Source organism: Pseudomonas sp. IT-P4, assembly GCF_949767755.1.
GTDB classification, from domain to species: Bacteria; Pseudomonadota; Gammaproteobacteria; order Pseudomonadales; family Pseudomonadaceae; genus Aquipseudomonas; species Aquipseudomonas monachiensis.
Map to the genome: position 1 here is coordinate 223,947 of NZ_CATKPX010000056.1, position 111,662 is coordinate 335,608.

Below are 111,662 nucleotides of genomic sequence, written 5' to 3' on the forward strand. Positions count from 1 at the left end.
GCCACGACGCCACTTCTTCACCCGGCGGGGCGGCGGCGACCATGGCCGTGACGTAGTCGTAGTAGCCGTTGGCTTCATTGACGAAGCGCTGGCCGTTGCTCAGCACACCGATGATGCCGGGTTTGCCCCGCTCGATGATGTGCGGGAAGTGTCCCGTGCTGCCGTCGCTGTGCGGCACTTGCGAAACCGGCGCCCAAGCGACGGCGGACGCCATGTCGCTATTGACCCGGGCACCGGCACTTTCGCCCAGGCGCAGGCCATCGCCGCAAACGCCGAGGGGCGGCAAGGCCAGATGTTCATGCCCGGTCGGTGTGCGGGGGAACAGTGCCTTGCGGCGTTGGATGTCATTGGCGAAACCACCCGCGGCGAGCACCACGGCCTTGCGTGCATGGATGCGCACCGAGCCTTTGGCGGTGATGACCACTGCACCTCGTACCTGATCATTCTCGCGCAGCAATCGGCTCACGGGCGCTGATTCCCAGAGCAACACGCCGAGGTCATCGGCGGATTTCGCCAGGCGTGCCACCAAGGCCACGCCGTTGACCAACTGCATCGCCCGGCCATGCATGGCGAGATCGAACAGGTGCCGGCTGAAACGCCGCGTAACGTGCCAGGCCGCCGACAGCGAACGGGTCAGGTTGAGGAATGCCGTGAGGTCCGCCCCCGCCATGATCGGCATGCCCATGAACGATGTTTCCCGCATGGTTTTGCGCAGGCGCTTGAGTAGCGCGCCGACTTTTCGTGCGTCGTAAGGGGCGGCGATCACCGATCGTCCTCCGGTGCCGGCCCCGGGCGTGTCGCCATGAATGTCGGCGATGGCGTTGCCGTCGGCGAACTGCAGCGAGGTGTGCTGCTCGAAGAACGACACCATCCGCGGGCCGGCTTCCAGGAAAGCGTCGATCATCGCCGGATCAAAGCGCTCGCCCAGTTCGTGTTTCAGGTAAGTGCGCGGCAGTTCAACGTCTTCGACAATGCCCGCGCGCCGGGCCAGCGGGTTGCAAGGGACCCAGGCCCAGCCACCGGACCAGGCCGTGGCACCGCCGAACACCGGGTCTTTTTCCACCACTATGACTTTCAGCCCATGCCACGCGGCGGTCACGGCCGTCGACAGTCCCGCCGCACCGGAGCCAACAATCAGCACATCGCAGTCGATGTCGGGAAGAAAGTGCGCTTCGGCAGGCATTGTTTGAGCTCCGGTGTTCTATTATTTTGGAATCTGGTTCCAGAAAATATAAGAATCGGGTGAGGTCGAACAAGTCTGGAGGGTGTAAAGCGGGCGGTTATCGAACGCTCAGTTCCAGATTTCGCATTCGTGTGGTTGTCTTCTAGAATCGAGCAAATTTTGCGTGGAAGCGACCATGGCTGGCAGTCAGATCGAACGTGTTTTCAGTGTGCTCGAAAGCCTCACCAGCGATCCCCGTGGCCTGCCGATGCAGACCCTGGCGGAGCAACTGGACATCCCCAAGAGCGCGACCCATCGCCTGCTGGCCGAGCTGATCCGCCTCGGTTATGTGCGGCAGAATCCGGATAATTTGCGTTATCACCTTTCGACCAAACTGGTGGCGATGGGCTTCCGTTACCTGTCGAGCAGCGGTGCCGACATTGTGCAGCCGGTGCTTGACCGCCTGGCGCAGGAAACCGGCGAACTGGTGCGCCTGGGCGTGATCGACGGCGAGCGTCAGACCTGGATCGCCAAATCCCAGGGCGCGCGCTCCGGTCTGCGTTACGACCCGGACATGGGCCGCGACGCGCCGTTGTTCTACACCGCCTCGGGGCATGCGTGGCTGGCGTGCATGAGCGATGCCGAAGCCTTGTCGCTGGTGGAGCGGCAGGGCGCGCAGGTGCCGGAACATGTGGGGCCGAACGCGCCGCGCTCGAACATCGAATTGCTCGAACGCCTGCGTCTGGCGCGGGAGCAGGGCTATGCCTGGGTCGAGGAGAGTTCGGCGGTGGGCACTTCGGCGATTGCGGCAGTGGTGCGCCATCCCGCCGATGGGCGGGTGATCGGGGTGCTCAGCATCGCCGGGCCGAGCGCGCGGATGCCGGGAGCGCGGTTGCATGAGCTGGCGCCGTTGTTGCTGGCTTACACCGAGGAGTTGTCGGCGGCGAGTCTGGCGTCGGAGTTGTTCAGCTAAGGCCTGCGCAAATCGACTGTGGGAGGCTTGCTCGCGAATGCAGTGGGTCATGCGATCTGGATGGCGACTGACACACCGCATTCGCGAGCAAGCCCGCTCCCACATTTTGAACAGTGTTCAGCCTGAGAAGCTGTGCGCTGTTCGAACACTTTCAGGACAGGTCTGTGTAAGAATCTGGAACCAGGTTCTAAATTATTGGAATTCATCGCTCCAATAACACTCACAAGAGGACCGTATCTTGAATTCGCCACTTCGTATCGCCCTGATCGGTGCTGGCAACATGGGCCAGCAGCACTACCAGCATCTGCAATCCCTGACTGAAGCGACGTTGTGCGCCATGGCGGATCCCGGACCGCAGGCGGCCAGTCTTGCGGCGCAATGGGGCGTAGCCTGTTTCGCCGATCATCGTCAGATGCTGGAGCAGGCGAAGCCAGACGCTGCCATCGTCGCCAATCCGAACACGCAACACGTCATCACGGCCCTCGATTGCCTCGCGGCCGGCGTGCCGGTATTGCTGGAAAAACCGGTGGGCGTGCACCTGGATGAAGCCAGGGAACTGGTGGCTGCCTCGAAGGCCAGTGGTGTTCCGGTACTGGTCGGACATCACCGCCGGCACAATCCGCTGATCGTCCGCGCCCACGAACTAGTCCACAGCGGCGCACTGGGTCGGTTGACCACGGTCACAGCGCTCTGGCAGTTGCGCAAGCCCGACAGCTATTTTGAAACACCCTGGCGCCGCGAGGCGGGTGCGGGGATGTTGTTGACCAACCTGATCCACGACCTCGATCTGCTGCGGCACTTGTGCGGTGAAGTGCGTCAGGTTCAGGCCATCACCAGCAATGCCATTCGCGGGTTTGCCAACGAGGATTGCGCGGCGGTGTTGCTGCAATTCGACAGCGGCGCACTGGGCAGCCTGACCGGCTCCGATGCGGTGGCTTCGCCCTGGAACTGGGAGCTGGATTCGGGGGAGAACCCGGTGTATCCGCGTCATCCTGATCAACCGTGCTACTTGCTGGCCGGAACGGGTGGGGCGCTGAGCATTCCGCAGCTTAAACGCTGGCACTACAGCGAAGTAGACGGCGGCTGGCATCAACCGTTGCTGGCAACCCAGGAAAGCTTCAGTGCCGATGAAGCCCTGCGTTTGCAGTTGCAGCACTTCGTGCGCGTTGCGCGGCGGGAGGTCGAGCCGCTGGTGAGTGCCGCCGATGCCGCGCGAACATTGGCGCTGATCGAGGCTATCCGCGAAGCCGCCGAAACCGGGCGTGCCTGCGCGCCATCCTTGATCGAGGGTTGAGCATGAGCGAGCGCATCTTCTCCCTGGCCAGCCTGACCGTGCTGGAGTTGTCACCGCCCGACATGGTCGAGGTCGCCGCGCGGGCCGGCTACAGCCATGTCGGCTTGCGTCTGGTACCGGCGACCCCGGAGGAGCACCATTTTGCCCTGGTGGCCGACCACGAATTGCGGCGCCAGACCCTGGCGCGTCTGCGCGATACCGGTATTCGGGTGCTGGACGTCGAAATCCTGCGGCTCAAGCCGGAAACAGTCGTCGCCGATTTCGAAAAAATCCTCGCGGTGGGTGCCGAGTTCGGCGCCAGTGAGTTGTTGGTAGCCGGCAACGATCCTGACGAACAGCGGCTGACGGAGCGTTTTGCCGAGCTCTGTGATCTGGCGGCAACCTATGGGCTGCACCCGCATCTGGAGTTCATGCCCTGGACCGATGCGCGCAATCTTCAACAAGCCACGCGGATCGTGGAAAACGCCGGGCGTGAAAACGGCGGCGTATTGGTCGACGCCTTTCACTTCGACCGCTCTGGATCGCGGCTGGAAGAACTGGTCAAAGTTGCCCCCTCACGGTTACGGTATGCACAGTTGTGTGACGTCGCAGGACCGCGACCAGCCGACATGGCGGAGATCTTGCGTCAGGCGCGTAACGAACGGCGTTTCCCTGGTGACGGCGATTGTGACCTGCAAGGGTTGTTGCGCGGTTTGCCGGCTGACATTCCATTGAGCCTGGAGATTCCCACCGTACAGTTGCTGGAGCAGGGCGTGAGTGGATTGGACCGGGCGCAGATGGCGCTGGATAAAACCCGGGAATTGTTGGCGTGGTTGTAAGCGCTGCTGTGTATTGATCGCGGGCAGGCGACGCCTTCCACATGCTCTAGGCTGACTGTGTGGAAGCGTCGCTTGCCTGCGATGTTTTGACTTCAAGTAAGGAAACCCCATGACCGTCAGCACCCCGCTTTCCGGCGTCAATCAGCCCTTCAAAGGGATCCTGCTGATCGTTGTCGCAACCTTCCTGTTTTCCAGCCACGATGCCTTTTCCAAATACCTCTCCGGTTTCTATCCCATCGTCATGGTGGTCTGGGCGCGCTACGTGGTTCACACGTTGTTGATGGCCGGGATTTTCCTGCCGCAGTCCGGGCTGCGGGTGCTGCGTACCAAACGGCCATTACTGCAGGTGATCCGGGCGCTGTGCCTGTTGGGCACCAGTCTGTTTTTCACCACGGGGCTGATGTACATCCCGTTGGCCGAGGCCACGTCGGTCAACTTCCTGGCTCCGGTATTGGTCACCGCGCTGTCGGTACCGCTGCTTGGCGAGCGGGTGACGCGGGGACAATGGCTGGCGGTGATTTTCGGTTTCAGCGGGGTGCTGATCATCGTTCACCCCGGGGGCGATCTGTTTACCCCAGCGGTGTTGCTGCCGTTCTGCTCGGCGCTGTTTTTCTGCTTCTATCAACTGCTGACGCGCAAGCTCAGCGAGATCGACAGCCCGACCACCAGCAACTTTTTCGCAGGCCTGTGCAACACGCTGGTGATGAGTGCGCTGGTGCCGTTCTTCTGGCAGACGCCGAACCTGGTGCATGGCGCGATGATGCTGGCGCTGGGGGCCTGCGGGATGACGGCTCACCTGTTCCTGACCCAGGCTTTCCGTCTCGCGGCACCGGCACTGCTGGCGCCGTTCAGCTATTGCCAGATCATCTTCGCCGGCCTCTTGGGCTGGCTGCTGTTTTCCCACACGCCGACACTGACCACCGTGCTCGGCATTGCCGTGATCTGCTGCAGCGGGTTGGCGGCGGCCTGGCAGCAAAGCCGCCGCTAAGCGGCGGCAAAACGCAGGCAAAAAAAAGCGCAGACCCGAGATCGGGCCTGCGCCGAGGGAACATCAGTCTTCTACTTTCGGAATCTTGCGCGGTGCCATGAAGTACATCCAGGTCAGCGCAATGAAGTACATCGCTGGAATCATGGTGAACAGCACGGTGTAATTGTTGTTGGTGATGGTCAGGATGTGGCCGACCAGTTGGGTCATGAACATCCCGCCAATCGCCGCACACATGCCGCCGAAGCCGAACACCGTACTCATCATGTGCTTGGGCGTGTAGTCCATCACCAGGCTCCAGATGTTCGCGGTCCAGGCCTGGTGCGCGCCGATGGCCAGGGAGATGGCGGCCACCGCGACCCACAGATTGCTGGAACCGGCCGCCATGATCACGCCGATGATGCAGCAGGCGAACAGGAACATGGACATCAGTCGCGCCTTGATCGGGTTGACGCCGCGACCGATCAGGAACGAAGAGAGAATGCCGCCGCCAACGCTACCGAAGTCGGCAGTGAGGTAGATGATGATCAGCGGGATACCCATCTGGGTGACGTTGATGCCCAGGTTGTATTGCTGGTTGAGGAACGGCGGCAGCCAATACAGGTAGAACCAGAACACCGGCGCGGTGATCGAGTAGGCGAGGGCGAAGGCCCAGGTACCACGCATGCGCAGGATTTTCGAGAACGGTACGCGGGTTTGTTCCGGTTCGACTTCGTTCTGGATGTAGTCCAGCTCCGACTGTTTGACGCTTGGGTGATCTTCCGGGTTGAAGTACTTCAGGCCCCAGAACAGCAACCAGATCCCGCCCAGTGCCGACATGCACAGGAACGCGGCCTGCCAGCCCCAGACGTGCAGGATCAGCGGCAGCAGCATCGGGGTGAACATCGCACCGACGTTGGTGCCGGCGTTGAAAATGCCGGTGGCCACGGCGCGCTCGCCGGCCGGGAACCACAAGCGCGTGGTTTTCACGCAGGCCGGGTAGTTGGCCGCTTCGGTCAGGCCGAGGATAAATCGGCAAACCATGAAGCCGACCGCCGAAGTGGCCAGGCCGTGGGCGCCGGTTGCCAGGCTCCAGAGCAGTACCGCGCAGAAGAACACACGCTTGACGCCAACCCGGTCGATCAGGCGGCCTTGCAGCACGAAGCCGATGGCGTAACCGACCTGGAACCAGAAGTTGATGTTGGCGTAGTCCATCGCCGTCCAGCTCATTTCCTTGGCCAGGATAGGCTGCATCACGCCCAGGGCGGCGCGGTCGATGTAGTTCAGGGTGGTGGCGAAAAATACCAATGCCAGCATTCCCCAACGGGTTTTGCCGACCGCCATGGCGCCGCGGATTTTGTCGCCGATGCCACCGGCAGTGGTGTTCATGGCCGGAGCCATGCGTGAGCTTTGGGAAGGAATCATCTGTACCACCCGTTTTTTGAATTTGTTATTTGGTGTTTTGGACATCGCGGCCGGTGCTGCGTGTCCGGACTTAATGTGAGGACGATGTTGGGCAGTGGACAAAAAATCGTCAATTCGCCAATCACCATTTTGTTCGATAATCGAACACAAAACTAACTGGGTAGTACACTTTAAATTGCTGTGTAAGTCTGTCGGCCCAATAATTCTCGCAAGACAAACGCTACCCACGTAGGAGCTGCCGAAGGCTGCGATCTTTTCCTCGATCAACATCAAAAGATCGCAGCCTTCGGCAGCTCCTACACAAGCGTGCAACGCCCCTAACAAGATTGCCTCCACCGGGAGCCGAAAACATGCAGCGTTCCATTGCCACCGTATCCTTGAGCGGTACCCTGCCGGAAAAACTCGAAGCCATTGCCGCCGCCGGTTTCGACGGCGTCGAGATTTTCGAGAACGACCTTCTCTACTACGACGGTAGTCCGCGGGAAATTAAACAGATGTGCGCCGATCTCGGGATCGCCATCACCCTGTTTCAACCGTTCCGCGATTTCGAAGGTTGCCGCCGCGATCGCCTGTCGCGCAACCTGGAACGCGCCGAGCGCAAGTTCGACCTGATGCAGGAGCTGGGCACTGACCTGGTGCTGGTGTGCAGCAACGCCTCGGCCGAGTCCATCGGTGATGAGCAGATTCTGGTCGATGACTTGCGACTGCTGGCTGAGCACGCCGGGGCACGTGGCCTGCGCATCGGTTACGAAGCGCTGGCCTGGGGCCGGCATGTGAACACTTGGCAACAGGTGTGGAGCATCGTGCGTCAGGCTGATCACCCAAGCCTCGGCGTGTTGCTGGACAGCTTTCACACCCTGTCGCTCAAGGGCAATCCAAGTGCTATCGCCGAGATTCCCGGCGACAAGATTTTCTTCGTGCAAATGGCTGACGCGCCGATCCTGGCCATGGACGTGCTGGAGTGGAGCCGGCATTTTCGCTGCTTCCCGGGCCAGGGTGAATTCGATTTGCCGGGGTTCCTCGCGCCGATCATCAAGAGCGGCTACACCGGACCGCTGTCGCTGGAAATCTTCAACGACGGTTTCCGCGCCGCACCACCACGGGCCAACGCCGCCGACGGCTTGCGTTCGTTGCTGTACCTGGAAGAGAAAACCCGCGAGCGCCTGGCGCAGGAAGCCAAGCCCGCGGCCAACGCCGGGATTTTGTTCGAAACGCCCAAGGCCAGCGAGTACAACGGCATTGAGTTCCTGGAGTTTGCCGTGGACGAAAGCCTCGGCGCCAAGCTCGCCCATTGGCTGGAGCGACTGGGTTTCGTCAAGGCCGGACAGCATCGTTCCAAGAGCGTTAGCTTGATGCGTCAGGGCGATATCAACCTGATCCTCAACTCCGAGCCTTACTCGTTCGGTCACAGTTTCTTCGAGGCCCACGGCCCTTCGTTGTGCGCCACCGCCGTGCGGGTCAAGGACAGTGCCAGCGCGCTGGCCCGTGCCGTGGCCTACAAGGGCCAGCCCTATCGCGGGCTGGTCGGCCCCAATGAACTGGAACTGGCGGCGGTGCGTGCGCCGGATGGCAGCCTGATCTATCTGGTGGACCAGGATGCCGACGTCTACGGCACAGACTTCAATCTGCTGGCGGATGCGCCGGTCAGTGGTGGCCTCAAGCGCATCGACCACATGGCCATGGCGCTGCCGGCCGACAGCCTCGACAGCTGGGTGCTGTTCTATAAGAGCCTGCTGGATTTTGAGGCCGACGATGAAGTCGTGCTGCCGGATCCTTATGGTCTGGTGAAGAGCCGTGCCTTGCGCAGCCGGGACAGTTCGATCCGTCTGCCACTGAACATTTCCGAGAACCGCAACACCGCAATCTCACACGCGCTGTCGAGTTATCGCGGCTCTGGCGTGCATCACATCGCGTTTGATTGTGATGACATCTTTGCCCAGGTCAGCCGTGCAAAAGAGGCAGGCGTGCCGCTGCTGGATATCCCGCTCAACTACTACGATGATCTGGCGGCGCGGTTCGATTTCGACGACGAGTTCCTCAGCGAACTGGCCTACTACAATGTGTTGTACGACCGCGACGCCCAGGGCGGTGAGCTGTTTCATGTGTACACCGAGCCGTTCGAAGGGCGCTTCTTCTTCGAGATCATCCAGCGTAAAAACGGTTATGCCGGCTACGGCGCGGCCAACGTCGCGGTGCGCCTGGCGGCCATGGCCAAATCCCGTAGCGGCGCATTGCGCCAGGCGAAGTTGTAGGTAATTCGTAAACGCGGGATTAAACGTGGGCCGCGCGGCTTCCTTCACCGTGCCGCGCGGCCCATAATCGCCAGCCTGTGCAGTGATGGCCGTGAGCCCGCAATGACAATGACTTCAGAACTCCCCGCAGCCTCCGTAGAACCTGGTGCCGAGCCGCGCAAGAGTCGCAAGAACAACCCGGAAAAGACCCGCGAAAACATCCTGCAGGAGGCGATTGTCGAATTCGTCCAGCAGGGGCTTTCCGGGGCTCGTGTCGATGCCATCGCCGAGCGCATCCACACCTCCAAGCGCATGATCTATTACTACTTCGGCAGTAAGGAGCAGCTCTACGTCGAGGTGCTGGAGAAACTCTACGGCGATATCCGCAACACTGAAAATCGCCTGCACCTGGCAGAACTGGCGCCGGTCGAAGCCATTCGGCGGCTGGTGGAGTTCACCTTCGATCACCATGATCGCAACGTCGATTTCGTGCGCATCGTCAGCATCGAGAACATTCACAACGCCGAGTATGTGAAGCGCTCCGATGCGATCAAGGCGATGAACAACACCATCCTCGACTCACTGGGCGAGATTCTGCGTCGCGGCGCCGAGCAGGGGGTGTTCCGTACCGGTCTTGATCCGCTGGATGTGCATCTGCTGATCAGTTCGTTCTGCTTCTATCGCGTCTCGAACCGCCACACCTTTGGTGAGATTTTTCAGATCGACCTGCCGGACGAACACATCAAGCAGCGTCATCGGGAGATGATTTGCGAGTCGGTTCTGCGGTACCTGCAAGCCTGAGGCGAGGTGAGGGGGTTGCCCCCTCACTTCACTCATTCAGTCATTCATGCTCTGGAAATGCTCAAGCATCCGCTGGGCATCCGGCACCACGCCGCTGAACAACTCGAACGCCTTCACTGCCTGAAACACCGCCATGTTGCCGCCGTCCAGCGTCCGGCAACCAAGGGCGCGGGCGTTGCGCAGCAGTTCGGTTTCCAGCGGGAAGTAGACGATCTCCGCTACCCACAGTTCGGCTCGCAGCAACTCTACCGGCACTGGCATGCCCGGCAGCTTTTTCATGCCCATCGGCGTGGTGTTCACCAGGCCATCAGCCTGGGCCATGGCCTTGGCCAGGTCATACCCGGCCACCGCTCGAGCGACGCCGAAATGCTGATTGAGATTGTCAGCCAGATCCTGGGCGCGGCGGATGTCCACGTCAAAAATGCTCAGCTGTTGTACGCCCTCGCTCAACAACGCGTGGGCCACCGCCGCACCTGCGCCACCGGCGCCCATCTGTACGACACGTTCAACGGCAACACCCTTCAAGCCCCGACGAAAACCTTCGGCAAAGCCCAGGCAATCGGTGTTGTGGCCAATGCGTTTGCCATCCTTGAGCACTACCGTGTTGACCGCACCGATACCGCGGGCCTGCGGCGAGAGTTCGTCGAGCAGCGGGATGATCGCCTGCTTGCATGGAAAGGTGATGTTCAGCCCGGTGTAGTTCATGCGCTCGGCAGCCATCAACAGGTCGGGCAGGGCGTTGCTGTCGAGCTTCAACTGATCAAGATCAATCAGGCGATACAGGTAGCGCAGCCCCTGGGCATCGCCTTCATGCTCGTGCATGGCTGGTGTGCGGGAAGCCTGGATGCCGGCGCCAATCAGCCCGGCGAGTATCACGTGGTTCTGAGTCACGGCGATCACCCCTTCAAACGATGACTGAAGTGTTCCAGCGCCAGGCGATAGCCATGACTGCCAAAACCGGCCATCACCGCCGTTGCAATGGCGGATACGAACGAGTGGTGGCGGAAGGGTTCGCGGGCGTGGACGTTGGACAGGTGGACTTCGATCACCGGCAGTTCGCTGGCGACCAGGGCGTCGCGGATGGCGACCGAGGTGTGGGTCCACGCGGCAGGATTGATGATGATCCCGGCACAGCGACCGCGGGCGGCGTGAATCCAGTCGAGCAATTCGCCTTCATGGTTGGTTTGGCGAAACTCCACTGCCAGGCCGAACTCTTCGGCGCTACGTGCGCACAGGGCCGAAACGTCTGCCAGGGTTTCGTGGCCGTAAGTCGCCGGTTCACGGGTGCCGAGCAGGTTCAGGTTCGGGCCGTTGAGCACCAGAACGATAGGGGACATCGCAATCTCTCCGCTTATTATTTTTGGAATCGGCCGAGAATTTCGGCCTGTGGAGATAAATTGTACTAACTAGTTAATTTGGTCAATTGGAGTGAGGGCACGCCGGCGGGTTGTGGGCGGTGATCGGACACTTTCGCTGTTCAGCGCGGCAAATGCTCCACCAGAAAATCAATGAACGCCCTCAAGCGCAGCGGTACATGGCGACTTTGCGGGTACAGCAAGGTAAACGGCCGCGAACGCCCGCCATAGGGCTTGAGTACCTCCACCAGCGAGCCGTCGGCCAGTTCCTTTTCCACGATAAAACGATAGGTCTGAAACAACCCCGCCCCGTGTTTGGCCAAGGTGACGCCACCCAATACATCGTCAGAGCAACTGAGGCTGCCCTCGGCCAGAATCTCCCGGGGCACGCCCTCATCGTTGAACAACCAGGCAATGCGCCGACCGCTGCTGGGCAATTCGTATTGAATGCACTCGTGGTGTTCGAGGTCGTCGAGGGTTTGTGGAGTGCCGGCCCGTTTCAGGTAGTCAGGGCTGGCGATCATCACCAGGGCGGCATCTTCCAGCGGGCGGGCGATCAGGCCGGAATCCGGGATGGCTCGCACGCGAATTGCCATGTCGTAGCCTTCGCCGACGAAATCGATGTTGCGATTGCTGATGTGCGATTCGACCTTCACCGCCGGATAACGCGCCCGAAATTCGGGCAGCAAAGGCAGGATTCGATGATGCGCGTAGGTGGTCGGAATACTGATGCGCAAGGTACCGGACGGCACTTGTTGCTGGCCCATCACCTCGCGCTGGGCCTCGATCAGTTGCGCCAGGGCCAGGCGGCACTCCTCGTAATAGCGGCGGCCACTGTCGGTCAGCTTCACGCTGCGGGTGGTGCGCGCGAACAGGCGCACGCCCAGGCGTTCCTCCATGCGCGACACCGAACGGCTCACGGCCGCTGGGGTGACACCCGCCACCAGCGCCGCGGCAGTAAAACTGCCGGCCTCGGCGGCCAGGCAAAACAGCTCAATGCTGCCCAACTGAAGATCGTCGAATTGTCGCTGCATGATTGATTACACCGGGGATCAGATGAAGGGGCTTGATCAGTATTTATCAGGTGCCAGCGCCGTAATGAAAGGATTTCTTACCATTGCGCGCGGTGTTCCGCAGGGCTGGGTAACGGCAGGACACTAGTCTGAGGACGGAAGAAGTGATTCGACGGCCATTGCCAACGGTCGGATTTTCCAGAGAATGTCGAATCCTCGGATTCATTAACCTAACGGATGGGTTAGCATGAAGGTATGCAATTACAAAGGACTGTCGGTAGTGATCATGTTGCGAGACGAGCATTGTCCGCCTCATGCGCATGTGGAGGCCGGTACGTGGAGTGCGAGATTCAGGTTCTGCTTTTGGCACAACGGTGTCGAGCTCTGGGATGTAGTTCCGCTTTCGCGTCGGCCACCGTTGGCGGTGCTTGAGGGATTGCGCCAATCGCTCCAGCAACCTGCCCATTTGCGGCGCGCCCGGGGCATCTGGTGGCGAAAGTTACAAACGGCCTGTCTTGATAATCAATTGTGGGACTGGCAAAGCAACGAAGTCGTTGTGGTGAAAAGGGTTGTCAGTACCACCAACATGATTGGATCGGCTTGCTACGAACCCGAATCGGACAAGACGTTGCTGTCCCTGATAGGCACACAGGAAGGTGTGGAGATCGAGTTATGAAAACGATAAAAGCCAAGGTTCAGGCCGATAATCCCGTAACGGAAAGTAGCCTGGACAAAGCCATTGAACGTGGCGAATTACGTAGAAAAAATAGCCTGCAGGCGACAGCGGTTACCTACCAGCCCCCCTGCCTGGCTGTCAGCTTCGAAGACGGCAGCGGCGTATTGTTGCCCGTGGCCAACTATCCGGAGTTCGATGATTTTGAGGGCGGGGACTTCGCCAGTCTGACTGTCGGCTATGCGGGTACTGCCCTATGCCATGAAGGCAAGGACCTGCATGTATCGATCGCCGGGATGATTTCAGCGAGCAAGCCGCTGATGGCCATGGCGGCCTCGGTCGTCGCTTCGCGCAATGGTCGCCAGAGCAGCGCTGCAAAGTCTGAAGCCGCGCGGGCCAATGGCAGGAAGGGCGGGCGCCCGCGCAAGGTCGATGTTGTCTTGTAGGTACCCACAAAAAAGCCGTCGTGAAGACGGCTTTTTTGTACCTGGCAGGAGCATCAACGCCGGGTCAGCATCACCCCGGATTCCATGTGATGAGTCCACGGGAACTGGTCGAACATCGCGCATCGGGTGATGCGGTGGGTGTCGTGCAGTTGGGCGATGTTGGCTGCCAGGGTCTCCGGGTTGCAGGAGATGTACAGGATGTTGTCGAAGCGCCGGGTCAGCTCGCAGGTGTCCGGGTCCATGCCGGCGCGGGGCGGGTCGACGAACACGCTGCCGAACTCGTAGCTCTTGAGGTCGATGCCGTGCAGGCGGCGGAACGGACGCACTTCGTTCAGGGCTTCGGTCAGCTCTTCGGCGGACAAGCGCACCAGGGTGACGTTATCCACCGCGTTTTCGCTGAGGTTGCTCAAGGCCGCGTTGACCGAGGTCTTGCTGATTTCGGTGGCCAGCACTTTGCGCACGCGGGTGGCGAGGGGCAGGGTGAAGTTGCCGTTGCCGCAATACAGTTCCAGTAAGTCGTCGCTGCGATCGCCAAGCGCGTCGTATGCCCAGTTGAGCATCTTCTGGTTCACCGTGCCGTTGGGCTGGGTGAATGCACCTTCGGGCTGGCGATAGCTGAAGGTGCGGCCGCCGACTTCCAGCTTCTCGACCACGTAATCGTGACCGATGACTTCGCGCTTGCCCTTGGAACGGCCGATGATGCTGACGTTCAGGTCCGCCGCCAGTTTCGACGCCGCCGCATGCCAGTGCTCGTCCAGCGGGCGGTGATAGCACAGGGTGATCATCGCGTCGCCGGCCAGGGTGGTCAGGAACTCCACCTGGAACAGCTTGTGGCTCAGGGGCGCACTGGCTTGCCACGCTGCCTTGAGCTTGGGCATCAATTCATTGATGCGCAGGCTGGCAATCGGGAACTCTTCGATCAGGATCGGCGTGCGTTTGTCTTCCTGGGAAAACATCGCGTAGTGACGCTCGCCGGCTTCACGCCACAGGCGAAACTCGGCGCGCAGGCGAAAGTTTTTCAGCGGCGAATCGAATACGGCTGGCTCCGGTGCATCGAACGGGGCCAGCAGGTCACGCAAGCGCGTGATCTTTTCTTCGAGCTGAACGGCGTAGGCCTGGGAATCAAAAGTCATGCGTTGAACCAACCCAGCTTGATCACGAACAGAATCGACAGGATCACCAGCGCCGGGTTCAGCTCACGGCCGCGACCGGACATCAGCTTGATGGCGGTCCAGGAAATGAAACCGAAGGCGATGCCATTGGCGATGGAGTAAGTGAACGGCATTGCCAGCGCGGTGATCACCACCGGCGCGGCGACGGTAATGTCGTCCCAGTCTATTTCGGCCAGGCCGGATGTCATCAGCACGGCGACGAACAGCAGTGCCGGTGCGGTGGCGAAGGCCGGAACGCTGGCGGCCAGTGGCGAGAAGAACAGCGCCAGCAGGAACAGGATCGCCACCACGACGGCAGTCAGGCCGGTGCGGCCGCCGGCACTTACGCCCGCGGCGGATTCGATGTAGCTGGTGGTGGTCGAGGTGCCCAGCAGGGAACCGGCCATGGCGGCGGTGCTGTCAGCGATCAGCGCGCGGCCCATTTTAGGCATATGGCCGTCCTTGCCCATCAGGCCGGCGCGCTTGGCTACACCGATCAGGGTGCCGGAGTTGTCGAACAGATCGACGAACAGGAAGGCGAAGATCACGCTGACCAGACCTATGTCCAGCGCACCCTTGATGTCCAGTTGCAGGAAGGTCGGGGCCAGGGACGGTGGCATCGACATCACGCCGCCGAACGGGGTGAAGCCCATCACGATGGAAATGATGGTCACCACCAGAATGCCGATCAGCACCGCGCCGCGTACGGCAAGGGCTTCGAGGGCGACGATCAGGGCAAAACCGAGGGTAGCGAGGATCGGAGCCGGTTGTTTCAGGTCACCGAGGCCGACCATGGTCGCCGGGTTGCTGACCACGATGCCGGCGTTGTGCAGGGCGATCAACGCCAGGAACAGACCGATACCGGCGGCAATCGCCGAGCGCAGCGGCAGCGGGATGCTGTTGATGATCCATTCACGGATGCGGAAGATCGACAGCAGGAAGAAGCACACCGCCGAGATGAACACCGCACCCAGCGCCACTTGCCAGGTGTGACCCATGTGCAGGACCACGGTGTAGGTGAAGAAGGCGTTAAGGCCCATACCCGGTGCGAGGGCGATCGGGTAGTTGGCGATCAGGCCCATGGTCGTCGAGCCGATGGCGGCGGCCAGGCAGGTGGCGACGAACACCGCGCCCTTGTCCATACCGGTCTCGCCGAGAATGCTCGGGTTGACGAACAGAATGTAGGCCATGGCCAAAAAGGTCGTGACGCCCGCCAGAATCTCGGTCCGCACGTTGGTGTTGTGTGCCTTGAGTTGAAACAGCCTTTCCAGCATGTCTGCTCCCCGTGGCGCGCCGGGCGCCGTGAATGTATCGACCTCAACAGCAAAGCACAGGCAGCAGAACGCGCCTGGAAATTACTGTGGGCCGGAAAAAGCCGCGCATCATACCAGTAGCTTGGGAATATGGCTGCTTTGGCGGTGATCGTCGTCGATGTTTTGCGACAAGGCCAAGTGCGCCATACTGCGCGCTGGTTTTTTTGGGGGGATGGGTCCTGCATGAAAAAGTGTCTGGTTGCCGCCTCCGGTGCATGGATGGCATTGATTCTTGGGGTCCAAATGGCCGTGGCGGCCTCGGCGCCACCGCTGACGCAATTGAAAGTGCTTAAGGTCGCGTCGCCGTCCTGTGGTGTCGAGAACATCGACGAAGGGCAAACCCGGACGCGCTGCGATCACAATGGCCCGAACATCATGGTGTACGTGCTGGAAGTGGGTTACGGGCGTGAGGCCCATGTCGCCCTCGACGGTTTCGACGTGAACGGCACACGGACAGCGGTTTGCGCGTTCAAGAACGGCAACCTGACCAGTTGCACCGCCGGGGAAAAAACCGTCGGCTATTTGTATGCCCTCGATCTGGCGGGCAAGCAGGAAGGCACGCTGACCTTCAGCGATACCTCGATCAACGCGCCCGGAAACACGATGTCGACGCAGCTTTACATCAAGTAACCACAGGTCTCGAACACGGGGCGGGAAAGCTGACTACGCTTAAATGATCATTCCGTGGACAGCACCTGATGACCTTTAGAGCCTTGATTGCCCTCGCCGAGGGCACCGACGACCTGCAAACCGTGACCCTGATCGACGTACTGCGCCGTGCCAAGATAGAAGTGGTGGTGGCCAGTATCGAAGGGCGGCGCATGCTCACCTGCGCCCGGGGCACTCGCCTGACGTCCGATGCGATGCTGGTGGATTTGCTGGCACAACCCTTCGACCTGATTGCCTTACCCGGTGGTGCGGTGGGTTCGCAGCACCTGGCAGCACACCAGCCCCTGCAGCAATTAATCAAGGATCAGGCGGCGGCCGGTCGCCTGTTCGCCGGCATCGCCGAAGCGCCCGCCGTGGCACTGCAGGCCTTTGGCGTATTGCGTCAACGGCGCATGACCTGCCTGCCCACAGCCAGCCATCAACTGTCCGGTTGTACCTTTGTCGATCAACCGGTGGTGGTCGACGGCAATTGCATCACGGCCCAGGGCTCGGCTGCCGCATTGGCATTTGCCCTGGCGCTGGTAGAGCAACTCTGCGGTAAAGCCATACGTACGGCGGTGGAGGGGGAGTTGCTCGTTTAGAGAGCGTCAGACTTTCGCCTCTTCCTTCTCTTCATCTTTAGCCACGTGCATGCGATCGCGGCTCGCCAGAGTCGGGAACAGTTTGACCCACACCCCGGTCACCACCAGCGTACCGATCCCGCCCATGACCACCGCTGGCACAGTGCCGAACCAGTGGGCGGTCAGGCCCGATTCGAATTCGCCCAACTGGTTCGAGGCACCGATGAACAGACCATTGACGGCGCTGACCCGGCCACGCATTTCGTCCGGTGTTTCCAGTTGAACGAACGAGGCGCGGATCACCATGCTGATCATGTCTGCCGCGCCCAGCACCACCAACACCGCCAGGGAAAACCAGAACGAGGTCGACAGGCCGAAGGCGATGGTTGCCACGCCGAAGATGCCTACGGCAGTGAACATCACCCGCCCGACGTTGCGTTCCACGGCAAACCGCGCCAGGAACAGCGACATCAGCAGCGCGCCCACCGCCGGTGCCGAGCGCAGCAGGCCCAGCCCCCACGGGCCGGTCAGCAGAATGTCCTTGGCGAACACCGGCAGCAGCGCCGTGGCGCCACCTAATAGCACCGCAAACAGATCGAGGGAGATCGCCCCGAGAATGTCCGGACGACTGCGGATGAAGCGAATACCCGCCAGCAGCGAATCCAGAGTGGCCTTGCCCTTGTTGAGCGGGGTTTGCCGGGCCGGCAGGTTGAGCATCAGCGAACAGGCGATGACATACAGCAGCACCGTCGGGCCATACACCCAGACGCTGCCGAAGGCGTAGAGCAAACCGCCGAGGGCCGGGGCGACGATGGTGGCCGATTGCTGAGCCGATTGCGCGGCGGCGACCGCGCGGGGAAACAGCGCGCTGGGCACGATACTGGGCAGCAGGGCCTGGGTGGTGGGCATTTCAAAGGAGCGAGCCGCACCGAGCAGGAAGGCCAGGATAAAGATCATTTCCCGGGTGACATGGTCGGTGGCGCTGCCGATGGCCAGCGACAGGGCGATCAATGCCTGCAAGGACTGGCAGATCGCCGCGACCTTGCGCCTGTCATAGCGGTCGGCGACGTGCCCGGTGTGCAGCATGAACAGTACGCGCGGGGCGAACTCGACCAGGCCGACCAGACCCAGGTCGAGCACGTTGCCGGTCAATTGGTACAGGTTCCAGCCGATGGCCACGGTGAGCATCTGGAAGCCGCTGGCGGTAAATACCCGTGCCAGCCAGAACGCGAGAAAAGGGCGATGGTGACGTAACAGCAAGGGCTCTTGGCTGGGCATCTGCGGGGAAGTCTGGGGAGAGGGGAACGGCGAGATTATCACCAACCTGTAACAAAAAGTTGCCGTGACAAAAAATTAGTTAGCCAGACATCGATTTTCTCCAGGTTCCCACAGGGAATGTGTTGCTGGCGATGACAAAAGCCGTGAGGCAACTTGTCACGCGGCAAAAGACCACGCGGTTCATCCCCGAAATTGGGACTACTCTTTCAACGTTGATTGATCCAGGTCAAGACCCACAAAAGGAATTGATCCGGCGGCCGCAAGGCCAGACTCCCTGCGTTGTGATGCGTGCAAAAAGAAGAACAAACAGAGATTCGCCACACTCCATATCCGTGGGGGCCGTGGGTGCAGGCTTCCAGCCAGCAGCCGTACTACCTGACAGAGGAAGACTTATGTTCGGTTTAGAGGCACTTGATCTCGCCCGAATTCAGTTCGCGTTCACCATCTCGTTCCACATCCTGTTTCCGGCCATCACCATCGGCCTGGCGAGTTACCTGGCGGTACTCGAAGGCCTGTGGCTGAAAACCCATAACGACACCTACCGTGACCTCTACCATTTCTGGTCGAAGATCTTTGCCGTCAACTTCGGCATGGGGGTGGTTTCGGGCCTGGTAATGGCCTATCAGTTCGGCACCAACTGGAGCCGCTTCTCGGATTTCGCCGGTTCCGTGACCGGGCCGTTGCTGACCTATGAAGTACTCACGGCATTCTTCCTCGAGGCCGGGTTCCTGGGCGTCATGCTGTTTGGCTGGAACAAGGTCGGGCGTGGCCTGCACTTCTTCGCCACCGTGATGGTGGCCATCGGTACGTTGATCTCCACGTTCTGGATTCTCGCGTCCAACAGCTGGATGCAGACCCCACAGGGCTTCGAGATCGTCAACGGTCAGGTCATCCCCACCGACTGGCTGGCGATTATCTTCAACCCTTCGTTCCCGTATCGCCTGATGCACATGGCCACGGCAGCCTTCGTCGCCACGGCATTCTTCGTCGGTTCTTCCGCGGCCTGGCATTTGCTGCGCGGCAAGGACAACCCGGCGATCCGCAAAATGCTCTCGATGGCCATGTGGATGGCATTGATCGTCGCGCCGATCCAGGCGGTCATCGGTGATTTCCACGGTCTCAATACGCTCAAGCATCAGCCGGCGAAAATCGCCGCGATCGAGGGGCATTGGGAAAACAAGGGCAACGAGGCGACGCCGCTGATCCTGTTCGGCTGGCCGGACATGAAGGAGGAAAAAACCAGATTCGCCGTCGAGATCCCGTACCTGGGCAGCCTGATCCTCACGCACTCCCTGGACAAACAGGTGCCGGCGCTCAAGGAGTTCCCGCCTGAAGACCGGCCGAATTCGACCATCGTGTTCTGGTCGTTCCGGGTCATGGTAGGCCTGGGCATGCTGATGATCTTCACCGGTTTGTGGAGCCTGTGGCTGCGCAAGCGCGACACCCTCTATACCTCGCGGCCGTTCCTGTACCTGGCATTGTGGATGGGGCCGTCCGGCCTGATCGCGATCCTCGCCGGCTGGTTCACCACGGAAATCGGCCGTCAACCATGGGTGGTCTATGGCCTGATGCGTACGGCGGATGCGTCGTCCAACCATAGCTTCATGCAGATGAGCATCACCCTGATCCTGTTCGTCGTGGTTTATTTCGCGCTGTTTGGCGCCGGTCTTGGCTACATGATGCGCCTGGTGCGCAAGGGGCCGAAGATCGACGAAGGCAAGGAAACCAACGACGGTGGCCCCGGCCAGAAACGCACACCGGCCCGTCCGCTGTCGGCCGCCGACGACGATCACGCCGATGCCGGCCAAAGCCTGACCAAGGAGATTTGAATCATGGGTATTGATCTTCCGCTGATCTGGGCCGTGATCATCATCTTCGGCATCATGATGTACGTGGTCATGGACGGTTTCGACCTGGGCATCGGCATTCTCTTCCCGTTCATTCCGGGCAAGACCGATCGCGATGTGATGATGAACACCGTCGCCCCGGTCTGGGACGGCAACGAGACCTGGCTGGTGTTGGGGGGCGCGGCGTTGTTCGGCGCGTTTCCTCTGGCCTACTCAGTGGTGCTCTCGGCGTTGTACCTGCCGCTGATCCTGATGTTGATCGGGTTGATCTTCCGCGGCGTGGCCTTCGAGTTCCGCTTCAAGGCCAGGGACGACAAGCGTCACCTGTGGGACAAGGCGTTCATCGGTGGTTCGGTCACCGCGACGTTCTTCCAGGGCGTTGCGCTTGGCGCGTTCATCGATGGGCTGCCGGTGGTCAACCGGCAGTTCGCCGGTGGTTCACTGGACTGGCTGACACCGTTCACGATGTTCTGTGGTGCGGCGCTGGTGGTGGCGTATGCCTTGCTCGGATGTACCTGGCTGATCATGAAGACCGAAGGCAAATTGCAGGAACAGATGCATGACCTGGCACGACCATTGGCCTTCGTGCTGCTGGCGGTGATCGGCATCGTCAGTATCTGGACTCCGTTGGCCCACACGGATATCGCCGCTCGCTGGTTCACCATGCCGAATCTGTTCTGGTTCATGCCGGTGCCAATCCTGGTGCTGGTGACAATGTACGGCCTGATCCGCGCCGTGGCCCGCAACGCGCACTACACGCCGTTCCTGCTGACCCTGGTGCTGATCTTCCTCGGTTACAGCGGGCTGGGCATCAGCCTGTGGCCGAACATCATCCCGCCTTCGATCTCGATCTGGGACGCCGCCGCGCCGCCGCAAAGCCAGGGCTTCATGCTGGTGGGCACGCTGTTCATCATCCCGTTCATCCTGGGCTACACCTTCTGGAGCTATTACGTGTTCCGCGGCAAGGTCACCCATGAAGACGGCTATCACTAGTCTGCTGCACAACGAACCTGTGGGAGCGAGCTTACTCCGGGCGGCGTTCCGACGATGGCGTCGGATGCGACGCCATCAATCTTGAAGAGGATTGACGTTATGGCTGCAAAACATTCCCTGCACGACATTGAAGAAGCCGAAAAAAAGCCGCTGTGGCAGCGGCTCGGCTGGTTGGCCCTTATCTGGGTCGGCAGCGTGGGCGCCTTGTTCATCGTCGCCAGCCTGATGCGTATGTTCATGAACGCAGCCGGCCTGACCACGCACTGACATCTCTCCCGTGGCCTAAGGGCACGGATTTACGACCCTCCGACCGGAGGGTTTTTTTTGCCTGTTACTTGCGTGCCTTGAGGATCACGAATTTCGGGTTGGCCGCCACTTGCTCGACCCCCCGGAACAATCGCGCCAGCTTGCTGTGGTAGCCCAGGTGACGATTGCCGACGATGTACAGCGCGCCGCCCACGACCAGCGCTTCGCGGGCCTGCTGGAACATCCGCCACGCCAGGAAGTCGCCCACCACCTGTTGCTGGTGAAACGGTGGATTGCACAGTACGACGTCGAGCGATTGCGGTTCCTGGCCGGCCAGGCCATCGCCGGCGCGCACGATCACTTCCCGTTCACCCAAGGCTGCGCGCCAGTTCTCGGACGCCGATTGCACCGCCATGAATGACTCGTCCACCAGCGTGTAGTGGGCCTCGGGGTTTTGCAGGGCGCTGGCGATGGCCAGGACGCCGTTACCGCAACCGAGATCGGCGACTTGCGCCGAGCCGAGGTTTTTCGGCAGGTGTGGCAAAAATGCCCGGGTGCCGATGTCCAGGCCTTCGCGGCAAAACACATTGGCGTGGTTGAGCAGTTCGATAGCCGGTTCATCGAGTCTGTATCGCGTTGGGTAAGGCGACACTGCTGGCGTTTTGTCCTGAGCCGTGGCAATCAATAACCGCGCCTTCTTCACCGCCAACGAGGCTTGCACGGGGCCGATGTAACGCTCCAGCAAGTCGCCCGCCGCCCGGGGCAGATGCTTGATCATGGCTGCGGCGACCACTTGGGCGCCGGGTGCCAGTTGGCCTTGCAGGCGAATCAGTTGTTCTTCCAGCAGGGCCAGGGTTTTCGGTACACGGATCAGAACGCAGTCGAACGGCCCGGCAATGGCTTCGCTGGCGGGTATGCTCGGCACCGCATCAAAGGCCAGGCCGTTGCGCACCAGGTTCTTTTCCAGACCCTGCGTGGCCAGGAACGAATCACCGCTGCTGACCACTCGCACCTTGCCCGCCAGGCTGGCCGCCAGCGCGCCGAAACTGTCATTGAGCACCAATACCCGGGTGTCCGACGCCGGCTGCTGTTCGGCCAGGTGATTGAGCAGGTATTCATCGGCCGCATCGAAAGCTTGCAGCGGTTCGTTCTGCTGTTCGGGCTGGCGGATCAGGTCGAGGCTGGCGAAGGGTGTTTCGAGCAAAGGCATGGGGCGGGGCTCTGGGTAATCTACGGATGTCCCGCTGCCCGAAGGCGTTGGAACGGGCGGAGCCGTCCGAGTGAACTGCGTCGTGACGGTCTACACGCCATCACTCAGGAAGGACCGCAAATGGTACGTTTTTTTTGCCTGGATTACCCGCAGGTTTTCTCGCGGGCGGGCGCTTTCAGATGGCTCCGGACCGGGCCGCGGCGATGACTGCCGCAATCTTGTTATTGACGCCGAACTTCTCGATAGCCCTGTGCACATGAAAATTGACGGTGCGTTCACTCAAACTGAGAATCCTGGCAATTTCATAAGCCGTCTTGCCATCGGCTGAGAGTTTCAATACTTCGAGTTCCCTCCGTGACAAGGGGGGAGCCTGGGGGCGAGCCGGTTTTTCCGGGTGCATTGCGAGCGCCAGTGCGTGCAAATGGCGGCTGATGAATACCGAGAATCCAAGATGCTCGTACAGCTCATAGGCTGAAATCGGGCAGTGGCTTCTGGCCAGGCTGAGAATACTGCGCAGGCCGGTTTCCTCATCGTGGATCCCCTGGGACCAGCCATGCTGCAAACCTTGTTGCTGCAGCAACTGCCATAGCCATGGCGTCCTGGAAAAAAGCTCTTCGCTCCAGAGAATGGGCAGCGTTGAGTGATTGCAATGCGCTATTACCGGGTCTATTTGCGTGACGTTGTTTTTTTCATATTGAACGTTCCACTCATGGGGAAAATTGTTCAGGTTCACCGTACTGGCGTCGGCTCCGACTGAGTTAGAAGTAACTGAAAATCCACAAAATTTATATCCAAGGTTTCTAACGAAGTTGAGCGCGATTCGATAGGCCGTATTGATCTCTTGCGTGTGCGCCAAATGATTGAGCTGTGACTCCTTCCAAATTTCCATAGTATTTTCTCCATGTGCGTATTGTCCGTTGGCAGTATTGGATCCGAAATGCGGCACGTCACGGAGTGTAGGACAGTTCTTACAGAAATGGTCCGACAATTTTGCTCTTTTGACTGTTGGAAAAGTGTGTTGAAGGTTCTTAGACAATGGAGGCGTTATAAGATGTCGTGTGGCATTTTGTAATCATTGATGTATGTCGCATTTGGTAAACAGTCTTTGGTATGGATTAACGTCACTACAAATTGTCGGTGGTTACGCCGCTTTCTTTGCGGGACACTGGGGCATCTTCGATTGGAGCCTTCCATGTCCGTCAGTGAAGAAAAATTTACCCGTCAGACCTTGCTTGAGGTTCATCCCCTGACCCAGAGCCTGTTTACCTTGCGTGCCACCCGGGACGCAGGGTTTCGGTTTCGGGCGGGGCAGTTTGCCCGATTGGGTGTCACCAAGGCTGACGGCAGCACGGTATGGCGCGCCTACTCCATGGTGTCCTCGCCCTTTGACGAGTTCCTCGAGTTCTTTTCCATTGTCGTACCAGACGGTGAGTTCACCAGTGAGCTCAGTCGCCTGGGCGTTGACGATACATTGCTGGTCGACCGCCAGGCGTTCGGTTACCTGACGCTGGACCGTTTTGTCGATGGGCGCGATCTGTGGCTGTTATCCACAGGCACGGGCATCGCGCCGTTCCTGTCGATACTCCAGGACTTCGAAGTCTGGGAGCGATTCGAGCGGATCATCCTGGTCTACAGCGTTCGCGAAGCCCGGGAACTGGCTTATCAGGAGCTGATCGCTGGGCTGGCCCAGCGTGATTATCTGGCAGAGTACGCACACAAACTGCAATTCATCACCACGGTCACTCGTGAGCAGCATCCCGGTTCATTGAACGGGCGGATCACTACGCTGATTGAAAACGGCGAACTGGAGCGCGCGGCGGGTGTTGCGCTGACCCCTGAGCATTCTCGGGTCATGTTGTGTGGCAACCCGCAGATGATCGATGACACGCGCAAGCTGCTTAAACAGCGGGACATGCACTTGAGCCTCAGCCGGCGCCCCGGCCAGGTGGCGGTAGAAAATTTCTGGTAAAAAAAACGGCGCCTCGAAGGCGCCGTACTTTTTTGCCAATGCCGTCAAGGCCGGTTGTTCTGGGCCTTGAGCAAGTCGCGGATCTCGCCCAGCAACTCTTCTTCCTTGGTTGGAACCGGCGGCAGGCTAGGGGCCACGGCCTCTTCGCGCTTCAGGCGGTTGATGGCCTTGACGCCCATGAAGATCGCGAAGGCGACAATGACAAAGTCGATGATGGTCTGGAAGAATTTGCCATAAGCCAGCACCACCGCCGGAGTCGCGCCGTCCGCTGCCTTGAGCGTTACGACCAGATCAGTGAAGTCCACGCCACCGATCAGCATCCCGATTGGCGGCATGATCAGGTCACCGACAAACGAGGTAACGATCTTGCCGAAGGCCGCACCGATAATGATGCCGACGGCCATGTCGACCACGTTGCCTTTGACCGCGAAGGCCTTGAACTCATTTAGCACGCCCATAGGTTATTTCCTTGTTACAGATGAGATTGATGAGCGCAGTGTAAATCAGCAAATCGCATTCTGCTCGAATCAACTGCCTGCCGTGCTTGCAGCAATCGACGGCGGGTGATGTTGAAAAACGCACCGATTGATCTCAACTGTGGGGTGGCCAGGCCTTTTGCGGTGTTTTGCATACGACGTTTTTCAGCGATATGGCTTCTATGTGTGAGCGAGCCAGGGTCAAGGGACTATCCCTGGATCGGGACGTTAAGTTAATCGGGTAGTTAGAAGTCGGCGGGCGGAATGTGGACTGTTTGGTTAGTTTCGGGGTTGGCAAGTTGCGTATTTTTCTTGGTTAATAACCGCGCATTATGTAAGTGTATTTGAGGTTGTGTTTTAAATGTGTAAATGAATAAGGTTTGTATAGGTTTTCAAGTTGCGCAATAGAGCTTGTCTCTAGAGTTTGTTGGTTATATTGAACAAAAAACTTATACAAGGCTTGTAAGTGAGTGTGTATCAATCTGTCTGAGTTTAATGGGGCTGTTTGAAGTCACCAAAAGGGTTGCGAAGTATCCGGCCGCACTCGCGCGCTTCAGCTGAGCTATCATCGCGTTTTTTTCCGGGAGTTCCGATGGCCAAGGCCAAGCGCATGTACGGCTGCACCGAGTGCGGCTCAACCTTCCCCAAATGGGCCGGCCAGTGCGGTGAGTGCGGAGCCTGGAACACGCTCACCGAAACCATGGTGGAAAGCGGCGGGGCAGCCGCCCCCAGCGGTCGTACCGGGTGGACCGGCCAGCAGGCGCAGATCAAGACCCTGGCCGAAGTCAGTGTCGAAGAAATTCCGCGCTTCTCCACCGCTTCCAGCGAGCTCGACCGGGTTCTGGGTGGCGGTCTGGTGGATGGCTCGGTGGTGCTGATCGGTGGCGACCCCGGCATCGGCAAGTCGACCATTCTGTTGCAAACCTTGTGCAACCTCGCCAAGAGCATGCCGGCGCTGTACGTCACCGGCGAAGAATCCCAGCAACAAGTGGCCATGCGTGCGCGGCGCCTGGGGTTGCCCCAGGATCAACTGCGGGTCATGACCGAAACCTGCATCGAAACCATCATTGCCACGGCTCGTCAGGAAAAGCCCAAGGTGATGGTGATCGATTCGATCCAGACGATCTTTACCGAGCAACTGCAATCGGCACCGGGGGGCGTATCCCAGGTGCGTGAAAGCGCGGCGTTGCTGGTGCGTTACGCCAAACAGAGCGGCACAGCGATTTTCCTGGTGGGCCACGTCACCAAGGAAGGCGCGCTGGCTGGCCCTCGGGTGCTGGAACACATGGTCGACACCGTGCTGTATTTCGAAGGCGAGTCCGACGGGCGCCTACGTTTGTTGCGGGCAGTGAAGAACCGTTTCGGTGCGGTCAATGAACTGGGTGTGTTCGGCATGACCGACAAGGGCCTGAAAGAAGTCTCCAACCCCTCGGCGATTTTTCTGACCCGTGCCCAGGAAGAAGTCCCGGGTAGCGTGGTGATGGCAACCTGGGAAGGCACGCGGCCGATGCTGGTGGAGGTTCAGGCGCTGGTGGACGACAGCCACCTGGCCAACCCCCGTCGGGTCACGCTGGGGCTGGATCAGAACCGGCTGGCAATGTTGCTGGCGGTGCTGCACCGCCACGGTGGCATTCCGACCCACGACCAGGACGTGTTTCTCAACGTGGTCGGCGGAGTCAAGGTGCTGGAAACGGCGTCCGACCTGGCATTGATGGCGGCGGTGATGTCCAGTTTGCGCAACCGGCCGTTGCCCCATGATCTGCTGGTATTCGGTGAGGTCGGGCTTTCCGGTGAGGTGCGTCCGGTGCCGAGCGGTCAGGAGCGCTTGAAGGAAGCCGCCAAGCACGGGTTCAAGCGGGCCATCGTGCCCAAGGGCAATGCGCCGAAGGAGGCGCCGGCTGGGTTGCAGATTATTGCTGTTACGCGTCTGGAGCAGGCGTTGGATGCATTGTTCGAATAGTTTCTGGTCAATACACAACCCCGTGGGAGCCCGCGGCTTCTAGATTTCGATCAGCGCACCCAACTCTCGCTCCAGCTCCTGCGGATCAGCGAGATTGAGCTCGATCAATCGCCGCAGGCGTTCGATGGACTCCAGACTGATGTGCAGGCAGACAAAGCCGAGTTGGCCATGGTCGTCGTGGGCCAGTTGCACATCCATGGTGATGTCGGCCTCTTCGCTCAGATGAATGTCGACCAGGAAATCCTGCTGTGGATTGCCCAGCCAGGGATCGGGTCGCTCGATCAGCAAGCCCTTGAGCGACAGGTCGATCAACTTCACCGGCCACGTTGACTCACCCTGGCTCAGCTCGGTTCGGGCATCGAACGCAATACGTTTGAAGCGGCGACGTTCGGCAGGGTGCTCGCTCATGGCGCGATCCTCGGAAATGTACGCTGACTATAGACCCGCATGATCAGAGGCTGCCAGCGCGTGCAGGTGTCTAGACCAATGTCGGGGTATGGTCTTTGCCGTCAGGAGCGCTAAACTCGGGGTGGTTGTCTTTCTTGTCCACTCTGGCTGGAATAATAAAATGAAAAATAATAATAGCCCGCTACGCCATTTGCCTTGGCTGGTGCTGGCAATCGTAGGTGCGTGCGCCCTGGGTGTCGTGGCATTGCGCCGAGGCGAGGCAATCAACGCCTTGTGGATTGTGGTCGCTGCCGTGGCCATCTATCTGGTCGCCTACCGCTACTACAGTCTGTTCATCGCTAACAATGTCATGCAACTCGATGCGCGACGGGCCACTCCCGCTGTGCTCAATAATGACGGTCTGGACTACGTTCCAACCAACAAGCACATTCTTTTTGGTCACCACTTTGCGGCCATCGCTGGCGCGGGACCTCTGGTCGGCCCGGTATTGGCGGCGCAGATGGGCTACCTGCCCGGCACGCTGTGGCTGATCGCCGGCGTGGTGCTGGCCGGTGCCGTTCAGGACTTCATGGTCCTGTTCATGTCTACCCGCCGCAACGGCCGTTCCCTGGGCGACATGGTCCGTGAAGAAATGGGCCGCATCCCCGGCACCATCGCGCTGTTCGGCTGCTTCCTGATCATGATCATCATCCTCGCGGTGCTGGCACTGATCGTGGTCAAAGCCCTGGCCGAAAGCCCTTGGGGGATTTTCACGGTGATGGCGACCATCCCGATCGCGATGTTCATGGGCATCTACATGCGCTACATCCGCCCGGGTCGTATCGGTGAGATCTCGGTGATCGGCGTATTGCTGCTGCTGGGTTCGATCTGGCTCGGCGGGCAGATTGCCGCGGATCCGGTGTGGGCCAAGGCGTTCAGCTTTACCGGTATCCAGATCACCTGGATGCTGATCGGCTACGGTTTTGTCGCGGCGGTACTGCCGGTGTGGCTGATCCTGGCACCGCGTGACTATCTGTCGACCTTCCTGAAAATCGGCACCATCGTCGCCCTGGCCATCGGCATCCTGGTGACCATGCCCGAGCTGAAAATGCCGGCCCTGACCCAGTTTGTCGACGGCACTGGCCCGGTATGGAAGGGCGGTCTGTTCCCGTTCCTGTTCATCACCATCGCTTGTGGTGCGGTATCCGGTTTCCACGCGCTGATTTCCTCCGGCACTACGCCGAAGCTGCTGGATAACGAAACCAACGCCCGCTACATCGGCTACGGCGGCATGCTGATGGAATCGTTCGTGGCGATCATGGCCATGGTTGCCGCTTCAGTGATCGAGCCTGGCGTGTACTTCGCCATGAACAGCCCGGCGGCCGTGGTCGGCGGTGATGTGGTGGCCGTTGCGACAGCCGTCAGCAACTGGGGCTTTGCGATTACCCCGGAAGCCCTGCAAGCCGTAGCCCACGATATTGGTGAAACCACCATCCTGGCCCGTGCCGGTGGTGCGCCGACCCTGGCGGTCGGTATCGCGCAGATCCTGCACAGTGTTCTGCCGGGCGAGAACACCATGGCGTTCTGGTACCACTTCGCGATCCTGTTCGAAGCGCTGTTCATCCTGACTGCCGTGGATGCCGGCACCCGTGCCGGGCGTTTCATGCTGCAGGACTTGCTCGGCTCCTTCGTTCCGGCGCTCAAGCGCACGGAATCCTGGACCGCCAACCTGATCGCCACCGCCGGTTGTGTGGCCATGTGGGGCTGGTTGCTGTATCAGGGCGTGATCGATCCGTTGGGTGGCATCAATACCCTGTGGCCACTGTTCGGTATCTCCAACCAGATGCTGGCCGGTATCGCGCTGATGCTCGGCACCGTCGTGCTGATCAAGATGAAACGCCAGCGTTATGTCTGGGTCACCATGTTGCCAGCCGTATGGCTGTTGATCTGCACCACGACAGCGGGCTTCATCAAGCTGTTCGATGCCAACCCGGCGATCGGCTTCCTGGCCCTGGCGAAGAAATACAGCGATGCCCTGGCCAACGGCCAGATCCTCGCCCCGGCCAAGGACATCACCCAGATGCAGCACGTGATTTTCAACGCCTACACCAACGCAACGCTGACCGCGCTGTTCCTGTTCGTGGTGTTCAGCATCCTGTTCTATGCACTCAAGGTCGGTATTGCCGCCTGGGGTAAAAAAGAGCGTACGGATAAAGAGTCGCCATTCCAGGCGCTGCCGGATGCGTAACCAGAGGATTGCAGCATGTTCAATGACTTGAGTCGCCTCGGTAAATACCTCGGACAGGCCGCGCGCCTGATGGTCGGGATGCCCGACTACGACAACTATGTCGAGCATATGCAGACCAAGCACCCGGATAAACCGGTGATGAGCTATGAGATGTTCTTTCGGGAGCGTCAGGAAGCCCGTTACGGTGGCAAGGGTGGGCCGAAGTGCTGTTGATCCGGATTGCGGGTTAACAGCAAAACCTGTGGGAGCGAGCCTGCTCGCGAAAGCGGTGTCCCAGTCAGCCTATTTGTTGAAGCTGACGGCCCCTTCGCGAGCAGGCTCGCTCCCACATTTGTTTTGTGTTGTTTATCAGTTTTGTGAAACTGGAGATCAATTTTGTCCTCTCCCATCCCCGTAACAATCCTCAGCGGCTTCCTCGGCGCCGGCAAGACTACCCTGTTGCGTCACCTGCTCAAGGCCGAGCACGGTCTGAAAATTGCCGTGATCGAGAATGAATTCAGCGATGCCGGTATCGATACCCAGTTGTTGGGCGATGAGCCGGTACAAGTGATGACGCTGTCCAACGGCTGCGTCTGCTGCACCATCCACACCGACCTGACTAAAGCGCTTTATCTGTTGCTCGAGCGTCTGGACCGGGGCGACATCGCCTTCGACCGCCTGGTGATCGAATGCACCGGCCTGGCTGATCCGGCACCGGTGGCGCAAACCTTTTTCATCGACGAAGAGTTGCGTGAGCGCTATATCCTCGACGGCATCATTACCCTGGTCGACGCGGCACATGCAGACCTGCACCTGACCCAGACTATCGCCCAGGCGCAGGTCGGATTCGCCGACCGCTTGCTGGTGAGCAAGCGCGACCTGGTGGACGAACCGACCTTCACCGCGTTGAGCGAACGCCTGACCCGCATCAACCGGCGTGCGCCGATCCGCATGGTTGACCGCGGCAAGATCGACCTGGCCGAGTTGCTAGATGTGCGCGGTTTCAACCTCAACGCCGACCTCGGTGGCGGCGTGAGTTTGCGCCCGGTCAGCCAGGCAGCTCCGTCTATCGACCGCATTTCCAGTCTGGTGCTGCGCACTGAAAAACCGCTGGATATCGACAAGCTCAGCGAGTTCATGAACGAACTGCTGGAGGAGCATGGCAAGCAGTTGCTGCGCTACAAAGGCGTGTTGAACATTCTTGGTGAATCCCGTCGCATGGTGTTTCAGGGGGTGCTGAAGCTTTATGGTTTTGACTGGGATACCGAGTGGGCGGAAGACGACGTGCGCGAAAGCGTGATCGTGTTCATTGCCGATGACTTGCCGGAAAAAAAGATCCGCGAGGGGTTTGCGCGGGTGGCTGCGCAGTAACGTCAAAAATTGCATTGAGCCCTGAGCCGCCATCGCGAGCAGGCACGCCCCACACTTGAAGTGCAGTTCCCTGTGGGGGCGAGCCTGCTCCGGGCGGCGTTCCGCCGAAAGCGGACTAACCTGCGGCACAGTTTTGGCCCAGTACCGATGCAGGACTCAGCAACAAATCTTCCAGGTAATCCAGATGCCGGTTGAGCGCGACTTGGGCCTTCGCGGCATCGCCTCGCTCCAGCGCATCCAGAATCTCCATGTGCTCCACGCAATATTCCTTCTGCTGCAGATCAAACTGCGCAATCGCCAAGGAAGTCAGCGGTACCAGGCTCTCAAGGAAATGCGCTAGCGGTGCATTCCCCGCCATTTGTGCCAACTGCAGATGAAACTCTCCCGACAAGCGAATCGCCCGGCCACGCTCGGTGCACTGATGCTCGTTATCGACCAGTGTCCGCAGGCGCTTCAAGTCTTGCGCGCAGGGTCGCTGACACGCCAGCCGCACCAGCATGATCTCGGCCAGACGCCGGGCGTGCAGTGTCTGCCGGGTCTGCTCGGCATCAAGCTCGGCGACGCGGGGACGATGGTTGACCCGAAGGATGATGATCTGCTGGTGGGACAGCCGCGTCAGCACATCACGCATGTCGCTGCGCCTTGCACCGAACATCTGCGCCAGGCTTTCTTCGGTAAAGCGACTGGCCGAATGGATGCGCTGTTCGAAAATGGCATCGAGGACACGCGAATACAGATCATCCACCGACGGGCGGACGGGCAGGGTGGCGAGCGTTTGTGGCGAGGCGAAGCTGTTCATGGCCAATCTCCAGTTCGAAGAGGTTTCAACTGCCGAGGTTGTCTTCCGGGATGTTCAGTTCGATGCCCATGCGCTGGCCTTCGCACAAAATGTGCCGGCGCATCTCGGCGCTGGCCTGGGCGCTGTTCTTGTTGCGGATCGCGCGCACCACGGCTTCGTTTTCTTCAAGGCGTTCAGCCAGATGCTCCGGGGAGTTGCGCAACACTTCGGCGCTTTGCTTGAGGGCATTGCTGGTTTGCTGGACCACGCTCTGGAAGATCGGGTTCGACGTCAGCGTGAACAGCTCTTCGTGGAACGCGATGTAGGCGCTTACGCCAGCTTCACTGTCATTGGCCTCCAGGGCTTCGCGCATGTCCATCAGGGTCAGGCGCAGTTGCCCGACCTCCTTGCTGCTGATGGACTGCGCCACGAGGCCGACGATGAACGGTTCGAGCGTGTAGCGCAGTTGCAGCACGTCTTCCAGGCTCGCTGCGGCCACTGCACTGTCATGCGCCTGGTTGTCAGCGAGATTGGCTTCGAGCACCACCACGCCTTTGCCCGGCATCGAACGCACCAGGCCAAGGGTTTCCAGGACGATGACGGCTTCACGCAGGCTCGGGCGGCTGATACCCAGCTGTTCGGCCAGTTCACGTTGCCCCGGCAGCATTTCGCCGGAGCGCCACTGACCTCGGGCCAAGGCGGCCCGTAGTTTTTCCACGACTGAAGTTACGACGGTCGACGAGGTAATCACTGTTCGCTCCATGAGCATTTAAAAGTGGTGAAGATGTGCCGGCCAAGGCGAGGCCGGCACACCGTTGATTCAGAATTCCTGCTGATGTGCCGGTGCAATCGGTTTTCTTGGCTGGAAGGTATAACCCGCCTGGCCCGAAAGTACCTTGTTCGCCCGCTGCACATCGATGTCCTTTTCCCATCGCGCGATGGCGACGGTCGCCACGCAGTTACCGATCAGGTTGGTCAGCGCCCGGCCGATCCCCATGAACCAGTCCACGGCCAGCACCAGCACCAGGCCCACCACCGGAATGGCCGGAATGGCTGTCAGGGTGGCCGCCAGAATCACCAGCGCCGAGCCCGGAATACCGTGGGCCCCCTTGGAGGTGATCAACGATACCAACAGAATCGTCAGCAGGTCGGTCATTGCCAGCGGCGTGCCGGTGGCATTGGCGATGAACACGATGGCCAGGGTCAGGTAGATCGAGAAACCGTCGAGGTTGAACGAGTAACCCGTTGGAATCACCAGCCCGACCGTCGAACTGCCGATGCCCAGGTGCTCAAGCTTGCGCATGATTTGAGGCAGCACAGCGTCGGACGAAGCGGTGCCCATGACGATCAGCAGTTCTTCGCGCAGGTACTTGAGCAACGGCCACATCTTCAAGCCGGAGAGGCGCATCACCAGGCCGAGAATCAGCGTCACGAAAGCCACGCAGGTCAGGTAGAACAGGCCGACCAGGCTGCCCAGGTGTTGCAGCGAGTCCAGGCCATACTTGCTGGTGGTGAAGGCGATCGCACCGAACACACCGATCGGCGCCAGGCGCACGATCATGCCCATGATGCGGAAAATCACGTGGCTGAGTTCATTGATCAGCCGCGAAATGCCCGATGCCGCCTCGCCCACCAGATTCAGCGCACTGCCGAACAGCACAGAGAACAGGAGGACTTGCAGGATGTTGTTATCGGCAAAGGCACCGATCACCGACGTCGGAATCAGGTCCATCAGGAACTGTGTGGTGGTGTGCATGTGCTGGCCGCGCTGGGCAATGTCGCCCATGTCGGCTGCGGAAAGCTGCTCCAGGTGAATGTTCGCGCCGCTGCCGATACCGGTGCTGAAGGCAAACACCAGACCGATCACCAGAGCGATGGTGGTCAGGATTTCAAAGTAGATCACCGATTTTAGGCCGATACGGCCGACCTTCTTCAGGTCGCCGGCACCGCTGATGCCGCTGACCACTACGCAAAATACAATCAAGCCAATGAGCATTTTGATCAGCTTGATAAAACCGTCACCGAGCGGTTTGAGCTGAGCGGAGTATTCGGGAAGGGTCAGCCCACAGACGATGCCGAGCACCAGTCCGAGAACCACTTGGAGGAAGATTGAACGCGAGCACCATCTGAGCATGGGAGGAATCCTGGTCGGTGTCCTGGCTGCCGTGTGCGGAGCACATCAGATTCAGGACTTAATTATTGTGGTCTTACCGGTATGTCCAGTGCAGGCGCAGTCTAGGCGCTATTTTTGGGTGTTCGCAAGTAAAAATTAGAGAATTGGCATGACCGGTCTTACCAGTTGGTGAGTGAGCCCGGTTTAGAGCCTTTCCCCCGACTGAATAAAAAACGGGCGAAAAAAAACCGGCCATCTCTGGCCGGTTTTTATAGTGCGGTTTAACGGGCTGATTAAGCGCCGTACACCGGCAGCTTCTTGCAGATGGCCTTGACCTTCTCACGAACGGCATCGATCACCGCTTCGTTGTTCAGGTCAGCCAGGATGTCGCAGATCCAGCCGGCCAGTTCCTTGCACTCTGCTTCCTTGAAGCCACGAGTGGTCACAGCCGGGGTGCCGAAGCGCAGGCCGGAGGTGACGAACGGGGAACGTGGATCGTTTGGCACGGAGTTCTTGTTCACGGTGATGAACGCTTTGCCCAGCGCGGCATCGGCGTCTTTACCGGAGATTTCCTGCTTGATCAGCGACAGCAGGAACAGGTGGTTCTGAGTACCACCGGAAACCACGTCGAAACCGCGCTCGATGAACACGCTGGCCATGGCCTGGGCGTTCTTCACCACTTGCTGCTGGTAAACCTTGAACTCAGGCTGCAGCGCTTCCTTGAAACAGATCGCCTTGGCCGCGATCACGTGCTCCAGAGGACCACCCTGAGCGCCCGGGAATACGGCGGAGTTCAGCTTCTTCTCGATATCGGCGTTGGCGCGAGCCAGGATCAGGCCACCACGTGGACCGCGCAGGGTCTTGTGGGTGGTGGTGGTCACGACGTCAGCGAATGGAACCGGGTTCGGGTAGACGCCAGCGGCGACCAGACCGGCCACGTGGGCCATGTCGACGAACAGGTAGGCACCTACTTTGTCGGCGATTGCACGGAAGCGCGGGAAGTCGAGGATCTGCGAGTAGGCAGAGAAACCGGCCACGATCATTTTCGGCTTGTGCTCAACGGCCAGGCGCTCGACTTCGTCGTAGTCGATCAGGCCGTTGGCGTCGATGCCGTACTGGATGGCGTTGTACAGCTTGCCCGAAGACGAAACGCTGGCACCGTGGGTCAGGTGACCGCCGTGGGCCAGGCTCATGCCCAGGATGGTGTCGCCGGCCGACAGCAGGGCCAGGTAAACGGCGCTGTTGGCTTGCGAACCGGCGTGCGGCTGAACGTTGGCGTAGTCGGCGCCGAACAGCTCTTTGGCGCGGTCGATAGCCAGCTGCTCGACGATGTCTACGTACTCGCAACCACCGTAGTAGCGCTTGCCCGGGTAACCTTCGGCGTACTTGTTGGTCAGTACCGAGCCTTGGGCTTCCATCACAGCAGGGCTGGTGTAGTTTTCCGAAGCGATCAGCTCAATGTGCTCTTCCTGGCGCTGAGCTTCTTGCTCCATGGCGGCAAAGAGATCGGCGTCGTACTTGGCAATAGTCAAATCACGGCTGAACATGGCGGTCCTCAAGGATCGGGGGCGGAAAAGGGGGGCATTCTAACCCAATGGGTTTTAGATGGCATATGAAACGGCATCATGTCGCAGACAAGTGGCATTCACGGTGCGCGGCTGAATATTCGGACACAAATTATCCCTGAAGCATGGAGTCGCATTGGGCATCCTTGTTTTTTGCGGGGCACACCTTGTTCTGGAAGCCTGGATAAAGACTTGAGCTGACGAACGTCTTGCCCCTGAACGCTGGACAGGAGGCCGATGGATGATGCCCGTAACCGATCTGATGCCCACCACGCCCGTTTCTGCGCAGGCTTGCCCATTTCGTCGGATAGCCCTTGTATGGGCCATCCTGTTGGCTTGCATGGTGCCCGGCACGACGTACGCCCTGGCCAATGATCCTGTGCTGCTGGACAGTCCCGCCGGGCAGTTTGCAATCGATCCGGACACGCTGGCCATTTCCCTCACGACTTCACAGGGCAAACGCCTGGCGCTGGCGTCCCCGGCGTTCAGCGGTAGCAGGGTCGAGCGGCTGTCGGATCACGAATGGCAAGTGGCGGCAGGTACGGCCCGGTACAAGGTCGCGGCCAATATCGAGTTCGGTGCCTTACGGGTGTCAGTCCGGTCGCAAGGTCCATCGGTGTTGAACTGGCCACGGACCGCGGATCCCGGGGCCATCAAGGCTTATGCATTTCCTTTTGGCGAGGGCAGTTATGTGCCGGCGGACGACCCCGGGTGGATTGACTGGATGGTGCGTCGTTACGAGCCGGAAAGTGTGCTGAGTATTCTTTCCATGCCGTTCTGGACGGAGTTGCGAGAGGGGCTTTCCGTGACCTGGCTGTTGGAAACACCCCTGGATACAACGTTTGATGTCGAACGCAGGGAAGATCGGGCACGACCTGGTTTTACTCACCGCTTCTCCTCTCTATCTCCCGATGCCGCTTATACCCTGCGTATTGTGCCCGGTCCGCAGGACCCGTTGGCCGGGGCGCGTGGATACCGGCAGTGGCTGCAAGCAAGCGGCCAGTTTGTCTCCTTGAACGACAAGATCGCTACGACGCCCGAAGTCGCCCGGTTAGGAGGGGCATCTCATATCTATCTGTGGGGCAGCGATCCGCTGAAAGTCGCGGACATCGTTCAATGGAGAGCGTTTCTGGAACAGTTTCGGCGCCAGCGAGGCGATGACACGCAACTGGCGGGCCGTCTGTGGAAGGTGCTTGATGATGAAAAGCGCAAAACCGTCGAGAAGGCGTTCAAGGCGGCAGCCAGGAACCCGGGTGATATCGAGCCGTGGCTGAAAAGAGAGGTGATTCGAGCGCTCAACGCGGCACTGTTGAAGGTGATTGCCCGTCCCGAAGTGACACCGCTGCCGGGCGGGCATGACCCTGGCGGTGAAGTGGCGTGGGCACGGGATATGAGCGTCGCCATGGAACAGGCCTTCGGTCCGCTGTTGGCTCCCGCCCGAGGTTGGGGAGGCGGTCTCTCGACCGACTTGGTCAGCGCGCTGCAATCGGCAGGTTTGCGCCGTGCCTGGCTGGGCGTCAGTGAGTGGCGAACGGCGCTTTGGCATCCTGAAGCCATTGAACAGGCCAAGGCGGCGGGTTACCTGGTCGGCGTCTATGACAGCTATGGCAGCGCTCACCCCTCGAACCTTGCGGCAACCTGGTCTACCGCGCAGATGGGCGATGAATTGGCGAATGCCGGTTACCGGGATCAAAACGGCCAACCCGCCACAGGTTTTGCCGGACGGGGGGTGTATGTCAGCGCTCGTGCAGCCCATGACTATGCTCGAAAACGCATCGATGCGATTGCACAAAACGCTGGGCTCAACAGCTATTTCCTGGATGTGGATGGCGCCGGCCCACCGCGTGAGGACCATACGCCCGGGCGCGAGACCAGTGAGTCGCAGGACAGTCAGAGCGTGCGCCAGAGGCTGGCTTATCCTGCCCGGGCATTTGGCCTGGTGACCGGGACGGAAGGCGGGTTGTCCTGGTACGCCCCTCAGTTCGCGTTTGCCCAGGGCATGACGACGCAGCCCTTCGCCTGGATGGATCCTGACATGAAGGATTCACGCTCGCCGTACTATCGAGGCCGTTACTGGCCCGACGAAACGCCCAGTCTTTACTTCAAGCCTGTACCGCTCAAGTCTTCGATCGCCCGTTATGTGCGCTCGCCATGGTTTCGCCTGCCGCTTTATCAAATCGCCTTGCATGACAGCGTCGTGACAACCCATCACTGGGAGTACGGCTCATTGAAATTCAGCAATGAGTGGGAGGCGACGGCGCTCCTGCAGCTGTTGTACATGGTGCCACCGCTTTATCACCTGGCCGATGAAGTGCTCGATCGCGATCTGCCGGTGATCGCGGCCTATGACCGAATCTTCCGCCCGCTGCACGAGCGGCTGTTCAACGTGGCGATGGTGGATTTCAAGGTGTTGTCGACAGATCGCGCGCTCCAGCAATCAAGCTTTGCCGATGGAACGCGCATCACCGTGAACTTCAGCAGCGAGCCGATGGTGGCACAAGGTACGACGGTGCCTGCGCTGGCTGCGCGTGTCGAAGAACCTGACCAGCCTGTGCGAGTGCATGAGATGAGTACGGTGTTCAAGGCACGTTGAGACGGCAGTGGTCAATCAAACATGAACAATGCATCGTTACTGTATTGGGCCTCGAACCGATTGGCCGGCATCGGCCGACCGAACAGATAACCCTGTACCTCGTCGCAACCGTGCTCCCTCAGGAAATCCAGCTGCTCTTGGGTTTCCACGCCTTCGGCGATCACCGCCAGGTTCAGGCTGTGGGCCATGGCAATGATTGCCCGGGCAATCTGTGCATCCTGCTCGCCGCTGGGCAGGCCATCGACAAAGGTGCGGTCGATCTTCAGAACATCGATCGGGAATTGCTTGAGGTAGTTGAGCGATGAGTAACCGGTACCGAAATCGTCGACCGCAATGCTCAGGCCGAGGTTTTTCAGGCCGTCGAGGATCTGCATCGCCTCGCTGACTTCACGCATCAGGATACTTTCGGTCAGCTCCAGTTCCAGGCACGCCGGTGGCAGGCCGGTTTCCTTGAGGATGGTGGCGATTCGCGTACCGAGTTGGCCGTCGGAGAACTGCCGCGCCGAGATGTTCACCGACACCTTCGGCACCCGCACCCTGGCCTGATGCCAGGCCTTGAGTTGGCGGCAGGCTTCGCTGATCACCCAGTCGCCGACATCCACCACCAGCCCGAGCTCTTCGAGCACCGGAATGAAATCCCCCGGCGGCACCAGCCCGCGGCGTGGATGACGCCAGCGCAACAGCGCCTCGGCACCGGTCAGGCGCTTGCCGTCACCGCTGAACTGCGGCTGGTAATACAGCACGAATTCGTTCTGTTCCAGGGCATGGCGCAAGTCGCTTTCCAGCTCCAGACGTTCCAGCGCACTGGCGTTCATGTCCGCCTGATAGAACTGGAAGTTGTTCTTGCCACGCTCCTTGGCGTGGTACATCGCGGTGTCGGCGTTCTTCATCAGCTGGCTGAGTTCGTTGCCGTCCTGTGGACTCAGGGCGATGCCGATACTGGCCGTGACGAAGAACTCGCGGCCTTCGAGCACGAAGGGTTTCACCAGGCTGGCGAGAATCTGTTCGGCCACATGGATCGCCCGGTTCAGGGCGATTTCACGGTTGGCTCGCGGTTGCAGGAGCAAAGTGAATTCGTCACCGCCCATGCGCGCCACGGTGTCGTCATCGGCGACGCAACCGAGCAGGCGCGTGGCCATTTCCTTGAGCATGCGGTCGCCGGCGGCGTGGCCCAGGGAGTCGTTGATCGGCTTGAAACGGTCGAGGTCGAGGAACATCAGCACCACCCACGACTTCTGCCGCTCGGCCGATTGCAGTGCCGTGTACAGGCGATCCTGGAACAGCGAACGGTTGGGCAGGTGGGTCAGGGCGTCGTAGTAGGCGAGGCGGTGAATCCGCTGCTCGCTGGCCTTGCGCTCGCTGATGTCGCTGAAGAAACACACATAGCTGGCCAGGTCGCCTTCATCGTCGAGCACGGCGGTGATCCCGACCCAGGCCGGGTAATGCTCGCCATTACGGCGCTTGAGCCAGACTTCGCCCTCCCAGGTACTGTGCTGGCCCAATTGCTTGAGCACGTAACGCAGATGGGCTTCCTGCTGGTCGTCGACCGTCAGCATGTTCGGCAGCTGGTCGAGGACCTGCTCCACGGCATAACCGCTGACACGACTGAAGGCTTCGTTGGCCTGGACGATGTAGCCGGCCGGGTCGGTGATCAGGATCGCCGAGGTCGAGTGTTCGAATACCGTGGCCGCCATGCGCAGGTCTTTTTCGGCCCGGCGTTGCTGGCTGATGTCGCGGCCGACGCCGAGCACGCCTTCGAAGGTGCCGTGTTCGTCCCAGACCAATACCAGGCGCAGTTCGATCGGGATCTTGCGCCCGTCGGCCCGCAGGCAATCGAACAGGAACAGTTGGGTTTGCACCTGGCTGCGCAACAGCGCCAGTTGGTCCGGCTGATCCAGCGCTTTGCTGACCCGGTCCATCAGGTGGTAGATGCCGGTCAGTTGTTGCGGGTTGGCGATGGTCGATTGCCAGCCGTTCTGGAAAATCCACTCGACGCCGTAACCCAGCACCGCTTGCACCGAGGGGCTGACGTAATTGAGGTTAAGGCGGCTGTCGGTGGAGAAGATCACGTCACTGATGCTTTCGGCGAGCATCCGGTAGCGCTGCTCGCTGTCGCGCAGGGATTCGCTGGCTTCGATCTGGTCGGTGATGTCCTTGGCCACGCCGATGATCCGCGTGACCTGGTCTTCCTTGTCCCGCGCCAGCGCCTGCTCGCGAATCTCGAAGCGTCGCCACTGGCCGTCCCGATGGCGGAAGCGCAATTGGCACTGCATCAACTGGCGATAACCGGCCTGGCGCTGGATCTGGCGGGAGCGGTGGTAATAGTCGGCGTCTTCGGGATGCAGGAGGATTTCCCAGAAGTATTCGCCCATCTGGTGCAGTTCGGTGCGGTTGTAACCCAGGGTCTGGCCCAGATGGTGGTTGCTGTAGATCATCCGCTGGCTGATCACATCCTGCACATACAGGTGATCTGGCACGGTGCGCACCACGTCCGACCAGAACCCTTCGCGCTCCTGCAGCGACAGTTCGATGAGCTTGCGGCTGGTGATGTCGGTGATGCTCAGGATCACCGCTTTATAGTCGTCCTGGGTTTGCGGCAGGCGCAACACCAGCCACAGGTGCTGGTCGCGGCCGCTGGCGTCCTGGAGCTTGATTTCCAGTTCAAGCTGTTGCTGCCGGTTGAGCATCGCGTCGAGCACCTGGTTGCCGATGGCGGTGCCGTCCTGTGGGTTTCCGTCGATCAGCAGTTTCCAGGCTTTGTCGGCGCTATCGACATTAAGCAGTTGCAGCGCAACCTGGTTGACCTCGGTGATCCGCAGTTCCTTGAGCAATGGCCGTCGTTGCTCCGGGATCGCCAGCCACGCTTGCAGTTGCTCGCTGCCCTGCAGTTGCGCCTTGTCGAAAAAGACCTTGAGCCCGGACATGTCGAGGACGCACAAGGCCACGCCGGTGCCTTCGAAAATGTCCTGGTAACGCCGGCGGCCTTCATTCAACTGGCGCTGACGCCGGCGCATGTTCAGCAAGGCGAGGAACGGCAGCATGGAAAACGCCAGGCCCAGCAGGCATTTGCCGATGAACGCCGGCAGCAGCTCTTCCAGTACGCGCTGACGGTCAAACAGGCCGCGCAGTTGCCAATCGCTGCTGCTCAGCGGGACGGTCAGCACGCTGTTGGCGACATCGTCCGCGGTCAACGTGCCCGGATTGACCGAGGGCAGCGCTTCGTCGCGGCTGATGATCTGATGATTGATGCGGTTCTCCACCAGCCACAACGGGCGGCCGCCAGCCTCGCCTTGTTTGGTCAGGGACGAAAAGAAGGTGGGTGTCAGGCGCAAGACCCAATAGCCTCGGGAACTGCCGCTGGCCTGGTGCAACAGTAAGTGCACCACGGAACCGTCGGTGGCATTGCTGAAATAGTGCGCCTGTGCGTGGCTGCGGCGTACCAGTTCACCCAGGTAGTCGCTGTCATCGCTGTCGGGAGCGCTGTCACTGATGACTCTTCCCGAGGGGCTGAGCAACGCCAGGCTGCGCAGATCAGGCAGCGATTGTTGCAGTTTGCGCAACAGGGCCTGCAATTCATCGGCGTCCTGCGGTTGCTCGACGATCGGCAGCAGGTTGAGGGCGATCTGCGCATTGAGCGCCATGTTCAGGCTGACCTGCGCGGCCAGATCGGCGGTGTAGTCGATGGTGTACTGGCGCTGGTTCTTCTGGGTTTCCCGCAACTGGTCGAGCAACTGCCAGAACAGCAGGGCCAACAGCAATAATACGAGTGTCGCCAAGGTGCCCTTCAAGGTCCCGCGCAGGGGGGAGCCGGGCGCTGTGGCCGGCGCACTGGAAGTCAGAGGCGGAGGGACAATGGACAAGCTGTAATCCTGCGGTTTGGCTGGACTGGCGCGACGTGCACTATAAGCCGGACGCCCGAAGGGCGGCTAGCATGCCTTGAGTTGTGGCGAAGTGCCAGCCCCTGTCCGTCGGCTGGACTGCCATCTGTCATTAAGGTAGCTTTGCCGGTTACGCGGGAGCGTTCCAGCTCCTAGACTCAGACTTTTTCAGCGTCGCCTCTTACGGACGACGCGCACGGTCTGGCCGGGCATTGCCTGCGCTCCAATCATTCATCAGTCACTGACCCTAGGTTCTCCATGGCTCAATACGTATTCACCATGCATCGGCTGGGCAAAGTTGTTCCGCCGAAGCGGGAAATCCTGAAAAACATTTCTCTGTCGTTCTTCCCTGGCGCCAAGATCGGCGTACTTGGCCTCAACGGTTCGGGTAAGTCCACGCTGCTGAAAATCATGGCCGGCGTCGACACCGAGTTCGAAGGCGAAGCCCGTCCGATGCCAGAGCTGAACATCGGCTACCTGCCACAGGAACCGATTCTGGACCCGACCAAAACCGTGCGTGAAGTGGTTGAGGAAGCGGTCAGCGTCATCAAGAACGCTCAGGCACGTCTGGACGAGGTCTACGCCGCGTACGCCGAACCGGATGCCGACTTCGACAAGCTGGCGGCTGAACAGGCCAAGCTCGAAGCTATCCTGCAAGCCGGCGACGGTCACAACCTTGAGCGTCAACTGGAAGTCGCCGCCGATGCGCTGCGTCTGCCAGCCTGGGATGCCAAGGTCGAAGTTCTGTCCGGTGGTGAAAAGCGTCGTGTGGCCCTGTGCCGCCTGCTGCTGTCCGCTCCGGACATGCTGCTGCTCGACGAACCGACCAACCACCTGGACGCCGATTCCGTTGCGTGGCTTGAGCACTTCCTGCACGACTTCCCGGGCACCGTGGTCGCGATCACGCACGACCGTTACTTCCTGGACAACGTTGCCGGCTGGATCCTGGAACTCGACCGCGGCGCGGGCATTCCTTACGAGGGCAACTATTCGGGTTGGCTGGAAGCCAAGTCCGATCGTCTGGCTGCCGAATCCAAGCAGCAGTCGGCCCACGAAAAAGCCATGAAGGAAGAGCTGGAGTGGGTGCGCAAAGGCGCCAAGGCCCGCCAGTCCAAATCCAAGGCTCGTCTGCAACGCTTCGAAGAAATGCAGTCGCAGGAATTCCAGAAGCGCAGCGAAACCAACGAGATCTATATCCCGGCCGGTCCGCGCCTGGGCGACAAGGTCATCGAATTCAAGAACGTCACCAAGGGCTATGGCGACCGCGTGCTGATCGACAACCTGTCGTTCTCCATGCCTAAAGGCGCCATCGTCGGCGTGATCGGCGGTAACGGTGCCGGTAAATCGACCCTGTTCCGCATGCTGATGGGCAAGGAAACGCCGGATTCTGGCAGCATCGAAGTCGGTGAAACCGTGCAGTTGGCTTGCGTTGACCAGAGCCGCGAAGACCTGGACGGCAGCAAGACCGTGTTCCAGCAGATCTCCGACGGTTCCGACCAGATCCGCATCGGCAACTACGAGATCCCGTCGCGTACCTACGTCGGTCGCTTCAACTTCAAGGGCGGCGATCAGCAGAAGTTCGTCAAGGACCTGTCCGGTGGTGAGCGCGGTCGCTTGCACCTGGCCCTGACCCTGAAGGAGGGCGGCAACGTCCTGCTGCTCGACGAACCGTCCAACGACCTCGACGTTGAAACCCTGCGTTCCCTGGAAGAGGCCCTGCTGGACTTCCCGGGCGCCGCTATTGTGATCTCCCACGACCGGTGGTTCCTTGACCGCGTCGCGACTCACATCCTGGCGTACGAAGACGACTCGCAAGCGGTGTTCTTCGAAGGCAACTACACCGAGTACGAAGCCGACCGTAAAAAGCGTCTCGGCGAAGCGGCTGCCCAGCCGCATCGTGTACGCCACAAGAAGCTGGCCTGATTTCAGGTTGGTTGCATAAAGAGCGGAGCCTTCGGGCTCCGTTTTTTTTTGCCTGTGTTTTTTCAATGACACCGAGCCGCGCCATTCGCGAGCAAGCCCGCTCCCACAGGGTTTTGTGAAAGGCACAAATCTCAATTCAGAAGAAGATCCTCTGTGGGAGCGGGCTTGCTCGCGAAGGCGGTGTTCCTGATGGTGCATTGCTCGAATGGTGAATCCCTATTCAGGTGCAGAATGAGTCCAAAAAGCGGACTTATTTATATCCTGTGCACCATTTAATTTCATAAGTGCGACATTTTGCGCTGTTCCTGTGCGCGATTCGTTTGTTACAGTCCGGCCCAATCTCCTCCAACGACAACAAATTTGCCGAGACTTTTTCATGATCGAATCCGTCGAATCCTTCCTTGCGCGCCTGAAAAAACGCGACCCGGATCAACCCGAGTTTCACCAGGCTGTCGAAGAAGTCCTGCGTACCCTGTGGCCGTTTCTTGAAGCCAATCCGCATTACCTGACCTCCGGCATCCTGGAGCGCATCTGCGAGCCGGAGCGTGCGGTGGTGTTTCGCGTGTCGTGGGTCGACGATCAGGGCAAGGTCCAGGTCAATCGTGGTTTCCGCATCCAGATGAACAGCGCAATCGGCCCGTACAAGGGTGGCCTGCGTTTCCACCCGTCGGTGAACATGGGCGTCCTGAAGTTCCTCGCCTTCGAGCAGACCTTCAAAAACTCCCTGACTTCATTGCCCATGGGCGGCGGCAAGGGCGGGTCGGACTTCGATCCGAAGGGTAAGAGCGACGCGGAAGTCATGCGTTTCTGCCAGGCCTTCATGAGCGAGTTGTACCGCCACATCGGTGCTGACGTTGACGTGCCGGCCGGGGACATCGGTGTCGGTGCGCGGGAAATCGGTTTCCTGTTCGGCCAGTACAAGCGCCTGAGCAACCAGTTCACCAGCGTGCTGACCGGCAAAGGCCCGAGCTACGGCGGTAGCCTGATTCGCCCGGAAGCCACCGGTTTCGGTTGCGTGTACTTCGCCGAAGAAATGCTCAAGCGTCGCGGTCTGGCCGTGGAGGGTAAACGCGTAGCGATCTCCGGCTCCGGCAACGTCGCGCAATACGCGGCGCGCAAGGTCATGGACCTGGGCGGCAAAGTGATTTCGCTGTCCGACTCCGAAGGCACGCTGTATTGCGAAAGCGGCCTGACCGAGGAGCAATGGCTGGCGGTGCTGGAGCTGAAAAACGTACAGCGCGGGCGCATCCGTGAGCTGGCCAGCCGTTTTGGCCTGGAATTTCGCGCCGGTGAACTGCCATGGAGCCTGAGCTGCGACATCGCACTGCCGTGCGCGACGCAAAACGAACTGGATGCCGACGCCGCTCGCACCTTGCTGCGCAACGGTTGCATCTGCGTGGCCGAAGGCGCGAACATGCCGACCACCCTTGAGGCGGTGGATCTGTTCATCGAGGCCGACATTCTGTTCGCGCCGGGCAAGGCGTCCAACGCCGGTGGTGTGGCGGTGAGCGGGCTGGAAATGTCGCAGAACGCCATGCGCCTGGCATGGACCGGTGGCGAAGTGGACAGCAAGCTGCACGCGATCATGCAGTCGATTCACCACGCTTGCGTGAATTACGGTGAGGAGAACGGCCGGGTCAACTACGTCAAGGGCGCGAACATCGCCGGCTTCGTCAAAGTCGCCGATGCCATGCTCGCCCAAGGTGTGGTCTAAGCCGGTTCGATACGGATCACCTCAATCAATTGATCCCCGGCAGGGCGCTGCCACAGCACTTCATCGTTGAGTCGTGCGCCGAGCAGTGCCCGTCCCAACGGTGAACCCCAATTGATCAGGTCGTGGGCGGCATCGGCCTGATCTTCGCCCACCAGTTGTACCCGGCGTTCGGTGGCGTGTTCATCGGCGTAGGTCACCCAGCTGCCGATCTGCACTTTCTCGGTCGAAGTCGCGGCGGGTACCACCTGAGCACTGCCCAGGCGCTGCTTGAAGTAACGCAAATCACGTTCGAGATCCGCCAGGCGCTGCTTGTCGGCCTGCTCGCCTTTGGCCGATTGTTCGGCGTGCAGGGTTTGCAGTTCGGTGACTTTTCCCTGCAACAGGTCCAGGCCTTGCGGCGTGACGTAATTGGGCTGCGCGCTGACCTGCCGTTCGACTGGCTGATCGGCTTGCGCGGCGGCGTTATCTTCATTGACGAAGGCACGGCTCATGGAATTCTCCCGGTATAGGGTTTGGGCCATGGTCGCAGGCATTTGGTTTCACCGGATGTCTGAAAACGACTTATGGCGAGTGATAGGCCCGGGCGGCGTCCTGATCTTTCTGCTGCTGCCAGGCTTTACACCCGGCCATCCGTCTCACTCTCCCAAGCCGATGGCCCATAGATAAAGTCTAGAAGTGGATTTGTCGGGTGTATGTGAAAGGAGTGCATGCATTTTATCGAACGCCACATAACCCCTGTGGGAGCGGGCTTGCTCGCGAAAGGGGCGTGTCAGCCAGCATCAATGTTGAGTGGCATATCGCATTCGCGAGCAAGCCCGCTCCCACAGGGTAAGTGGTGTGTCAGGTCAGTAGTGATACCACTTCAGCTCAAGCATCACTTCGTTCTCGGCCGTTGCCAAATGGCTGAACTCACGCTGGGCGCTCAAGCGCAGTCCGAGATTGCGGGATATTTCCCACTGTTGATTCAGGCTCAGGCTGCGGCGCACTTCACCATTGGTGAAAAAGTCGCCCTTGGCTTCCAGGCTCAAATTGCCCAGAGGGTTTTTCCACAGCACACCACTGTTGAACCCGGCGGCCGGGGCAATGAACGCGGCGAAGTCGCTGTTGTGCTCGATACGCACGGTGCCCAGGGCAAAACCGAGCAGGTCATCGCCCAGTTGCCAGGTGCCGCCACCACCGCCGTTGACATGGCTGACCAGGGTCTGGTCATCGTGCTTGCCCGGCACCCGCTCCAGGCCACCAGTGACTTGCCATGACAGCGGTTGCAGCAATTCGTTACGCGGGGTCAGGGAGCGAATGGTCGCCAGGTCCAGTTGCTGCACTTGCCAGTCATTGCCTTCGTACTGACGCAGTTTCAATTGCAGGATTTCGATCTGCGCGCCAAGGGGAAAGCTTTCGTTGTTGTCATTGAGGTCGTGATAAGCCATGCGCAAGCCGTACTCGCCAAAGGCTTTATCTCCACGGGTGCCGAGGCCGAGCTGCCAGGTGCGGGACTCGTGACCGTCTTCAGGCAGGCCCGGTTGCGGGATATCCAGCTCCGGCGCCGGGTTCTGGTTGATTGCCCGCAGCAGTTCGAAGCTGCGCTGGGCGCGCGCCGGGTCGCGCTCCTGGCCATTGGCGCGGTAACGCTCCAGACGATAGGCCGCATCGATAATCAGCGCCTGACGGTCGCGGGGTTGCGCCTTGAATGCCGGGTCCTGCAATTGTTTCTGATCGGCGCTGACTTTCAGCACCCATTGCTGCTCTTCAGGGTTCAACGGCTCGGCGCGGCTGAGCAACTCGCGCTCCCGGGACGGACGATACTGGATCGATTCCACCAGCCCAGCCGCTTTCACGGCTTTGACGGTGTCGGTCGGGATGGCCGTGAGCGGGAATTGCTCGGTCAGGCGCAGGCCCGGGCGGGCCACTTGCAGCAGTTCCAGCAAGCGGTACGAGCAGTTTTCGTCGAAGAAGAAATAGTCGAACTTGATCTGCTTGAGCTCCCAGACATGCTCGACCATGCGCGCGGTTTCCTGCCGGGTCAGGTTCAGGCGGTACTCCCACAGGTCGCGGTTTTCCAGGCTGCGGTATTCCGAGAGTTTTTCCTGGTAGGGCACCATCGCGAACAGGCCGGGATAGCCGCCCATCAGGCCTTTCCAGGCATAGATGATGCTGTTGTCCGAGCCCTCGATGTAGGCGCCGAAGTTGATCGCGTAACTGAGCAGCGAAGTCTTGTCGCTCTTCACTTCGGCCTGGTCAATGCGCAACAGGGTATGGCCGAACATCGAGGACGGGCTGTTCAAGTAGGCCGCCGGGAAGATCATCACCGCGCTGTCGGGCGAGACGTCCTTGAACCATTGCTTGAATTCGGCGCAGTCCGGCGTTGGCAGGCCGGTCAGGCCGAGTTGTTCTTTCAGCCAGCGGGTGCGGGCCGGGTAGACGCATTGAGCGTGTGTTTCACCGGCACTGGCCGGGGCGTACAAGGCTTGTACAGTCGCCGCCAGTTCATGGTCCGGATGTTCATTGCCGTCAGCGGCGAGGAAAAATTTCCGGTCACTGACATAGCTGCGCCAGCCACCGAGCTTGGCGGTTTCGTAATGGCCCAGGGAGATCCAGAAAGGGTCGTTGGCCAGTTGCTGCAAACGTTGTGGATCGATGTGAGGCGCGGCGGACAGCGGGGCGCAGACACACAGCGCCAGCCAGGCAAGGCGTTTGAGCATAGAGGGCAACTTAAATACTTGAGAAAAAGACCCAAAGAGGGGCAGGTCCAAAAAATAAAACCCGCTTCCCGAAAGAAGCGGGGCGGGTCGAGCTTAAGCCTGAGTCGCGTACTTGGCCAGACGAGGGTCGGCTTTGAGCACGGCCAGGGTGTTGGTATGCACGTCTTCTGCAGTCACGTCAGCCTTGCTGAAGATCTGCTGGAAGTGTTCGTGAGTGACGGCGGCGAAGTGCGCACGGTCTTCCGGCGCCACGCCCAGTACCACGGCATAGGTGGTCAGCGCTTCGCCCTGACCCTTGGCCATGTCTTCGGACAGCTCGTTCATCATGCCATTCATGGCAAACCAGGATTTGCCGCCATAGGTCAGCGCCGAATTGGTTGCGCAACCGTTGGTGCCTGAGGTCATGCCGAAGGTTGCGTTGCCGGAGGTGCCGTTGGTGGTGGATGCCAGGAAGTGAGCTGGAGTACCACGCTGGCCTTCGAACAGCATGTTACCCCAACCGCAATCCGGACCGCCTGGCGCTTGCGCCATGGCATTGATGGATACAGCGGTGAAGAGAGTACCAAGAAGAATCCGTTTCATAGCTTTGTTCTCTTTGTGTGCATACCAATAGACAAGGGAGTCTGGCCCGTTCCGGTGCCAGTGGGCCGGGCATTAGCCCAGCCGCGCAGTTTGGAGTTTAGGCACGATCACGGGGTTCCGTGATTTTTTGCAAAACATTCATGGGAAACACCGGCGCAAGCCCGGCCCGCCTGGGGTTGGCCGATTGACAATGCTCAGGCCTGCGGCGCTCCTTGCCAGTCGGGCATGGGCAGCGCCAGAATGCTGCCATCTGCCCCGCCTGATTGTAAGGAAGCCCGATGCCTGATCCTGTTGCTGCCAGCTTGCGTCTAGCGCCCGAAGCGCTGACCCGTCCGTTTTCCGCTGAACAGTTCAGCTTCTCTACCACCAATGATCTGGAGCCCTTTCGCGGTGTGCTTGGCCAGGAACGTGCGGTCGAAGCCTTGCAGTTCGGTGTGGCCATGCCACGCCCCGGTTACAACGTATTCGTCATGGGCGAGCCCGGCACCGGCCGGTTCTCGTTCGTCAAACGCTACCTCAAGGCCGAAGGCAAGCGCCTGCAGACCCCGGCGGACTGGGTCTATGTCAACAACTTCGATGAACCGCGCGAACCACGTGCCCTGGAGTTGCCGTCGGGCACTGCCGGTAACTTCATTGGCGATATCAACGTTTTGATCGACAACCTGCTGGCGACATTTCCGGCAGTCTTCGAGCATCCGTCCTACCAGCAGAAGAAAAGCAGCATCGACCGCGCCTTCAACCAGCGCTACGACAAGGCCCTTGACGTCATCGAGCGTCTGGCCCTGGAAAAGGAAGTCGCGCTCTACCGCGACGCCAGCAATATTGCCTTCACCCCGATGAGCGATGGCAAGGCGTTGGACGAGGCTGAATTCGCCCAGTTGCCGGAAGCCGAGCGCGAGCGCTTTCACGAAGATATTTCGGCACTGGAGGAGCGCCTGAACGAAGAGCTCGCCAGCCTGCCGCAATGGAAGCGCGAATCGAGCAACCAACTGCGTCATCTGAACGAAGAAACCATCACCCTGGCCTTGCAGCCATTGTTGTCGCCACTGTCGGAGAAGTACGCCGAGAACGCGGCGGTCTGCGGTTATCTGCAAGCGATGCAGGTGTACTTGCTCAAGACCGTGGTCGAGCAACTGGTGGACGACAGCAAGACCGACGCTGTCGCCCGCAAGTTGCTGGAAGAACAATACGCGCCGAGCCTGGTGGTCGGTCACTCGGCCAGCGGCGGTGCGCCGGTGGTGTTCGAGCCGCACCCGACCTATGAAAACCTTTTCGGTCGCATCGAATACAGCACCGATCAGGGCGCGCTGTACACCACCTACCGCCAACTGCGACCGGGTGCCTTGCACCGGGCCAATGGCGGTTTCCTGATCCTTGAAGCGGACAAAATGCTCAGCGAGCCGTTCGTGTGGGACGCGCTGAAACGCGCCCTGCAATCGCGCAAGCTGAAAATGGAGTCACCGCTGGGTGAACTGGGGCGTCTGGCCACCGTGACCCTGACACCGCAACACATACCGTTGCAGGTCAAGGTCGTCATCATCGGTGCCCGTCAGCTGTATTACACGCTGCAAGACCTCGATCCGGACTTCCAGGAGATGTTCCGCGTCCTGGTGGATTTCGACGAAGACATCCCGATGGTCGACGAGAGCCTGGAGCAGTTCGCCCAGTTGCTCAAGACCCGTACTTCCGAGGAAGGCATGGCACCGCTGACAGCCGATGCGGTGGCACGCCTGGCGACCTACAGTGCGCGTCTGGCCGAGCATCAGGGGCGCTTGTCGGCGCGTATCGGTGATTTGTTTCAACTGGTCAGCGAGGCGGATTTCATTCGTCACCTGGCTGGCGATGAAATGACCGACGCCGGGCACATCGAACGTGCGCTCAAGGCCAAGGCCACGCGGACCGGGCGGGTGTCGGCGCGGATTCTCGATGACATGCTGGCCGGGATCATCCTGATCGACACCGACGGCGCGGCGGTCGGCAAGTGCAACGGCTTGACCGTTCTGGAGGTCGGTGACTCGGCCTTCGGCGTGCCGGCGCGGATTTCCGCCACGGTGTACCCCGGCGGCAGCGGTATTGTCGACATCGAGCGTGAGGTCAACCTCGGCCAGCCAATCCACTCCAAAGGCGTGATGATCCTTACCGGTTATCTGGGCAGCCGCTACGCCCAGGAGTTTCCGCTGGCGATTTCCGCGAGCATCGCCCTGGAGCAATCCTACGGTTATGTCGATGGCGACAGTGCTTCCCTGGGCGAGGCCTGCACCCTGATCTCGGCCTTGTCGAAAACCCCGCTCAAGCAGTGCTTCGCCATCACCGGTTCGATCAACCAGTTCGGCGAAGTGCAGGCGGTTGGCGGGGTCAACGAGAAGATCGAGGGCTTCTTCCGTCTGTGCGAAGCCCGCGGCTTGACCGGCGAGCAGGGGGCAATCATTCCTCACGCCAACGTCGCGACCCTGATGCTCGACGAGAAGGTGCTGACGGCAGTGCGTGCGGGGCAGTTCCATGTCTACGCGGTCCGTCAGGCCGACGAAGCCTTGAGCTTGCTGGTCGGCGAACCGGCCGGCGAGCCGGACGAAAATGGCGAGTTTCCTGAAGGCAGCGTGAACGCGCGAGTCGTGGAGCGCCTGCGGGTTATCGCGGAAATGATCAGTGAGGATGATCTCAAGGAAGCCGAGAAGGAGTTGGCGCAAGAGGCATTGGCGGAAACCAAACCGGCTTGATGCAGTAACCCATGTGGGAGCGGCGCACCGCCGCTCCCACATTTGTTTGTGTGAATACTGGAAAAGCGTCGTCGAAATGACGTCAATATTCACACTATGACCATTCGGCGCCTTTCGGTCTCGCCCTGGCCTGCAAGCCGGACTTTTCTTCTATTCTCTGCTCAAGGATATCGACGTAATCACAGGATCGAAACAGCCTTCCCATGGGGGCTGAATACCGGATCTACCGAGGGTCGCCGCCATGTCGCGCAACCTCTGCCTTACCCGTCAATGCCTGGGCCTTGTGACCCGTATCGAATGTGCCATCCGTCCATTGGCGGGAGATACGGGCATGTGGACTCTGCTGTTCGCCGCCGGAATGGCCGGTGAGCAACCTTCGGCCATCAAGGCCCAAGGCCCGTTTCATGGTCCGTTCGTCGCTGAATCAATCCTCGACACCATCGTTGAAAGCCTGACCCTGCACGGCTACGAATTGGCCGACGATCCGCAAATCTGGTGCCTGCACCTGCAAGCCCAACTGCGGGAAATCAATGGTGGTCGCTGCCGGAGCATGGGCGGTTTCGAGTTTCACCCTGAGCACTGAGTGGCACTATTGATCAAGGCGCGTCATGTCGGCCTTGTCGAGTTTGACTTCGAAACCATATTGCACGGTGGCGAGGTCAGTGCGCTGGTAGGTTTCCAGGCGCGTAGGCTGCCCATAGAAATAATGCACGGCAAACTGCGCCGGACCCTGTGTGCTCGCGCCATGGCTGACCGATAGAATCTCCTTCAAGTAATTACCGCTGTCGTCCTTGGCGAAAAAGCGCCAGTCCTGTGCGGGAAATGCCTTCAGGTCCACCACCAGTGCATTGTCTTTGAGCGCGAGGCCCTTGGGCAGTTGACGGGCATCGACGGTTTGCTTGTCGACCGCGGCCAGGAACAGCGGCATCGAGCCCACCGCATAGGCCGGAGTCTGCGGAAACAGATTCAGGTCGTAAGTGATGGTGCCGCGCAGGGGGTCGATCTGGTACGCCTCTGACGGCAGTTCGATCGGCTCGTCGCGTTTTCCAAGCGTGTCTTCGGTAAAGAAGCTCACCGGACTTTCGCCGGGGTTGAACGATGTGCCGAGCAGTTCATCGTTGAAGGTGCGCAGGTGAGTGAATTCGATTCGCGCAGCGCTGGGGTCGTCGACCGACTGACTGATGCTGACGTTCTTTTTCAGTTGATCCTCACTCAGCGTTGCCCCTTTCAGCCAGCTCGCCGCCTGGTCGTCATAGACCACCACGGACAGGTTCAAGGGCTGGATGGACTTGTCCGTGGTATTGGCATCGAAGCGCCGGATCGGCAGGTCGAGGTCCTTTCGGGTGACCGTGACGGCGGAAAAATCCAGCATGCTGACTTCGAGGGTTTCGATTGTCCCGTTGAAGTACACCTTCGAATAATGTCGTGCCTGCTGTTTCTCAAAGTTGCGTTGTTCTTCGTCGAGCTGTTTTTCCAGGGCTTCGCTCCAGCTCTTTTGCTGCTGCATCTTGGCCAGTTGCTGCTGATAGAAGGCAATTTGTACTGAGGTTTCGTTGATTGAGCCGGCGCGCGCGATGAATTGCCCGGTGCTGTCCCTGGCCTGGACGATCAGCGGGTTGAGCGGAGTTTCACTGACTTCAGGGGCCAGCGGCGCGCTGTTGTTGTATTCGATTTCTGCGTAGCTGTTCGTCAATGCCAGCAGGGTGACGCTCAGGTTGTCATTGGTGCGGGTCTGGCCTACGTCCTTTTTCGTCAGGTCGAAGCTGTACAGGCGACGTGGCGCGATGACTTCGACCTTGCCTTGCAGGCTCACCGGTTGCGGTTGTTGCTTTCTGTCGATGTCGAGGCCTTCGATGAAGGGGTAGGCCACGGTCAGGTCATCGGGGTTGGTCAGGTTGGAACTTGATGGGCTGAGCTGAATGCCAGGGTCGGTTTCCGACCATTCCGGCTGGAACGCAATCACCCGTTTGTTGCTCAGCGTGACCGACTGCCATTCCAGGCCATGGGGAAACAAAAACGCTGCAGGAACGCTGAAAGTGAAGGGGAACACTGGTTGCAGATCGGTCAGGTAGTCGGAACTGGAGTCCTTTTGCAGCACGAACAATCCGTTGATGTAGGTGTCGACCAGGGCCTGCGGGTTCGGGTAGTGCTTGAGCATGGCGAGGGCGTCTTCGCCGTATTCGGTTTCCATCGGCTTGCTGTCGAGCTTGAGTTGCGCGCGTTCGAGCAGCAGCAGCGAGCCGCCCAGCTCCGACACGGCATCCTTGAGCTTCGGATCCTGGATGGCGTCCAGCGACTTTTCGAATTGCGCGGTTTTTTCTTCGAGGCTGACCTGGCGTTTTTCGTCGCTGGGCGAGCAGCCGCTCAGCAGCAACGCCAGGCAAATTCCGGCACTCGTCAAAGGCAATCGCACATCCATTTTCCAGTCTTCCTGTCCGACATCACTGAGCAATCAATGATTTGGACACTAGCAGAAAAACTTTGATACACAGGCGCAGGTGGCGGATTTTTCGACGGTTTCTGGCAGCTTCTGGCTATAGGCGGGCGGCTGGTATACTCGCCGCCGTTTTCAGCCCTACTTGTGAGATTCAATGGAACGCTTTATCGAAAATGCAATGTACGCCTCGCGCTGGCTGTTGGCGCCGATCTATTTCGGTCTGTCCCTCGGGCTGTTGGCGCTGGCACTGAAATTCTTCCAGGAAGTCTTCCACGTCATCCCGAACGTGTTTTCGATGGCCGAATCGGACTTGATCCTGGTGCTGCTGTCTTTGATCGACATGGCCCTGGTGGGCGGTTTGCTGGTGATGGTGATGATTTCCGGCTACGAGAACTTCGTCTCGCAACTGGACATCGACGACAGCAAGGAGAAGCTCAACTGGCTGGGCACCATGGACTCTTCGTCGCTGAAGATGAAGGTGGCCGCATCGATCGTGGCGATCTCGTCCATTCACCTGCTGCGCATCTTCATGGACGCCAAGAACGTCGATCCCGAGCATCTGCAGTGGTACGTGATCATCCACATGACCTTCGTGGTCTCGGCATTTGCCATGGGTTACCTGGATAAAGTCACCAAGCACTGATCCGGACCGGCTCCCTTTGTGGCGAGGGAGCTTGCTCCCGCTGGATGGCGAAGTGATCCCGCTTTTTTGGGGCCGCTACGCAGCCCGGCGCGAGCAAGCTCGCTCGCCACAAGCTCCTGCAGTAACAGACAAACGGTCTGGCCAGTGGCTTGTGCTTTGATGCGCCGAAGCCTATCCCTTTAAAGAGGCTCGCTACTGCGTGAGGTGCGCTCATGAACCTGCAAGAGTTAAATGCGTATGCCGTCGCCGGGAAGGTCGATGAGCTGAACCTGATCTCGATGGAGGGAGGCATCTACCTGCTGGAGGCGCGGATGCATGGTACGGCGTATCCCTTGAGCGATACGCACGGGCACATGATGAGCCTGCGTTCGGTGGAGCATGCCCGTGATGTGCTGCGCTCCTTTCCCAAGTTGCACTTCAATCTCGTGCACACGGTCGTGCATGACGAAATGTGCGGCCTGGTTGCCGATGTGGAGGAAAACCTGAAGGTGCCGATCGCCTGAGGCCCCTCATCAATGGCATGACATCTGTGCTAGTCTGCTGGCCCTTTTGGTTCCGGGCGCTCCGGGACGCGCTGTGCACGCATGGCAAGTTCCCGAGCCGTCCGCACAGCGGAGCAGTGTCATGTCCGAAGTAAATCTGTCCACCGACGAAACCCGCGTCAGCTACGGCATTGGCCGTCAGCTGGGCGACCAACTGCGCGACAACCCGCCACCGGGCGTAAGCCTGGACGCGATCCTGGCAGGTCTGACCGACGCGTTCGCCGGTAAGCCAAGCCGTGTGGGTCAGGAAGAAATGTCCGCCAGCTTCAAAGTCATCCGCGAAATCATGCAGGCCGAAGCTGCAGCCAAGGCTGAAGCGGCTGCTGGCGAAGGCCTGGCCTTCCTGGCTGAAAACGCCAAGCGTGACGGCATCACCACTCTGGCTTCCGGCCTGCAGTTCGAAGTCCTGACCGCTGGTGAAGGCGCCAAGCCATCCCGTGAAGATTCCGTGCGTACTCACTACCACGGCACCCTGATCGACGGCACTGTGTTCGACAGCTCGTACGAGCGCGGCGAGCCTGCGGAATTCCCGGTTGGCGGCGTGATCGCCGGCTGGACCGAAGCCCTGCAACTGATGAACGCCGGCAGCAAATGGCGCCTGTACGTGCCGAGCGAACTGGCTTACGGCGCTCAAGGCGTTGGCAGCATCCCGCCGCACAGCGTACTGGTGTTCGACGTCGAGTTGCTGGACGTTCTGTAATACCCGGCCCGATATGACGTCGGGCTAATGTGGGAGCGAGCCTGCTCGCGAAGACGGAGTGTCAGTCAGCATAAGTGTTGAATGTCAGATCGCTTTCGCGAGCAGGCTCGCTCCCACAGTATCTTCGGTGATTTTCATATTTCGATCTTGTGGTGCAGTTCACTGTGCGGGCGCAACGCCCGGGCATAGCAGAACAGAAACAGATTACGCACCAGTTCCTTGAGCACCACCGGCTCGCTGGAACTCAGGCCATTGAGATCAAGATCTCCCTGGTCCTGCAGTTCACTCAAGGCTTCTTCTTCAAGCACCGCACAGACTTCCCCGGTTTCCCGATGCAGGATCCTGAGGTAAGGGTGTGGGCGGTCCAGCCAGGCATCGATCAAGTAAGTCATGGTTCTCATCTCCATTGAAGGGCTTTATGAGAATAATTCTTATTCATCAAATAGCAAGGGTCTATTGGCGGTTTGCGCTTTTTTCCGGGTAAAGATTGCGTCAGGTCAAATCGACTGGCGTTTGGCTATTGCGAGGATTTACTGGGTGAAGCGGGGAGGGTGAGACGCCATCCCACGCCGGGCGCGGGATGGGTAACAGCAGGCTCAGACTTTTCTGACGAACTCGGACTTGAGTTTCATCGGGCCGATGCCGTCGATCTTGCAATCGATGTCGTGATCACCATCGCACAAGCGGATGTTCTTGACCTTGGTGCCGACCTTGACCACCAAAGACGTACCCTTGACCTTGAGGTCCTTGATTACGGTGATGGTGTCGCCGTCCTGCAGGACGTTGCCGACCGAATCCTTTTTCACTGCGTCATCGGACACAGCTTCGGCTTCACCGCTGGCGGACCATTCGTGGGCGCACTCGGGGCAGATCAGCTGGGCGCCGTCTTCATAGGTGTATTCGGAATTGCATTTTGGGCAGGGTGGCAACGTGCTCACTAAGGCTCCTTGGATTCAGGATCGTTAAAAGCGCACATTATATAGGGTTTTTCAGGCGCGGGGAGCTGAAAGCAAAAGATCGCAGCCTTCGGCAGCTCCTACAGGGGATTTGTGTACACCTGTAGGAGCTGCCGAAGGCTGCGATCTTTTGATTTTTATTTTGCGATTAATGCGTACGCGCGACCGCGAACTCGCTCAGTTCAACCAGTGCATCGCGGTACTCGCTGGCAGGCAGCGCTTCGAGGCACTTGATCGCACGGGCCACATAGTCACGGGCCAGTTGCGCGGTGTACTCCAGCGAGCCCGAGGCTTCCACGGCTTCGCGGATGCTTTCCAGGTCTTCGATCCCGCCTTTCTGGATCGCCTTGCGCACCAAGGCGGCCTGTTCCGGCGTACCTTCGCGCATGGTGTAGATCAGCGGCAGGGTCGGCTTGCCTTCGGCCAGGTCGTCACCGACGTTCTTGCCCAGGGTTTCGGCATCGCCTTTGTAGTCGAGCAGGTCATCGACCAGCTGGAAGGCCACGCCCAGGTGATCACCGAATGTACGCAGGGCTTCGGACTGTTCCGGCGAGGCCTGGCACAGGGCGGCGGCACTGTGGGTCGAGGCTTCGAAGAGCATCGCGGTCTTGCCGCGGATGACTTCCATGTAGGTTTCTTCGGTGGTGCTGGCGTCACGAACCTTCGACAGCTGCAACACTTCGCCTTCGGCGATGATGCGCGTGGCTTGCGAAAGGATCTTCATCACCGGCATCGAGCCCAGTTCGACCATCATTTCGAACGAGCGCGAATACAGGAAGTCGCCGACCAATACGCTTGGCGCGTTGCCCCACATGGCATTGGCGGTCGAGCGGCCACGGCGCATGCCGGACATGTCGACCACGTCGTCATGCAGCAGGGTAGCGGTGTGCAGGAACTCGATGGTCGCGGCCAGCAGGCGCAGTTCGTCGCCCTCACGGCCAAGAGCCTTGCCACACAACAGCACCAATAAAGGACGCAGGCGTTTGCCGCCGGCCGAGGTAATGTAATCGCCGATTTTCGATACCAGCGGCACTCGGGAAGTCAGCTGCTTCTTGATGATGCCGTCGACGGCGCTAAAATCGTCCGCGACCGCGCGGTAGAAAGCTTGGGGTTGCATCAGCGACAGTCGCTCCAGAAGGGTTGCGCGGCATGCTAGGACCCACGCTTGCAGGTGTCAAGGCGCGATGGACGGCCCCTTGCAAGGCGCTCGTGCCTTGCGTACAATCGCGCACCCTGAACTTCCTGGGCAGCACCTGCCTTACGCAATTGCAAGCGGGCCTCCAGCCCCATGCAGCCATGCCAGCCAATACCTCTTCTTATAAAGAGCTGGGTGAGCAGGATTATCGGAGAAATACCATGTCTTATGCAGTAATCGTTACTGGCGGCAAGCAGTACAAAGTCGCCCCAGGTGAATACCTGAAGATCGAAAAACTGGAAATCGCTACCGGCGAATCCGTTACCTTTGATCGCGTTCTGTTGGTTGCCAATGGCGACGACGTGAATATCGGCGCTCCAGTTGTTGCTGGCGCTACCGTTGTGGCTGAAGTGATCTCCCAAGGTCGTCACGATAAAGTCCGCATCATCAAGTTCCGTCGCCGTAAGCACCACATGAAGCGTATGGGCCACCGCCAGTGGTACACCGAGATCAAAATCACCGGTATTCAGGCTTAATTACAGCCTAATTCCTCACTAGGAGAATTGAACTCATGGCACACAAAAAAGCTGGTGGTAGTACCCGTAACGGTCGCGACTCAGAAGCCAAACGCCTTGGCGTGAAGATGTATGGCGGCCAGGCTATCAAAGCAGGCAACATCATCGTGCGTCAGCGCGGCACCCAATTCCACGCTGGCTACGGCGTTGGCATGGGTAAAGATCACACCCTCTTCGCTAAAGTCGAAGGCGTGATCAAGTTCGAAGTAAAAGGCGCCTTCGGTCGTCGTTACGTGAGCGTAGTCGCAGCTTAATTGCGCGATCGCTGGAAAAGCCCTGTCTCGCGACGGGGCTTTTTCGTTTGTGGGGTGAGTCTCTTGCAAAGCTGTTTGTATGGGCTGTCGGCGTACGATGTAGGTATCGTGGTTCAGGGTCGCTGCGCTCATTTTTGCAAGAGTCTTATGTCTTGATTGTTTTTCGGCTCGTCCGTATGGCGAGAGGCGTTTGTTATGAAGTTTGTTGATGAAGTATCGATTCGCGTAAAGGCTGGTGATGGCGGCAATGGCGCCATGAGTTTCCGTCGGGAAAAATTTATCGAGAACGGTGGCCCGAACGGCGGTGATGGCGGTGACGGCGGTTCCATCTACATGATGGCCGACGAAAACCTCAACACCCTGGTGGACTACCGTTACACCCGGCACTTCGATGCCGAGCGTGGCTCCAACGGCGGCAGCACCGACTGCACCGGCAAGAAGGGTGAAGACCTGATCCTGCGCGTTCCGGTCGGCACCACGGTGATCGACTCCGCGACTCAGGAAGTCATCGGTGACCTGACCAAGGCCGGTCAGAAGTTGATGGTAGTGCAGGGCGGCTGGCACGGTCTGGGTAACACCCGTTTCAAATCCAGTACCAACCGCGCGCCGCGCCAGACCACTCCGGGCAAGCCGGGTGAGCAGCGCGACCTGAAGCTGGAAATGAAAGTACTGGCTGATGTCGGTCTGCTGGGCTTGCCGAACGCTGGTAAAAGTACCTTTATCCGTTCGGTTTCGGCTGCCAAGCCGAAAGTTGCCGACTACCCGTTCACCACGCTGGTGCCGAACCTGGGTGTGGTCAGCGTCGATCGCTGGAAGAGCTTCGTCATTGCCGATATTCCGGGTTTGATCGAGGGTGCTTCCGAAGGTGCTGGCCTGGGCATTCGCTTCCTCAAGCACTTGGCGCGCACGCGTCTGCTGCTGCACCTCGTGGACATGGCGCCGCTGGATGACGCCAGCGCACCGGATGCCGCTGAAGTGATCGTCAACGAGCTGATCAAGTTCAGCCCGTCCCTGGCGGAGCGTGATCGCTGGCTGGTCCTGAACAAGTGCGACCAGATCCTTGATGAAGAGCACGATGCTCGCGTCAAGGAAATCGTTGATCGCCTGGAATGGACGGGTCCGGTCTACGTGATTTCGGCCATCTCCAAGCTTGGTACCGAGCGTCTGTGCCACGACATCATGCGTTACATGGAAGATCGTGCTGATCGCCTGGCCAATGATCCGGCCTACAAGGAAGAGCTGGCCGATCTCGATCAGCGCATCGAAGATGAAGCTCGCGCGCAGCTGCAGGCGCTGGATGACAAGCGTGCCCTGCGTCGCAGCGGCGTGAAGTCGGTCCACGACATCGGCGACGATGATTGGGACGAAGAGGATGTGGATGACGAAGACGGTCCGGAAATCATTTACGTGCGTGACTGATTCGTTGCGATAAACTTAAGCGCCGCTCAATCGAGCGGCGTTTTGGTATCTGGAAATCGATTGTTGGTCACGAGTAACCACGAATAACGTCACGGGCAGTGCTAGGTCGCGTTGCCCTCAAGCTAAGGTTGAAGATGATGCGGAGCAAGGTGACAGGTGCGCAGCGTTGGGTCGTGAAGATCGGCAGCGCTTTGCTGACGGCGGACGGCAAAGGCCTGGATCGCGCGGCAATGGGTGTCTGGGTTGAGCAGATGGTGGCCTTGCATGAGGCGGGTGTCGAACTGGTGTTGGTGTCCTCCGGGGCGGTGGCGGCCGGCATGAGCCGTTTGGGCTGGACCTCGCGACCCAGTGCGATGCACGAGCTTCAGGCTGCCGCCGCAATCGGTCAGATGGGGTTGGTGCAGGCCTGGGAGTCGAGCTTTGCCGAGCATGGCCGGCATACCGCGCAGATTCTCCTGACTCACGACGACTTGTCCGATCGCAAGCGCTACCTGAACGCCCGCAGCACCTTGCGTGCGCTGGTCGAGCTGAAGGTTATTCCGGTGATCAACGAGAATGACACCGTGGTCACCGACGAAATCCGTTTTGGCGACAACGACACGCTCGCGGCGCTGGTGGCGAATCTGGTCGAGGCTGACCTGTTGGTGATCCTGACGGATCGCGACGGCATGTTCGACGCCGATCCGCGCAATAATCCGGATGCCCAGCTGATTTACGAGGCGCGTGCCGATGATCCGGCGCTCGATGCGGTGGCGGGTGGCACTGGTGGTGCGCTGGGGCGTGGCGGCATGCAGACCAAGTTGCGTGCTGCGCGTCTGGCGGCCCGTTCCGGCGCTCACACCATCATCGTTGGTGGGCGCATCGAGCGTGTGCTGGATCGCCTCAAGGCGGGCGAGCGCATCGGCACCTTGCTGTCGCCGGAGCGCGGCATGCTGGCGGCGCGCAAGCAGTGGCTGGCCGGTCATCTGCAAACCCGTGGCACCCTGGTGCTGGATGCGGGTGCAGTGATGGCGTTGTCCCAGGGCAATAAAAGTTTGCTGCCGGTCGGCGTCAAGTTGGTCCAGGGCAGTTTCCGTCGCGGTGAGATGGTGGTCTGCGTGGCGCCTGACGGTCGTGAAATTGCCCGTGGCCTGGCCAACTACAGTGCGCTGGAAGCGCAAAAAATCATCGGTCAGTCGTCCGAGGCGATTGTCGGTCTGTTGGGTTACATGGCGGAACCGGAACTGGTTCACCGCGATAACCTGATCCTGGTCTGAAGGAATACCTGAATGCGCGTGGCAAAAGGATTGTTGGGGTTGCTGTTGGCGATGCCGCTGTTGGCTTCGGCCGAAGAGATTGGTCAGGTGTCGACGGTGTTCAAGTTCGTCGGGCCGAATGACCGGATCGTGGTCGAGGCCTTTGATGATCCCAAGGTCGATGGTGTGACCTGCTATCTGTCGCGCGCCAAGACCGGTGGGGTGAAGGGGGGTCTTGGTTTGGCCGAGGATCGTGCCGAAGCGTCTATCGCTTGTCGGCAGGTCGGGCCTATCAGCTTCAAGGGTGAGCTCAAGGATGGCGACGAGGTGTTCAAGGAGCGCACGTCCCTGGTGTTCAAGACCATGCAGGTGGTGCGTTTCCTCGACAAGAAGCGTAATACGCTGGTGTATCTGGTGTACAGCGATCGCCTGATCGAGGGCAGTCCGCAGAATGCGGTGACGGCGATTCCGATTTTGCCGTGGGCCCACACTCAGTAATTTCACACAATCAGAGCTGTGGGGGCGAGCAGGCTCGCTCTCACATTTTTTTGCGTCGAATTCACTGAATCGCAGGCAATAAAAAACCGACCCTGAGGTCGGTTTTTTAATGAACGAGTCGCTTAGGCAGCAGCGGCAACGTTCAGGGCCTTAACGTGGCCATTCAAACGGCTCTTATGGCGAGCAGCCTTGTTCTTGTGGATGATGCCTTTATCGGCCATACGGTCGATAACTGGCACAGCCAGAACGTATGCAGCTTGAGCTTTTTCAGCGTCTTTTGCGTCGATGGCCTTAACTACATTCTTGATGTAGGTACGAACCATGGAACGCAGGCTGGCGTTGTGGCTGCGACGCTTCTCAGCCTGTTTTGCACGTTTTTTGGCGGAAGGTGAGTTGGCCACCGTCGAGCTCCTCGAAAGACTTTTTAGGAAATAGCAAACAAAATAGGCCGCGAATCATGCCGATGAGTTGAGGTCTTGTCAAGGGCGGTTGAGACGTTCCGCTAAGTGGTAGGTGAAGCAAGCTTGGAGATTTCTTTCCAGCGTGCGACCTGTAAACTCGCGAGCTTTGGCTCTGTGCTGTTGCGGCGCGGAGTATCGCATAAGTAGGCGCGTAGTTCGCCTGCTGTTTATCGACAGGCACAAACTCTTTCCATGAATCTGCTCAAATCGTTGGCCGCCGTCAGCTCTATCACGATGCTTTCCCGGGTTCTGGGGTTTGTTCGCGACACCCTCATTGCGCGAACATTTGGCGCGGGAATGGCGACTGACGCCTTCTTTATCGCCTTCAAATTGCCCAATCTGTTGCGGCGGATCTTTGCCGAAGGGGCGTTTTCCCAGGCATTCGTGCCGATTCTTGCGGAATACAAAAGCCAGAAGGGTGAAGAGGCGACCCGCACATTCATTGCCTATGTCTCGGGCCTGCTGACGCTGGTACTGGCGCTGGTCACGGTGTTGGGCATGTTCGCCGCGCCGTGGGTCATCTGGGTCACTGCGCCGGGTTTTACCGATACCCCGGAAAAATTCGAGCTCACTTCCAGCCTGTTGCGGGTGACCTTTCCCTACATATTGCTGATTTCCCTGTCGTCGCTGGCGGGCGCGATCCTCAACACCTGGAACCGTTTTTCGGTCCCGGCATTCGTGCCGACGCTGCTCAACGTCAGCATGATTATTTTTGCGTTGTTCCTCACGCCGTACTTCGATCCGCCCGTAATGGCGCTCGGCTGGGCGGTTCTGGCAGGTGGCCTGGCGCAGTTGCTCTACCAGCTGCCGCACCTGAAAAAAATCGGCATGCTGGTGCTGCCGCGCCTGAGCCTGCGCGACACCGGCGTCTGGCGCGTAATGAAGCAGATGCTGCCAGCCATCCTCGGTGTCTCGGTGAGTCAGATCTCGCTGATCATCAACACCATCTTCGCTTCGTTCCTGGTTGCCGGGTCCGTGTCCTGGATGTACTACGCCGACCGCTTGATGGAACTGCCTTCCGGCGTGCTGGGCGTGGCGTTGGGGACGATTCTGTTGCCGACCCTGGCCAAGACCTACGCCAGCAAGGATCGTCACGAATACTCGCGCATCCTCGATTGGGGCCTGCGCCTATGCTTCGTGCTGGTATTGCCTTGCGCCCTGGCGCTGGGGATTCTGGCCGAGCCGTTGACGGTTTCGCTGTTCCAGTACGGTCAGTTCGATGCCCATGATGCGGAGATGACCCAGCGCGCGTTGATCGCCTATTCCGTCGGTTTGCTCGGGATTATCGTGATCAAAGTGCTGGCGCCGGGCTTTTATGCGCAACAAAACATCCGCACGCCGGTAAAAATCGCGATTTTCACCCTGGTGGTCACCCAGCTGTTCAACCTGATGTTGATCGGACCGCTGGCCCACGCCGGCCTGGCTCTGGCTATCAGTGCTGGTGCCTGCTTGAATGCGGGGTTGCTGTTCTATCAACTGCGCAAGCAGCAGATGTACCAGCCACAACCGGGCTGGGCGAAGTTCGGCTTGAAACTGGTGATCGCGGTATCGGTGATGTCGGGCGTATTGCTGGCCGGGATGCATTTCATGCCGGCCTGGGGCGAGGGGCAGATGCTTGAGCGTTTCCTGCGCCTGGGTGCCTTGGTCGTTGCCGGTGTGGTGGCTTATTTCGGCATGTTAGTGTTGATGGGCTTTCGTTTGCGCGACTTCAATCGCAAGGCGCTGGGCTGAGGTTCTGGCCTCGATAAACACGGGCGAGCCGGCGGTTTTGTCGGCTTGATCACTTTGGGTTACGGTGTTGCCTGTCGTCGGCCGCCGGGTGTGGTTATAATCGACCACTTTATGAGCAAGAAGCGCGTTATGCAGCTGGTTCGAGGCCTCCACAATCTGCGCCCCCAGCATCGGGGCTGTGTCGCCACTATTGGCAACTTTGACGGTGTTCACCGTGGCCACCAGGCTATCCTGGCGCGCCTGCGTGAGCGTGCGCTCGAGTTGGGCGTGCCCAGCTGCGTGGTGATTTTCGAGCCGCAGCCGCGGGAGTTCTTCGCTCCGGACACCGCGCCGGCCCGTCTGGCCCGCCTGCGGGACAAGCTGCAATTGTTGGCCGCCGAAGGCGTCGACCGTGTGCTTTGCCTGGCTTTCAACCAGCGCCTGAGCAAGCTCAGTGCCAGTGAATTCGTCGATACCATTCTGGTGGATGGCCTTGGCGTGCAGCATCTGGAGGTCGGTGACGACTTCCGTTTCGGCTGTGACCGCGCGGGAGATTTCGATTTCCTGCTACAGGCAGGCACCCTTCAGGGTTTTACCGTCGAAGCGGCACAAACCGTCGAACTCGATGGCATCCGGGTCAGCAGCACGCAAGTTCGAAATGCCCTGGCCGCCGCGGATTTCGCCCTGGCCGAACGCCTGCTCGGGCGGCCGTACCGGATCGCCGGTCGCGTATTGCATGGCCAGAAGCTGGCCCGGCAGTTGGGTACGCCCACTGTCAATATTCAACTCAAGCGCCGTCGCGTGCCGCTCACCGGGGTTTACCTGGTGGATGTCGAGATCGACGGCAAGACCTGGCCCGGCGTCGCCAACATTGGCGTGCGGCCCACGGTTCAAGGTGATGGCAAAGCCCACCTGGAAGTGCATCTTTTAGATTTTGCCGGCGATCTGTATGACCGGCGTTTAACGGTGGTTTTCCACCACAAGCTGCGCGAAGAGCAGCGTTTCGCCTCTCTGGAGGCGTTGAAAACGGCGATCAACGCGGATGTCGCCGCCGCCCGTGCACTAGCCGCACCTAGCGCCCATCGCTAATGAAGAGCCTTAAATGACCGACTATAAAGCCACGCTAAACCTTCCGGACACCGCCTTCCCAATGAAGGCCGGCCTGCCACAGCGCGAACCGCAGATCCTGCAGCGCTGGGACAGTATTGGCCTGTACGGAAAGTTGCGCGAGATTGGCAAGGATCGTCCGAAGTTCGTATTGCACGACGGCCCTCCGTACGCCAACGGCTCGATTCACATCGGTCATGCGCTGAACAAGATTCTCAAGGACATGATCATCCGTTCGAAGACCCTGTCGGGCTTCGACGCGCCTTATGTTCCGGGCTGGGACTGCCACGGCCTGCCGATCGAGCACAAGGTCGAAGTGACCCACGGCAAGAACCTGGGCGCGGACAAGACCCGCGAACTGTGCCGGGCCTACGCCACCGAGCAGATCGAAGGGCAGAAGTCCGAGTTCATCCGTCTCGGCGTGCTGGGCGACTTCGCCAACCCGTACAAGACCATGGACTTCAAGAACGAGGCCGGTGAAATCCGTGCCTTGGCCGAAATCGTCAAGGGTGGTTTCGTGTTCAAGGGCCTGAAGCCTGTGAACTGGTGTTTCGACTGCGGTTCGGCCCTGGCCGAAGCGGAAGTCGAGTACGAGAACAAGAAGTCCTCGACCATCGACGTGGCGTTCCCGATTGCCGATGAAGCCCAACTGGCTGCCGCCTTCGGCCTGCCATCGCTGGCCAAGCCTGCCTCGATCGTGATCTGGACCACCACCCCGTGGACCATCCCGGCCAACCAGGCGTTGAACGTTCACCCGGAATTCAACTACGCCCTGGTCGACGTCGGCGACAAGCTGCTGGTACTGGCTGAAGAGCTGGTCGAGTCGTGCCTGGCGCGCTACTCGCTGGAAGGTTCGGTCATTGCGACCACCACCGGTAAAGCGCTGGAGCTGATCAACTTCCGTCACCCGTTCTACGACCGTCTGTCGCCGGTTTACCTGGCCGACTACGTTGAACTGGGCGCCGGCACCGGTGTGGTTCACTCCGCTCCGGCCTACGGCGTGGACGACTTCGTGACCTGCAAGAAGTACGGCATGGTCAACGATGACATCCTCAATCCGGTCCAAAGCAACGGCGTGTACGCGACCTCGCTGGAATTCTTCGGCGGCCAGTTCATCTGGAAGGCCAACCCGGCCATCGTCGACAAGCTGACCGAAGTCGGTGCGCTGCTGCACACCACTATCATCGAACACAGCTACATGCACTGCTGGCGCCACAAGACCCCACTGATCTACCGCGCCACCGCGCAGTGGTTCATCGGTATGGACAAGCAGCCGACCACCGGCGACACCCTGCGTCAGCGCTCGCTCAAAGCCATCGAAGAAACACAGTTCGTTCCGGCCTGGGGTCAGGCGCGCCTGCACTCGATGATCGCCAACCGCCCGGACTGGTGCATTTCCCGCCAGCGCAACTGGGGCGTGCCGATCCCGTTCTTCCTGAACAAGGAAAGCGGCGAGCTGCACCCACGTACCGTCGAGCTGATGGAAATCGTGGCCAAGCGCGTTGAAGTCGAAGGCATCGAGGCCTGGTTCAAGCTGGACGCCGCCGAGTTGCTGGGCGATGAAGCGCCGCAGTACGACAAGATCAGCGACACCCTGGACGTCTGGTTCGACTCGGGCACCACGCACTGGCACGTCCTGCGCGGTTCGCACCCGATGGGCCACGAAACCGGCCCGCGCGCCGACCTGTACCTGGAAGGTTCGGACCAACACCGTGGCTGGTTCCACTCGTCGCTGCTGACCGGTTGCGCCATCGACAATCACGCGCCGTATCGCGAGCTGCTGACCCACGGCTTCACCGTCGACGAGTCCGGCCGCAAGATGTCCAAGTCCCTGGGCAACGTGATTGCTCCGCAGAAAGTCAACGACACCCTGGGCGCCGACATCATGCGTCTGTGGGTCGCTTCGACCGACTATTCGGGCGAAATGGCGGTTTCCGAGCAGATCCTGCAACGCAGTGCGGACGCCTACCGGCGTATCCGTAATACCGCGCGCTTCCTGCTTTCGAACCTGACCGGTTTCAACCCGGCCACCGACCTGCTGCCGGCCGAAGAAATGCTGGCTCTGGACCGTTGGGCCGTGGACCGTACCCTGCTGCTGCAGCGCGAGCTGCAAGAGCACTACGGCGAATACCGCTTCTGGAACGTGTACTCGAAGATCCACAACTTCTGCGTGCAGGAACTGGGCGGCTTCTACCTCGACATCATCAAGGACCGTCAGTACACCACTGGCGCGAACAGCAAGGCCCGCCGTTCGGCGCAAACCGCGCTGTTTCACATCTGCGAAGCGCTGGTTCGCTGGATCGCACCGATCCTGGCCTTCACCGCTGACGAGCTGTGGCAATACCTGCCGGGTGAGCGTAACGAGTCGGTGATGCTCAACACCTGGTACGAAGGCCTGACCGAATTGCCGGAAGGCTTCGAACTGGGTCGCGCGTATTGGGACCGGATCATGGCCGTGAAGGTTGCGGTCAACAAGGAAATGGAAATCCAGCGTGCCGCCAAGGCCGTCGGTGGCAACCTGCAGGCCGAAGTGACGCTGTTCGCCGAAGACGCACTGACCGCCGACCTGGCCAAACTGAGCAACGAACTGCGCTTCGTACTGATCACTTCGACCGCTGCTGTTGCACCGCTGGTGCAAGCACCGGCCGATGCCGTGGTCACCGAAGTCAGCGGCCTGAAGCTGAAGATCGTCAAGTCGAGCCACGCCAAGTGCGCTCGTTGCTGGCACTGCCGTGAAGACGTCGGCGTGAACCCGGAGCACCCGGAAATCTGCGGCCGTTGCGTCGACAACATCAGCGGCGCTGGCGAGGTCCGTCATTATGCCTAATGCCGTTGGCCGTTTCGGACGGCTGAGCTGGCTTTGGTTGAGTCTGCTGGTCCTGGTCATCGACCAGGCCAGCAAGTTCTACTTTGAAGGCAAGCTCGAGATGTATCAGCAAATCGTGGTGATTCCCGATTTGTTCAGCTGGACCCTGGCCTACAACACTGGCGCGGCGTTCAGCTTCCTGGCTGACAGCTCCGGCTGGCAGCGCTGGCTGTTCGCGTTGATCGCTATCGTGGTCAGTGCGGTGCTGGTGGTGTGGCTCAAGCGTCTGGGCCGCAACGAGACCTGGCTGGCGGTTGCGCTGGCACTGGTGCTCGGTGGCGCGCTGGGCAATCTGTATGACCGCATTGCCCTGGGCCATGTGATCGATTTCATTCTGGTGCATTGGCAGAACCGCTGGCACTTCCCGGCGTTCAACTTTGCCGACAGTGCCATTACTGTTGGTGCTGTCATGCTGGCACTGGATATGTTCAAAAGTAAAAAGACCGGAGAAACCGTTCATGACTGAACAGGTATTGGCTGAACAACGCATCGGCCAGAACACGGAAGTCACCTTGCATTTCGCATTGCGCCTGGAGAACGGCGACACGGTGGACAGCACTTTCGACAAAGCCCCGGCGACCTTCAAGGTCGGTGATGGCAACCTGTTGCCAGGTTTCGAAGCGGCGCTGTTCGGTTTCAAGGCCGGTGACAAGCGTACGCTGAGCATCGAGCCGGAAAACGCTTTCGGCCAGCCGAACCCGCAAAACGTGCAGATCATCCCGCGTTCCCAGTTCCAGGACATGGAACTGTCGCCTGGTTTGCTGGTGATCTTCAACGATGCGGCCAATACTGAATTGCCGGGCGTGGTCAAAGAGTTCGATGACGCGCAAGTGACCATCGACTTCAACCACCCGCTGGCGGGCAAGACCTTGACCTTTGACGTGGAAATCATTTCCGTCAAAGCGCTGTAACTGACCGGACACGGTCAAAAATGTGGGAGCGGGCTTGCTCGCTCCCACAGTTAGTTTCTACAGTTTTCGCTATTTCTTGCGCGCAAGACACGAGGCACAGCATGCAAATCAAACTCGCCAACCCCCGTGGCTTCTGCGCCGGTGTGGACCGTGCGATCGAAATCGTCAACCGCGCCCTGGAAGTCTTCGGGCCGCCGATCTATGTACGCCACGAAGTGGTCCACAACAAATTTGTCGTCGAAGACCTGCGCTCCCGTGGAGCGATCTTCGTTGAAGAACTGGATCAGGTGCCGGACGACGTCATCGTGATCTTCAGTGCCCACGGCGTTTCCCAGGCCGTGCGCAGCGAAGCGGCTGGTCGTGGGCTGAAAGTGTTCGACGCCACGTGCCCGCTGGTGACCAAAGTCCACATCGAAGTGGCGCGCTACAGCCGTGACGGCCGAGAGTGCATTCTGATCGGCCACGCCGGTCACCCGGAAGTCGAAGGCACCATGGGCCAGTACGATGGCGGCAATGGCGGCGCGATCTACCTGGTCGAAGACGAGAAGGATGTCGCGGCGTTGCAGGTGAACAACCCTGAAAAGCTCGCCTTCGTGACCCAGACCACGCTGTCGATGGACGATACCAGTCGTGTTATCGACGCCCTGCGTTCACGCTTTCCGGCCATCGGTGGACCGCGCAAGGACGACATTTGCTACGCCACGCAAAACCGTCAGGATGCGGTCAAGCAACTGGCGGACGAGTGCGACGTGGTGCTGGTGGTCGGCAGCCCGAACAGCTCCAACTCCAATCGCTTGCGCGAATTGGCAGAACGCATGTCCACTCCTGCCTACCTGATCGACGGTGCCGAAGACCTGCAAAAGAGCTGGTTCGACGGCGTTGAGCGTATCGGTATCACCGCCGGTGCATCCGCCCCGGAAGTCCTGGTGCGCGGCGTGATCCAGCAGTTGCAGGCCTGGGGTGCAACCGGTGCCGATGAACTGGCCGGTCGCGAGGAAAACATCACGTTCTCGATGCCTAAAGAACTGCGCGTTCGCTCGTTGACCTGAGTGTTCTCCTTTTTTCGCATAACGGATGCTCAGCCTTGTCGCTGCGCAGGCTGACGCGACCGGTCCGAGCCAGCACCACTTGATGTTGGCTCACCGGTTCGCGAACGGCGCAAATGTGTAAAGTCCCTCCTAACAGTGACTCGCCCTGACCTCTGAACCGTATGGAGCTTTCGACCGTACTGTTCCCCACAATCGACACGCGTGGGCCGCTCTGGCGTTCGGTCAGTAGTGGATTGTCGCTGTCCATTTCCCCTTTGCCGCTGATATCCAGGATGATCCGCCAGCCTTGGCCCCAGTCGCCATTGATGCCGTGAATCACCACGGCCTGGTTGCGGGTGATGGCTTCGTTCCGGGCGGTACGAATACCGCTGGACAGAGCCTGTGCCGCTTGCTGTCTTTGGTTCGATTCGATCAGCGTTGCGAACGCCGGACTGACCAAATGCAGAACAATTCCTGTAATTGCCAGTCCCATGAGCAGTTCGATCAGGCTGAAGCCTTGTTGCCGCATTACATCTCCCTCCGTGGCGTGCTGTGGCTCGCGCAATCCCTGCGCGAGAAATGGCAACGCAAACGCACCGCATCGCTCGAATGTGGTGCCGCGCAAGAGCAGGTATAGCCGAAGGAAACAGAAGGCCCCGATGGATCATCCTACAAAAGGTTTCACGCTGATCGAGTTGCTGGTCGCGATCGCGATCCTTCTGATTCTGCTGACTCTGGCTGTGCCGGCGTTTACCCGCTCGACGCAAACAACCAGGGCTGATACTGAAATCGCTGACCTGCGACGAGCCTTGAATTTTGCCCGGTTAGAAGCCATCGATCGGGGCAATACCACACGGGTGCGCCCGACGGCCGGCGGGGATGTCTGGAGCGGGGAGCTGACGATTTACGACGGTACTGGCGCTTTGGCCAATGTATTGCGGGTTGTTCCGGCGATGAGCGGCGGCGCAACTCTGGCGCTAACCTCTGGCATCACTGCCATCGATTTCAACAGTATGGGCGGATTGTCATCACCGTCCTCAGAGGTGGTGATCAGCTATGGGCGGGGCACACAAAGCAGGACGCTGACGGTGTGTTTGAACGGACGAATTCTAATGGGTGGAAGTTGCGGATGAGGGCCGGGAGGCAAAGAGCGCAGGAGGGTATGACGCTGGTCGAAGTCCTGGTGGCGTTAGTCATTCTGGGAGTGGGCTTGCTGGGGGCGGCGGCGTTTCAGCTCAATGCGCTGAAGTACACGGACAGCGCGCGCATGACCAGTCAGGCCAGTTTTATCGCCTACGATCTGATGGACCGCATTCGCGCCAATGCCGCAGCGGATTACACCATTGCGCCGCCGACTTCGGGCAACCCCGACATTACCCGGGATCAGGACCTGTTTGACTTCAACACCAACATCGTCAGTTCACTCGGGGCCTCCGCGACGGGCAGTGTCACTGTCAGCCAGAAGGTGTACACCATCACGATTACCTGGGACGACTCGCGGGCTGCGAAGGCTGCCGACTCGCGGCGCAATTTCGTCCTGAGCAGTCGCGCGGACATTGATCCGACGGTGATCCCGTGAGTCGGCGCAGCAGGGGTTTTAGCCTGGTCGAGTTGCTGATCGCCCTGGCATTGAGCCTGATCGTGGTGCTGGGCGTGGTGCAGGTTTTCATCGCAGCCAAGAACACTTATCTCAGCCAGAACGCGGCCGCGAACATGCAGGAGGACGCACGTTTTGTGTTGAGCAAAATGATTCAGGAAGTCCGCATGGTCGGGATGTTCGGTTGTCTGGAAGCGATCACCGATTCAAGTCAGAAAGGTGATTTCCATGCCAGTCAGCTAGCACCGATCCGTTGGGACAGCGGCGGCCGTAAGTTGACGCTGGTTACGGCGGATGTCGGCGTTAATGGTGACAAGCCGGACTGGACCGTACTTTCCGATTGTCGAACCCATTCGACGGCCTACAGTGAAGGTCGGAAGCCAGTGGCAGGGCAGCTGGCATTTCCGATCCGGCGGCTGACTTATAGCTACAGCAACGACCAACTGCTGATGAAGAGTGGGGCTGCAGTACCACAGGTGCTGGTGGATAACGTCAGCGCTTTTGACGTGAGCTTCGGCCTGGCCAGCACGGCCACTGATCTGGCAGCTTCGCGTTACAGCAGCAACCCGCCGGACCCCGCGCTGATTCGTAGTGTTCGCCTGAGCCTGACTCTCTTCGATCCGAACCACCGGGTGGCCGATCAAACCTTCAACGTGGTTGCCGCCCTGCGCAACCGCTTGCCATGAAGGAGTGCCAATGAATCGTGCTCCCAAGACGTATTTCGCCCAACGCGGCATGGCCCTGTTGGTCAGCCTGGTGTTCTTGCTCTTGCTGACGTTGATTGGTCTTTCATCGATGCAGAGCGCCACCCTGCAGGAAAAAATGGCCGCTAGCGTCGCCTTGCGCAACCAGTCGTTCCAGAGTGCCGAAGCCGCATTGCGGGTCGGCGAGGGTACGGTGCAGCGGGACAGTTATGCGCTGCCTGTTTGCAGCGGCATCGTGCAATGTGCACCACCGTCCGAGTCTTCGACAATTACCGCTGCCGGTTTCAACGCCTCTTCTGGCGTGACCTGGATTGCATCGGACAAGGGTTTTTATGGCGTGCAAAACATCGGTATCAGCCAAAATGCAGTGAATGTGCCAATCAATACCCCGGCAACCTTGTATCGGGTAACGGCAGTCGGCATCGCGGGGCACTCGCGCAGTGTGGTGGAGAGCATCTATGCGAAGTACTGAGCGACCTGCCAGGTTATGGTCGCAACTATTTGTTGTCGTCGCGCTTGACCTGTCGATGTCGGCGCACGCTGCCACATCAGTGGATTCGCCAGCGCTGAACCGGCCAACCTGTCTGGCCAATGGCAACTGGTACGGTTTTTATCACAGCAATCAGGGGTTGAAGGCCGTCTGCCTGAAGCTGCCCGCTGCGATCAGCGTTAAGATGCTCGACAGCAACGCCGATGGAGTGGTCGACAACAGCGACACACTATCCGATGGCGTGATCTTTATCGGAGAACATTCGACCCGGGACGCCAGCGACAGCGGCGGGGTCGTGAACGATTCCACTGGCGACGGTACTGCGGGGATGGAAAAATCCGGCGGCAGCCGTCGCATCATGTGGCGACAAATACAGTGAGTGAGAGTTGATGCATGCGTAGTTCCAACCGCGGTTTTACCCTGATCGAAATCATGATCGTGATTGCGATCATCGGTATTGTCATGACCATTGCTGCCCCGAGTCTCACCGAATACATGAACAAGGGCCGTCGCGCAGAAGCAGCCGGTCTGCTCTCGGAGCAGGCGCAACTCCTGGAGCGCTTCTACTCGCAGAAAAATGCCTACACCGATGCGACGGGCCTCAGTGCCGGCAATGATTACTACAGCATCACACCGACCCTGACCGACCAGACCTTTCTGCTGACGGCGGTGCGCAAGGCTGATTCGAGCATGGCCACTGACAAGTGCGGTGATCTGACCATCACCAACACCGGTGTGCTCGGTATGGTCAACGCGGAATCCGGCCTGACCAGCAAAGACTGCTGGGGGCGCTGAGTTTTTTTCGGGTGCCTTTTGTACCCTCTGTCTATTTAACGATTGGATCAGAACATGACCAGGCAACAGCAAGTGGTGATTGTCGGCGGCGGGGTGATTGGTTTGCTGACGGCGTTCAATCTCGCCTCCGAAGTGCAAAGCGTTGTGCTGCTGGATCGCTCGAGCGTCGGCCAGGAATCGTCCTGGGCCGGTGGCGGCATCGTTTCGCCGCTTTACCCGTGGCGCTACAGCCCGGCGGTCACCGCATTGGCTCACTGGTCCCAGGACTTTTATCCACAGCTGGGCGAGCGCTTGTTTGCCGCCACTGGGGTTGATCCTGAAGTGCACACCACCGGTCTGTACTGGCTGGATCTGGATGACGAGGCTGAAGCCCTGGCATGGGCCGCCCGGGAAAATCGCCCGCTCAGCGCGGTGGATATATCGGCCGCACACGACGCCGTGCCGGTGCTGGGCAGTGGTTTTGCCCGGGCGATCTACATGGCCGACGTCGCCAACGTGCGCAACCCGCGTCTGGTGAAGTCACTCAAGGCCGCATTGCTGGCACTGCCGAACGTGACGATCCATGAGCAGTGCGAAGTCAGCGGGTTTGTTCGTGACGGCAACAAAGTGGTCGGCGTGCAGACCTCCACAGGTACTGTCCCGGGCGATCAAGTTGTCCTGACGGCGGGGGCCTGGAGCGGTGATTTGCTCAAGCTGCTTGATCTGACGCTGCCGGTCGAGCCGGTGAAAGGGCAGATGATTCTCTACAAGTGTGCGGCGGATTTCCTGCCGAGCATGGTCCTGGCCAAGGGCCGTTATGCGATTCCCCGGCGCGACGGGCACATACTGATCGGCAGTACGTTGGAGCATGAGGGCTATGACAAGACGCCGACCGGGTCGGCACTGGAAAGCCTGAAGGCGTCCGCGGTGGAATTGATCCCGGCACTGGCCAATGCCGAAGTGGTGGGGCATTGGGCCGGATTGCGTCCGGGATCACCCGAGGGCATTCCTTACATCGGCCCGGTGCCGGGGTTTGACGGGCTCTGGCTCAACTGCGGGCACTACCGTAACGGGCTGGTGCTGGCGCCGGCGTCATGCCAGCTGTTTGCCGATGTGATGCTGGGCCGGGCACCGATTATCGATCCGGCGCCTTATGCGCCTGCCGGAAGACTTTGACAAGATCGCAGCCTGCGGCAGCTCCTACAGTAGGCACGCTCTCATGTAGGAGCTGCCGAAGGCTGCGATCTTTTTAAAGCCTCAATCCAATCCCAACTTCTTGAGCCTGTAGCGCATCGACCTGAATGACAGGTTCAACCGCTGGGCCGCCGCCGTGCGGTTCCAGCGGGTTTCCTCCAGGGCCTGGAGCAGCAGTTGGCGTTCGACGTTTTCCAGGTAGGCTTCCAGGTTGTCGATCCGGGTCAGGTCTGGCACGCCAACTTCAGCCCCACAGTTGCCTTCAGCCAAGCGCAGGTCACCGGCTTCAATCTGTTTGTTCTCACACAAGGTGTGTGCCCGTTCGAGCATGTTTTCCAGTTCCCGCACATTGCCCGGGAAGCGATAGCTTTTCAGTGCATCGAGGGCCTGGGGGTGGAGTCTCGCCGCAGGTTGAGCGGTATCGGCAGCCAGACGCTTGAGAATGTGGCTAGCTAGCATTTCGATATCGTCGCGACGTTCACGCAAGGGCGGCACCCGGAGTTCGATTACGTTCAAGCGGTAGTAAAGATCATGACGAAAACGTCCGGCGGCGACTTCGGCACCAAGGTCTTTGTGCGTGGCGCAGAGAATGCGCACATCCACAGCCACTTCCTGCTGCCCGCCGACGCTGCGTACGGATTTCTCCTGAATTGCGCGCAGCAGTTTGACTTGCATGGCCAGCGGCAGGTCGGCCACTTCGTCAAGGAGCAGGGTGCCACTGTGGGCTGTCTGGAACAGGCCGGGTTTGTCTTCGATGGCACCGCTGAAACTGCCTTTGCGATGGCCGAAAAACTCGCTCTCCAACAGCTCCGAGGGAATCGCCGCGCAGTTGATCGCAATGAACGGCTGATGGGCGCGGGGGCTTTGATCGTGGATCAGGCGCGCGACCAACTCCTTGCCGCTGCCGGACTCTCCGCTGATGTAGACCGTCGCATGGCTGCTGGCCAGTTTGGTGATGTGCTTGCGCAGGTTGCGCATGGGCAATGAATCGCCCAGCAAGCGTCGTTCGATGCCGACTCCGTGGGCAGGAACCAGCAGGGCGTTGGTGACCAGTTCACGCAGGCGCGCAAGGTCCACCGGTTTGGTCAGGAAGTCGAAGGCCCCGGCCTTGAGCACATTGATCGCGTTTTCGAGGCTGTCATAGGCGGTGATCATCGCCACCTGGACCTGAGGGTGGCGTTGCTGGATGTGTTGCACCAACTCCAGGCCGGTGCCGTCCGGCAATTGCATGTCGGTCAGGCATAGATCGAAGGTTTCGCGTTTGAGCAGGGATTGCGCTTCGCCAACGTTGCGGGCGTTGAACGTCTCCAGATTCATCCTGCCCAAGGTGATTTCCAGGAGTTCTCGAATGTCCGGTTCGTCATCGACGATCAGGACTTTTTGTCGTGGTCTGGTGTTCAATGTGGGGTTCGTCCGTGTGCATAGGTCCTGCAAAAGCAGCCGCTTTCCTGGCGTACCTTGAAGTCTAGGCGGGACAAAATGCTTTCGCCCGGCTGGCCGGACAGATTAAACCCCAGGCCCTTGGTATGGCGGGCTGGGGCTTCATTTTCGAGTATTTCCAGTGATTTCAGGTCGAGCCGTAGCGGAGGGATTTGCACGCGGCGCTGTAGGTGCAGGACGTTTTCGATTACCCGGTTCATTCGCACAGAGAGGTCTTGAATAATCTGCGTCAGACGTCGATCAACACCTTTCAGTTCCTTGGGTACGCGCGATAGTCCTTGAACGGTTGCCATTTCTGCTCAAGTGTCAGTGACCACTGGAGCCCTTGCCTTGCTCGAGATGAGCCTGGCTGCAATACCATTGCTGGTCGAGGCTCAGTGCGCGGTCACGGGGCAGGTGAACGCCGCAATGGGCACAACGGACCATGGGCGCCGCTTCCCGCTCGGCAGGGGGCTTGGGGGTGGAGGCCTGCCCCTTGAACTTGCGCCAGAACCATACTGCAGCGGCAATCAGGGCAATCCAGAACAATAAACGAAGCATGGTGAGCTGCTTTTTGATTGATGAAGCGGCAGTTTAGCCAAGGACCTGGCAGGCGCACAGTGTAATAAAGTGCTTGAAATAAAAAAGGGAGACTCGAAAGTCTCCCTTTTTGCACAACCTGGGGTGTCAGTCGAACACACCGAGGGTCATGTAGCTGAACCACGAACGGTCGTCGTTGTTGCCTTGCGCTTCGTGATTTTCTTCTTCGATCACATCGCCTTCGGCATCTTTAGGCTTGAGCTCGCTCGGGATGGCGTCCTTGGCTTCCTGGAATTGCTTCTGTACGTCCTGGTTGGCGCGGGTTTCACCCGGCGGCAGCGGCGGACGGGATTCGATCAGGCCCAGGGTCGCCTTGCTCAGCCACGAACGGTTGTCGGCTTCGGCCACGGTCGGTACGAACTGACCATCTACCAGTGTCGGGTGGTTCGGGTAGTTGAGCTTCAGGGTTTCCAGGCTGGTGGCAGCCAGTTCGTCCAGGTGCATGCGCTGGTAGGCCTCGGTCATCACCGCCAGGCCGTCGCCGACCGAAGGGGTTTCCTGGAAGTTTTCCACCACGTAACGACCGCGGTTCGCGGCGGCGACATAAGCCTGACGGGTCAGGTAGTAGTCGGCCACGTGAATTTCATAGGCTGCCAACAGGTTGCGCAGATAGATCATGCGCTGCTTGGCGTCTGGCGCGTAGCGGCTGTTCGGGAAGCGGCTGGTCAGCTGGGCGAACTCGTTATAGGAGTCGCGGGCGGCGCCCGGGTCACGCTTGGTCATGTCCAGCGGCAGGAAACGCGCCAGCAGGCCGACGTCCTGGTCGAAAGAAGTCAGGCCCTTGAGGTAGTAGGCATAATCGACGTTCGGATGCTGTGGGTGCAGGCGAATGAAGCGTTCAGCAGCGGACTTGGCCGCTTCTGGCTCGGTGTTCTTGTAGTTGGCGTAGATGAGTTCGAGTTGCGCCTGATCGGCATAGCGACCGAACGGATAACGCGATTCCAGAGCCTTCAGCTTGGCGATGGCGCTGGTGTAGCTGCTATTGTCCAGGTCGGCTTGAGCCTGTTGGTACAGCTCGACTTCACTGAGGTTTTCGTCTACGACTTCCTTCGATGAGCAAGCAGCGGTCAATGCGAGGATGGCGATCAGCAGCAGGTGTTTCACTTGCATGGCGGCTTGCGTCCCTATGACGGCCGCTGTCTTGGGCGTGGCCGTCCTGTTATGATGAGCGCCCCGTTGAATAGCCTCGGGGCAAAAGACGCCGTATTTAACCACAAGCGCGCAGCCGAAACCAAAGGCTGTGCCGACGCCTAGTCTGAGCATGTCCGATAAAATTGAACTTCGCGCAGAGGTGCCGTCCGAATTGGGCGGCCAACGCCTCGATCAAGTCGCCGCACAATTATTCGCTGAGCACTCGCGCTCGCGCCTTTCCGCCTGGATCAAAGACGGCCGCCTGACTGTGGATGGGGCGGTTATCCGCCCGCGAGACATCGTCCACGGCGGCGCCATCCTTGAGCTGACTGCCGAGCAGGAAGCTCAGGGCGAATGGGTCGCTCAAGACATAGCCCTGGATATCGTCTATGAAGACGACGACATCCTGGTGATCAACAAGCCTGCGGGCCTGGTGGTGCACCCGGCTGCCGGTCATGCCGACGGCACCTTGCTCAACGCCTTGCTGCACCACGTGCCGGACATCATCAATGTGCCCCGCGCCGGTATCGTGCATCGCCTGGACAAGGACACCACCGGTCTGATGGTGGTGGCCAAGACCATTCAAGCGCAGACGCAGCTGGTTACACAGTTGCAGAGCCGCAGCGTCAGCCGGATCTACGAGTGCATCGTGATCGGGGTGGTGACAGCCGGTGGCAAGATCAATGCGCCGATCGGTCGCCACGGCCAGCAACGCCAGCGCATGGCCGTGATGGAAGGTGGCAAGCAAGCCGTCAGCCATTACCGCGTGCTCGAGCGCTTCCGCTCCCACACTCACGTGCGGGTGAAGCTGGAAACCGGTCGTACGCACCAGATTCGCGTGCACATGGCGCACATCAACTACCCGTTGGTCGGAGATCCTGCCTACGGCGGTCGTTTCCGTATCCCGCCGGCCGCCAACCCGACCATGGTCGAGTCGCTGAAAAATTTCCCGCGTCAGGCGCTGCACGCGCGTTTCCTGGAACTGGATCATCCGACCACCGGTCAGCGCATGAGCTGGGAATCGCCGTTGCCGGAGGATTTCGTCTGGTTGCTGACCCTGCTCAAGCAAGACCGCGAGGCGTTCATCGGATGAGTGACTGGCTGATTCCTGACTGGCCCGCGCCGGCCGGGGTCAAAGCCTGCGTCACCACCCGTGCGGGCGGCGTCAGTCTGGCGCCGTTCGACAGCCTCAACCTCGGTGATCACGTCGAGGACAGCCCTGAAGCTGTTGCCGAGAATCGTCGTCGTCTTACCGATCATTTCTCCATTCAACCGGCCTGGTTGCAGCAGGTTCACGGCATCGTGGTGGCCCATGCCGATCCTGACCGGGTGGATACGGCTGATGCCAGCTGGACATCAACGCCGGGCGTCGCCTGTGCTGCGATGACCGCCGATTGCCTGCCTGCGCTGTTTTGCGACCGTGCCGGCACCCGCGTTGCTGCAGCCCATGCCGGTTGGCGCGGGTTGGCGGCGGGCGTGCTGGAAGCCACCCTCGACAGTCTGGCGGTGCCACCGGCCGAAGTATTGGTCTGGCTCGGCCCGGCCATCGGCCCGCAAGCTTTTGAAGTCGGCCCGGAAGTGCGCGAAACCTTCGTGCAGCAGTTGCCGCAAGCGGCTGAAGCCTTCGTGCCGAGTCAAAACCCCGGCAAGTTCATGGCCGACATCTATAGGCTGGCGCGTCTGCGCCTGGCTGCTCGTGGCGTCACCGCTGTCTACGGTGGAGGTTTCTGCACCGTGACCGACCCACGTTTCTTTTCTTACCGCCGTGCCCCTCGCACCGGTCGCTTTGCCTCCCTGATCTGGCTCGCCCGCTAAGCTTCTCTGATCTGCATCAATGTCTTGATGCTTGAAACTCCCAGAATCGACCGCATCTATAGCGGTATCTGGCAGGTTTCTTCATTCAGGATGTTTTATAGGTCCGGCCTGCTCAAAAGGAAGGTGACCCATGCGTATAGACCGTTTAACCAGCAAATTGCAGTTAGCGTTGTCCGATGCCCAATCCCTGGCTGTCGGTCTTGATCATCCGGCCATCGAGCCGGCGCACTTGATGCAGGCCTTGCTCGAACAGCAGGGCGGCTCGATCAAGCCTCTGTTGATGCAGGTGGGCTTTGACGTCAACAGCCTGCGTAAAGAGCTGACCAAAGAGCTCGACCAGCTCCCAAAAATCCAGAACCCGACCGGCGACGTGAACATGTCGCAGGATCTGGCGCGCCTGCTCAACCAGGCCGACCGCCTGGCCCAGCAGAAGGGCGACCAGTTCATCTCCAGTGAGCTGGTGCTGCTCGCCGCCATGGACGAGAACAGCAAGCTCGGCAAGCTGTTGCTCGGTCAGGGCGTGAGCAAGAAAGCCCTGGAGAACGCGATCAACAACCTGCGTGGTGGCGAGGCCGTCAACGACCCGAACCACGAAGAAGCGCGACAGGCCCTGGACAAATACACCGTCGACCTGACCAAGCGAGCCGAAGACGGCAAGCTTGATCCGGTGATCGGCCGTGACGATGAAATCCGTCGGACCATCCAGGTGCTGCAACGTCGCACCAAGAACAACCCGGTGCTGATCGGTGAGCCTGGCGTGGGTAAAACCGCGATCGCCGAAGGCCTGGCCCAGCGCATCATCAACGGCGAAGTGCCGGATGGTTTGAAGGGCAAGCGCCTGTTGTCCCTGGACATGGGGGCGCTGATCGCCGGTGCCAAGTATCGCGGTGAGTTCGAAGAACGCCTGAAATCCCTCCTCAATGAACTGTCGAAGCAGGAAGGGCAGATCATCCTGTTCATCGACGAACTGCACACCATGGTCGGCGCCGGTAAGGGCGAAGGCTCGATGGATGCGGGCAACATGCTTAAGCCGGCCCTGGCCCGCGGTGAGCTGCACTGTGTCGGTGCGACCACGCTCAACGAGTACCGCCAATATATAGAGAAGGACGCCGCTCTCGAGCGACGTTTCCAGAAAGTACTGGTGGACGAGCCGAGTGAGGAAGACACCATCGCTATCCTGCGTGGTCTCAAGGAGCGTTATGAGGTGCACCACAAGGTGGCGATTACCGACGGCGCGATCATTGCCGCAGCCAAGCTCAGCCATCGCTACATCACTGACCGGCAGTTGCCGGACAAGGCCATCGACCTGATCGATGAGGCCGCCAGTCGCATCCGCATGGAGATCGACTCCAAGCCGGAAGTGCTGGACCGTCTGGAGCGTCGCCTGATTCAGCTGAAGGTGGAGTCCCAGGCGCTGAAGAAAGAAAGCGACGACGCGGCGAAGAAGCGTCTGGAGAAACTGCAGGAAGAAATCGCTCGTCATGAGCGTGAGTACTCGGATCTCGAAGAAATCTGGAACTCGGAAAAAGCCGAAGTCCAGGGTTCTGCGCAGATCCAGCAGAAAATCGAGCAGTCCCGTCAGGAATTGGAAACCGCTCGCCGCAAAGGCGACCTGAACCGCATGGCCGAGTTGCAGTACGGGGTGATCCCGGATCTGGAGCGTAGCCTGCAAATGGTCGACCAGCATGGCAAACCCGAAAACCAGTTGCTGCGCAGCAAGGTGACTGAAGAAGAGATCGCCGAAGTCGTGTCGAAGTGGACCGGTATTCCGGTGTCGAAGATGCTCGAAGGCGAGCGCGATAAGCTTATGAAGATGGAAAGCCTGTTGCACCAGCGTGTGATCGGTCAGGACGAAGCGGTGGTGGCGGTTTCCAACGCGGTACGGCGTTCCCGTGCCGGGTTGTCCGACCCTAATCGCCCAAGCGGCTCGTTCATGTTCCTCGGCCCGACCGGTGTCGGTAAAACCGAGCTGTGCAAGGCATTGGCCGAATTTCTCTTTGATACCGAAGAGGCGATGGTGCGGATCGACATGTCCGAGTTCATGGAGAAACATTCCGTGGCTCGCTTGATCGGTGCGCCACCAGGCTACGTGGGCTACGAAGAGGGCGGTTACCTGACCGAGGCCGTACGTCGCAAACCGTATTCGGTGATCCTCATGGACGAAGTCGAGAAGGCGCACCCGGATGTGTTCAACATCTTGCTGCAAGTGCTCGAGGATGGTCGTCTGACCGACAGCCATGGCCGCACGGTGGATTTCAAGAACACCGTGATTGTCATGACCTCCAACCTGGGGTCGGTACAGATCCAGGAGCTGGTCGGTGACCGTGAGGCGCAGCGCGCGGCGGTGATGGATGCGATTTCCAGCCACTTCCGGCCGGAGTTCATCAACCGGGTCGACGAAGTGGTGATCTTCGAGCCGTTGGCGCGGGATCAGATCGCCGGCATTACCGAGATCCAGCTGGGTCGCCTGCGCAGCCGCCTGACCGAGCGCGAACTGAAGCTTGAGCTCAGCCCGGAAGCCATGGACAAGCTGATCGCGGTCGGCTACGACCCGGTGTACGGCGCACGGCCGCTCAAGCGCGCCATCCAGCGCTGGATCGAGAACCCGCTGGCGCAGTTGATACTGTCCGGTCGATTCATGCCGGGCGATACCGCTCACGGTGTGGTGGAGAACGACGAAATCGTCTTCGTCTGATCCATAACGGCAGCAAAATCGAAAAGGCCTCGCATAACGAGGCCTTTTTTTCGTTAGGCTGTTGAACTCAAAGGAAAAGGCTTGTAAAGTGCGCCCCGCAGTAAGTCACCCGCCAGGGTTTCCGCTCCCCAAGCAGGAATCCAAAATAAGTTGCAAATCATTAACTTGAAAGCAATTTAGGGGGTTGACAGAGGTGCTGAAGATTGTAGAATAGCGCGCCTCAGACACACGAACGCAGCGATGCGAACGGGTCGAAGAGAACGCAGTAAAAGCTTCAAAGTTGTAAATTGAAATGTGTAGTTCCGTGATAGCTCAGTCGGTAGAGCAAATGACTGTTAATCATTGGGTCCCAGGTTCGAGTCCTGGTCACGGAGCCAATTTCAAACCGGGGTATAGCGCAGTCCGGTAGCGCGCCTGCTTTGGGAGCAGGATGTCAGGAGTTCGAATCCCCTTACCCCGACCATTTTTGGGTCGTTAGCTCAGTTGGTAGAGCAGTTGGCTTTTAACCAATTGGTCGTAGGTTCGAATCCCACACGACCCACCATTTTTGAAACCAGTTAGCGCTGGAATCGAATCTTAAGATCAGAGGCCAAAAGCGCTGATCGAGGAAGGCGCCTTCAAGGGTGCCTTTTTTTTACCGGGGTATAGCGCAGTCCGGTAGCGCGCCTGCTTTGGGAGCAGGATGTCAGGAGTTCGAATCCCCTTACCCCGACCATATTAAAAATCCTCGTATCGAAAGATACGGGGATTTTTTTTGTCCACAGGAAACTCAGGAACGCCGCAAAGCCACTGTGGGAGCGAGCAAGCTCGCTCCCACAGTGGCTGAGGTGTTAGTGCAGTTTCAGCCGTGGCTCAGTCCCGCGCCCGATCTTGCTGCCCAGCATCAGCATCGCCGTGCGGAACGGCCCGTACAGCGCCATCTGGTGCATGCGGTACAGCGACACGTAGAACATCCGCGCCAGCCAGCCTTCGAGCATCACGCTGCCTGTGAGGTTGCCCATCAAGTTACCCACAGCCGAAAAGCGCGACAGCGAAATCAGCGAGCCGTAGTCGGTGTACTTGTACTCCGGCAGTGCCTTGCCTTCGATGCGCAGTTTCAGCGATTTGGCCAGCAACGAAGCCTGCTGGTGAGCGGCTTGGGCGCGTGGTGGCACATTGCGGTCGCTGCCCGGTTGCGGACAGGCGGCGCAGTCACCGAAGGCGAAGATGTTTTCGTCACGGGTGGTTTGCAGGGTCGGCAGCACTTGCAGCTGGTTGATGCGGTTGGTTTCCAGGCCATCGATGTCCTTGAGGAAACCCGGTGCGCGAATCCCGGCGGCCCAGACTTTCAGGCTGGCCTTGATTTCGTTGCCGTCGGCGGTGATCAGGCTGTCGGCCGTCACTTCGCTGACAGCGGCATTGGTCATGACGTTGACCCCGAGTTTCTCCAGGGTTTTATGCACAGGCCCGCCAATCCGCTCCGGCAGTGCCGGCAGCACCCGTGGACCGGCTTCGATCAGGGTGATGTGCATGTTTTCCGGTTTGATCCGGTCCAGGCCATAGGCTGCCAATTCGTGGGCGGCGTTGTGCAGTTCGGCGGCCAGTTCGACCCCGGTGGCACCGGCGCCGACGATGGCCACGCTGATTTGCTCGATCGCGTCGGTCTGGCCGGCGTGAGCGCGCAGATAGTGATTGAGCAGTTGCTGGTGGAAGCGCTCGGCCTGTTTGCGGGTGTCGAGGAACAGGCAATGCTGCGCCGCGCCCTGAGTGCCGAAATCATTGGTGGTGCTGCCGACGGAAATCACCAGCGAGTCGTAAGACACTTCACGCGCGGGTACCAATTCCACACCGGCTTCGTCATAGGTGGCGGCCAGCTGGATTTTTTTCTGCGCACGATCAAGCCCGCTCATGCGCCCCAGTTGGAACTCGAAGTGGTTCCATTTGGCCTGGGCAACATAGTTGAGTTCATCTTCGGAGGAGTTCAGGGAACCGGCCGCCACTTCGTGCAACAAGGGTTTCCAGATGTGGGTCAGGTTCGCGTCGACCAGCATCACGCTGGCTGTGCCGCGCTTGCCCAGAGTCTTACCCAGGCGGGTAGCCAACTCCAGACCGCCGGCGCCGCCGCCGACAATGACAATACGATGGGACATGGGGATAACTCGCAAGGCTAAAGGAAATCGGTGTCAGTACCTTCGCGAGCGCAAGGCAGCTCATAGCGTCAGGTAACTGATAAGTCGGCTCAACAGGCCCAGACCAATGGTCACTGCCAATACCAGTACAAGGAGCATCCACGGCCGGAAGGGCCGGCGCTCGACTTGGTGCTGGGACAACTGCAGGTACTCTTCGACATGCTTTTGGTCGTCGGGGTTCAGGCGGCTGGTCATATCGGGCCTCGTCAGGGGTAGACGTTGCTGAATGTGTAGAAGCTACAGTGTTTTTACCCAGGGTTGAACGCAGCATAGCCGCTGTCTGGAATGGGTTCGACGCTTACGGTGTCGTCCAGGCGAATGATGCCACTTTGTAACACCCGGGCAGTGATTCCGCCATGTCCGCGCACGGCCTGGAAGGTGCCGATGCCCAGGTTGCTTTCCAGGCGCGCGCAGGGCTGGCACCAGCCTGTGGTTTCGAACGTTGCCTGGCCGATCCGGAAGCGGCGGCCCTTGAGGCTGAACAGATTGATGCCACTGATAACGAGGTTGCGCCGCAGATCTTCAGGCCGGACCGGATGATCGAGTGCGCGCCCCATCAGTGAACTGATGACCGCCAGGTGCTCCCACTGAATCAGCGTTACCTGCCGTGCATTGCGCACGCCGGGGCGGGCGTGGTCGCCGGTCAGGCCAGCTTCCAGGCGCGCTTCCACGGCATCGAGTTCAAGCATCGCCGAACGTGATTGCGGGCGCACGCCGATCCAGCGTACCCGACCTTGTTGCGGCACCTCGGCGATCAGCTCCTGCAGCGGGCTCACAGGCTGATCCCGACGTCGAACACAATGCTGCGCCCCAGGTTGCTGCGCAAGAAGTCCGGAGCATCCGGGTGAGCGAACAGCACGCGGGCGAAAGTCGGCCCAACCAATGACAGCGAACGCCAGCCCTGGCGCAGGTATTCGGTTGGTGGCGGGAAATGGCTGTTGAGGTCCAGCACTTCGCGTTTGAGGCTGGCGAAGGCAATGATGTCCAACTCACCCAGATCCATGCCGCGCTCTTTGTAGTTGTGCGCTTTTTTGCGCAAGGTCGGCGCCAATCGCAGCAAGAACTCGTTGGCGGGGATGCGTCGTGGCTTGGCCTCGCGGCGCACCAGTTGGCTCAGGGAGAACGCGCTGCGTCGGCGTTGCAGCTCGTCGCGCCATTCATCGTTGAGGCGCCGGCCCTCGTCGAGCACGAAGAACACCTCGAAACTGGCATCGCGAAACAACACATCCGGCGGCTCCCCGGCGGGGGCGAACTCATCGGCGCGATAGGGAATGTTCAAGCCTTGCAGCAGGCGCTGGCAGACCCAACGCTCACGCTCCCATTTGCGGGCATTGGACAGAAACGCGTTGGCTTGCTCGGCCGCGATGGTCAGCAGGCGTAAATAATCTGAGTCATCCATAGGCCCAAGCTTAGCGTTCAAATGTGATCGCAAAGAAGACAATTTGTCGAAGAGGCTCATAGCCTTCCGTTCCCATGCCCGTTCCAGGGCCCTGCACAAAACGGATAGTGGTCTGCGCTCACTGGCTATTGCCACGTATCGGACGGCTCTACCCTCGGCTGTACGGACGTAAGCCGTGTTACCGCCGCTCTAAAAAAACAACAACAAGAGATAAATGCCATGCGCAAGATCGACGTACATGAGGTTATCGACAACGCTCGCTTCAACCGCTTTCACTGGATGGTGCTGTTCTGGTGTGCCCTGATCATCATCTTCGACGGTTACGATCTGGTGATCTACGGCGTGGTCTTGCCGATGCTGATGAAAGAGTGGGGGCTCAGTCCTCTGCAAGCCGGTGCACTGGGCAGTTATGCACTGTTCGGCATGATGTTCGGCGCGCTGTTCTTCGGTCCGCTGTCGGACAGGATCGGCCGCAAGAAAGCCATCACCATCTGCGTGATGCTCTTCAGCGGTTTCACCGTGCTCAATGGTTTCGCCCGTAACCCCACCGAGTTCGGCCTGTGTCGCTTCATTGCCGGGCTCGGCATTGGCGGCGTGATGCCTAACGTCGTGGCGCTGATGAACGAGTACGCGCCGAAAAAAATCCGCAGCACGCTGGTTGCGATCATGTTCAGCGGTTACTCGGTGGGCGGCATGCTGTCCGCCGGGCTGGGCATTGTGCTGATCCCGCGTTTCGGCTGGCAGTCGGTGTTTTACGTGGCGGTCCTGCCGCTGCTGTTGTTGCCGCTGATCATGTACTTCCTGCCCGAATCGGTGGGCTTCATGTTGCGTCAGGGGCGCAATGAAGACGCACGCAACATTCTGCAGCGCATCGACCCGGCCTACGTCGCACAAACCTCTGACCAATTGCACATGGCCGAAGTGAAAGGCACGGGCACCCCGGTGTTGCAGCTGTTCCGTGACGGCCGTGCGCTGCGCACGCTGATGCTGTGGCTGGCGTTTTTCTGCTGCCTGTTGATGGTGTATGCGCTGAGTTCCTGGCTGCCGAAACTGATGGCCAACGCCGGTTACAGCCTGGGTTCGAGCCTGTCGTTCCTGCTGGTGTTGAACTTCGGGGCGATCTTCGGCGCGGTCGGGGGCGGGGTGCTGGGCGACAAACTCAATCTGCCGCGGGTGCTGTCGGTGTTTTTCGCCATGGCGGCGGTGTCGATCACCCTGTTGGGCTTCAACAGCCCGATGCCGGTGTTGTACCTGCTGATCGCTATTGCCGGTGCCACTACCATTGGCTCGCAGATTCTCTTGTACGCCTGCGCCGCGCAGTTCTATTCCATGACGATTCGTTCGACCGGCCTGGGCTGGGCCTCGGGCATCGGGCGCAACGGGGCCATCGTCGGTCCGCTGCTGGGTGGCGCCTTGCTCGGGATCAGCCTGCCCCTGCAGCTGAACTTCATGGCGTTTGCCTTGCCCGGTGCGGTGGCGGCCCTGGCCATGACCGTGTTCGCCATCAGCAGCCGACGCAGCGCTGCTGGCGTCAACCCAGCGTTGTCAGCGACCGGTGCCTGAATCATGAAAGCGTTTTTCCAGGACTTCTCGTTGTCAGCCGCCGTGGCTGGATTCATTGCCACGGTGATTTCCTACGCTGGCCCGTTGGTGATCATCTTTCAGGCGGCAGAAGCGGCACATCTTTCGCGGGAAGTGTTGTCATCCTGGATCTGGGCGATCTCCATCGGCAGCGCCGTGCTCGGCATCGGTTTGAGCCTGCGCTACCGCGTTCCGGTGATCATCGCCTGGTCGGCGCCGGGTTCGGCGTTGCTGGTGACACTGTTGCCGGACATTTCCATGGCAGAGGCGGTGGGGGCTTATCTGGTCAGCAGCCTGATCATTTTCGTGGTCGGCATCTCGGGGGCTTTCGACCGGATCATCAGCAAGCTGCCCGCCGCCATCGCGGCGGCGATGCTGGCGGGGATCCTGTTCAGTTTCGGCACCGGGCTGTTCGTGTCGATGCAACACAAGCCGCTGCTGGTCCTGGCGATGTTTGCCACGTACCTGATCTGCAAGCGTGTGATGCCGCGTTATGCAGTGATGATGGTGCTGCTGGTGGGCTGTTCGATTGCCGCGTTCACCGGTGATTTGCATCGTGAAGCGCTGGTGATCGGCCTGGCCACGCCGGTGTGGATCACGCCTGAATTCAGCCTGGGCGCGATCCTGAACATCGCCTTGCCGCTGGTGATGGTGGCGCTGACCGGTCAGTTCGTGCCCGGCATGGCGGTGTTGCGCGCCAGTGGATATCCGACGCCGGCGAGCCCGATCATCACCAGCAGCGCGCTGGGCACGGCACTGCTGGCGCCGTTCGGTTGCCATGGACTGAATCTGGCGGCGATCACCGCGGCGATCTGCACCGGTCGCGAAGCCCACGAGGATCCTCGCAAGCGCTATGTGGCCGGGGTCGTCGGCGGCCTGTGCTACCTGCTGTTGGGGATCTTCGGCGCCACGCTGGTCTCGCTGTTTTCAGCGTTCCCCAAAGAGTTGATCGCGGCGCTGGCCGGGCTAGCCCTGTTCGCAGCCATTGCCGGCGCGTTAACGGGCGCGATGGCGGTGCCGAGCGATCGTGAAGCCGCGCTGGTGACATTCCTGGTCACGGCTTCGGGCATGTCGTTGTTCGGTTTGTCCGCAGCGTTCTGGGGGCTGATTTTCGGCATGGTCACCCATGTGCTGTTGAGCGCCCGTCGTCCCTTTCCCCGTCGCAAATCCACTGCAACTGAAGTCCTTCAACCAGTCGATCAATAACAATAAGAGAAAAACGATGAAACAGATTCTCCCAACAACCGGTTCGGCGTTGTCCCTGGCTGTCGTCTCGAGTTTATCCACAGGTGCGATGGCCGCTGAAAAAGGCTTTATCGAAGACACCACCGCGACGTTGCAGGCGCGCAATTATTACTTCAGTCGCGACTATTCCGACATCGTCGGCGCCAACCAGCAATCGAAGGCTGAAGAGTGGGCACAGGGTTTCATCCTCAATGTGAAGTCCGGATACACCCAGGGCACCGTCGGGTTTGGGGTGGACGTCATTGGCTTGCTCGGCCTCAAGCTCGACAGTGCCCCGGACCGGACCAATACCGGTTTGCTGCCGGTGCAGGGCGACGGCCACGCGGCGGACAACTACAGCCGCCTGGAGGGCGCGTTGAAGATGCGCTATTCCAAAACCGAACTGAAAGTCGGTGAGCTGCAACCCAATCTGCCGGTGTTGGTATTCAGTGATATTCGTCTGCTGCCACCCAGTTATCAGGGCGCAAGCATCACCGCCAACGAGATCAATGGCCTGACGCTGCAGGGTGGTCACTTGAGTTCAACCAGCCTGCGCAACGAGGCTGGCGACGAAAAGATGCAAGCAATGCTGGGGCACGTGCCGCAGCGCCAGGTCAGCAGTGACGGTTTCAATTTTGCCGGCGCTGATTATGTCTTCAACGACAAGCGCAGCTCGATCAGCGCCTGGTACGGGCAACTGGAAGATATCTACAACCAGCGTTTTCTGGGTTTAAAGCACAGTGAGCCGGTGGGCGACTGGATCCTCGGCGCCAACCTCGGTTACTACGATTCGCGCGAGGACGGCAACAAACTGCTGGGTAACATCGACAACCAGGCGTTCTTCTCGTTGCTGTCGGCCAAGCGTGGCGGCCATACGTTTTACGTCGGCTATCAGGGCATGTTCGGTGACAGTGCGTTCCCACGGGTGTTTGCCAACATCTCGCCGTTGGGCAACGAAGTGCCGACCTATGAGTTCGCCTTCACCGATGAACGTTCCTGGCAGGCGCGCTACGACTACGACTTCGCGGCGCTCGGCGTACCGGGGCTGACCAGCACCGTGCGCTACATCAGCGGCAATAACGTCGATACCGGCAAGGGCTATGAAGGCAAGGATCGCGAGCGTGACCTGGATATCGGCTATGTGTTGCAGAGCGGCAGCCTCAAAGGCCTTGGCATCCGTGTGCGCAACGCGATGGCACGTTCCAACTACCGCAGTGATATCGACGAGAACCGCTTGATCCTCAGCTACACATGGACCTTGCTGTGAGCCTGGCGATCACAGGTTGCTGGTGCAATCACCCATGACGTTGTAGGTCACGCGATGGGCCTGTCCTTGATGATCAATGTATTCCATGGTCGCCGGTACAACCCCGCACGCAGTCGCCGTGTCGGACACCGAAACCACCTTGGCGATGTCCAGTGGCTGCGCCGGGTTGTACAGGACCGCGAGGGGCTCGTTGTCGGCGGCCATGGCCGAGGTGGCGATGACGGTCAGCAACAGGCTGATCAACGTTTTCATATTGGCATGCTCCGTGTCGGATTCGATGTCTGAATTTTAGTCTTTGCCACCGACGGATAAAGGGGCGAACCGGGGATGCAGCCTTACATAAAACGTAACAGTCATCGCGCTATCCTTCGCGACGTTTTTTCGATGGTAAGGTCCGCACCCGGGTGGACTTTCTCAAGTCAGAGCTACCGAAGCTGTTCGCCGAACATGACGCGGTGATGAGCGATCCGCGGCATTGGGCTTGAAGTCGAAGGGCGGGCGAGTGGCGGTGTAAACTGAAAGTCTGTTGTTCTTCGCCTGGGAGGCGCGCGTAGCCATGATCGGTGCAGAGTTGCTGTCATCGCAAACCCTTGCGGTCGGCTGGCTGATCTATGTGCCGGTGTTGATCTGGGCGATCTGTCGCGCGCCATGGGTTGAGCTGTTCACCGACAGCCGTCGTCAGCATCTGCTGCTCGGAACGGTGTTTGCGCTGTTTCTGTTGTGGCTGGTGCGGCGCGACTTTGATACCGGCGTGTCTTACCACTTCATCGGCATGACAGCGGTGACGCTGCTGCTGGACTGGCCGTTGGCGCTGGTTGGCGGGTTGGTTGCACAAACGGGGCTGGTGTTGCTCGGTCGACAGGACCTGGCGGCGGTCGGGGTCAATGGCGCGCTGTTGATTGCGCTGCCGGTGCTGGTCACCGAGTGCTGCGCCATTCTGGTGGAGCGGGCGCAGCCACGAAATCCCTTCGTGTATATCTTCGTTTCCGGATTTTTTGCGGCGGCGCTGTCGGCGTTGCTGTGCCTGCTGCTGGCGCTTTGGTTGCTGTGGTTCGACGAGCGTTTCGAGATGCCGTACTGGCTTGAGGATTTTGTCGGTTACCTGTGGCTGATCATTTTCCCCGAAGCGTTTATCAACGGCATGATCGTCAGTGCGCTGGTGGTGTTCTGCCCGGAGTGGCTGGAAACGTTCAACCGCACCCGTTACCTCTCGGCTCCCTGGAAGGACGACGATCCCAAGTCCTGATCCGCATCAAGACCTGGAATCGCCCATTCGATGGATCAGTGACGCGGGTCGAAGTCACCGCTGAACATCTCGTCCTCGGCATCGGGAGCCACCGGAATCTTGTGCTCTTCGGACGCCCAGGCACCCAGGTCGATCAGTTTGCAGCGGTCGGAGCAGAATGGCCGGAACTTGCTTTCGGCGGTCCATTCCACGGGGGCGCCACAGGTTGGGCATTCGACGGTTGTTGGTTGGCTCATGACTGGCCTCCACGCAAAGATAGATAAAAGTGATGCAGGCGTTCGACCTCGCTGTGCAGCCAGGCAAGGTCGCGGTCATTGACCACGACGTCGTCTGCATGGCTCACGCGATCCTGGCGGCTGGACTGGGCCTTGAGGATCGCCTGGACTTGCTGCTCGCTGGTCTGGTCACGTTGCAGGGTGCGTTCGATCTGCAATTGTTCGGGGGCATCGATCACCAGCACCCGTTGGGTCATGGCGTATTGTCCGGACTCGATCAGCAGCGGCGAAACCAGAATCGCATAAGGCGATTTTGCCAGCGCCAGGTGGTGAGCGATTTCCTCGCCGATCAGCGGATGCAGGAGGGCCTCCAGCCAGCGGCGCTCTTCAGGCACTTCGAAGATCAATTTGCGTAGCGCCGCGCGGTCCAGTTGCCCGTCGGCCTGCAACACGCCGGGGCCGAAGTGTTCGGCGATTTGTGCCAGTGCCGGGCGGCCGGGTTCCACTACCCAGCGAGCGGCATGATCGGCGTCGACCACATGCACGCCCAGGTCGATGAAGTGTTGGGCGGCCGCGCTTTTGCCGCTGCCGATGCCGCCGGTCAGGCCGAGAATCCAGGGTTTTTCCACAGGGCTATTCATTTCAAACCGACAAACTGCCAATAGAGGTCGGTTATTTGACCACCCCAGAGCAACGCAATCCAGCCGGCAATGGCCAGATAGGGGCCGAAAGGGATCGGCGTCGAGGTTTTTGCGTTGCGCCAGCGCAGCAGTATCAGCCCGATAATGGCACCCACCAGCGAGGACAGCAGGATGGTCAGGGGCAAAATCTGCCAGCCACCCCAGGCGCCCAGCATCGCCAGCAGCTTGAAATCGCCGTAGCCCATGCCGTCCTTGCCTGTGACCAGCTTGAACAGCCAGAACACCGACCACAGCAGGCCGTAGCCGGCAATCGCCCCCCAAAGCGCCTCGTGCAACGACACGAACAGGCCGAAGCTGTTGACGATCAACCCCAGCCATATCAACGGCAGCACCAGTACGTCCGGCAATATCTGATGTTCGGCGTCGATCAGGCTCATCGCCAGCAACCCCCAGCTCAGGATCAGCACCAGGGCGGCTGGCCAACCGAAGCCAAAGTGCCAGGCCACAAACGCCGACAACAGGCCGCAGGCCAGTTCGGTCAACGGATAGCGCGGGCTGATCGCTGCCGCACAGGCTGAGCAGCGGCCGCGTAAAAACACATAACTGAGCAGCGGGATGTTTTCCCAGGCGCGGATGCGGTGACCGCAGTGCGGGCACTGGGAGTGGGGCAGCAACAGGTTGTAAGTCGGCAGTGGCGTTTCGCCAGGCAGGCCGAGAATGTCATGGGCCTGCTCGCGCCAGTCGCGTTCGAGCATTTTCGGCAGGCGCCAGATCACGACATTGAGAAAACTGCCGACCAGCAGGCCGGTGAGGCCTGCGAGAACGACAAAGGCCAGCGCAGAGTGAATCAGGATTTCATTCAAGGGCATGTCAGATCGCTGAGCCAAGTTGGAAGATCGGCAGGTACATGGCAACTACCAGTCCACCGACGATAACACCCAGCACCACCATGATGAACGGCTCCATCAGACTGGTGAGGTTATCGACCATGTTATCGACGTTGTCTTCGTAGAACCCCGCGACTTTGTCGAGCATAGCGTCCAGGGTGCCGGACTCTTCGCCGATTGCAGTCATTTGTATCGCCATGTTCGGAAAGACGCCGCAGGTGCGCATGGCGAAGTGCAATTGCATGCCGGTCGAGATGTCCTGCCGGATGCGCAATACCGCGTGCTTGAACACGACATTGCCGGTCGCACCGGCCACTGATTCCAGGGCCTCCACCAGCGGCACGCCGGCAGCGAAAGTGGTCGACAGTGTACGGGCGAACCGGGCCACGGCGGACTTGTGCATCAGGGTGCCCACCAGCGGCAGTTTCAGCAGCCAGGTGTCCATCCGGTCACGGAAGGCCGGGGATGTCCTGAGGGCGTGGCGCACGCCGAAGGCCGTTGTGACCAGCGCGCCAAGGACCACCCACCACCAGGCCTGCATGAATTGCGACAGGCCAATGACCATCACGGTGAAGGCCGGCAGTTCGGCGCCAAAGCCTTTGAACACGGATTCGAACTGCGGCACGACATTGACCAGCAGAATCCCGGTGACAATCGCCGCGACGAACACCACCACCAGCGGGTAGGTCATGGCTTTCCTGATCCTGGCCTTGAGGCTTTCGCTTTTTTCCTTGTAGGTTGCGACCCGCTCCAAAAGGGTATCGAGGGCACCGGCCTGCTCGCCGGCATCCACCAGGTTGCAATACAGCTCATCGAAATACCGGGGCTTCTTGCGCAGGGCGGCGGCGAAACTGCTGCCTGCCGCAACTTCCTGTTTCAGTTCGTCCACCAGCTTGCGCATGGCCGGATTGTCGAAGCCTTCGCCGATGATGTCGAACGACTGCAACAACGGCACGCCGGCCTTCATCATCGTCGCCATTTGCCGGGTGAACAGGGCAATGTCCTGGGCCTTGATGCGCTTGCCCATGTCGAAAACCGAAGGGTTTTTCTTGCGCACCCTGCCGGGACTGATGCCTTGCTTGCGCAGTTTCGCCTTGATCAGCGCCGGGTTTTGAGCGCTGAGTTCGCCGGTCACTTTTGTGCCTTTGCGGTCGATGCCTTCCCATGCATACACGCTGATTTTCGCTGCCTTGACCGCCATGTTCAGTCCTGGGTATTCCGATTGAACTGCTCTTATAGCCTAGTCAAGGGACGGGGCCAAACCCACTCGGTGAGGTGACAAAAAACGTCAGATAGTGCTGATCCTGGTAGTAGGTAAGGGCTTTGCGGGCTACCAAGCCCCTGCCAACAGGGGCTTCTGGCCTTGGCACAGGCTGTGCTGCCATGGGGCAGGTCATGAGCCTTCGACTCATGCATGGAGCTTGTACATGAACAATCAGAAAGGTTTTACCCTGATCGAGTTGCTCGTCGTGGTGGCGATCATCGGGATCCTGGCAACACTGGGCCTGCCGATGTATTCCAAGTACCAGGCCCGGGCCAAGGTCACGGCGGCACTGGCCGAGCTGACTGCAATGAAGGTGCCGTTCGAGGATGTGATCAACCAGGGGGAAACCCCGACAATTGCCAACGTGGCACCCGCTGGCAAGGCATCGACCAACCACTGCGCCCTGTCTGTGACGGCTACAACGCAGGCGGGAGCGGGATCAATCGTTTGTACGTTGCGCAATGCCCCGGGGGTGGTCCAGGACAAAACCGTTACCCTGACACGGGACGAAACCAAAGGTTGGTCATGTAAGAGCAGCGTTTCCGAGGACTACTTGCCTAAAGGTTGTTCCGGGTCTGCGGCATGAAGTGCTGAATCAAGTCCCCGCTTTTGCGGGGTTTTTCCTGTTTGTCGACCTGTCGTTAAATGCTGCAGATAAAGCTCAGAAATTTCAGCATCTTAGGAACTTTCCATAAACCCGCAACTTGCATGCAGAGTTTGTGCTTCTCGTGCATTTTGCATGATTTCGAAAATTGACTGATTTTATAACTTTTTGATTTATAAGGATTTGTTCTCTGTTTCAAAGTTGGCATAGCGTTCGCAATATCCCAGGTAACCCTGCCGGCAAGACACCCGGCAGACTTTCCGAAAAACAGGAGTTACTCGTATGAAGAAGTTCGCTATCACTGCCGCTGCTGCTACCGCGCTGACCCTGACCATGGCCAACGCCGCGTTTGCTCAAACCACCCAGGCAACCCAGTCGCCAATGGTGCTGGCTGCCGGTGAAATGACCGAAGCGAAAGAAGCTACTTCCGATACCTGGATCACCACCAAAGTCAAAGCTGACCTGATGACCGAAAAAGGCATTCCAGGTAGCGACATCAAGGTTGAAACCAACAAAGGCGTGGTATCGCTGTCGTCGACCACCGCCGTGACCGATTCGCAAAAAGAAATGGCTGTGGCCATCACCAAGAAAATCAAAGGCGTCAAGGCGGTCTCCGCTGACGGCCTCAAAGCCGAGTAAGGCAAGACTTCTCGCCTGGACCGGGAGAAGGCGCGACAGACGGGCAGAGTCATACGCCTGTTGCAACCTGAGAGTTCATGCGAAAGGCCATAAGGATGTGGCCGTCACAGGCCCCGTGCATTTTTGCCGGGGCCTGTTCTATGTGTGGCGCTGAAAATCAATTGTGGGAGCGAGCTTGCTCCGGGCGGCGTTCCGACGATGACAGCCTTTCAGGCGACATCGATGTCGACTGTTTGGTCGCCATCGCGAGCAGACTCCAGCCGCCGATACATCACTCGGCATCCAGATGCATCGGCGTCACCACGCGGCCGTCGCTTTGCGCTTCGCCCAGATTGGCGTCGATGAAGTACACCCGGTCATCTTCCAGCTGGGCCTTGTCGACCAGGTAATCCTTGATGCTGCTGGCGCGTTCCTGGCCCAGTTGACGCAACAGCACGTCGCTGGAGCTCCAGAACTTGATCACCTCGGCACGCATTTTCGCGGTGCGCTCTTCCTTGCCCAGATCCTTCCATTCGGCGGGGGGCTGGGTTTTCAGGCGGGTGCGGTAGATACCTTCGAGCAGCGGGCCTTTTTCCCCGTCCGGCACTTCCAGCAACGAAGCCTGGGCCGGGACCTTGTCACCGCGGCGCTGGAGCATTTTGTAGTAGTTGTACTGGTATTCACGTTCCAGGCGTTGTTCGGCGATCAGCGGGCCATCGCTGCTCTGGGCGGCGGTGCCTTCGATTTCCAGGCGCAGGGCCGGACGCTCCTTGAGCGCCTTGGACAGTTTGTCCAGGGCGCCTTCGGCGTCCTTGCCCAATTCGCTGGAACCCGCTGCAAATGAAACGCTGCCCAGGTCTTCCGAGCCACCACCGTTGACCAGCCCACCAATGAGTTTGAACGGTGCTGCCGCGGCTTTGACGACCAGGTTGCGCAGGGTCTGCCAGATAATCGGCATGACGCTGAACTGAGGGTTGTTCAGATCGCCGCTGACCGGCAGTTCGATGGAGATCTTGCCGTCGACGTCCTTGAGCAAGGCAACGGCCAGTTTCAACGGCAGGCTCACGGCATCCGGGCTGTCGACTTTTTCACCCAGTTCCAGTTGTTCGACCACCACTTTGTTTTCGGCTTTGAGCTGACCCTTGGTGATCTGGTAGTGCAGGTCGAGATTAAGCCGGCCCTTGCGGATACGGTAGCCGGCGAACTTGCCGGAGTAGGGCGTCAGCGTGGTCAGTTCCACGCGTTTGAAGCTGGTGGCGATGTCGAGGCTGGCCATCGGGTCGAACGGATTGACCGAGCCCTTGATGGTCACCGGCGCGTAGCGATCGACCTTGCCCTTGACGTCGACACTGGCCGGTTTCGGCTGACGGCTGTCGATGGTGCCGATCTGCCCGTTGAGTTGCTGGATGGCGGTGGCGAAGTTCGGGGTCAGGCTGAAGTCGGCGAAGTTGGCCGAACCGTCATTGATGAAAATGCCGCCGATGTGGATGCCCAAGGGTTTTTCGTTGCTGGCCGGTTTGTTCGCCGCCGGTTTTGCCGCGGAGTCCGCCGGCTGGGGAACCAGCAGGTCATCGATGTTGGTGGTGCGATCATCGTTGATCATGAAGCGCGCATAGGGCTGGAACAGGTTGATCTTGTCGATCGACAGGCTGTCCCCATGCTGATAGTTCAGGCCTTCGACCACGACCTGTTGCCACTTGAGGAAGTCGCGGGTTTTCAGGGTATCCAGGGTATGGAGCTGATCGACCTGGGCGCGGCCGGTGACGTTGAACGCCAGGGGTTCGGTGCTTTTCAGGTCGACCGCCAGATCGCTGCCGAGCATGCCGCTGCGCAGTTCCAGGCGAATGAACGGTGTGATGTAGGACTGGGCAACCCGCAAGTCGATGTCCTTGGTCTGTACCTTCAGTCTGGCGCTGACCGGAGCCAGGTTGACCTCGCCGTCGGCCATGATCTTGCCTTGCTTGCCCACGCCGCTATCGAGCTTGAGGGTAAAGGGTGAACCGTTGAGGCTGTCGAAGTTTTGCAGGTCAAGGTTCAGCGGACCCAGTTCCAGGGCGACAGCAGGTTGTGCCTTGCGGTCCGCCAGATGCACCTGGTAGTCGCGCAGTTGCACATCCTTGAGCAGCACCTGCCAGGGTTTGTCTGGGGTGGCCGGTTCAGGTTTCGGTGAGTCTGCCGCCGCCGGAGTGCTGGTCGGTTCGACATCTGCCTTGGCTTTGGCGGTGGGTTTTGACGGTTGGCTGGCGAACAGTTTCTGCCAGTCGAGTTGGCCGTCCGACTCCAGCGCGGCCCAGGTTTCCAGTTTGTGGCTGCGGATCTTGCCGACCACCACTTGCTGTTTGGCCAGGTCCACGGTGGTTTCGCTGACGTCCAGGCGCTCAAGCTTTACCAGCGGTCGGCCATCCGGCGCCTTGATCGCGAAGGGGGCGATGCTGACCGCTACATTGCTTAGCAGCAGCTCGGTTTCCTTGGTCAGGTTGAGTTTGTAGTCGGTGCTGATGCTCATGACGCCGTTTTCGAGATCCAGTGGCACGGCATCGCGCACATAGGGCCAAAAGGCTTTCATCTTGCCATCAGTGATTTTCAGCTTACCTTCGGAGGCGATCGGGATCAGGCTGAAGTTGCCGGTCCAGTCGATCTGTCCGCCATTGGGGCCGACGGCCACCAGGGTCATGTCGGCGCTGTCATCGGGCAGGGTGCTGAGGTTCTTCAGCTCGAAATCGAGTGTGTCGTAGAGAAACTCGATGGGTTCGCTGGGCCGGGCATCTTCAAAGTGTACGGCGCCGCCCGCCAGTTTGATCCGCTCGATGCGCAGCGGAAACGGCTTGGCATCAGGGTCGGCCGGCGTGGGTTCGCTCTCTGGTAGCTTGAACAGCCCGAGCAGGTTGAGTTTGCCGTCCTTGCTGAACAGGATTTCGGTCTTGGGCTTGGTCAGCTCGACATCAGACAGGTGCACCGCCTTGGTCCACAGGCTGTCGAATTGCAGATTGGCGTACAGGCGCTCGAAACCGACCTGTTCCTTGCCGGGTTCGCCGATGTTCAAGCCCCAAAGGGTCAGTTCAAGGCTGAACGGATTGAATTCGATCCGCTGGATGGTCGCGGGTGTAGTGGCGTAGCTGGCCAGTTGCTGGTTGGCAACGCGCAACGCGACACCCGGTAAAATCAGAAAACCCAGCAAGCTGTAGAGGGCCAGAGCAGTCAACAAGGCGCCAATGGCGCGAATCAATCCTTTGTACATGTGCGGCTTCATCTGTCTGAATCGGAGAGCCTTGGAGTATGGCATGCGTTTCCGGTTCCGAAGTGATCGGCCTGTTCAGGAAATTTCAGATTTCTCCGAGGACGGTCAGAGCTGAAGAATCAGGGTTTTCAGCGGTGGCTGTTGATCCAACGACGGAAAATCGGCGCCTGGCTTCATCATGGTCCATTCACGCACCGGCCGTCCGGCCTTTTCCGCGCAACGCAAAACCTGTTCGCGCCAGTCGTCCATGCTGACTTTTGCCAGGTTGTTGCAGCAGATCAGCACGCCGTTGTCGGCGGTGGTCAACAAGGCGGGTTTGAGCAGGCTTTGGTAGTCGCGCAGCAGGTCGACGGTGCCGAACGCGCTCTTGGCCCAGGCTGGAGGGTCCAGCAGCACCAGATCGTACTGGCGCTGTTCCAGGCGCTGATAGCTCGGCAGCTTTTGCCCGCGGCGCTGGCTGATCGGCAGCCCGGCCAGTTGGCGAATGGCCGGGAAGTAGTCGGACTGGATAAATTCCATGGTCGGCAACTGCGGGTTGAGTTGGCCGTTCTCCCGACCGACCGCCAGGTTGCCTTCGGCGAAGTCCAGGTTGCACACCTCGCGCGCGCCACCGGCGGCAGCACTGAGGCCGACACCACAGGTGTAGGCGAACAGGTTCAGCACGCTTTTGTTCTTGCTGTGATCCTTGACCCAGCCGCGGGTGTTGCGCAGGTCGAGGAACAGCAGCGGGTCCTGTCCGGCATGGCGCCCTCGCACCCGATACTTCAGGCCCCACTCGTGGCCGACCAGGTCTTGCAGGGCGGCTTCGTCGGCGCGGTAGACGATGTCTTCGCGATCGATGCGCGAGTTGCCACGGGAGCGGTCGTTGTAGACCAGCAGGGTTTCAAAACCCAGGTATTGATTGATCGCTTCGTGCAGTTGCAGCAGCGTCTCGCGCTCCAACGCCTGGTGGAAACTTTGCACCAGCAATTGCGGGCCGTAGCGGTCGATGGTCAGGCCACCGGCGCCTTCCTGGCTGCCGTGGAACAGGCGATAGCAATCGGTACCTTGCTGGTGCAGTTCGGCGAGCAGGTCCTGGCGTTGATCGAGGGCGGCGCGCAGCGCCTGATTCAAGGAAGACATGCTGGGCGCCTTGCAGGAGGGAATTGGGCGCGGGAGTTTAACAGTTTTGGCGCGGGACTCGACTTGCTCGCGAAGCTTTTGATCTTTGTTCTTTCTAAGTAATCCCCATTCGCCGTTTAGCCCGCTGCACTGACCCGTTACGCACCGCCCAGCGCAGCATCGGCGCACTGCGATTGACACTGGCGCGGATCAGCTTGCGTTGCAGCGGGTTCTGGCTGACGCCGAGCATGTCGCTGGCCCAGTCCGGCAGCAGGTCGATCCCGGCCTGCATCATCAGGCCGCCGAAGGGCTTGGCCAGACGGCTGGGGGCGGGGGCGTTCAATAGCAGGCGCAGCACTTCGCGACTGCGTTCATCGCACAACAATTGCGGGCGAACACGCTCAAGGTAATCGGAAATTTCCTGCCGTGAACGGGGCACATCACGCGCCCCAAGACGTTCGGCAACCAAGGCAATCTCGGCGTAATAACGATCCTGATCCGCGAGGGACAAATGTGGATTGCGATAGCGCAAATGCGCGGCGAGGAAGTTGCTGACTTCCGCGACGTGCACCCAGGTCAGCAGATCAGGATCGCTGGCTGCGTAAGGGCGCCCATCCGGTGCCGTGCCGGTCACTTGCAGGTGAATGGTGCGGACTTTTTCGATCAGCCAGTCGGCATCCTGTCGAGAACCGAAGGTGGTGCCGGAGATGAACTGCCCGGTGCGGCGCAACCGGCCGAGCATGTCTTCACGAAAGTTCGAATGGTCCCAGACCCCGGCCAATGCCAGCGGGTGCAGGGCCTGCAGCATCAGGGCGCTGATGCCACCGATCAGCATGCTGCTGAAATCGCCATGGACTTGCCAGCTCACCGAGTCCGGCCCGAACAGCCCGGGGTCGCCCTTGGGGTTTTCCAGGTCGAGTTTGCCCAAAGACAAACCGGTCAGGCTCATGATCTGGGTTTCGATGCGGGTGCGGATGAATTCCATGGCCACTCAGTGATGAAAGAGGAGGGCGCGGCCACTGGCCGCGCCTGTAGGTTACTGGTTCAAGCGCTTGTCGATCAGCCCTTGCACCACGCTCGGGTCTGCCAGGGTCGAAGTATCACCCAGACTGTCCAGTTCATTGCAGGCGATCTTGCGCAGGATGCGCCGCATGATCTTGCCTGAGCGGGTTTTCGGCAAGGCCGGGGCCCACTGGATCAAGTCCGGTTTGGCGAAACTGCCGATTTCCTTGCTGACCAGGGCCAGCAATTGCTTCTTCAGTTCATCGTTGGTTTCGACGCCGTTCATGGGCGTGACGAAGACATAGATGCCCTGGCCCTTGATGTCGTGGGGATATCCGACCGCAGCGGCTTCAGCGATGCTCTCGTGCAGCACCAGGGCGCTTTCCACTTCGGCGGTGCCGATACGGTGGCCGGACACGTTGATCACATCGTCGATGCGCCCGGTGATCCAGTAGTCGCCATCTTCATCGCGCCGTGCGCCGTCACCGGTGAAGTAGTAGCCGGGGTAGGGTTTGAAGTAGGTGTCGACCATGCGTTGCGGGTCGCGATAGACACTGCGGATCTGCGCCGGCCAGCTGGATTTTATGGCCAGTACGCCGCTGCCGGCGCCCTTGATTTCCTTGCCTTGCTCGTCGAGCAGCACCGGTTGCACGCCGAACATCGGTTGTGTCGCACAACCGGGCTTGATCCGCTGGGCACTGACCAGCGGGCTGAGCATGATGCCGCCGGTTTCGGTCTGCCACCAGGTATCGACGATCGGGCAACGCTCTTGGCCGACCTCATGGAAATACCATTCCCAGGCTTCCGGGTTGATCGGCTCGCCGACCGTGCCGAGTAGCCTGACGCTGGCGCGGGATGTTTGCTTCAACGGTTCCGGGCCTTCGCGCATCAGTGCGCGCAGGGCCGTCGGGGCGGTGTAGAAAATGTTCACCTTGTGCTTGTCGACCACCTGCCAGAAGCGCGAGGTGCTCGGGTAGTTCGGCACGCCTTCGAAGATCAGCGTGGTCGCGCCGTTGGCCAGCGGGCCGTAGACGATGTAACTGTGGCCAGTGACCCAGCCGACGTCGGCGGTGCACCAGAAGACTTCGCCGTCGCGGTAGTCCAGCACGTACTTGAAGGTCATCGCTGCTTGCAGCAGGTAACCGCCGGTGGTGTGCAGCACGCCTTTGGGTTTGCCGGTGCTGCCGGAGGTGTAGAGGATGAACAGCGGGTCTTCGGCGTCCATCGGCTCGGGCGGGCAATCGGCGCTGGCTTCGCTCAGTGCCTGCTGGTACTTGATGTCTCGTCCTTCGACCCGGTTCACCGACCCCTTGCTGCGCTCGACCACCAGCACGGTGCTCACGTCCGGGCAGCTTTGCAGCGCCTTGTCGACGTTCTGCTTGAGTGGCACGACCTTGCCGCCGCGCACACCTTCATCGGCAGTGATCACGGTGCGGCAGTCGGCGTCGAGAATGCGGTCGCGCAACGAGTCCGGGGAGAAACCGCCGAACACCACCGAGTGCACCGCGCCGATGCGGGTACAGGCCAGCATGGCGTAGGCCGCCTCGGGAATCATCGGCATATAGATGCACACACGGTCGCCTTTTTTCACGCCACGGCTTTTCAGCACGTTGGCCAGGCGGCAGACGTTTTCATGCAGTTTTTTGTAGGTGATCGATGTCGAGTCGGCAGGGTCGTCGCCTTCCCAGATGATGGCGACCTGATCGCCGCGTTTCTCCAGGTGCCGGTCGATGCAGTTATAGCTGACGTTCAACTGCGCGCCGGCAAACCAGGTGGCTTCACCGGTTTTCAGGTTGTAGCGCTGGACGGTTTCCCAGGGGGCGCTCCAGTCGAGAAAACGCGTGGCCTGTTCGGCCCAGAAGGTGCTGGGGTGTTCGATGGATTGGCGGTACAGGCGCTGATAGTCGTCTTGACTCAATTGCGCGGCCCGGCGGACGGCATCGGCTTTGGGGAACGTGCTGATATCGAACATGACGGTTCCTTATTCTTGTTTTGCGACAAAGATAAAGATGCGCCGAGAGGTCAAAGGGTTCAAGAGGGGAGCTGTGCGACCCTCGTAGGAGCTGCCGAAGGCTGCGATCTTTTGACGTTGCTTTGAAGATCAAAAGATCGCAGCCTTCGGCAGCTCCTACAGTGATAGTGCACGCCACCGTTTTTGCAGTAAACCCGGTGCCGTTTGAAGGGGCGGGCTAACCGCCCCTTCAGCCGATCACCCGCGGTGACGACCACGGAAGTAATTGATCAGCCCTTGGGTCGAGGCGTCCTCGGCCGGGGTTTCTTCGCTGCCGACCAGGCGGTTGTAGACGCCTTTGCCCAGCTCTTTGCCCAGCTCAACACCCCACTGGTCGAAAGCATTGATGCCCCAGATCACGCTTTGCACGAAGACTTTGTGCTCGTACATCGCCACCAGAGCGCCGAGGCGACGCGGGCTGATGCGCTCGACCACCAGGGTGTTGCTCGGACGGTTGCCCGGGATCACCTTGTGTGGCGCGAGTTTTTGCACTTCGGCGTCACTCATGCCTTTGTCGCGCAGTTCGGTTTCGGCCTCGCCAAGGGTCTTGCCGAGCATCAGCGCCTGGCTCTGCGACAGGCAGTTGGCGTACAGCCACTGGTGGTGGTCGGACACCGGGTTGAAGCTGACGATCGGCACGATGAAGTCAGCCGGGATCAGTTGGGTGCCCTGGTGCAGCAACTGGTGGTAGGCGTGCTGACCGTTGCAGCCGACACCGCCCCAGATCACCGGCCCGGTGTCGGTGGACACGGGCTTGCCGTCCTGGCGCACGCTCTTGCCGTTGGACTCCATGTCCAGCTGTTGCAGGTGCTTGGTGATGTTGCGCAGGTAGTGATCGTACGGCAGGATCGCGTGGCTTTGCGCGCCCCAGAAGTTGCCGTACCACACGCCGAGCAAGGCCAGCAGCACCGGCATGTTCTGTTCGAACGGCGCGGTCTGGAAGTGCTGGTCCATGGTGTAGGCACCGGACAGCAACTCCTTGAAGTTCGACATGCCGATGGCCAGGGCAATCGGCAAACCGATGGCCGACCACAGCGAGTAGCGCCCGCCGACCCAGTCCCACATCGGGAAAATGTTTTCTTCGCGGATGCCGAACGCCACGGCGGCGGCGTTGTTGCTCGAAACCGCGATGAAGTGGCGATACAGCTCGGCTTCCGAACCACCCTGGGCCAGGTACCAGGCACGGGCGGCCTGGGCGTTCTTCAGGGTTTCAAGGGTGTTGAAGGATTTCGACGAGACGATGAACAGCGTGGTCTCGGCGCGCAGCTTCATGGCCAGTTCGTGGAATTCGCTGCCGTCGATGTTCGCCAGGTAATGGCAACGCACGCCTTTCTGGGCGTAGGACAGCAAGGCTTCGGACACCAGCTCCGGGCCGAGGAAGGAGCCGCCGATGCCGATGTTCACCACGTCGGTGATCGGCTTTTCGGTGTAGCCGCGCCACAGACCGTCGTGGATACGGCCGACGAGGTCGGTGATCTGGTTCAGCACCTTGTGCACTTCGGGCATCACGTTGACGCCATTGACCGACAGCTTGTCGCCGACCGGGCGGCGCAGGGCCGTGTGCAGGGCCGGACGACCTTCGGAAGAGTTGACGATTTCGCCATCGAACAGCGACTTGATCGCGCCCTTGAGGTCGACTTCGTTGGCCAGGCCCACCAGCAGATTGCGGGTCTCGGCGTTGATCAGGTTTTTCGAATAGTCGAGAAACAGGCCGCAGCTGCTGAGGGTGAATTGAGTAAAACGCTGCGGATCGGCATTGAAAGCTTCGCGCATGCTGAAATCCTGCATGGCTTGGCGGTGGTCATTCAGCGCTTGCCAGGCAGGCAGAGCGGTAACGTCGTGAGGAGTGCGGTAATACGCCATCGCTGCGGGTTTCCTTATTACTTGAACGGCCTTTTGAACACTAAAAATCCCGGAGCGCTGTGGGTGGGCGTTCCGGTCAACTGCGTCGACACGATTTCATGGCGCAGGGCGACTACAGTAAACCCCGCGCAATGATCTGTCTTGACTTTGTCTGACCTGTTTCCGGTACTTTTTTAACATCGAAGTTAGGAATGGTCCGACAAACGGAAGAGACAGGGATCGGATCAGGCGACCTGGACCGGAATGGCGTTGCTGGTGTGGCTCAGTTCATTGCCCGGTGCCATGTAGAGCATGCGCGGCTTGAAGTTGAGCAGTTCGGCTTCGCTGTAATGAGCGTAAGCGCAGATGATCACGCGATCGCCAACCTTGGCCTTGTGCGCGGCGGCGCCGTTGACCGAAATCATGCGCGAACCTTCTTCGCCACGGATGGCATAGGTGGTGAAGCGCTCGCCGTTGTCGACGTTGTAGATCTGGATCTGCTCGTACTCACGAATGCCGGACAGGTCCAGCCATTCGCCGTCGATGGCGCAGGAGCCTTCGTAATCGAGTACAGCGTGGGTGACTTCGGCGCGATGCAGCTTGGCTTTGAGCATGATGGCGTGCATGAGTATTTCCCAGGTCGGAATCGAACGGCGGGCAGTTTGCCCGATGGCTTGAGAGGCAGCAATAAGGTGTGGAAACTGCCGCAGATCGAATGTGGGAGCGGGCTTGCTCGCGAAGGCGTTGCGTCAGTCGACGTATGTGTCAGCTGACAGACCGTATTCGCGAGCAAGCCCGCTCCCACAGGGTATTGCAGTGTTTAGATTGGCGCGTCGAGGTTCAGGTGCAGGTTGTCGATCAACCGCGTCGTACCGAGGAACGCCGCCACCAGAATCACCAGGTCACGATCCTGCGCCGTCGCAGGGCGCAAGGTCAGGGCATGGCGGATTTCCAGATAGTCGGGACGCAGGCCGGCGGCTTCGAGCTGTTTGATCTGGGTGCCGATCAGCGCCGGGTAGTCGCGTTCGCCCTGCCTGATCGCTTCGCCGATCGCATTCAGCGTGCGATAAACCACTGGTGCCACAGCGCGTTGCTCTTCGCTGAGGAAACCATTGCGCGACGACAGCGCCAGGCCATCGGTAGCGCGCACAGTGGGCTCGCCGATGATCTGGATCGGCATGTTCAGGTCATGAACCAGCGCGCGAATCACCGCCAGTTGCTGGAAGTCTTTCTCGCCGAAAATCGCCAGGTCCGGCTGGACCATGTTGAACAGCTTGCTGACCACCGTCGCCACGCCTTCGAAATGCCCCGGACGGCTGGCACCGCACAGGCCTTCGGACAATTGCGGGACGCTGACGCGGGTCTGGCCGGCCATGCCGTCGGGGTACATCTCTTCAACGGTGGGGGCAAACAGCAGATGGCAACCGGCCTGGAGCAGTTTTTCCTGGTCGGCGGCGAGGGTGCGCGGGTACTTGTCGAGGTCTTCGCCAGCACCGAATTGCAGCGGGTTGACGAAAACGCTCGCCACCACGAAGTCCGCCCGTTGGGAGGCTTTGGTCACCAGCGCCACGTGGCCGCTGTGCAGGTTGCCCATGGTTGGCACAAAGGCGATGCGCTTGCCTTCGCCACGGGCACGGGCCACGGCGGCCCGCAGTTCGCGTACGGTTTTTACGGTGTTCATGCAGAGAATCCGTGTTCGATCCCAGGGAATGTTGCCGCTTTGACTTCAGTCACGTAGGCAATCAATGCAGCTTCAATGCTGGTTTGGCCAGTCATGAAGTTTTTCACGAATTTCGGCATGCGGCCGGTAATGGACAGCCCCAGCATGTCGTGCAGAACCAGCACCTGGCCATCGGTGCGATTTCCGGCGCCAATACCAATCACCGGAATCTTCACCGCCTGGGTGATTTCTTCCGCCAGTTCGCTCGGGACGCACTCGAGCAGCAGCATTGCCGCGCCAGCCTGTTCCAGGGCGATCGCGTCGGCACGCATTTGCCGCGCCTGGTTTTCATTGCGACCCTGGACCTTGTAGCCGCCAAGGATGTTCACCGATTGCGGCGTCAGGCCCATGTGCGCACAGACAGGGATGCCGCGCTCGGCCAGCAGGCGGATCGAATCGGCCAGCCACAACGCTCCTTCGACCTTGACCATGTGCGCGCCGGCCTGCATCAACAGAGCGCTGTTGGTCATGGCTTGCTCGGTGGTGGCGTAGGCCATGAAAGGCAGGTCGGCGAGGATCAGGGCATCGCTGTTACCGCGTTTGACGGCGGCCACGTGATAAGCCATTTCGGAGGTAGTGACAGGCAAGGTGCTGTCGTGGCCCTGCAAAACCATGCCGAGGGAGTCGCCCACCAGCAGCACTTCGACGCCGGCCTGGTTGCAGGCGTGGGCGAAGGTTGCGTCGTAGCAGGTCAGCATGGTGATTTTTTCACCTTTTTGCTTCAGACCTTGCAGGGTGGTCAGGGTGATGGCTGGCATGAAAAGTTCCTCATTCAGGCGCTGTGGAAACTACTGCGAGTAACGCGCGTGATTCTTCGTTGAATACAGGCGCACGCTCTTTCGTCGTGCTTTTAAGGCCTGGATTGCGCCCTTGAACGCCGTGTAGGCGGCAGCGGGACGCCTATAGTCGTGAGGAGAACGAGGGAAGTCAATTGCGTGTGTTACCGCATTGTTACGGGTGGGGTGTTACCGGGGTAACTGATGCGATTCAGCAGCAGATATTGTGATCGACGCAAAACCAATGTGGGAGTGGTGTCACGCCGGGAGCAGGCGTTCCAACCCCACGAACGGGCAGGCTGCGAGTAATTCACTTAGCTCGCGGCCATCGGCCAGGCGCAGATCCGCAGGGGCCAGTTCCGCCAGTGGATACAGCACGAATGCCCGTTCCTGCATGTGGTAATGGGGAACCTTGAGGCGTGGTTCGTCGATCAGGCGATCACCGAACAGCACGATGTCGAGGTCAAGCGTGCGCGGCCCCCAGCGCACAAGGCGCTCGCGACCCTGGCCGTTTTCAATGGCCTGTAAGGCATCGAGCAAATCCAGTGGCGCCAGCGTGCTATCGAGAGCGGCCACCGCGTTGGTGTAGCGCGGTTGTCCAGGCAGCAGCGAGTCGCTTTGATAAAACGCGGATACCCCGACCAGTTCCGTTTGCGGCAAGTGCGCCAGCGCCTCGACGGCGCTGCGCAATTGTTCGGCGGGGTCAGCCAGATTGCTGCCCATGCCGATGTAGATGCGTTCCATGGATTACTCGCCCGTGGTGCTCGAAGCGCCGGCAGCGCGTTTGCGCTTGGAACCACCGCTGCGGCGACGCTTGCGCGGGGCGCCGGTGCCTTCATCCTTGCCGCTGAGGTCGCGAATCATGTCGCGACGCTCGCTTTCATTGGCGTCCTGATAGTCAGTCCACCATTCGCCCAGGCCATCGGTCTGCTCGCCGGCGCTTTCGCGTAGCAGCAGGAAGTCGTAGCCGGCGCGGAAACGCGGATTGTCCAGCAGTAGATCGGCACGCTTGCCGCTGCGGCGGGGCAGGCGTTCCTGCATGTCCCAGATTTCGCGGATCGGCATGGTGAAGCGTTTCGGAATCGCGATGCGCTGGCACTGTTCGGCAATCAGCTCGTGCGCCGCTTCCTGCATCGCCGGAATCGGCGGCATGCCACGCTCCTGCAGGCGCAGGACACGGGCCGGCAGGGCAGGCCAGAGCAGGGCTGCAAAGAGGAACGCCGGGGTTACCGGTTTGTTCTGCTTGATCCGCAGGTCGGTGTTGATCAGGGCTTCGCTGATCAGGGTGTGGGTGTACGTCGGGTTGTATTCCAGTGCTTCGGCGCTGGCCGGAAACAGTGGATCGAACAATTGCAGGTCGACCAGCATTTCAAACGTATCGGCGGCATGGCCGGAGAGGAACAGCTTGAGCACCTCTTCGAACAGGCGGGCCGACGGGATCTCGCGCAGCATCGGCGCCAGGCCGCGGATCGGCAGGGCGCTGTGTTTTTCGATGCCGAAGTTCAGCTTGGCGGCGAAACGCACGGCCCGCAGCATCCGTACCGGGTCTTCCTGGTAGCGTTGCGTCGGATCGCCGATCAGGCGGATCAGGTGATTGCGGATGTCGTGTACGCCGTTGGCGTAGTCGAGGATGCGTTCGCTGACCGGATCGTAATACAGGGCATTGATGGTGAAGTCGCGACGTTGCGCGTCTTCTTCCAGGGTGCCGTAGACGTTATCGCGCAAAATGCGCCCGCTCTCGTTGCGCGAAGACTGGTTGCTGTCTTCCTCGTCTTCGTTTTGCGGGTGATTGGCGCGGAAGGTCGCGACTTCGATGATTTCGCGGCCGAAGTGGATGTGCACCAGCTTGAACCGGCGCCCGATGATTCGCGCGTTACGGAATTCGGCCCGTACCTGTTCCGGTGTGGCGCTGGTGGCAACGTCGAAATCTTTCGGTGTGATACCCAGCAGCATGTCGCGCACGCAACCGCCAACCAGGTAAGCCTGATAACCGGCGTTCTGCAGGCGTTCAACGATATTCACCGCGTAGCGGCTGAATTGCGCCTTCTGCAGCGAGTGTTGGCCGCTGTTGAGCACTTCAGGCGTGCTGCGAATGTGTTGCGTAGGACGCTTGGGAGAACGGAATGACTGGAACAGCTTCTTCAGCATGGGATGCACTGTTTGAAGGAATATTCGGCCATAACAGAAGAATGACCGCATGATGGGCGGGGATTCTAGCATTTAGTCGGGGGATGGTGTAGGACACAGCAGATATGAGCTGTAGGCCGCAGGCTTAAAGGCCGGAACGAGCCGATTTACGGGGATTTGCGAATCGCGCAAACCACAAGGGGAGCCGAAGCTCCCCAAGAAGTAGTTGCATGCTCTATTTTTATTTTTGGTTTCGGGCTTCTTGTTTTTGTTGAGTGCCCTCGCCATGAAGCTTTCCTTCATGACCCTCCCAATCGGGAGCCAAGAGCAAACGGATTGCTTTGGTCGCTGAATTGCAGTGATCTTTCGATCCAACCAGTACAGGCTCTGTCTTAGGACAGTTTTTGTTGTTCTCGGCCTGGTCGTGGGGCAAGCCCCAAATACAACGCCTCTCCAAAAGAATCAGTTAGCTGCGCCTCTCGCCGTCTTGTTTTTATTGTGCGTGAGTCGATTCGTCTTATTTTTATTGTCTTGTGCATTGCTTGTTATTGTTCTTGTACCAAACATATAGCAGGGTGCGTGCCAACTTTTGCGAAACCCAATAAAACAAGGGGTTAGGCCGGTTGGCAGGCATTTCGAGGGCCAAAAAAAGCCGGGGCTTCGTTACCGTAAGCCCCGGCTTCTGTTACGTGAAAAAGCTGAGGTAACAGTTTTTTCACAAAGTCACGTGTTACCCGCACATACGACAGGTGCGATTCAGCTTTCGCTGGCCACCCCGGTCTTGCGGCGCGGGATGCCCAGGCGCTGACGGCGCTCCCATAGGCATTTGCGGCTGACCCCGAGCTTGCGGGCCAGCTCGGTTTCGGTCATGTGGTCCTGATGTTCGAGGACGAAATGCTGGAAGTAGTCTTCCAGGGAGAGGTCTTCGGTCGGTTCGTGGTTGCTGTTACTGGTGTTGCCGTTGCCCTGTTGGGGCGCCAGGCCAATGAACTCGTCGTCTTCCAGGTCGCCCAGTTCGATGTCGATGCCCAACAGCTCGGCGGAAATTTCCGGGCTTTCGCACAGGATGACGGCGCGCTCGACGGCGTTTTCCAGTTCGCGAACGTTGCCCGGCCAAGCGTAGTGACGAATGGCTTGCTCGGCATCCGCGGCGAATTTGAGGTCGGTGCGGTTGACGCGCGCACTTTGCCGCGCCAGAAACGCATTGGCGATTTCGTTGACGTCCGCACCGCGTTCGCGCAGGGCTGGCAGCTTCAGCGCGATAACGTGGAGGCGGTAATACAAGTCTTCACGGAACTGGCCGATTTTCGCCAGGCTCTTGAGGTCGCGGTGAGTCGCCGCGATCAGGCGCACATCGACTTTTTGCGACTGCACCGAGCCCACGCGACGAATTTCGCCTTCTTGCAACACACGCAACAGGCGAGCCTGGGCTTCCAGTGGCAGTTCGCCGATTTCGTCGAGGAACAAGGTGCCGCCGTCCGCCGCTTCCACCAGGCCGGCGCGCCCGGCGCTGGCGCCGGTGAATGCGCCTTTTTCGTGGCCGAACAGTTCGGACTCGATCAGGCTTTCCGGAATGGCCGCGCAGTTCACCGAAATCATCGGCGCCTTGGCGCGTTTGGACAGATTGTGCAGGGCGCGTGCCACCAGTTCTTTACCGGTACCCGATTCGCCCTGGATCAGAACGTTGGAGTCGGTCGGTGCCACTTTGCGGATCTTGCCGTACAGGTCCTGCATCGGTGGGCACGAGCCGATAATGCCGATTTCACCGTTGCTGTTGTCGGTACCGGATTTCGCCGCACCGTTGGTGACTTTGCCGGCAACGGCTTCACCACCGGCTTGTACCGTTTGTCGGTCACGCAGGATTCGTGCGGCCGCTTGTAGCATTTCGTCATGGTCGAATGGCTTGGCAATGTAGTCCACCGCGCCCATTTTCATCGAGTCGACCGCCGAGCGCAGGCTGGCATAGCTGGTCATGATCAGCACCGGCGTGCCCTGGGCGAGCTTGATCAACTCCGTGCCAGGCGCGCCCGGCAGGCGCAGGTCACTGATGATCAGGTCGAACGAGGGAATGGTGAAGCGTTCTTGTGCTTCCTGCACTGATCCGGCTTCGCTGACCTGGTACTGGTTACGTTCCAGCAGGCGGCGCAAGGCGGAGCGGATGATGGTTTCGTCTTCGACGATCAAAATGTGCGGCATTGATTCGATACTCTCGACGGTCTCAGTTCACAGCGGACGTCGCTTCGACATGACGCGGCAAGGTAACCCTGATTCGGGTACCGCGTTGGCTTTGAACATCAGCCGGGCTGTCGATGGTGATTTGTCCATAATGCTCTTCAACGATGGAATAGACCAGTGCAAGGCCCAGACCGGTGCCTTCGCCAGGGTCCTTGGTGGTGAAGAAAGGTTCGAACAATCGGTCCATGATGCTCGACGGAATACCGCTGCCTTCGTCTTCCACGAT

103 protein-coding genes, 4 tRNA genes and 1 pseudogene (2 of these 108 cut by a window edge) are annotated in these 111,662 nt (G+C 59.8%); 57 read left to right on the top strand and 51 right to left on the bottom strand.

All coding sequences use genetic code 11. The features are described from left to right. A protein-coding gene (locus ACM6IT_RS22355) for an FAD-dependent oxidoreductase (RefSeq protein WP_414918716.1) crosses the window boundary here: on the bottom strand, nt 1-1,183 show its 5' portion. The gene continues 566 nt to the left of window position 1, outside the view; the window shows 1,183 of its 1,749 coding nt (coding positions 1-1,183); its start codon is at nt 1,181-1,183; the stop codon falls past the left edge of the window. A gap of 175 nt (nt 1,184-1,358) precedes the next feature. Here ACM6IT_RS22355 and ACM6IT_RS22360 point away from each other — a divergent pair, with 175 nt between their 5' ends. The 4 genes from ACM6IT_RS22360 to ACM6IT_RS22375 all read left to right on the top strand — a co-directional run bounded on the left by ACM6IT_RS22360 (nt 1,359) and on the right by ACM6IT_RS22375 (nt 5,235). Beyond that, nucleotides 1,359-2,135: an IclR family transcriptional regulator gene (locus ACM6IT_RS22360; protein WP_056728773.1), complete on the top strand. Its 777-nt coding sequence runs from the start codon at nt 1,359-1,361 to the stop codon at nt 2,133-2,135. A 238-nt stretch (nt 2,136-2,373) separates the two neighbouring features. Then, entirely contained in the window at nt 2,374-3,429 is a 1,056-nt protein-coding gene (locus ACM6IT_RS22365) for a Gfo/Idh/MocA family protein (RefSeq protein WP_414918717.1), read from the top strand. A 2-nt stretch (nt 3,430-3,431) separates the two neighbouring features. Beyond that, nucleotides 3,432-4,247 carry a sugar phosphate isomerase/epimerase family protein gene (locus ACM6IT_RS22370; protein WP_414918718.1) on the top strand — a complete coding sequence of 272 codons (816 nt, stop codon included), beginning with the start codon at nt 3,432-3,434 and terminating at the stop codon, nt 4,245-4,247. 109 nt (nt 4,248-4,356) lie between these two features. Beyond that, nucleotides 4,357-5,235 (top strand): DMT family transporter, encoded by an 879-nt coding sequence (locus ACM6IT_RS22375; RefSeq protein ID WP_008052441.1) that lies wholly within the window; start codon nt 4,357-4,359, stop codon nt 5,233-5,235. A gap of 63 nt (nt 5,236-5,298) precedes the next feature. Here ACM6IT_RS22375 and ACM6IT_RS22380 read toward each other — a convergent pair whose 3' ends face one another. Then, nucleotides 5,299-6,636 (bottom strand): MFS transporter, encoded by a 1,338-nt coding sequence (locus ACM6IT_RS22380; protein WP_056728768.1) that lies wholly within the window; start codon nt 6,634-6,636, stop codon nt 5,299-5,301. Between the two features lie 350 nt (nt 6,637-6,986). Here ACM6IT_RS22380 and quiC point away from each other — a divergent pair, with 350 nt between their 5' ends. Next, complete coding sequence (gene quiC / locus ACM6IT_RS22385; protein WP_414918719.1) at nt 6,987-8,888, top strand: 3-dehydroshikimate dehydratase QuiC; 1,902 nt, start codon at nt 6,987-6,989, stop codon at nt 8,886-8,888. A 102-nt stretch (nt 8,889-8,990) separates the two neighbouring features. Continuing rightward, nucleotides 8,991-9,668 (top strand): TetR family transcriptional regulator, encoded by a 678-nt coding sequence (locus ACM6IT_RS22390; RefSeq protein ID WP_056728764.1) that lies wholly within the window; start codon nt 8,991-8,993, stop codon nt 9,666-9,668. Between the two features lie 36 nt (nt 9,669-9,704). On the opposite strand, the gene ACM6IT_RS22395 is transcribed toward ACM6IT_RS22390, so the two are convergent. The 3 genes from ACM6IT_RS22395 to ACM6IT_RS22405 form a co-directional block, all read right to left on the bottom strand. Beyond that, the gene (locus ACM6IT_RS22395; protein WP_414914850.1) at nt 9,705-10,559 is read right to left on the bottom strand and encodes a shikimate dehydrogenase; all 855 of its coding nucleotides are present in this window, start codon (nt 10,557-10,559) and stop codon (nt 9,705-9,707) included. A 5-nt stretch (nt 10,560-10,564) separates the two neighbouring features. Continuing rightward, nucleotides 10,565-11,005, bottom strand: a complete 441-nt coding sequence (aroQ, locus tag ACM6IT_RS22400; RefSeq protein ID WP_056728761.1) for a type II 3-dehydroquinate dehydratase — start codon at nt 11,003-11,005, stop codon at nt 10,565-10,567. A 140-nt stretch (nt 11,006-11,145) separates the two neighbouring features. Next, nucleotides 11,146-12,057 (bottom strand): LysR substrate-binding domain-containing protein, encoded by a 912-nt coding sequence (locus tag ACM6IT_RS22405; RefSeq protein ID WP_414918720.1) that lies wholly within the window; start codon nt 12,055-12,057, stop codon nt 11,146-11,148. 226 nt (nt 12,058-12,283) lie between these two features. On the opposite strand from ACM6IT_RS22405, the gene ACM6IT_RS22410 reads away from it, so the two are divergent. After that, nucleotides 12,284-12,712, top strand: a complete 429-nt coding sequence (locus ACM6IT_RS22410) for a DUF4160 domain-containing protein (protein ID WP_414918721.1) — start codon at nt 12,284-12,286, stop codon at nt 12,710-12,712. Continuing rightward, complete coding sequence (locus ACM6IT_RS22415) at nt 12,709-13,155, top strand: DUF2442 domain-containing protein (RefSeq protein ID WP_414914852.1); 447 nt, start codon at nt 12,709-12,711, stop codon at nt 13,153-13,155. Before ACM6IT_RS22410 ends, ACM6IT_RS22415 begins: the two co-directional genes overlap by 4 nt. A 53-nt stretch (nt 13,156-13,208) precedes the next feature. Here ACM6IT_RS22415 and trmA read toward each other — a convergent pair whose 3' ends face one another. Then, on the bottom strand, nt 13,209-14,288 hold the full coding sequence (trmA, locus tag ACM6IT_RS22420) for a tRNA (uridine(54)-C5)-methyltransferase TrmA (RefSeq protein WP_414918722.1): 1,080 nt from the start codon (nt 14,286-14,288) through the stop codon (nt 13,209-13,211). After that, complete coding sequence (locus ACM6IT_RS22425) at nt 14,285-15,580, bottom strand: NCS2 family permease (RefSeq protein WP_056728755.1); 1,296 nt, start codon at nt 15,578-15,580, stop codon at nt 14,285-14,287. The genes trmA and ACM6IT_RS22425 overlap by 4 nt, the downstream gene beginning before the upstream one ends. 222 nt (nt 15,581-15,802) lie before the next feature. On the opposite strand from ACM6IT_RS22425, the gene ACM6IT_RS22430 reads away from it, so the two are divergent. Next, nucleotides 15,803-16,249 carry a DUF4879 domain-containing protein gene (locus ACM6IT_RS22430; RefSeq protein ID WP_056728990.1) on the top strand — a complete coding sequence of 149 codons (447 nt, stop codon included), beginning with the start codon at nt 15,803-15,805 and terminating at the stop codon, nt 16,247-16,249. Nucleotides 16,250-16,317: 68 nt separating this feature from the next. Beyond that, entirely contained in the window at nt 16,318-16,869 is a 552-nt protein-coding gene (locus ACM6IT_RS22435) for a DJ-1 family glyoxalase III (RefSeq protein ID WP_056728754.1), read from the top strand. A gap of 6 nt (nt 16,870-16,875) precedes the next feature. Here ACM6IT_RS22435 and ACM6IT_RS22440 read toward each other — a convergent pair whose 3' ends face one another. Next, nucleotides 16,876-18,126, bottom strand: coding sequence for an MFS transporter (locus ACM6IT_RS22440; protein ID WP_008050777.1), 1,251 nt, complete (start codon nt 18,124-18,126; stop codon nt 16,876-16,878). 392 nt (nt 18,127-18,518) lie between these two features. Between ACM6IT_RS22440 and ACM6IT_RS22445 the strand changes: the two genes are divergently transcribed. The 3 genes from ACM6IT_RS22445 to ACM6IT_RS22455 all read left to right on the top strand — a co-directional run bounded on the left by ACM6IT_RS22445 (nt 18,519) and on the right by ACM6IT_RS22455 (nt 21,233). Beyond that, entirely contained in the window at nt 18,519-19,955 is a 1,437-nt protein-coding gene (locus tag ACM6IT_RS22445) for a cytochrome ubiquinol oxidase subunit I (RefSeq protein ID WP_056728752.1), read from the top strand. 3 nt (nt 19,956-19,958) lie between these two features. Beyond that, complete coding sequence (cydB, locus tag ACM6IT_RS22450; protein WP_056728750.1) at nt 19,959-20,966, top strand: cytochrome d ubiquinol oxidase subunit II; 1,008 nt, start codon at nt 19,959-19,961, stop codon at nt 20,964-20,966. A 99-nt stretch (nt 20,967-21,065) separates the two neighbouring features. Then, nucleotides 21,066-21,233, top strand: a complete 168-nt coding sequence (locus ACM6IT_RS22455; RefSeq protein ID WP_082563037.1) for a DUF2474 domain-containing protein — start codon at nt 21,066-21,068, stop codon at nt 21,231-21,233. 64 nt (nt 21,234-21,297) lie between these two features. Here the strand turns inward: ACM6IT_RS22455 and ACM6IT_RS22460 are convergent, their stop codons facing one another. Together ACM6IT_RS22460 and ACM6IT_RS22465 are read right to left on the bottom strand one after the other, a co-directional pair. Then, nucleotides 21,298-22,422, bottom strand: coding sequence for a methyltransferase (locus ACM6IT_RS22460; protein WP_056728749.1), 1,125 nt, complete (start codon nt 22,420-22,422; stop codon nt 21,298-21,300). Between the two features lie 175 nt (nt 22,423-22,597). After that, on the bottom strand, nt 22,598-23,311 hold the full coding sequence (locus ACM6IT_RS22465; RefSeq protein ID WP_414918723.1) for a helix-turn-helix transcriptional regulator: 714 nt from the start codon (nt 23,309-23,311) through the stop codon (nt 22,598-22,600). A 303-nt stretch (nt 23,312-23,614) separates the two neighbouring features. Between ACM6IT_RS22465 and ACM6IT_RS22470 the strand changes: the two genes are divergently transcribed. After that, nucleotides 23,615-24,391, top strand: a complete 777-nt coding sequence (locus tag ACM6IT_RS22470) for a ferredoxin--NADP reductase (protein ID WP_414918724.1) — start codon at nt 23,615-23,617, stop codon at nt 24,389-24,391. A 44-nt stretch (nt 24,392-24,435) separates the two neighbouring features. Here ACM6IT_RS22470 and mscL read toward each other — a convergent pair whose 3' ends face one another. Further along, on the bottom strand, nt 24,436-24,849 hold the full coding sequence (mscL, locus tag ACM6IT_RS22475; RefSeq protein ID WP_056728743.1) for a large-conductance mechanosensitive channel protein MscL: 414 nt from the start codon (nt 24,847-24,849) through the stop codon (nt 24,436-24,438). A gap of 610 nt (nt 24,850-25,459) precedes the next feature. Here mscL and radA point away from each other — a divergent pair. After that, entirely contained in the window at nt 25,460-26,827 is a 1,368-nt protein-coding gene (gene radA / locus ACM6IT_RS22480) for a DNA repair protein RadA (protein ID WP_223541998.1), read from the top strand. Nucleotides 26,828-26,866: 39 nt separating this feature from the next. Here the strand turns inward: radA and ACM6IT_RS22485 are convergent, their stop codons facing one another. Further along, nucleotides 26,867-27,235, bottom strand: coding sequence for a PilZ domain-containing protein (locus ACM6IT_RS22485; protein ID WP_046041754.1), 369 nt, complete (start codon nt 27,233-27,235; stop codon nt 26,867-26,869). Nucleotides 27,236-27,395: 160 nt separating this feature from the next. Between ACM6IT_RS22485 and ACM6IT_RS22490 the strand changes: the two genes are divergently transcribed. The 3 genes from ACM6IT_RS22490 (at nt 27,396) to yjiA (ending at nt 30,812) form a co-directional block, all read left to right on the top strand. Next, complete coding sequence (locus ACM6IT_RS22490; protein ID WP_090451508.1) at nt 27,396-29,462, top strand: carbon starvation CstA family protein; 2,067 nt, start codon at nt 27,396-27,398, stop codon at nt 29,460-29,462. A gap of 15 nt (nt 29,463-29,477) precedes the next feature. After that, nucleotides 29,478-29,675, top strand: coding sequence for a YbdD/YjiX family protein (locus ACM6IT_RS22495; protein WP_007895266.1), 198 nt, complete (start codon nt 29,478-29,480; stop codon nt 29,673-29,675). Between the two features lie 162 nt (nt 29,676-29,837). Next, nucleotides 29,838-30,812 carry a GTPase gene (gene yjiA, locus ACM6IT_RS22500; RefSeq protein ID WP_414918725.1) on the top strand — a complete coding sequence of 325 codons (975 nt, stop codon included), beginning with the start codon at nt 29,838-29,840 and terminating at the stop codon, nt 30,810-30,812. Nucleotides 30,813-30,927: 115 nt separating this feature from the next. On the opposite strand, the gene ACM6IT_RS22505 is transcribed toward yjiA, so the two are convergent. The 4 genes from ACM6IT_RS22505 to glyA form a co-directional block, all read right to left on the bottom strand. Next, entirely contained in the window at nt 30,928-31,611 is a 684-nt protein-coding gene (locus tag ACM6IT_RS22505; protein ID WP_223541996.1) for a GntR family transcriptional regulator, read from the bottom strand. Nucleotides 31,612-31,636: 25 nt separating this feature from the next. Then, nucleotides 31,637-32,341 carry a FadR/GntR family transcriptional regulator gene (locus ACM6IT_RS22510; RefSeq protein ID WP_414914859.1) on the bottom strand — a complete coding sequence of 235 codons (705 nt, stop codon included), beginning with the start codon at nt 32,339-32,341 and terminating at the stop codon, nt 31,637-31,639. 69 nt (nt 32,342-32,410) lie between these two features. Next, nucleotides 32,411-33,724 carry a C4-dicarboxylate transporter DctA gene (locus ACM6IT_RS22515; RefSeq protein ID WP_056728732.1) on the bottom strand — a complete coding sequence of 438 codons (1,314 nt, stop codon included), beginning with the start codon at nt 33,722-33,724 and terminating at the stop codon, nt 32,411-32,413. A gap of 272 nt (nt 33,725-33,996) precedes the next feature. Next, nucleotides 33,997-35,250 carry a serine hydroxymethyltransferase gene (gene glyA, locus ACM6IT_RS22520; RefSeq protein WP_056728729.1) on the bottom strand — a complete coding sequence of 418 codons (1,254 nt, stop codon included), beginning with the start codon at nt 35,248-35,250 and terminating at the stop codon, nt 33,997-33,999. A 259-nt stretch (nt 35,251-35,509) separates the two neighbouring features. On the opposite strand from glyA, the gene ACM6IT_RS22525 reads away from it, so the two are divergent. Further along, nucleotides 35,510-37,861 carry a glycoside hydrolase gene (locus ACM6IT_RS22525; RefSeq protein WP_414918726.1) on the top strand — a complete coding sequence of 784 codons (2,352 nt, stop codon included), beginning with the start codon at nt 35,510-35,512 and terminating at the stop codon, nt 37,859-37,861. Between the two features lie 11 nt (nt 37,862-37,872). On the opposite strand, the gene ACM6IT_RS22530 is transcribed toward ACM6IT_RS22525, so the two are convergent. Next, complete coding sequence (locus tag ACM6IT_RS22530) at nt 37,873-41,721, bottom strand: EAL and GGDEF domain-containing protein (protein ID WP_414918727.1); 3,849 nt, start codon at nt 41,719-41,721, stop codon at nt 37,873-37,875. A gap of 276 nt (nt 41,722-41,997) precedes the next feature. Here ACM6IT_RS22530 and ettA point away from each other — a divergent pair, with 276 nt between their 5' ends. Both ettA and gdhA read left to right on the top strand, forming a co-directional pair. Next, nucleotides 41,998-43,662, top strand: coding sequence for an energy-dependent translational throttle protein EttA (gene ettA / locus ACM6IT_RS22535; RefSeq protein WP_223541993.1), 1,665 nt, complete (start codon nt 41,998-42,000; stop codon nt 43,660-43,662). A 376-nt stretch (nt 43,663-44,038) separates the two neighbouring features. Further along, nucleotides 44,039-45,376, top strand: coding sequence for an NADP-specific glutamate dehydrogenase (gene gdhA / locus ACM6IT_RS22540; RefSeq protein WP_414914862.1), 1,338 nt, complete (start codon nt 44,039-44,041; stop codon nt 45,374-45,376). Here the strand turns inward: gdhA and ACM6IT_RS22545 are convergent. The 3 genes from ACM6IT_RS22545 to ACM6IT_RS22555 all read right to left on the bottom strand — a co-directional run bounded on the left by ACM6IT_RS22545 (nt 45,373) and on the right by ACM6IT_RS22555 (nt 48,657). Then, the gene (locus ACM6IT_RS22545) at nt 45,373-45,867 is read right to left on the bottom strand and encodes a GreA/GreB family elongation factor (RefSeq protein WP_056728721.1); all 495 of its coding nucleotides are present in this window, start codon (nt 45,865-45,867) and stop codon (nt 45,373-45,375) included. The genes gdhA and ACM6IT_RS22545 overlap by 4 nt on opposite strands. A 354-nt stretch (nt 45,868-46,221) precedes the next feature. Then, a complete protein-coding gene (locus tag ACM6IT_RS22550) occupies nt 46,222-48,075 on the bottom strand; it encodes a DUF4105 domain-containing protein (protein WP_414918728.1) in 1,854 nt (617 codons plus the stop codon). Between the two features lie 93 nt (nt 48,076-48,168). After that, the gene (locus ACM6IT_RS22555) at nt 48,169-48,657 is read right to left on the bottom strand and encodes a DUF3015 domain-containing protein (RefSeq protein ID WP_008052053.1); all 489 of its coding nucleotides are present in this window, start codon (nt 48,655-48,657) and stop codon (nt 48,169-48,171) included. A 278-nt stretch (nt 48,658-48,935) separates the two neighbouring features. Here ACM6IT_RS22555 and ACM6IT_RS22560 point away from each other — a divergent pair, with 278 nt between their 5' ends. Together ACM6IT_RS22560 and ACM6IT_RS22565 are read left to right on the top strand one after the other, a co-directional pair. Next, entirely contained in the window at nt 48,936-51,374 is a 2,439-nt protein-coding gene (locus ACM6IT_RS22560; RefSeq protein ID WP_056728717.1) for a Lon protease family protein, read from the top strand. A 241-nt stretch (nt 51,375-51,615) separates the two neighbouring features. After that, nucleotides 51,616-51,957 carry a hypothetical protein gene (locus tag ACM6IT_RS22565; protein ID WP_414918729.1) on the top strand — a complete coding sequence of 114 codons (342 nt, stop codon included), beginning with the start codon at nt 51,616-51,618 and terminating at the stop codon, nt 51,955-51,957. Between the two features lie 6 nt (nt 51,958-51,963). On the opposite strand, the gene ACM6IT_RS22570 is transcribed toward ACM6IT_RS22565, so the two are convergent. Then, nucleotides 51,964-53,793 carry a hypothetical protein gene (locus ACM6IT_RS22570; RefSeq protein ID WP_056728715.1) on the bottom strand — a complete coding sequence of 610 codons (1,830 nt, stop codon included), beginning with the start codon at nt 53,791-53,793 and terminating at the stop codon, nt 51,964-51,966. A gap of 172 nt (nt 53,794-53,965) precedes the next feature. Here ACM6IT_RS22570 and ACM6IT_RS22575 point away from each other — a divergent pair, with 172 nt between their 5' ends. The 3 genes from ACM6IT_RS22575 (at nt 53,966) to ACM6IT_RS22585 (ending at nt 55,696) form a co-directional block, all read left to right on the top strand. Then, complete coding sequence (locus ACM6IT_RS22575) at nt 53,966-54,454, top strand: TIGR00645 family protein (protein ID WP_007970904.1); 489 nt, start codon at nt 53,966-53,968, stop codon at nt 54,452-54,454. Between the two features lie 212 nt (nt 54,455-54,666). Further along, a complete protein-coding gene (locus ACM6IT_RS22580; protein ID WP_046041769.1) occupies nt 54,667-54,957 on the top strand; it encodes a DUF6482 family protein in 291 nt (96 codons plus the stop codon). Between the two features lie 121 nt (nt 54,958-55,078). Then, on the top strand, nt 55,079-55,696 hold the full coding sequence (locus ACM6IT_RS22585; RefSeq protein WP_008052058.1) for an FKBP-type peptidyl-prolyl cis-trans isomerase: 618 nt from the start codon (nt 55,079-55,081) through the stop codon (nt 55,694-55,696). A gap of 134 nt (nt 55,697-55,830) precedes the next feature. Here the strand turns inward: ACM6IT_RS22585 and ACM6IT_RS22590 are convergent, their stop codons facing one another. The 3 genes from ACM6IT_RS22590 to ACM6IT_RS22600 form a co-directional block, all read right to left on the bottom strand. Beyond that, nucleotides 55,831-56,088 (bottom strand): hypothetical protein, encoded by a 258-nt coding sequence (locus ACM6IT_RS22590; protein ID WP_008052059.1) that lies wholly within the window; start codon nt 56,086-56,088, stop codon nt 55,831-55,833. A gap of 204 nt (nt 56,089-56,292) precedes the next feature. Further along, nucleotides 56,293-56,634 carry a zinc ribbon domain-containing protein YjdM gene (locus tag ACM6IT_RS22595; RefSeq protein WP_020798653.1) on the bottom strand — a complete coding sequence of 114 codons (342 nt, stop codon included), beginning with the start codon at nt 56,632-56,634 and terminating at the stop codon, nt 56,293-56,295. A gap of 166 nt (nt 56,635-56,800) precedes the next feature. Then, nucleotides 56,801-57,769 (bottom strand): polyprenyl synthetase family protein, encoded by a 969-nt coding sequence (locus ACM6IT_RS22600; RefSeq protein ID WP_056728713.1) that lies wholly within the window; start codon nt 57,767-57,769, stop codon nt 56,801-56,803. A gap of 239 nt (nt 57,770-58,008) precedes the next feature. Between ACM6IT_RS22600 and rplU the strand changes: the two genes are divergently transcribed. The 5 genes from rplU to ACM6IT_RS22625 all read left to right on the top strand — a co-directional run bounded on the left by rplU (nt 58,009) and on the right by ACM6IT_RS22625 (nt 61,768). Beyond that, the gene (rplU, locus tag ACM6IT_RS22605) at nt 58,009-58,323 is read left to right on the top strand and encodes a 50S ribosomal protein L21 (protein WP_003176051.1); all 315 of its coding nucleotides are present in this window, start codon (nt 58,009-58,011) and stop codon (nt 58,321-58,323) included. A gap of 35 nt (nt 58,324-58,358) precedes the next feature. Further along, nucleotides 58,359-58,616, top strand: a complete 258-nt coding sequence (gene rpmA / locus ACM6IT_RS22610) for a 50S ribosomal protein L27 (RefSeq protein WP_003281574.1) — start codon at nt 58,359-58,361, stop codon at nt 58,614-58,616. A gap of 195 nt (nt 58,617-58,811) precedes the next feature. Then, entirely contained in the window at nt 58,812-60,035 is a 1,224-nt protein-coding gene (gene cgtA / locus ACM6IT_RS22615; RefSeq protein ID WP_008052064.1) for an Obg family GTPase CgtA, read from the top strand. Nucleotides 60,036-60,172: 137 nt separating this feature from the next. Further along, complete coding sequence (gene proB, locus ACM6IT_RS22620; protein WP_056728709.1) at nt 60,173-61,291, top strand: glutamate 5-kinase; 1,119 nt, start codon at nt 60,173-60,175, stop codon at nt 61,289-61,291. Between the two features lie 12 nt (nt 61,292-61,303). Next, nucleotides 61,304-61,768 carry a CreA family protein gene (locus ACM6IT_RS22625; protein ID WP_056728707.1) on the top strand — a complete coding sequence of 155 codons (465 nt, stop codon included), beginning with the start codon at nt 61,304-61,306 and terminating at the stop codon, nt 61,766-61,768. Nucleotides 61,769-61,890: 122 nt separating this feature from the next. On the opposite strand, the gene rpsT is transcribed toward ACM6IT_RS22625, so the two are convergent. After that, a complete protein-coding gene (rpsT, locus tag ACM6IT_RS22630; protein ID WP_020798646.1) occupies nt 61,891-62,169 on the bottom strand; it encodes a 30S ribosomal protein S20 in 279 nt (92 codons plus the stop codon). Nucleotides 62,170-62,421: 252 nt separating this feature from the next. Between rpsT and murJ the strand changes: the two genes are divergently transcribed. The 6 genes from murJ to ispH all read left to right on the top strand — a co-directional run bounded on the left by murJ (nt 62,422) and on the right by ispH (nt 69,872). Further along, nucleotides 62,422-63,960, top strand: coding sequence for a murein biosynthesis integral membrane protein MurJ (gene murJ, locus ACM6IT_RS22635; RefSeq protein WP_414918730.1), 1,539 nt, complete (start codon nt 62,422-62,424; stop codon nt 63,958-63,960). A 129-nt stretch (nt 63,961-64,089) separates the two neighbouring features. Then, nucleotides 64,090-65,028: a bifunctional riboflavin kinase/FAD synthetase gene (ribF, locus tag ACM6IT_RS22640; protein WP_414918731.1), complete on the top strand. Its 939-nt coding sequence runs from the start codon at nt 64,090-64,092 to the stop codon at nt 65,026-65,028. A gap of 13 nt (nt 65,029-65,041) precedes the next feature. Then, the gene (gene ileS / locus ACM6IT_RS22645; RefSeq protein WP_056728701.1) at nt 65,042-67,873 is read left to right on the top strand and encodes an isoleucine--tRNA ligase; all 2,832 of its coding nucleotides are present in this window, start codon (nt 65,042-65,044) and stop codon (nt 67,871-67,873) included. Next, a complete protein-coding gene (lspA, locus tag ACM6IT_RS22650; RefSeq protein WP_056728699.1) occupies nt 67,866-68,378 on the top strand; it encodes a signal peptidase II in 513 nt (170 codons plus the stop codon). Before ileS ends, lspA begins: the two co-directional genes overlap by 8 nt. Nucleotides 68,379-68,385: 7 nt before the next feature. Then, nucleotides 68,386-68,823, top strand: coding sequence for an FKBP-type peptidyl-prolyl cis-trans isomerase (gene fkpB, locus ACM6IT_RS22655; protein WP_172435403.1), 438 nt, complete (start codon nt 68,386-68,388; stop codon nt 68,821-68,823). Between the two features lie 101 nt (nt 68,824-68,924). Beyond that, a complete protein-coding gene (ispH, locus tag ACM6IT_RS22660) occupies nt 68,925-69,872 on the top strand; it encodes a 4-hydroxy-3-methylbut-2-enyl diphosphate reductase (RefSeq protein ID WP_056728697.1) in 948 nt (315 codons plus the stop codon). On the opposite strand, the gene ACM6IT_RS22665 is transcribed toward ispH, so the two are convergent. Then, entirely contained in the window at nt 69,841-70,380 is a 540-nt protein-coding gene (locus ACM6IT_RS22665) for a GspH/FimT family pseudopilin (RefSeq protein WP_223541990.1), read from the bottom strand. The genes ispH and ACM6IT_RS22665 overlap by 32 nt on opposite strands. Before the next feature lie 130 nt (nt 70,381-70,510). Between ACM6IT_RS22665 and ACM6IT_RS22670 the strand changes: the two genes are divergently transcribed. Genes ACM6IT_RS22670 through thiO form a run of 7 tightly spaced genes read left to right on the top strand, consistent with a single transcriptional unit; the run spans nt 70,511 to nt 74,592 of the window. Beyond that, nucleotides 70,511-70,984, top strand: coding sequence for a GspH/FimT family protein (locus ACM6IT_RS22670; protein ID WP_056728693.1), 474 nt, complete (start codon nt 70,511-70,513; stop codon nt 70,982-70,984). Further along, nucleotides 70,981-71,430 carry a type IV pilus modification protein PilV gene (gene pilV / locus ACM6IT_RS22675; protein WP_414918732.1) on the top strand — a complete coding sequence of 150 codons (450 nt, stop codon included), beginning with the start codon at nt 70,981-70,983 and terminating at the stop codon, nt 71,428-71,430. Before ACM6IT_RS22670 ends, pilV begins: the two co-directional genes overlap by 4 nt. Further along, nucleotides 71,427-72,134 (top strand): PilW family protein, encoded by a 708-nt coding sequence (locus ACM6IT_RS22680; RefSeq protein WP_414918733.1) that lies wholly within the window; start codon nt 71,427-71,429, stop codon nt 72,132-72,134. The genes pilV and ACM6IT_RS22680 overlap by 4 nt, the downstream gene beginning before the upstream one ends. A 10-nt stretch (nt 72,135-72,144) precedes the next feature. Beyond that, nucleotides 72,145-72,624 carry a PilX N-terminal domain-containing pilus assembly protein gene (locus tag ACM6IT_RS22685; protein ID WP_056728687.1) on the top strand — a complete coding sequence of 160 codons (480 nt, stop codon included), beginning with the start codon at nt 72,145-72,147 and terminating at the stop codon, nt 72,622-72,624. Next, nucleotides 72,611-73,021 (top strand): hypothetical protein, encoded by a 411-nt coding sequence (locus ACM6IT_RS22690; RefSeq protein WP_056728685.1) that lies wholly within the window; start codon nt 72,611-72,613, stop codon nt 73,019-73,021. Before ACM6IT_RS22685 ends, ACM6IT_RS22690 begins: the two co-directional genes overlap by 14 nt. 14 nt (nt 73,022-73,035) lie before the next feature. Then, nucleotides 73,036-73,437: a type IV pilin protein gene (locus ACM6IT_RS22695; protein WP_056728683.1), complete on the top strand. Its 402-nt coding sequence runs from the start codon at nt 73,036-73,038 to the stop codon at nt 73,435-73,437. A 54-nt stretch (nt 73,438-73,491) separates the two neighbouring features. After that, on the top strand, nt 73,492-74,592 hold the full coding sequence (gene thiO / locus ACM6IT_RS22700) for a glycine oxidase ThiO (RefSeq protein ID WP_056728681.1): 1,101 nt from the start codon (nt 73,492-73,494) through the stop codon (nt 74,590-74,592). A gap of 81 nt (nt 74,593-74,673) precedes the next feature. Here the strand turns inward: thiO and ACM6IT_RS22705 are convergent, their stop codons facing one another. From ACM6IT_RS22705 to ACM6IT_RS22720, 4 genes and pseudogenes are all read right to left on the bottom strand, one after another. Continuing rightward, nucleotides 74,674-76,011 (bottom strand): sigma-54-dependent transcriptional regulator, encoded by a 1,338-nt coding sequence (locus tag ACM6IT_RS22705; RefSeq protein WP_056728679.1) that lies wholly within the window; start codon nt 76,009-76,011, stop codon nt 74,674-74,676. After that, nucleotides 76,008-76,310 (bottom strand): annotated as a pseudogene (locus ACM6IT_RS22710) (hypothetical protein); the annotation flags it as partial. The pseudogene ACM6IT_RS22710 and the gene ACM6IT_RS22705, both read right to left, overlap by 4 nt. Before the next feature lie 46 nt (nt 76,311-76,356). Next, nucleotides 76,357-76,590, bottom strand: a complete 234-nt coding sequence (locus tag ACM6IT_RS22715) for a PP0621 family protein (protein WP_056728677.1) — start codon at nt 76,588-76,590, stop codon at nt 76,357-76,359. Nucleotides 76,591-76,716: 126 nt separating this feature from the next. Then, complete coding sequence (locus ACM6IT_RS22720) at nt 76,717-77,739, bottom strand: outer membrane protein assembly factor BamD (protein ID WP_056728675.1); 1,023 nt, start codon at nt 77,737-77,739, stop codon at nt 76,717-76,719. Between the two features lie 151 nt (nt 77,740-77,890). Between ACM6IT_RS22720 and rluD the strand changes: the two genes are divergently transcribed. The 7 genes from rluD (at nt 77,891) to ACM6IT_RS22755 (ending at nt 82,985) form a co-directional block, all read left to right on the top strand. Continuing rightward, entirely contained in the window at nt 77,891-78,853 is a 963-nt protein-coding gene (rluD, locus tag ACM6IT_RS22725) for a 23S rRNA pseudouridine(1911/1915/1917) synthase RluD (protein WP_008052092.1), read from the top strand. Then, nucleotides 78,850-79,575, top strand: a complete 726-nt coding sequence (gene pgeF / locus ACM6IT_RS22730) for a peptidoglycan editing factor PgeF (RefSeq protein ID WP_414918734.1) — start codon at nt 78,850-78,852, stop codon at nt 79,573-79,575. The genes rluD and pgeF overlap by 4 nt, the downstream gene beginning before the upstream one ends. A gap of 130 nt (nt 79,576-79,705) precedes the next feature. Further along, nucleotides 79,706-82,270 carry an ATP-dependent chaperone ClpB gene (clpB, locus tag ACM6IT_RS22735; RefSeq protein ID WP_223541988.1) on the top strand — a complete coding sequence of 855 codons (2,565 nt, stop codon included), beginning with the start codon at nt 79,706-79,708 and terminating at the stop codon, nt 82,268-82,270. Between the two features lie 301 nt (nt 82,271-82,571). After that, nucleotides 82,572-82,647 (top strand) — tRNA-Asn (locus ACM6IT_RS22740). Nucleotides 82,648-82,656: 9 nt separating this feature from the next. Beyond that, nucleotides 82,657-82,733 (top strand) — tRNA-Pro (locus ACM6IT_RS22745). A gap of 5 nt (nt 82,734-82,738) precedes the next feature. Next, nucleotides 82,739-82,814: transfer RNA gene (locus tag ACM6IT_RS22750), tRNA-Lys, on the top strand. Nucleotides 82,815-82,908: 94 nt separating this feature from the next. Beyond that, nucleotides 82,909-82,985 (top strand) — tRNA-Pro (locus ACM6IT_RS22755). Between the two features lie 115 nt (nt 82,986-83,100). Here ACM6IT_RS22755 and ACM6IT_RS22760 read toward each other — a convergent pair. Genes ACM6IT_RS22760 through ACM6IT_RS22775 form a run of 4 tightly spaced genes read right to left on the bottom strand, consistent with a single transcriptional unit; the run spans nt 83,101 to nt 85,837 of the window. Then, complete coding sequence (locus tag ACM6IT_RS22760) at nt 83,101-84,399, bottom strand: NAD(P)/FAD-dependent oxidoreductase (protein ID WP_414918735.1); 1,299 nt, start codon at nt 84,397-84,399, stop codon at nt 83,101-83,103. A gap of 60 nt (nt 84,400-84,459) precedes the next feature. Further along, on the bottom strand, nt 84,460-84,633 hold the full coding sequence (locus tag ACM6IT_RS22765) for a DUF3094 domain-containing protein (RefSeq protein WP_007970531.1): 174 nt from the start codon (nt 84,631-84,633) through the stop codon (nt 84,460-84,462). A gap of 53 nt (nt 84,634-84,686) precedes the next feature. Beyond that, nucleotides 84,687-85,214, bottom strand: a complete 528-nt coding sequence (locus ACM6IT_RS22770; RefSeq protein WP_056728668.1) for an MOSC domain-containing protein — start codon at nt 85,212-85,214, stop codon at nt 84,687-84,689. Continuing rightward, nucleotides 85,211-85,837 (bottom strand): DUF1780 domain-containing protein, encoded by a 627-nt coding sequence (locus tag ACM6IT_RS22775; RefSeq protein WP_007970534.1) that lies wholly within the window; start codon nt 85,835-85,837, stop codon nt 85,211-85,213. Before ACM6IT_RS22775 ends, ACM6IT_RS22770 begins: the two co-directional genes overlap by 4 nt. Nucleotides 85,838-86,056: 219 nt before the next feature. Here ACM6IT_RS22775 and ACM6IT_RS22780 point away from each other — a divergent pair, with 219 nt between their 5' ends. The 3 genes from ACM6IT_RS22780 to ACM6IT_RS22790 are packed head-to-tail and all read left to right on the top strand — an operon-like array spanning nt 86,057 to nt 89,909. Beyond that, nucleotides 86,057-87,400, top strand: a complete 1,344-nt coding sequence (locus tag ACM6IT_RS22780; RefSeq protein WP_056728666.1) for an aromatic acid/H+ symport family MFS transporter — start codon at nt 86,057-86,059, stop codon at nt 87,398-87,400. Nucleotides 87,401-87,403: 3 nt separating this feature from the next. Beyond that, on the top strand, nt 87,404-88,624 hold the full coding sequence (locus ACM6IT_RS22785; protein WP_223541986.1) for a benzoate/H(+) symporter BenE family transporter: 1,221 nt from the start codon (nt 87,404-87,406) through the stop codon (nt 88,622-88,624). A gap of 16 nt (nt 88,625-88,640) precedes the next feature. Then, nucleotides 88,641-89,909: an OprD family porin gene (locus ACM6IT_RS22790; protein WP_414918736.1), complete on the top strand. Its 1,269-nt coding sequence runs from the start codon at nt 88,641-88,643 to the stop codon at nt 89,907-89,909. Between the two features lie 9 nt (nt 89,910-89,918). Here ACM6IT_RS22790 and ACM6IT_RS22795 read toward each other — a convergent pair whose 3' ends face one another. After that, on the bottom strand, nt 89,919-90,161 hold the full coding sequence (locus ACM6IT_RS22795) for a DUF2790 domain-containing protein (protein WP_056728659.1): 243 nt from the start codon (nt 90,159-90,161) through the stop codon (nt 89,919-89,921). Between the two features lie 304 nt (nt 90,162-90,465). Here ACM6IT_RS22795 and ACM6IT_RS22800 point away from each other — a divergent pair, with 304 nt between their 5' ends. After that, nucleotides 90,466-91,155 carry an energy-coupling factor ABC transporter permease gene (locus ACM6IT_RS22800; RefSeq protein WP_056728657.1) on the top strand — a complete coding sequence of 230 codons (690 nt, stop codon included), beginning with the start codon at nt 90,466-90,468 and terminating at the stop codon, nt 91,153-91,155. A gap of 35 nt (nt 91,156-91,190) precedes the next feature. Here the strand turns inward: ACM6IT_RS22800 and yacG are convergent, their stop codons facing one another. The 4 genes from yacG to ACM6IT_RS22820 are packed head-to-tail and all read right to left on the bottom strand — an operon-like array spanning nt 91,191 to nt 94,099. Then, complete coding sequence (gene yacG / locus ACM6IT_RS22805) at nt 91,191-91,391, bottom strand: DNA gyrase inhibitor YacG (RefSeq protein ID WP_007970539.1); 201 nt, start codon at nt 91,389-91,391, stop codon at nt 91,191-91,193. Next, the gene (coaE, locus tag ACM6IT_RS22810) at nt 91,388-92,011 is read right to left on the bottom strand and encodes a dephospho-CoA kinase (RefSeq protein WP_046041800.1); all 624 of its coding nucleotides are present in this window, start codon (nt 92,009-92,011) and stop codon (nt 91,388-91,390) included. Before coaE ends, yacG begins: the two co-directional genes overlap by 4 nt. Next, nucleotides 92,008-92,880, bottom strand: coding sequence for a prepilin peptidase (locus ACM6IT_RS22815; RefSeq protein ID WP_414918737.1), 873 nt, complete (start codon nt 92,878-92,880; stop codon nt 92,008-92,010). Before ACM6IT_RS22815 ends, coaE begins: the two co-directional genes overlap by 4 nt. Before the next feature lies 1 nt (nt 92,881). Continuing rightward, the gene (locus ACM6IT_RS22820; protein WP_414918738.1) at nt 92,882-94,099 is read right to left on the bottom strand and encodes a type II secretion system F family protein; all 1,218 of its coding nucleotides are present in this window, start codon (nt 94,097-94,099) and stop codon (nt 92,882-92,884) included. A gap of 226 nt (nt 94,100-94,325) precedes the next feature. On the opposite strand from ACM6IT_RS22820, the gene ACM6IT_RS22825 reads away from it, so the two are divergent. Together ACM6IT_RS22825 and ACM6IT_RS22830 are read left to right on the top strand one after the other, a co-directional pair. Then, nucleotides 94,326-94,748: a pilin gene (locus ACM6IT_RS22825; RefSeq protein ID WP_056728651.1), complete on the top strand. Its 423-nt coding sequence runs from the start codon at nt 94,326-94,328 to the stop codon at nt 94,746-94,748. A gap of 300 nt (nt 94,749-95,048) precedes the next feature. Next, nucleotides 95,049-95,405 carry a BON domain-containing protein gene (locus ACM6IT_RS22830; RefSeq protein WP_056728649.1) on the top strand — a complete coding sequence of 119 codons (357 nt, stop codon included), beginning with the start codon at nt 95,049-95,051 and terminating at the stop codon, nt 95,403-95,405. A 271-nt stretch (nt 95,406-95,676) separates the two neighbouring features. Here the strand turns inward: ACM6IT_RS22830 and ACM6IT_RS22835 are convergent, their stop codons facing one another. The 12 genes from ACM6IT_RS22835 to ACM6IT_RS22890 form a co-directional block, all read right to left on the bottom strand. After that, a complete protein-coding gene (locus ACM6IT_RS22835; protein ID WP_414918739.1) occupies nt 95,677-98,667 on the bottom strand; it encodes a DUF748 domain-containing protein in 2,991 nt (996 codons plus the stop codon). Nucleotides 98,668-98,727: 60 nt separating this feature from the next. Beyond that, nucleotides 98,728-99,744: a class I SAM-dependent rRNA methyltransferase gene (locus ACM6IT_RS22840; protein ID WP_056728646.1), complete on the bottom strand. Its 1,017-nt coding sequence runs from the start codon at nt 99,742-99,744 to the stop codon at nt 98,728-98,730. Between the two features lie 94 nt (nt 99,745-99,838). Further along, the gene (locus ACM6IT_RS22845; RefSeq protein WP_223541983.1) at nt 99,839-100,708 is read right to left on the bottom strand and encodes an oxygenase MpaB family protein; all 870 of its coding nucleotides are present in this window, start codon (nt 100,706-100,708) and stop codon (nt 99,839-99,841) included. 51 nt (nt 100,709-100,759) lie between these two features. Next, on the bottom strand, nt 100,760-102,697 hold the full coding sequence (acs, locus tag ACM6IT_RS22850) for an acetate--CoA ligase (protein ID WP_414918740.1): 1,938 nt from the start codon (nt 102,695-102,697) through the stop codon (nt 100,760-100,762). Nucleotides 102,698-102,934: 237 nt separating this feature from the next. Then, the gene (gene pgi / locus ACM6IT_RS22855; protein WP_056728640.1) at nt 102,935-104,599 is read right to left on the bottom strand and encodes a glucose-6-phosphate isomerase; all 1,665 of its coding nucleotides are present in this window, start codon (nt 104,597-104,599) and stop codon (nt 102,935-102,937) included. A gap of 224 nt (nt 104,600-104,823) precedes the next feature. Then, entirely contained in the window at nt 104,824-105,204 is a 381-nt protein-coding gene (gene panD, locus ACM6IT_RS22860) for an aspartate 1-decarboxylase (protein WP_003228271.1), read from the bottom strand. Between the two features lie 194 nt (nt 105,205-105,398). Then, nucleotides 105,399-106,259 (bottom strand): pantoate--beta-alanine ligase, encoded by an 861-nt coding sequence (gene panC / locus ACM6IT_RS22865; RefSeq protein WP_056728637.1) that lies wholly within the window; start codon nt 106,257-106,259, stop codon nt 105,399-105,401. After that, nucleotides 106,256-107,056: a 3-methyl-2-oxobutanoate hydroxymethyltransferase gene (gene panB, locus ACM6IT_RS22870; RefSeq protein ID WP_056728635.1), complete on the bottom strand. Its 801-nt coding sequence runs from the start codon at nt 107,054-107,056 to the stop codon at nt 106,256-106,258. Before panB ends, panC begins: the two co-directional genes overlap by 4 nt. A 276-nt stretch (nt 107,057-107,332) precedes the next feature. After that, the gene (gene folK / locus ACM6IT_RS22875; RefSeq protein ID WP_414914877.1) at nt 107,333-107,818 is read right to left on the bottom strand and encodes a 2-amino-4-hydroxy-6-hydroxymethyldihydropteridine diphosphokinase; all 486 of its coding nucleotides are present in this window, start codon (nt 107,816-107,818) and stop codon (nt 107,333-107,335) included. A 3-nt stretch (nt 107,819-107,821) separates the two neighbouring features. Beyond that, entirely contained in the window at nt 107,822-109,222 is a 1,401-nt protein-coding gene (locus ACM6IT_RS22880; RefSeq protein ID WP_056728631.1) for a polynucleotide adenylyltransferase PcnB, read from the bottom strand. A 735-nt stretch (nt 109,223-109,957) separates the two neighbouring features. Continuing rightward, nucleotides 109,958-111,397, bottom strand: coding sequence for a sigma-54-dependent transcriptional regulator (locus ACM6IT_RS22885; RefSeq protein ID WP_056728629.1), 1,440 nt, complete (start codon nt 111,395-111,397; stop codon nt 109,958-109,960). A gap of 22 nt (nt 111,398-111,419) precedes the next feature. Then, nucleotides 111,420-111,662, bottom strand: the final stretch of a protein-coding gene (locus tag ACM6IT_RS22890) for a sensor histidine kinase (protein WP_162252433.1). It continues 2,712 nt past the right edge of the window; 243 of the gene's 2,955 nt are visible here — the last part of the coding sequence; its start codon lies beyond the right edge, outside the window; it ends in the stop codon at nt 111,420-111,422.

What these genes read in the sequence shown, in the direction of transcription:
- ACM6IT_RS22360 (WP_056728773.1), top strand. Translation starts at nt 1,359, where the DNA reads ATGGCTGGCAGTCAGATCGAACGTGTTTTCAGTGTGCTCGAAAGCCTC.
- ACM6IT_RS22370 (WP_414918718.1), top strand. Translation starts at nt 3,432, where the DNA reads ATGAGCGAGCGCATCTTCTCCCTGGCCAGCCTGACCGTGCTGGAGTTG.
- ACM6IT_RS22375 (WP_008052441.1), top strand. Translation starts at nt 4,357, where the DNA reads ATGACCGTCAGCACCCCGCTTTCCGGCGTCAATCAGCCCTTCAAAGGG.
- ACM6IT_RS22380 (WP_056728768.1), bottom strand. Translation starts at nt 6,636, where the DNA reads ATGATTCCTTCCCAAAGCTCACGCATGGCTCCGGCCATGAACACCACT.
- quiC (WP_414918719.1), top strand. Translation starts at nt 6,987, where the DNA reads ATGCAGCGTTCCATTGCCACCGTATCCTTGAGCGGTACCCTGCCGGAA.
- ACM6IT_RS22390 (WP_056728764.1), top strand. Translation starts at nt 8,991, where the DNA reads ATGACAATGACTTCAGAACTCCCCGCAGCCTCCGTAGAACCTGGTGCC.
- aroQ (WP_056728761.1), bottom strand. Translation starts at nt 11,005, where the DNA reads ATGTCCCCTATCGTTCTGGTGCTCAACGGCCCGAACCTGAACCTGCTC.
- ACM6IT_RS22405 (WP_414918720.1), bottom strand. Translation starts at nt 12,057, where the DNA reads ATGCAGCGACAATTCGACGATCTTCAGTTGGGCAGCATTGAGCTGTTT.
- ACM6IT_RS22410 (WP_414918721.1), top strand. Translation starts at nt 12,284, where the DNA reads ATGAAGGTATGCAATTACAAAGGACTGTCGGTAGTGATCATGTTGCGA.
- ACM6IT_RS22415 (WP_414914852.1), top strand. Translation starts at nt 12,709, where the DNA reads ATGAAAACGATAAAAGCCAAGGTTCAGGCCGATAATCCCGTAACGGAA.
- trmA (WP_414918722.1), bottom strand. Translation starts at nt 14,288, where the DNA reads ATGACTTTTGATTCCCAGGCCTACGCCGTTCAGCTCGAAGAAAAGATC.
- ACM6IT_RS22425 (WP_056728755.1), bottom strand. Translation starts at nt 15,580, where the DNA reads ATGCTGGAAAGGCTGTTTCAACTCAAGGCACACAACACCAACGTGCGG.
- ACM6IT_RS22430 (WP_056728990.1), top strand. Translation starts at nt 15,803, where the DNA reads ATGAAAAAGTGTCTGGTTGCCGCCTCCGGTGCATGGATGGCATTGATT.
- ACM6IT_RS22435 (WP_056728754.1), top strand. Translation starts at nt 16,318, where the DNA reads ATGACCTTTAGAGCCTTGATTGCCCTCGCCGAGGGCACCGACGACCTG.
- ACM6IT_RS22440 (WP_008050777.1), bottom strand. Translation starts at nt 18,126, where the DNA reads ATGCCCAGCCAAGAGCCCTTGCTGTTACGTCACCATCGCCCTTTTCTC.
- ACM6IT_RS22445 (WP_056728752.1), top strand. Translation starts at nt 18,519, where the DNA reads ATGTTCGGTTTAGAGGCACTTGATCTCGCCCGAATTCAGTTCGCGTTC.
- cydB (WP_056728750.1), top strand. Translation starts at nt 19,959, where the DNA reads ATGGGTATTGATCTTCCGCTGATCTGGGCCGTGATCATCATCTTCGGC.
- ACM6IT_RS22455 (WP_082563037.1), top strand. Translation starts at nt 21,066, where the DNA reads ATGGCTGCAAAACATTCCCTGCACGACATTGAAGAAGCCGAAAAAAAG.
- ACM6IT_RS22460 (WP_056728749.1), bottom strand. Translation starts at nt 22,422, where the DNA reads ATGCCTTTGCTCGAAACACCCTTCGCCAGCCTCGACCTGATCCGCCAG.
- ACM6IT_RS22465 (WP_414918723.1), bottom strand. Translation starts at nt 23,311, where the DNA reads ATGGAAATTTGGAAGGAGTCACAGCTCAATCATTTGGCGCACACGCAA.
- ACM6IT_RS22470 (WP_414918724.1), top strand. Translation starts at nt 23,615, where the DNA reads ATGTCCGTCAGTGAAGAAAAATTTACCCGTCAGACCTTGCTTGAGGTT.
- mscL (WP_056728743.1), bottom strand. Translation starts at nt 24,849, where the DNA reads ATGGGCGTGCTAAATGAGTTCAAGGCCTTCGCGGTCAAAGGCAACGTG.
- radA (WP_223541998.1), top strand. Translation starts at nt 25,460, where the DNA reads ATGGCCAAGGCCAAGCGCATGTACGGCTGCACCGAGTGCGGCTCAACC.
- ACM6IT_RS22485 (WP_046041754.1), bottom strand. Translation starts at nt 27,235, where the DNA reads ATGAGCGAGCACCCTGCCGAACGTCGCCGCTTCAAACGTATTGCGTTC.
- ACM6IT_RS22490 (WP_090451508.1), top strand. Translation starts at nt 27,396, where the DNA reads ATGAAAAATAATAATAGCCCGCTACGCCATTTGCCTTGGCTGGTGCTG.
- ACM6IT_RS22495 (WP_007895266.1), top strand. Translation starts at nt 29,478, where the DNA reads ATGTTCAATGACTTGAGTCGCCTCGGTAAATACCTCGGACAGGCCGCG.
- ACM6IT_RS22505 (WP_223541996.1), bottom strand. Translation starts at nt 31,611, where the DNA reads ATGAACAGCTTCGCCTCGCCACAAACGCTCGCCACCCTGCCCGTCCGC.
- ACM6IT_RS22515 (WP_056728732.1), bottom strand. Translation starts at nt 33,724, where the DNA reads ATGCTCAGATGGTGCTCGCGTTCAATCTTCCTCCAAGTGGTTCTCGGA.
- glyA (WP_056728729.1), bottom strand. Translation starts at nt 35,250, where the DNA reads ATGTTCAGCCGTGATTTGACTATTGCCAAGTACGACGCCGATCTCTTT.
- ACM6IT_RS22525 (WP_414918726.1), top strand. Translation starts at nt 35,510, where the DNA reads ATGATGCCCGTAACCGATCTGATGCCCACCACGCCCGTTTCTGCGCAG.
- ettA (WP_223541993.1), top strand. Translation starts at nt 41,998, where the DNA reads ATGGCTCAATACGTATTCACCATGCATCGGCTGGGCAAAGTTGTTCCG.
- gdhA (WP_414914862.1), top strand. Translation starts at nt 44,039, where the DNA reads ATGATCGAATCCGTCGAATCCTTCCTTGCGCGCCTGAAAAAACGCGAC.
- ACM6IT_RS22545 (WP_056728721.1), bottom strand. Translation starts at nt 45,867, where the DNA reads ATGAGCCGTGCCTTCGTCAATGAAGATAACGCCGCCGCGCAAGCCGAT.
- ACM6IT_RS22550 (WP_414918728.1), bottom strand. Translation starts at nt 48,075, where the DNA reads ATGCTCAAACGCCTTGCCTGGCTGGCGCTGTGTGTCTGCGCCCCGCTG.
- ACM6IT_RS22555 (WP_008052053.1), bottom strand. Translation starts at nt 48,657, where the DNA reads ATGAAACGGATTCTTCTTGGTACTCTCTTCACCGCTGTATCCATCAAT.
- ACM6IT_RS22560 (WP_056728717.1), top strand. Translation starts at nt 48,936, where the DNA reads ATGCCTGATCCTGTTGCTGCCAGCTTGCGTCTAGCGCCCGAAGCGCTG.
- ACM6IT_RS22565 (WP_414918729.1), top strand. Translation starts at nt 51,616, where the DNA reads ATGTCGCGCAACCTCTGCCTTACCCGTCAATGCCTGGGCCTTGTGACC.
- ACM6IT_RS22570 (WP_056728715.1), bottom strand. Translation starts at nt 53,793, where the DNA reads ATGGATGTGCGATTGCCTTTGACGAGTGCCGGAATTTGCCTGGCGTTG.
- ACM6IT_RS22575 (WP_007970904.1), top strand. Translation starts at nt 53,966, where the DNA reads ATGGAACGCTTTATCGAAAATGCAATGTACGCCTCGCGCTGGCTGTTG.
- ACM6IT_RS22580 (WP_046041769.1), top strand. Translation starts at nt 54,667, where the DNA reads ATGAACCTGCAAGAGTTAAATGCGTATGCCGTCGCCGGGAAGGTCGAT.
- ACM6IT_RS22585 (WP_008052058.1), top strand. Translation starts at nt 55,079, where the DNA reads ATGTCCGAAGTAAATCTGTCCACCGACGAAACCCGCGTCAGCTACGGC.
- ACM6IT_RS22590 (WP_008052059.1), bottom strand. Translation starts at nt 56,088, where the DNA reads ATGACTTACTTGATCGATGCCTGGCTGGACCGCCCACACCCTTACCTC.
- ACM6IT_RS22600 (WP_056728713.1), bottom strand. Translation starts at nt 57,769, where the DNA reads ATGCAACCCCAAGCTTTCTACCGCGCGGTCGCGGACGATTTTAGCGCC.
- rplU (WP_003176051.1), top strand. Translation starts at nt 58,009, where the DNA reads ATGTCTTATGCAGTAATCGTTACTGGCGGCAAGCAGTACAAAGTCGCC.
- rpmA (WP_003281574.1), top strand. Translation starts at nt 58,359, where the DNA reads ATGGCACACAAAAAAGCTGGTGGTAGTACCCGTAACGGTCGCGACTCA.
- cgtA (WP_008052064.1), top strand. Translation starts at nt 58,812, where the DNA reads ATGAAGTTTGTTGATGAAGTATCGATTCGCGTAAAGGCTGGTGATGGC.
- proB (WP_056728709.1), top strand. Translation starts at nt 60,173, where the DNA reads ATGCGGAGCAAGGTGACAGGTGCGCAGCGTTGGGTCGTGAAGATCGGC.
- ACM6IT_RS22625 (WP_056728707.1), top strand. Translation starts at nt 61,304, where the DNA reads ATGCGCGTGGCAAAAGGATTGTTGGGGTTGCTGTTGGCGATGCCGCTG.
- murJ (WP_414918730.1), top strand. Translation starts at nt 62,422, where the DNA reads ATGAATCTGCTCAAATCGTTGGCCGCCGTCAGCTCTATCACGATGCTT.
- ribF (WP_414918731.1), top strand. Translation starts at nt 64,090, where the DNA reads ATGCAGCTGGTTCGAGGCCTCCACAATCTGCGCCCCCAGCATCGGGGC.
- ileS (WP_056728701.1), top strand. Translation starts at nt 65,042, where the DNA reads ATGACCGACTATAAAGCCACGCTAAACCTTCCGGACACCGCCTTCCCA.
- lspA (WP_056728699.1), top strand. Translation starts at nt 67,866, where the DNA reads ATGCCTAATGCCGTTGGCCGTTTCGGACGGCTGAGCTGGCTTTGGTTG.
- ispH (WP_056728697.1), top strand. Translation starts at nt 68,925, where the DNA reads ATGCAAATCAAACTCGCCAACCCCCGTGGCTTCTGCGCCGGTGTGGAC.
- ACM6IT_RS22665 (WP_223541990.1), bottom strand. Translation starts at nt 70,380, where the DNA reads ATGCGGCAACAAGGCTTCAGCCTGATCGAACTGCTCATGGGACTGGCA.
- ACM6IT_RS22670 (WP_056728693.1), top strand. Translation starts at nt 70,511, where the DNA reads ATGGATCATCCTACAAAAGGTTTCACGCTGATCGAGTTGCTGGTCGCG.
- pilV (WP_414918732.1), top strand. Translation starts at nt 70,981, where the DNA reads ATGAGGGCCGGGAGGCAAAGAGCGCAGGAGGGTATGACGCTGGTCGAA.
- ACM6IT_RS22685 (WP_056728687.1), top strand. Translation starts at nt 72,145, where the DNA reads ATGAATCGTGCTCCCAAGACGTATTTCGCCCAACGCGGCATGGCCCTG.
- ACM6IT_RS22690 (WP_056728685.1), top strand. Translation starts at nt 72,611, where the DNA reads ATGCGAAGTACTGAGCGACCTGCCAGGTTATGGTCGCAACTATTTGTT.
- ACM6IT_RS22695 (WP_056728683.1), top strand. Translation starts at nt 73,036, where the DNA reads ATGCGTAGTTCCAACCGCGGTTTTACCCTGATCGAAATCATGATCGTG.
- thiO (WP_056728681.1), top strand. Translation starts at nt 73,492, where the DNA reads ATGACCAGGCAACAGCAAGTGGTGATTGTCGGCGGCGGGGTGATTGGT.
- ACM6IT_RS22715 (WP_056728677.1), bottom strand. Translation starts at nt 76,590, where the DNA reads ATGCTTCGTTTATTGTTCTGGATTGCCCTGATTGCCGCTGCAGTATGG.
- ACM6IT_RS22720 (WP_056728675.1), bottom strand. Translation starts at nt 77,739, where the DNA reads ATGCAAGTGAAACACCTGCTGCTGATCGCCATCCTCGCATTGACCGCT.
- rluD (WP_008052092.1), top strand. Translation starts at nt 77,891, where the DNA reads ATGTCCGATAAAATTGAACTTCGCGCAGAGGTGCCGTCCGAATTGGGC.
- pgeF (WP_414918734.1), top strand. Translation starts at nt 78,850, where the DNA reads ATGAGTGACTGGCTGATTCCTGACTGGCCCGCGCCGGCCGGGGTCAAA.
- clpB (WP_223541988.1), top strand. Translation starts at nt 79,706, where the DNA reads ATGCGTATAGACCGTTTAACCAGCAAATTGCAGTTAGCGTTGTCCGAT.
- ACM6IT_RS22760 (WP_414918735.1), bottom strand. Translation starts at nt 84,399, where the DNA reads ATGTCCCATCGTATTGTCATTGTCGGCGGCGGCGCCGGCGGTCTGGAG.
- ACM6IT_RS22765 (WP_007970531.1), bottom strand. Translation starts at nt 84,633, where the DNA reads ATGACCAGCCGCCTGAACCCCGACGACCAAAAGCATGTCGAAGAGTAC.
- ACM6IT_RS22775 (WP_007970534.1), bottom strand. Translation starts at nt 85,837, where the DNA reads ATGGATGACTCAGATTATTTACGCCTGCTGACCATCGCGGCCGAGCAA.
- ACM6IT_RS22780 (WP_056728666.1), top strand. Translation starts at nt 86,057, where the DNA reads ATGCGCAAGATCGACGTACATGAGGTTATCGACAACGCTCGCTTCAAC.
- ACM6IT_RS22785 (WP_223541986.1), top strand. Translation starts at nt 87,404, where the DNA reads ATGAAAGCGTTTTTCCAGGACTTCTCGTTGTCAGCCGCCGTGGCTGGA.
- ACM6IT_RS22790 (WP_414918736.1), top strand. Translation starts at nt 88,641, where the DNA reads ATGAAACAGATTCTCCCAACAACCGGTTCGGCGTTGTCCCTGGCTGTC.
- ACM6IT_RS22795 (WP_056728659.1), bottom strand. Translation starts at nt 90,161, where the DNA reads ATGAAAACGTTGATCAGCCTGTTGCTGACCGTCATCGCCACCTCGGCC.
- ACM6IT_RS22800 (WP_056728657.1), top strand. Translation starts at nt 90,466, where the DNA reads ATGATCGGTGCAGAGTTGCTGTCATCGCAAACCCTTGCGGTCGGCTGG.
- yacG (WP_007970539.1), bottom strand. Translation starts at nt 91,391, where the DNA reads ATGAGCCAACCAACAACCGTCGAATGCCCAACCTGTGGCGCCCCCGTG.
- coaE (WP_046041800.1), bottom strand. Translation starts at nt 92,011, where the DNA reads ATGAATAGCCCTGTGGAAAAACCCTGGATTCTCGGCCTGACCGGCGGC.
- ACM6IT_RS22815 (WP_414918737.1), bottom strand. Translation starts at nt 92,880, where the DNA reads ATGCCCTTGAATGAAATCCTGATTCACTCTGCGCTGGCCTTTGTCGTT.
- ACM6IT_RS22820 (WP_414918738.1), bottom strand. Translation starts at nt 94,099, where the DNA reads ATGGCGGTCAAGGCAGCGAAAATCAGCGTGTATGCATGGGAAGGCATC.
- ACM6IT_RS22825 (WP_056728651.1), top strand. Translation starts at nt 94,326, where the DNA reads ATGAACAATCAGAAAGGTTTTACCCTGATCGAGTTGCTCGTCGTGGTG.
- ACM6IT_RS22830 (WP_056728649.1), top strand. Translation starts at nt 95,049, where the DNA reads ATGAAGAAGTTCGCTATCACTGCCGCTGCTGCTACCGCGCTGACCCTG.
- ACM6IT_RS22835 (WP_414918739.1), bottom strand. Translation starts at nt 98,667, where the DNA reads ATGCCATACTCCAAGGCTCTCCGATTCAGACAGATGAAGCCGCACATG.
- ACM6IT_RS22840 (WP_056728646.1), bottom strand. Translation starts at nt 99,744, where the DNA reads ATGTCTTCCTTGAATCAGGCGCTGCGCGCCGCCCTCGATCAACGCCAG.
- ACM6IT_RS22845 (WP_223541983.1), bottom strand. Translation starts at nt 100,708, where the DNA reads ATGGAATTCATCCGCACCCGCATCGAAACCCAGATCATGAGCCTGACC.
- acs (WP_414918740.1), bottom strand. Translation starts at nt 102,697, where the DNA reads ATGTTCGATATCAGCACGTTCCCCAAAGCCGATGCCGTCCGCCGGGCC.
- pgi (WP_056728640.1), bottom strand. Translation starts at nt 104,599, where the DNA reads ATGGCGTATTACCGCACTCCTCACGACGTTACCGCTCTGCCTGCCTGG.
- panD (WP_003228271.1), bottom strand. Translation starts at nt 105,204, where the DNA reads ATGCACGCCATCATGCTCAAAGCCAAGCTGCATCGCGCCGAAGTCACC.
- panC (WP_056728637.1), bottom strand. Translation starts at nt 106,259, where the DNA reads ATGAACACCGTAAAAACCGTACGCGAACTGCGGGCCGCCGTGGCCCGT.
- panB (WP_056728635.1), bottom strand. Translation starts at nt 107,056, where the DNA reads ATGCCAGCCATCACCCTGACCACCCTGCAAGGTCTGAAGCAAAAAGGT.
- folK (WP_414914877.1), bottom strand. Translation starts at nt 107,818, where the DNA reads ATGGAACGCATCTACATCGGCATGGGCAGCAATCTGGCTGACCCCGCC.
- ACM6IT_RS22880 (WP_056728631.1), bottom strand. Translation starts at nt 109,222, where the DNA reads ATGCTGAAGAAGCTGTTCCAGTCATTCCGTTCTCCCAAGCGTCCTACG.
- ACM6IT_RS22885 (WP_056728629.1), bottom strand. Translation starts at nt 111,397, where the DNA reads ATGCCGCACATTTTGATCGTCGAAGACGAAACCATCATCCGCTCCGCC.